The organism is Myxococcales bacterium (assembly GCA_016717005.1).
GTDB lineage: Bacteria > Myxococcota_A > Polyangia > Haliangiales > Haliangiaceae > UBA2376.
Window position 1 is genome coordinate 56288 of record JADJUF010000049.1, and the last position, 115343, is coordinate 171630.

At 74.0% G+C, this 115343-nt stretch carries 96 protein-coding genes and 5 pseudogenes (1 of these 101 cut by a window edge); 53 read left to right on the forward strand and 48 right to left on the reverse strand.

From position 1 onward, the window contains the following. On the reverse strand, positions 1–414 hold the 5' portion of the coding sequence (locus IPL61_39410; GenBank protein MBK9037250.1) for a hypothetical protein. The gene continues 339 nt to the left of window position 1, outside the view; 414 of the gene's 753 nt are visible here — the first part of the coding sequence; the start codon lies at positions 412–414; its stop codon lies off the left edge, out of view. Beyond that, positions 398–979: a hypothetical protein gene (locus tag IPL61_39415; GenBank protein ID MBK9037251.1), complete on the reverse strand. Its 582-nt coding sequence runs from the start codon at positions 977–979 to the stop codon at positions 398–400. The genes IPL61_39410 and IPL61_39415 overlap by 17 nt, the downstream gene beginning before the upstream one ends. A 327-nt stretch (positions 980–1306) precedes the next feature. On the opposite strand from IPL61_39415, the gene IPL61_39420 reads away from it, so the two are divergent. Continuing rightward, positions 1307–2215, forward strand: a complete 909-nt coding sequence (locus IPL61_39420) for a hypothetical protein (GenBank protein MBK9037252.1) — start codon at positions 1307–1309, stop codon at positions 2213–2215. A 103-nt stretch (positions 2216–2318) separates the two neighbouring features. Beyond that, positions 2319–2684 carry a hypothetical protein gene (locus IPL61_39425; protein MBK9037253.1) on the forward strand — a complete coding sequence of 122 codons (366 nt, stop codon included), beginning with the start codon at positions 2319–2321 and terminating at the stop codon, positions 2682–2684. An 81-nt stretch (positions 2685–2765) separates the two neighbouring features. Here the strand turns inward: IPL61_39425 and IPL61_39430 are convergent, their stop codons facing one another. Next, positions 2766–4919, reverse strand: a complete 2154-nt coding sequence (locus IPL61_39430; GenBank protein ID MBK9037254.1) for a YgiQ family radical SAM protein — start codon at positions 4917–4919, stop codon at positions 2766–2768. 147 nt (positions 4920–5066) lie between these two features. Between IPL61_39430 and IPL61_39435 the strand changes: the two genes are divergently transcribed. From IPL61_39435 to IPL61_39450, 4 genes are all read left to right on the forward strand, one after another. Next, positions 5067–5873 (forward strand): hypothetical protein, encoded by an 807-nt coding sequence (locus tag IPL61_39435; GenBank protein ID MBK9037255.1) that lies wholly within the window; start codon positions 5067–5069, stop codon positions 5871–5873. A gap of 185 nt (positions 5874–6058) precedes the next feature. Further along, entirely contained in the window at positions 6059–6631 is a 573-nt protein-coding gene (locus IPL61_39440; GenBank protein ID MBK9037256.1) for a TetR/AcrR family transcriptional regulator, read from the forward strand. After that, positions 6628–7191, forward strand: coding sequence for a hypothetical protein (locus tag IPL61_39445; protein MBK9037257.1), 564 nt, complete (start codon positions 6628–6630; stop codon positions 7189–7191). Before IPL61_39440 ends, IPL61_39445 begins: the two co-directional genes overlap by 4 nt. Before the next feature lie 190 nt (positions 7192–7381). After that, positions 7382–7888 carry a DUF1993 domain-containing protein gene (locus IPL61_39450; GenBank protein ID MBK9037258.1) on the forward strand — a complete coding sequence of 169 codons (507 nt, stop codon included), beginning with the start codon at positions 7382–7384 and terminating at the stop codon, positions 7886–7888. Positions 7889–7981: 93 nt separating this feature from the next. On the opposite strand, the gene IPL61_39455 is transcribed toward IPL61_39450, so the two are convergent. Beyond that, positions 7982–8839 (reverse strand): hypothetical protein, encoded by an 858-nt coding sequence (locus IPL61_39455; protein MBK9037259.1) that lies wholly within the window; start codon positions 8837–8839, stop codon positions 7982–7984. Between the two features lie 92 nt (positions 8840–8931). On the opposite strand from IPL61_39455, the gene IPL61_39460 reads away from it, so the two are divergent. Next, a complete protein-coding gene (locus tag IPL61_39460; GenBank protein MBK9037260.1) occupies positions 8932–9522 on the forward strand; it encodes an RNA polymerase sigma factor in 591 nt (196 codons plus the stop codon). Then, positions 9519–10625, forward strand: coding sequence for a hypothetical protein (locus IPL61_39465; GenBank protein MBK9037261.1), 1107 nt, complete (start codon positions 9519–9521; stop codon positions 10623–10625). Before IPL61_39460 ends, IPL61_39465 begins: the two co-directional genes overlap by 4 nt. Before the next feature lie 13 nt (positions 10626–10638). On the opposite strand, the gene IPL61_39470 is transcribed toward IPL61_39465, so the two are convergent. From IPL61_39470 to IPL61_39480, 3 genes and pseudogenes are all read right to left on the reverse strand, one after another. Further along, positions 10639–11898, reverse strand: coding sequence for an MFS transporter (locus IPL61_39470; GenBank protein MBK9037262.1), 1260 nt, complete (start codon positions 11896–11898; stop codon positions 10639–10641). Positions 11899–11964: 66 nt separating this feature from the next. Next, positions 11965–12873, reverse strand: coding sequence for a ferritin-like domain-containing protein (locus tag IPL61_39475; GenBank protein MBK9037263.1), 909 nt, complete (start codon positions 12871–12873; stop codon positions 11965–11967). A gap of 43 nt (positions 12874–12916) precedes the next feature. Continuing rightward, positions 12917–14244 (reverse strand): annotated as a pseudogene (locus IPL61_39480) (5'-deoxyadenosine deaminase). 117 nt (positions 14245–14361) lie between these two features. On the opposite strand from IPL61_39480, the gene IPL61_39485 reads away from it, so the two are divergent. After that, on the forward strand, positions 14362–16017 hold the full coding sequence (locus IPL61_39485; protein ID MBK9037264.1) for a hypothetical protein: 1656 nt from the start codon (positions 14362–14364) through the stop codon (positions 16015–16017). After that, positions 16014–16649, forward strand: a complete 636-nt coding sequence (locus tag IPL61_39490) for a threonylcarbamoyl-AMP synthase (GenBank protein MBK9037265.1) — start codon at positions 16014–16016, stop codon at positions 16647–16649. Before IPL61_39485 ends, IPL61_39490 begins: the two co-directional genes overlap by 4 nt. Before the next feature lie 95 nt (positions 16650–16744). Here the strand turns inward: IPL61_39490 and IPL61_39495 are convergent, their stop codons facing one another. Beyond that, positions 16745–18067 (reverse strand): sigma 54-interacting transcriptional regulator, encoded by a 1323-nt coding sequence (locus IPL61_39495; protein MBK9037266.1) that lies wholly within the window; start codon positions 18065–18067, stop codon positions 16745–16747. 228 nt (positions 18068–18295) lie between these two features. Between IPL61_39495 and IPL61_39500 the strand changes: the two genes are divergently transcribed. Beyond that, positions 18296–19273 (forward strand): hypothetical protein, encoded by a 978-nt coding sequence (locus IPL61_39500; protein MBK9037267.1) that lies wholly within the window; start codon positions 18296–18298, stop codon positions 19271–19273. A gap of 6 nt (positions 19274–19279) precedes the next feature. Here the strand turns inward: IPL61_39500 and IPL61_39505 are convergent, their stop codons facing one another. From IPL61_39505 to IPL61_39545, 9 genes are all read right to left on the reverse strand, one after another. Further along, the gene (locus IPL61_39505; protein MBK9037268.1) at positions 19280–22015 is read right to left on the reverse strand and encodes a serine/threonine protein kinase; all 2736 of its coding nucleotides are present in this window, start codon (positions 22013–22015) and stop codon (positions 19280–19282) included. A 30-nt stretch (positions 22016–22045) separates the two neighbouring features. After that, the gene (locus IPL61_39510; protein MBK9037269.1) at positions 22046–22657 is read right to left on the reverse strand and encodes a sigma-70 family RNA polymerase sigma factor; all 612 of its coding nucleotides are present in this window, start codon (positions 22655–22657) and stop codon (positions 22046–22048) included. A gap of 92 nt (positions 22658–22749) precedes the next feature. After that, positions 22750–23463: a DUF2293 domain-containing protein gene (locus tag IPL61_39515; protein ID MBK9037270.1), complete on the reverse strand. Its 714-nt coding sequence runs from the start codon at positions 23461–23463 to the stop codon at positions 22750–22752. A gap of 64 nt (positions 23464–23527) precedes the next feature. Next, entirely contained in the window at positions 23528–24124 is a 597-nt protein-coding gene (gene cdd / locus IPL61_39520; GenBank protein MBK9037271.1) for a cytidine deaminase, read from the reverse strand. Continuing rightward, positions 24121–24987, reverse strand: a complete 867-nt coding sequence (locus IPL61_39525; GenBank protein MBK9037272.1) for a purine-nucleoside phosphorylase — start codon at positions 24985–24987, stop codon at positions 24121–24123. Before IPL61_39525 ends, cdd begins: the two co-directional genes overlap by 4 nt. 23 nt (positions 24988–25010) lie before the next feature. Continuing rightward, positions 25011–26342 carry a thymidine phosphorylase gene (locus IPL61_39530; GenBank protein MBK9037273.1) on the reverse strand — a complete coding sequence of 444 codons (1332 nt, stop codon included), beginning with the start codon at positions 26340–26342 and terminating at the stop codon, positions 25011–25013. 162 nt (positions 26343–26504) lie between these two features. Then, positions 26505–27230 carry a deoxyribose-phosphate aldolase gene (gene deoC / locus IPL61_39535; protein ID MBK9037274.1) on the reverse strand — a complete coding sequence of 242 codons (726 nt, stop codon included), beginning with the start codon at positions 27228–27230 and terminating at the stop codon, positions 26505–26507. Between the two features lie 232 nt (positions 27231–27462). After that, positions 27463–28035, reverse strand: coding sequence for a hypothetical protein (locus tag IPL61_39540; protein ID MBK9037275.1), 573 nt, complete (start codon positions 28033–28035; stop codon positions 27463–27465). 106 nt (positions 28036–28141) lie between these two features. After that, the gene (locus tag IPL61_39545) at positions 28142–29713 is read right to left on the reverse strand and encodes a protein kinase (protein MBK9037276.1); all 1572 of its coding nucleotides are present in this window, start codon (positions 29711–29713) and stop codon (positions 28142–28144) included. 126 nt (positions 29714–29839) lie between these two features. On the opposite strand from IPL61_39545, the gene dnaB reads away from it, so the two are divergent. Further along, complete coding sequence (gene dnaB, locus IPL61_39550; protein MBK9037277.1) at positions 29840–31195, forward strand: replicative DNA helicase; 1356 nt, start codon at positions 29840–29842, stop codon at positions 31193–31195. A gap of 73 nt (positions 31196–31268) precedes the next feature. Here the strand turns inward: dnaB and IPL61_39555 are convergent, their stop codons facing one another. From IPL61_39555 to IPL61_39610, 12 genes are all read right to left on the reverse strand, one after another. Continuing rightward, positions 31269–31718, reverse strand: coding sequence for a 50S ribosomal protein L9 (locus IPL61_39555; protein MBK9037278.1), 450 nt, complete (start codon positions 31716–31718; stop codon positions 31269–31271). A gap of 16 nt (positions 31719–31734) precedes the next feature. Further along, positions 31735–32043 (reverse strand): 30S ribosomal protein S18, encoded by a 309-nt coding sequence (locus IPL61_39560; protein ID MBK9037279.1) that lies wholly within the window; start codon positions 32041–32043, stop codon positions 31735–31737. Positions 32044–32045: 2 nt separating this feature from the next. Further along, positions 32046–32498, reverse strand: a complete 453-nt coding sequence (gene rpsF, locus IPL61_39565; protein MBK9037280.1) for a 30S ribosomal protein S6 — start codon at positions 32496–32498, stop codon at positions 32046–32048. 301 nt (positions 32499–32799) lie between these two features. After that, entirely contained in the window at positions 32800–34410 is a 1611-nt protein-coding gene (locus IPL61_39570; GenBank protein MBK9037281.1) for a hypothetical protein, read from the reverse strand. A 203-nt stretch (positions 34411–34613) separates the two neighbouring features. Beyond that, positions 34614–35252 carry an aminoacyl-tRNA hydrolase gene (locus IPL61_39575; GenBank protein MBK9037282.1) on the reverse strand — a complete coding sequence of 213 codons (639 nt, stop codon included), beginning with the start codon at positions 35250–35252 and terminating at the stop codon, positions 34614–34616. 35 nt (positions 35253–35287) lie between these two features. Next, positions 35288–36016, reverse strand: a complete 729-nt coding sequence (locus tag IPL61_39580; GenBank protein MBK9037283.1) for a 50S ribosomal protein L25 — start codon at positions 36014–36016, stop codon at positions 35288–35290. A gap of 88 nt (positions 36017–36104) precedes the next feature. After that, positions 36105–37049: a ribose-phosphate pyrophosphokinase gene (locus IPL61_39585; protein MBK9037284.1), complete on the reverse strand. Its 945-nt coding sequence runs from the start codon at positions 37047–37049 to the stop codon at positions 36105–36107. Positions 37050–37202: 153 nt separating this feature from the next. Further along, on the reverse strand, positions 37203–37481 hold the full coding sequence (locus IPL61_39590; protein MBK9037285.1) for a Trm112 family protein: 279 nt from the start codon (positions 37479–37481) through the stop codon (positions 37203–37205). Positions 37482–37562: 81 nt separating this feature from the next. Beyond that, positions 37563–40967 (reverse strand): CxxxxCH/CxxCH domain-containing protein, encoded by a 3405-nt coding sequence (locus IPL61_39595; protein MBK9037286.1) that lies wholly within the window; start codon positions 40965–40967, stop codon positions 37563–37565. Then, positions 40964–42556, reverse strand: coding sequence for a hypothetical protein (locus tag IPL61_39600; GenBank protein MBK9037287.1), 1593 nt, complete (start codon positions 42554–42556; stop codon positions 40964–40966). Before IPL61_39600 ends, IPL61_39595 begins: the two co-directional genes overlap by 4 nt. Beyond that, on the reverse strand, positions 42553–44859 hold the full coding sequence (locus IPL61_39605) for a hypothetical protein (GenBank protein MBK9037288.1): 2307 nt from the start codon (positions 44857–44859) through the stop codon (positions 42553–42555). Before IPL61_39605 ends, IPL61_39600 begins: the two co-directional genes overlap by 4 nt. Then, entirely contained in the window at positions 44856–46157 is a 1302-nt protein-coding gene (locus tag IPL61_39610; protein ID MBK9037289.1) for an SH3 domain-containing protein, read from the reverse strand. The genes IPL61_39605 and IPL61_39610 overlap by 4 nt, the downstream gene beginning before the upstream one ends. Before the next feature lie 198 nt (positions 46158–46355). Here IPL61_39610 and IPL61_39615 point away from each other — a divergent pair, with 198 nt between their 5' ends. The 4 genes from IPL61_39615 to IPL61_39630 all read left to right on the forward strand — a co-directional run bounded on the left by IPL61_39615 (position 46356) and on the right by IPL61_39630 (position 52076). Beyond that, positions 46356–46826, forward strand: a complete 471-nt coding sequence (locus IPL61_39615; GenBank protein MBK9037290.1) for a hypothetical protein — start codon at positions 46356–46358, stop codon at positions 46824–46826. Positions 46827–46991: 165 nt separating this feature from the next. Continuing rightward, positions 46992–49001, forward strand: coding sequence for an NAD(P)-binding domain-containing protein (locus tag IPL61_39620; protein MBK9037291.1), 2010 nt, complete (start codon positions 46992–46994; stop codon positions 48999–49001). Then, positions 48998–51097, forward strand: a complete 2100-nt coding sequence (locus tag IPL61_39625) for a 4Fe-4S binding protein (protein ID MBK9037292.1) — start codon at positions 48998–49000, stop codon at positions 51095–51097. The genes IPL61_39620 and IPL61_39625 overlap by 4 nt, the downstream gene beginning before the upstream one ends. Before the next feature lie 649 nt (positions 51098–51746). Then, on the forward strand, positions 51747–52076 hold the full coding sequence (locus IPL61_39630; GenBank protein ID MBK9037293.1) for a four helix bundle protein: 330 nt from the start codon (positions 51747–51749) through the stop codon (positions 52074–52076). Positions 52077–52583: 507 nt separating this feature from the next. On the opposite strand, the gene IPL61_39635 is transcribed toward IPL61_39630, so the two are convergent. Then, a complete protein-coding gene (locus IPL61_39635; GenBank protein MBK9037294.1) occupies positions 52584–54020 on the reverse strand; it encodes an OmpA family protein in 1437 nt (478 codons plus the stop codon). A gap of 222 nt (positions 54021–54242) precedes the next feature. Further along, on the reverse strand, positions 54243–55379 hold the full coding sequence (locus IPL61_39640) for a hypothetical protein (GenBank protein ID MBK9037295.1): 1137 nt from the start codon (positions 55377–55379) through the stop codon (positions 54243–54245). Positions 55380–55486: 107 nt separating this feature from the next. Here IPL61_39640 and hemH point away from each other — a divergent pair, with 107 nt between their 5' ends. Then, entirely contained in the window at positions 55487–56530 is a 1044-nt protein-coding gene (hemH, locus tag IPL61_39645; protein ID MBK9037296.1) for a ferrochelatase, read from the forward strand. Positions 56531–56573: 43 nt separating this feature from the next. Here hemH and IPL61_39650 read toward each other — a convergent pair whose 3' ends face one another. Further along, a complete protein-coding gene (locus IPL61_39650) occupies positions 56574–57074 on the reverse strand; it encodes a hypothetical protein (protein MBK9037297.1) in 501 nt (166 codons plus the stop codon). A gap of 194 nt (positions 57075–57268) precedes the next feature. Here IPL61_39650 and IPL61_39655 point away from each other — a divergent pair, with 194 nt between their 5' ends. The 9 genes from IPL61_39655 (at position 57269) to IPL61_39695 (ending at position 63863) form a co-directional block, all read left to right on the forward strand. Next, a complete protein-coding gene (locus IPL61_39655; protein ID MBK9037298.1) occupies positions 57269–57784 on the forward strand; it encodes a DUF3052 family protein in 516 nt (171 codons plus the stop codon). 344 nt (positions 57785–58128) lie between these two features. Beyond that, entirely contained in the window at positions 58129–58620 is a 492-nt protein-coding gene (locus IPL61_39660; GenBank protein ID MBK9037299.1) for a hypothetical protein, read from the forward strand. Continuing rightward, positions 58617–59459 carry a hypothetical protein gene (locus IPL61_39665; protein ID MBK9037300.1) on the forward strand — a complete coding sequence of 281 codons (843 nt, stop codon included), beginning with the start codon at positions 58617–58619 and terminating at the stop codon, positions 59457–59459. Before IPL61_39660 ends, IPL61_39665 begins: the two co-directional genes overlap by 4 nt. A gap of 106 nt (positions 59460–59565) precedes the next feature. Continuing rightward, on the forward strand, positions 59566–59877 hold the full coding sequence (locus tag IPL61_39670; GenBank protein ID MBK9037301.1) for an antibiotic biosynthesis monooxygenase: 312 nt from the start codon (positions 59566–59568) through the stop codon (positions 59875–59877). A 65-nt stretch (positions 59878–59942) separates the two neighbouring features. Beyond that, the gene (locus tag IPL61_39675) at positions 59943–60869 is read left to right on the forward strand and encodes a metallophosphoesterase (GenBank protein MBK9037302.1); all 927 of its coding nucleotides are present in this window, start codon (positions 59943–59945) and stop codon (positions 60867–60869) included. Positions 60870–61041: 172 nt separating this feature from the next. Beyond that, positions 61042–62349 (forward strand): aspartate aminotransferase family protein, encoded by a 1308-nt coding sequence (locus tag IPL61_39680; protein MBK9037303.1) that lies wholly within the window; start codon positions 61042–61044, stop codon positions 62347–62349. A gap of 4 nt (positions 62350–62353) precedes the next feature. Then, complete coding sequence (locus IPL61_39685; GenBank protein ID MBK9037304.1) at positions 62354–63061, forward strand: CDP-alcohol phosphatidyltransferase family protein; 708 nt, start codon at positions 62354–62356, stop codon at positions 63059–63061. A 17-nt stretch (positions 63062–63078) separates the two neighbouring features. After that, the gene (locus IPL61_39690; protein MBK9037305.1) at positions 63079–63642 is read left to right on the forward strand and encodes a CDP-alcohol phosphatidyltransferase family protein; all 564 of its coding nucleotides are present in this window, start codon (positions 63079–63081) and stop codon (positions 63640–63642) included. Continuing rightward, on the forward strand, positions 63639–63863 hold the full coding sequence (locus IPL61_39695) for a hypothetical protein (GenBank protein ID MBK9037306.1): 225 nt from the start codon (positions 63639–63641) through the stop codon (positions 63861–63863). The genes IPL61_39690 and IPL61_39695 overlap by 4 nt, the downstream gene beginning before the upstream one ends. Positions 63864–63920: 57 nt before the next feature. Here the strand turns inward: IPL61_39695 and IPL61_39700 are convergent, their stop codons facing one another. Continuing rightward, positions 63921–64175 carry an acyl-CoA-binding protein gene (locus tag IPL61_39700; GenBank protein MBK9037307.1) on the reverse strand — a complete coding sequence of 85 codons (255 nt, stop codon included), beginning with the start codon at positions 64173–64175 and terminating at the stop codon, positions 63921–63923. A 410-nt stretch (positions 64176–64585) separates the two neighbouring features. Between IPL61_39700 and IPL61_39705 the strand changes: the two genes are divergently transcribed. Beyond that, on the forward strand, positions 64586–65212 hold the full coding sequence (locus IPL61_39705) for a hypothetical protein (GenBank protein ID MBK9037308.1): 627 nt from the start codon (positions 64586–64588) through the stop codon (positions 65210–65212). Next, a complete protein-coding gene (locus IPL61_39710; GenBank protein ID MBK9037309.1) occupies positions 65209–65871 on the forward strand; it encodes a hypothetical protein in 663 nt (220 codons plus the stop codon). The genes IPL61_39705 and IPL61_39710 overlap by 4 nt, the downstream gene beginning before the upstream one ends. On the opposite strand, the gene argS is transcribed toward IPL61_39710, so the two are convergent. Next, on the reverse strand, positions 65872–67602 hold the full coding sequence (gene argS, locus IPL61_39715) for an arginine--tRNA ligase (protein MBK9037310.1): 1731 nt from the start codon (positions 67600–67602) through the stop codon (positions 65872–65874). A gap of 172 nt (positions 67603–67774) precedes the next feature. Here argS and IPL61_39720 point away from each other — a divergent pair, with 172 nt between their 5' ends. After that, the gene (locus tag IPL61_39720) at positions 67775–68758 is read left to right on the forward strand and encodes a response regulator (protein ID MBK9037311.1); all 984 of its coding nucleotides are present in this window, start codon (positions 67775–67777) and stop codon (positions 68756–68758) included. A 156-nt stretch (positions 68759–68914) separates the two neighbouring features. On the opposite strand, the gene IPL61_39725 is transcribed toward IPL61_39720, so the two are convergent. Both IPL61_39725 and IPL61_39730 read right to left on the reverse strand, forming a co-directional pair. Continuing rightward, complete coding sequence (locus tag IPL61_39725) at positions 68915–69550, reverse strand: hypothetical protein (protein ID MBK9037312.1); 636 nt, start codon at positions 69548–69550, stop codon at positions 68915–68917. A gap of 273 nt (positions 69551–69823) precedes the next feature. Continuing rightward, positions 69824–71425: a DUF3943 domain-containing protein gene (locus IPL61_39730; protein MBK9037313.1), complete on the reverse strand. Its 1602-nt coding sequence runs from the start codon at positions 71423–71425 to the stop codon at positions 69824–69826. Positions 71426–71814: 389 nt separating this feature from the next. On the opposite strand from IPL61_39730, the gene IPL61_39735 reads away from it, so the two are divergent. From IPL61_39735 to IPL61_39775, 9 genes and pseudogenes are all read left to right on the forward strand, one after another. Continuing rightward, positions 71815–72321, forward strand: a complete 507-nt coding sequence (locus IPL61_39735; protein MBK9037314.1) for a hypothetical protein — start codon at positions 71815–71817, stop codon at positions 72319–72321. Positions 72322–72407: 86 nt separating this feature from the next. Further along, a pseudogene (locus IPL61_39740) lies at positions 72408–72579 on the forward strand (IS66 family transposase). 165 nt (positions 72580–72744) lie between these two features. Continuing rightward, positions 72745–73365, forward strand: coding sequence for a TetR/AcrR family transcriptional regulator (locus IPL61_39745; protein MBK9037315.1), 621 nt, complete (start codon positions 72745–72747; stop codon positions 73363–73365). Then, complete coding sequence (locus IPL61_39750; protein MBK9037316.1) at positions 73362–73799, forward strand: hypothetical protein; 438 nt, start codon at positions 73362–73364, stop codon at positions 73797–73799. The genes IPL61_39745 and IPL61_39750 overlap by 4 nt, the downstream gene beginning before the upstream one ends. After that, a complete protein-coding gene (locus IPL61_39755) occupies positions 73796–74221 on the forward strand; it encodes a hypothetical protein (GenBank protein ID MBK9037317.1) in 426 nt (141 codons plus the stop codon). Before IPL61_39750 ends, IPL61_39755 begins: the two co-directional genes overlap by 4 nt. Beyond that, positions 74218–74635: pseudogene (locus tag IPL61_39760) on the forward strand (hypothetical protein). The gene IPL61_39755 and the pseudogene IPL61_39760 overlap by 4 nt, the downstream one beginning before the upstream one ends. Beyond that, positions 74632–75147 carry a cytochrome b/b6 domain-containing protein gene (locus IPL61_39765; protein ID MBK9037318.1) on the forward strand — a complete coding sequence of 172 codons (516 nt, stop codon included), beginning with the start codon at positions 74632–74634 and terminating at the stop codon, positions 75145–75147. Before IPL61_39760 ends, IPL61_39765 begins: the two are co-directional and overlap by 4 nt. Before the next feature lie 377 nt (positions 75148–75524). Beyond that, a pseudogene (locus IPL61_39770) lies at positions 75525–75923 on the forward strand (hypothetical protein). 777 nt (positions 75924–76700) lie between these two features. Then, on the forward strand, positions 76701–78242 hold the full coding sequence (locus IPL61_39775) for an MFS transporter (protein ID MBK9037319.1): 1542 nt from the start codon (positions 76701–76703) through the stop codon (positions 78240–78242). On the opposite strand, the gene mtnC is transcribed toward IPL61_39775, so the two are convergent. Genes mtnC through mtnB form a run of 3 tightly spaced genes read right to left on the reverse strand, consistent with a single transcriptional unit; the run spans position 78231 to position 80127 of the window. Continuing rightward, positions 78231–78938 carry an acireductone synthase gene (gene mtnC / locus IPL61_39780; GenBank protein MBK9037320.1) on the reverse strand — a complete coding sequence of 236 codons (708 nt, stop codon included), beginning with the start codon at positions 78936–78938 and terminating at the stop codon, positions 78231–78233. The two genes, IPL61_39775 and mtnC, sit on opposite strands and share 12 nt — an antisense overlap. Then, on the reverse strand, positions 78935–79492 hold the full coding sequence (locus tag IPL61_39785; GenBank protein ID MBK9037321.1) for a cupin domain-containing protein: 558 nt from the start codon (positions 79490–79492) through the stop codon (positions 78935–78937). Before IPL61_39785 ends, mtnC begins: the two co-directional genes overlap by 4 nt. Continuing rightward, positions 79480–80127 (reverse strand): methylthioribulose 1-phosphate dehydratase, encoded by a 648-nt coding sequence (gene mtnB, locus IPL61_39790; protein MBK9037322.1) that lies wholly within the window; start codon positions 80125–80127, stop codon positions 79480–79482. Before mtnB ends, IPL61_39785 begins: the two co-directional genes overlap by 13 nt. Positions 80128–80271: 144 nt before the next feature. Here mtnB and IPL61_39795 point away from each other — a divergent pair, with 144 nt between their 5' ends. After that, positions 80272–83067: a valine--tRNA ligase gene (locus tag IPL61_39795; protein MBK9037323.1), complete on the forward strand. Its 2796-nt coding sequence runs from the start codon at positions 80272–80274 to the stop codon at positions 83065–83067. A 66-nt stretch (positions 83068–83133) separates the two neighbouring features. On the opposite strand, the gene IPL61_39800 is transcribed toward IPL61_39795, so the two are convergent. Continuing rightward, the gene (locus IPL61_39800; GenBank protein MBK9037324.1) at positions 83134–83775 is read right to left on the reverse strand and encodes a hypothetical protein; all 642 of its coding nucleotides are present in this window, start codon (positions 83773–83775) and stop codon (positions 83134–83136) included. 164 nt (positions 83776–83939) lie between these two features. Between IPL61_39800 and IPL61_39805 the strand changes: the two genes are divergently transcribed. Next, complete coding sequence (locus IPL61_39805) at positions 83940–84551, forward strand: hypothetical protein (protein ID MBK9037325.1); 612 nt, start codon at positions 83940–83942, stop codon at positions 84549–84551. Between the two features lie 13 nt (positions 84552–84564). On the opposite strand, the gene IPL61_39810 is transcribed toward IPL61_39805, so the two are convergent. After that, positions 84565–85077, reverse strand: a complete 513-nt coding sequence (locus IPL61_39810; GenBank protein MBK9037326.1) for a hypothetical protein — start codon at positions 85075–85077, stop codon at positions 84565–84567. 218 nt (positions 85078–85295) lie between these two features. Here IPL61_39810 and IPL61_39815 point away from each other — a divergent pair, with 218 nt between their 5' ends. From IPL61_39815 to IPL61_39870, 12 genes are all read left to right on the forward strand, one after another. Beyond that, complete coding sequence (locus IPL61_39815) at positions 85296–85862, forward strand: isochorismatase family protein (GenBank protein MBK9037327.1); 567 nt, start codon at positions 85296–85298, stop codon at positions 85860–85862. A gap of 93 nt (positions 85863–85955) precedes the next feature. Further along, the gene (locus tag IPL61_39820; GenBank protein MBK9037328.1) at positions 85956–89333 is read left to right on the forward strand and encodes an insulinase family protein; all 3378 of its coding nucleotides are present in this window, start codon (positions 85956–85958) and stop codon (positions 89331–89333) included. Positions 89334–89407: 74 nt separating this feature from the next. Further along, complete coding sequence (locus tag IPL61_39825) at positions 89408–92206, forward strand: insulinase family protein (protein MBK9037329.1); 2799 nt, start codon at positions 89408–89410, stop codon at positions 92204–92206. Positions 92207–92248: 42 nt separating this feature from the next. Further along, positions 92249–93154 carry a cation diffusion facilitator family transporter gene (locus IPL61_39830; GenBank protein MBK9037330.1) on the forward strand — a complete coding sequence of 302 codons (906 nt, stop codon included), beginning with the start codon at positions 92249–92251 and terminating at the stop codon, positions 93152–93154. Between the two features lie 179 nt (positions 93155–93333). After that, positions 93334–94779 carry a DUF2083 domain-containing protein gene (locus IPL61_39835; GenBank protein ID MBK9037331.1) on the forward strand — a complete coding sequence of 482 codons (1446 nt, stop codon included), beginning with the start codon at positions 93334–93336 and terminating at the stop codon, positions 94777–94779. Continuing rightward, positions 94776–96053, forward strand: a complete 1278-nt coding sequence (gene ccrA, locus IPL61_39840; protein MBK9037332.1) for a crotonyl-CoA carboxylase/reductase — start codon at positions 94776–94778, stop codon at positions 96051–96053. Before IPL61_39835 ends, ccrA begins: the two co-directional genes overlap by 4 nt. Continuing rightward, the gene (locus tag IPL61_39845) at positions 96050–96538 is read left to right on the forward strand and encodes a VOC family protein (GenBank protein MBK9037333.1); all 489 of its coding nucleotides are present in this window, start codon (positions 96050–96052) and stop codon (positions 96536–96538) included. Before ccrA ends, IPL61_39845 begins: the two co-directional genes overlap by 4 nt. 44 nt (positions 96539–96582) lie before the next feature. Further along, positions 96583–97377 carry a hypothetical protein gene (locus IPL61_39850; GenBank protein ID MBK9037334.1) on the forward strand — a complete coding sequence of 265 codons (795 nt, stop codon included), beginning with the start codon at positions 96583–96585 and terminating at the stop codon, positions 97375–97377. 95 nt (positions 97378–97472) lie between these two features. Continuing rightward, positions 97473–98612 (forward strand): hypothetical protein, encoded by a 1140-nt coding sequence (locus tag IPL61_39855; protein MBK9037335.1) that lies wholly within the window; start codon positions 97473–97475, stop codon positions 98610–98612. A 67-nt stretch (positions 98613–98679) separates the two neighbouring features. Further along, positions 98680–100062, forward strand: a complete 1383-nt coding sequence (locus IPL61_39860) for a TolC family protein (GenBank protein ID MBK9037336.1) — start codon at positions 98680–98682, stop codon at positions 100060–100062. Then, on the forward strand, positions 100050–101261 hold the full coding sequence (locus IPL61_39865; protein MBK9037337.1) for an efflux RND transporter periplasmic adaptor subunit: 1212 nt from the start codon (positions 100050–100052) through the stop codon (positions 101259–101261). Before IPL61_39860 ends, IPL61_39865 begins: the two co-directional genes overlap by 13 nt. Positions 101262–101265: 4 nt before the next feature. Further along, positions 101266–104406: an efflux RND transporter permease subunit gene (locus IPL61_39870; GenBank protein ID MBK9037338.1), complete on the forward strand. Its 3141-nt coding sequence runs from the start codon at positions 101266–101268 to the stop codon at positions 104404–104406. A gap of 1 nt (position 104407) precedes the next feature. On the opposite strand, the gene IPL61_39875 is transcribed toward IPL61_39870, so the two are convergent. Genes IPL61_39875 through IPL61_39905 form a run of 7 tightly spaced genes read right to left on the reverse strand, consistent with a single transcriptional unit; the run spans position 104408 to position 112337 of the window. Then, positions 104408–105286, reverse strand: coding sequence for an ABC transporter permease (locus IPL61_39875; GenBank protein ID MBK9037339.1), 879 nt, complete (start codon positions 105284–105286; stop codon positions 104408–104410). Beyond that, positions 105283–106287 (reverse strand): ABC transporter permease, encoded by a 1005-nt coding sequence (locus IPL61_39880; protein MBK9037340.1) that lies wholly within the window; start codon positions 106285–106287, stop codon positions 105283–105285. The genes IPL61_39875 and IPL61_39880 overlap by 4 nt, the downstream gene beginning before the upstream one ends. Next, the gene (locus IPL61_39885) at positions 106284–107810 is read right to left on the reverse strand and encodes an ATP-binding cassette domain-containing protein (protein ID MBK9037341.1); all 1527 of its coding nucleotides are present in this window, start codon (positions 107808–107810) and stop codon (positions 106284–106286) included. The genes IPL61_39880 and IPL61_39885 overlap by 4 nt, the downstream gene beginning before the upstream one ends. Next, entirely contained in the window at positions 107807–108838 is a 1032-nt protein-coding gene (locus IPL61_39890; protein MBK9037342.1) for a BMP family ABC transporter substrate-binding protein, read from the reverse strand. Before IPL61_39890 ends, IPL61_39885 begins: the two co-directional genes overlap by 4 nt. A gap of 58 nt (positions 108839–108896) precedes the next feature. Then, a complete protein-coding gene (locus IPL61_39895) occupies positions 108897–110423 on the reverse strand; it encodes an ABC transporter permease subunit (protein ID MBK9037343.1) in 1527 nt (508 codons plus the stop codon). Continuing rightward, positions 110416–111168: an ATP-binding cassette domain-containing protein gene (locus IPL61_39900; protein ID MBK9037344.1), complete on the reverse strand. Its 753-nt coding sequence runs from the start codon at positions 111166–111168 to the stop codon at positions 110416–110418. The genes IPL61_39895 and IPL61_39900 overlap by 8 nt, the downstream gene beginning before the upstream one ends. Positions 111169–111185: 17 nt before the next feature. Beyond that, the gene (locus tag IPL61_39905; protein ID MBK9037345.1) at positions 111186–112337 is read right to left on the reverse strand and encodes a hypothetical protein; all 1152 of its coding nucleotides are present in this window, start codon (positions 112335–112337) and stop codon (positions 111186–111188) included. 80 nt (positions 112338–112417) lie between these two features. Here IPL61_39905 and IPL61_39910 point away from each other — a divergent pair. Further along, positions 112418–114645 (forward strand): annotated as a pseudogene (locus IPL61_39910) (M3 family metallopeptidase). Positions 114646–115343 lie beyond the last annotated feature (698 nt).

The following is a 115343-nucleotide window of genomic DNA, read 5'->3' on the forward strand; positions in this document are numbered from 1 at the left end:
CGGCGCCGGCTCGACCTGCGCCGCCGCCATCGGCGTCACGAACCGCAGCGCGTCGGCCCACGACGTCAGCAGGTACGCGCCGAGCTCGAGCTCGACGTCGCCGGCGTGGACGATCGCGCGGTAGCCGCCGGCGTGGACGACCGTGTGGGCGCGGTCGCCGACGTCGGGCGCCTCGACCTCGACGGTGATCACCCGATGGCCGACGGCGGCGCACCGGCCCCACGCGCCGGTCGGGCCGCGGGCCCACAGATCGAGGCCGACGCCCTGGGCCGGCGTCGGCGCGATCGCGAACCGCGACGTCGACAGCGCCAGCTCGAGGCCGCCGTCGGGGCACGCCCGGGCCGGGCCCGCGAGCGCCGCCGCGACGATGATCGCGCGCGCCACGTGCGCCCTGGGGTCAGAACGCCATGCCATGGCCGAGTCCGAACGTGATCTGGCTCGCGTGGCCGCCGACGACGCGATCGTCGAGCTGGAAGCGCATGAGCTGGGTGCCGACGTCGAGCCACAGCACCAGCCGGCCGCCGCGGCGCGCGCCCAGCTCGAGCTGCGCGGTGACGCCGAGGTCGAGCGCGAAGCCGCCGTGGCTCGCGGTCGTCGTGGTCGTACAGGTGCCGGCGCGCTCGCACGGGCCCGTGGTCGTGCGCTCCTCGTTGATCGCCCCGGCGCTGAGACCGCCGCGGGCGCCGAGCTGGAACCAGGGGGTCGCGACCGGGTACCACGCCAGGCTGGGCCCGGTGAGGACCGCCGGCGCGTCGCGACCATCGTGGGTCGTCAGGCCGGTCACGGCGACGACCAGCTCGGCGCCGACCCGGCCGAACCGTCCGCCCATCCGCACCCGCGCCGCGGCGCCGGCGCCGTACACCTCGTCGGCCAGTCCGCCGCCGAGGGTCGCGCTCGGGCCGAAGCCGATCGCGACCAGCGAGCCGCCTCCGCCGGGCGCCGCCGCGGCGGGTCCAGCCGCGACGCCGACTGTGGCCATCGCGACGATCGAGCGCGTACACGTCACGGCCACCGTTACAGCAAGGCGATGACCAGCTCGATCCGTGCGAGGTCGCGGGCTTGGCGATCGTGACTCGTCGACGCGGGCGCGATCCGCGACACCGATGTCGCGTGCGATCTCGGCGAGCGGGGTTCGCCCCTGTCGGCGCCAGCGACAGCGGCAGATCGAGTGGCCACACGCGGCGCTCCGCGCAAGTCGATCAGCCACCGGGTCGCGTGGCCAACCCCACGACACGACACGACTTCAGGCGAATCACCGGATGGCACGCCCCGTGCTCCGCGCGCGGTCATCATGAAGACTGGCTTGATGCTCTCTGCGTTCGTGGCGATGGGGCTGGCGGCGTGCACCGACTCGATGATCGAGGACGAGTTCGCGACCGAGGACACCTCCGAGGTCGACGAGACCAAGGCCGACATCGGCGGCACGTACACCTATTATCACGTCGAGGCCGACGCCCGCCGCTGCGCCTCGCCGTACTGCGGTGGCTACTGGGTGTCGCGGGCCAACCGCTCCGACACCAAGTGCGCCGACGGCGTCTACGCCGACCGCTGCTACGTCGCCGAGATCCGCTGGTCGCTGCTCGGCATGACGCCGGACACGATCGACGGGATCGTCGGCGCCATCCACACCAGCCCGGTGCTGCTGCGCGGCACGGTCGTCAACAAGAGCTTCGGCGCCGACATCGGCCGCCTCGGCGAGTTCAAGCCGACCGAGGCGTGGCTGGGCCAGGGCCCCAACGCGCCGACGGGTCCGTTCGCGATCGTCGAGGAGACCGGCGTCCGCTGCATGGCCGCGCCGTGCAACTCGTTCCGCGAGAAGAAGCTGAACTCGTCGGCCACCGCCGCGCTGGCCGAGCTGGGCTGGGACCACGCCGACGTCGACGACGACCAGATCGGCGACGGGATCACCGAGCTGTTCGTGCGCAACATCATCATCGCGGGCGATCGCTACACCGTGCGCGGCGCCGCCGGCAGCGCCAAGGCGCGCACCGTGACCCAGTTCTACACCCGCGCCCGCGACCACAAGACCTGCTACGTCGGCGGCTGCTCGGGCCAGGTGTGCAGCGATCGCCCCGGCGTCGTCACCACCTGCGAGTACCGGCCGGAGTACACGTGCTACCGGACCGCGACCTGCGAGGAGCAGGTCGAGGGCGAGTGCGGGTGGACCGAGACCGACGAGCTCGACGCCTGCCTCGCCGACCCACCGCAGTTCTGAATTCCCCAGGGTTCGATCAGCGCGCGCGGCGCCGCCCGCGGTGGCACCATCGCGCCATGCGCGAGACCGTCATCCCCTGGGCCGGGCCCACCCCGAGGTCGCCATGACCGCGACCGATCTGGCCGCCGCCGTGGCCGCGGTCGCGCGCGCGATCGACGACACCGAGCGCGACTGGGGCGAGCTGCCGTTCTTCGTGCGCCCGATGGTGCGGCGCGGCTTCACGCAGCGCACCGGCCGCGACGTCGCCGGCTGGCGCGCGCTCCTCGCGGCCGCCGCCCGCGGCACGCTCGCCCCCGAGCTGCCCGCGGCGCTCGCGGCGCTGATCGACAACTACCGCGGCGCGCCCGAGCGCGCGCGCAAGGGCATGGGCGGCAGCGCCGACCAGGTCGCGGCGATCGAGGCGCGCTTGCGCCCGCGCATCGAGGCGGCCGAGGCGCTGCGCGCGCGCCTGACCGCGCCGACGGCCTGAGCGCCGCGGCGTCACGGCGACCACGAGCGCGCGCGTCGACGCACGGACGCGGATCGCGTCCCGCCCGGGGCGCGCGTCCCCCTACGGCTTGCGCCTGCCGACGTCGCGCTCGCGCGGGCGCGGCGGCAGGCCGGTGTGCTGGGTCAGCGCGGTGCCCTTGCGCGGCCCGCCCGGGCGGCGCGTGCCCTCGCCGACGACCGCCACGCCCTGGGGCTGCCAGCGCGGCACGAGGTGGTGCTTGCCGTTGCCGATCAGCTCGGCCCGGCCCATGCGCTCGAGCGCCTCGCGCAGCATCGGCCAGTTGGCGGGATCGTGGTAGCGCAGGAACGCCTTGTGCAGCCGGCGCCGCTGCGGGCTCCGCACGGTCGCGACCTCGGTGCGCGACTTGAGCGAGCGCAGCGGGTTGTAGCCGGTGTGGTACATCGCGGTCGCGCTCGCCATCGGCGACGGCAGGAACGCCTGCACCTGATCGGCGCGGAAGCCGTTCTGCTTGAGCCACAGCGCCAGGTTGAGCATGTCCTCGTCGGTCGTCCCCGGGTGCGCGGCGATGAAGTACGGGATCAGGTACTGCTCCTTGCCGGCCTCGGCGCTGGCCCGATCGAACAGCTCCTTGAACTTCGCGTAGCTGCCGATGCCCGGCTTCATCATGTGCGCGAGCGGCCCGTCCTCGGTGTGCTCGGGCGCGATCTTCAGGTAGCCGCCGGTGTGGTGCTGGGCCAGCTCCTTCACGTACGCCGGTGACTTCACCGCGAGGTCGTAGCGCAGGCCGCTGGCGATCAAGATCTTCTTCACGCCCGGCAGCGCCCGGGCCTTGCGGTACAGCGCGATCAGCGGGCCGTGATCGGTGCCCATGTTCTCGCAGACGTCGGGGAACACGCAGGACGGCTTGCGGCACGCCGCCTCGATCTCCTTGGTCTTGCACGCCAGCCGCCACATGTTGGCGGTCGGCCCGCCCAGGTCGCTGATGATCCCGTGGAACCCGGGCGTGCGATCGCGCACCGCCTCGATCTCGCGCAGGATCGACTCCTCGGAGCGGTTCTGGATGATCCGGCCCTCGTGCTCGGTGATCGAGCAGAACGAGCAGCCGCCGAAGCAGCCGCGCAGGATCGTCACCGAGAAGCGGATCATCTCGTACGCCGGGATCTTGGCGCCGCGGTAGCCGGGGTACGGCACCCGCTGGTACGGCAGCTCGTAGAGCGCGTCCATCTCGGCGGTGGTCAGCGGCAGCGGCGGCGGCGTCAGCCACACGTCGCGCTCGCCGTGGCGCTGCACCAGCGCGCGGGCGTTGCCGGGGTTGGACTCCTGGTGCAGCACCCGCGACGCGTGGGCGTAGAGCACGCGGTCGGTCTTGACCGCCTCGAACGCCGGCAGGCGGATGACCTGGAGGCCGCGATCGATCCGGGGCGGCCGCGCGCGCAGCTGCACCAGCGGCGCCGGCGCCGCGCCGTCGGTGGCGCAGGCCGCGCCGGGCTGGTCCTCGACCATCGCGTAGGGATCGATCGGCGGCGCCACCGGGCCGGGGCGATCGACGGTGGTCGAGTCGAGCTCGACGAAGCCGTCGCGCGGCCCCGGCGCGATGAACGCGGTGCCGCGCACGTCGCGGATCGACGCGATCGGCTGGCGCGCCGCCAGGCGGTGCGCGATCTCGACGATCGCCCGCTCGCCGTTGCCGAACACCAGCAGGTCGGCGTGGGAGTCGACCAGCACCGAGCGCCGGACGTTGTCGGACCAGTAGTCGTAGTGGGCGATGCGCCGCAGGCTGGCCTCGATGCCGCCGATGATGACCGGCACGTCGCCGAACGCCTCGCGGCACCGCTGGGCGTAGACGACCACCGCGCGATCGGGCCGGAGGCCGCCGCGGCCGTCGGGCGAGTACGCGTCGTCCGAGCGCAGCTTGCGATCGCTGGTGTAGCGGTTGACCATCGAGTCCATGTTCCCGGCGGTCACGCCGAAGAACAGCGCCGGCCGGCCCAGCGCCGCGAACGGCGCCGCCGACCGCCAGTCGGGCTGGGCGATGATGCCGACCCGGAAGCCCTGGGCCTCGAGCAGCCGCCCGACGATCGCCATGCCGAAGCTCGGGTGATCGACGTAGGCGTCGCCGGTGACCAGGACCACGTCGCACACGTCCCAGCCGAGCGCGTCCATCTCGGCCCGCGTGGTCGGCAGGAACGGCGCCGGCCCCAGGCGGTGCGCCCAGAACTTGCGATAGCCAAACAGCGGCCGTGGCGCGGACATCCGGCGCACTCTAGCCCGGACCGCCGCGATCGGCGCGCGCGATCAGAACTTCCACGCGCGGCGCGCCCGCCCTCGGGGCTCACCGGGGCGTGGCGACGCCGGCGCGCCGCCGCCGGCCCGCGCGGATCGTGGGACACTGCGCCGACGATGCGCCGCCCTCGCCTCGCCGCCCTGGCCGTCCTCGCCGCCGTCGCGCTCGCCGCCGGGAGCTGCGGCGATACCGCCGCGCCCGCGTGCGACCTGATCCTGTTCGGGCGGCCCGGCCCCAGCACCGGCCTCGGCGCCGATCGGTGCGCGCCGCGGTGCACGTGCGGCGACGTCGACTTCGAGCCGCCGACGTACACCGCCGCCGACGTCGCGGCGCTGCGCGCCTGGGCGCTGCTCGATCCGCCGCCGCCGCTGACCGACGACCCCTACGCCGCGCCGCCGCCGCCGGTCGGCGACGACGCGGTCTGCGCGGTGGTCCGCGAGCCGGTCGCCCGGCAGTACCGCCTGCGCGACTACCCGACCCAGGCCGCGGCGCTCGCCGACGGCGCGGTGCCGACCCACTTCGGCGTGTGCGGCCGGTGCTCGCCGCTGGCCGACCTCGCGGTCTACATGGAGCAGGGCGATCTGACCGCGCCCGTGCGCGCGTGCGGCCTGGCCTTCCCCAGCGGCCCCGCCGCCGACCACGTCCAGTGCCTGCGCGACCTGGGCTTCACCGAGCCGTGCGCGCAGATCTGGTACTACAACACCGTCCACACCCGGGCCGCGTGCCTGGCGCCGTGCTTCGCGGCGCTCGATCAGCCGTACCACCTGCCCGACGGCTCGCTCAACGAGTGCCTCCGCTGCGACGAGGTCAACAGCGGCCCGGTGTTCAAGGCCATCGCCGGCCGCACCCGCCGCAACACCGGCCTCCCGAGCGCGCTGTGCCGCCCGTGCAGCGAGGTGCGCCCGCTGATCCACGCGTACTGACCTGCGACCACGCGGGCCGGGCCGCCGCACGCGACCGACGGCATCACCGCGCCGGGGCGGCCGCGGCGCAGGTTTTCGCTGGACCTCCTCGGCCGCCGGCGCTCTCTCCCGCGGAATCAACGTTCGGCCGCCGAATCGCCGCCCCCCGGGGGCGACCGCCGCGGGTCGGCGGCGGGCGCGAGGCGTTGCTCGACGCGGCGCTGACCTTGTTCGCCGAGCGCGGCTACCACGGCGCGTCGATCCCCGAGATCGCCGCCGCCGCCGGCATGGCGCCCGCGTCGATCTACCGGCACGTCGCCAGCAAGGACGCGCTGGTCAACCTGGTGTTCCGGCAGGCCAAGGGCGCGCTCGGCGCGGCGCTCGTCGAGGGCGTGCCGGCGCAGGGGCCGCTGCGCACGCGCTTCGACGCGCTCTGGGCCGCGCTCGATCGGTTCGCCCGCACCGAGCCGCGGGCGTTCGCGTTCCTCGAGCTGCACCACCACGGCGACTACCTCGACGCCGAGTCGCGCGCGGTCGAGCTGCGCGTGCTCGCGCCGATCGCCGCGGTCGTGACCCAGGGCCTCGCCGCCGGCGCGCTGCGCGGTCGCTCGGCGCCGGCGCTGATCATCACGGTGTGGGGCGCGTTCGTCGGGATGGTGCGCGCCACCCGCGCCGGCTACGTCCCGTTCACCGCCGCCCTGTCCCGGGAGGTCGCCGCCAGCGCGTGGGCCGCGATCGCCGCGCCCGCCACCTCGCACGCTCGCAAGGACTCACCATGACCGTCACCGTCGCCCCGTCCTCGTCCTCGTCCCCGTCGTCCACCGCCGCCGCGCCGCGCCCGACCAGCCTCGACGCGCTGGCCGCGCTCGACGTCGCCGCGCTCGACGCGGTCTACCGCGCCGGCACCGTGCCGGCGTCGCTGACCGCCCTCGACGGCGACCCCACCTGCCGGATGCTGGCGATCCGCGGGCTCGATCGCGGCGCCCGCGGCCAGGCCGTCCGCGCGCTGGCCGCGGCCCGCCGGTTCCCCTGGGCGGGCAAGAGCTTCGCGGCCGAGGACGACGGCCACGGCCGCGGCATCAACCGGGTCCGGCTCGGCGACGGCAAGCGCTGGTTCCCGTTCGAGACCCGCTTCGAGGCGTCGGCCATCGACGGCCGCCCGTGCATCTTCCTCGACTACGATCAGGCCCCCAACCCGCGGCCGATCCGGATGATCCGCGACGAGCTGCGCGAGGTCGCGCCCGGCCTGTTCCTCGGCCCGGCGATGCTCGACGACGGCCGCCGCCCGGCCCGGCTGGTGCTGTGGTTCGCCTGCGACGCGCGCGGCGCCCGGGCCTGACCTCGACGATCACGCGGTCTGGCGGCGCCGCGCGCCGCGCGTGACCTTGGCCAGCACGCCCAGCCGCGCGAAGTCGACGTCGTGGTGGCGGGCTGGTCCATGACGCCACGCGAGCGCGGGCCGCGGGATCCGATCGTGAAGTTACCCTGCGCGCCCGCCGGCGCCGCGGATGCGGCGTAGCATCGCCGGCATGAACCTCTACGACGCCACCGTCCCGATCTTCACCAAGTTCTTGACCAACCTCGATGGCTGGCTCGAGCGGGCCACGGCCCTGGCCGCCGCCAAGAAGTTCGAGCCCGAGCGCTTCGTCGAGGCCCGCCTGGCGCTCGATCAGTACGCGCTGCGCCAGCAGGTCCAGGCCGCGTGCGATCAGGCCAAGTACACGGTCGCCAAGCTGACCGGCAAGGAGCCGCCGGCGCACCCCGACACCGAGCGCACGATGGCCGAGGTGCGCGCACGCATCCAGACCTGCCTGGCCTACCTGGCGACGTTCACCCCCGACGACTTCGTCGGCGCCGAGGAGCGCCGCTGCGCCCACGACTGGATGGGCGGCAAGGGCATGCGCGGCGGCGACTACCTCGATCACATGGCGCTGCCGAACTTCCACTTCCACCTGACCACCGCCTACTCGATCCTCCGCCACAACGGCGTCGAGCTGGGCAAGATCGTGTTCATCGGCCACCTGCCGCTGAGCTGATCTTCCCGGGCGGCCTGTCGCCAGGCGAGGCGCCCGGCGCGTCGACCCGTGCTCGACCGAGCTGGCGACGCGAGCGGATCGCCCGGCCCCGGCTCAGAGCCCCAGGACCAGCCCGATCCGGAACCCGACGAACGGGTAGAGCGCGGCGCCGCCGCCGTCGTCGGCGTCGATCACGCTGCCGCCGGCGTCGAGCACCATCTGGCCGCCGACGTGGGGCGAGAAGAACTTGATCGCCTCGACCCGGACGAAGGCGTCGACCGCGTCGCCGTCGACGCAGAAGAACACGCACGACGAGAAGGTCTTGACGCCGACGCCGCCGCCGACGCGGAGCTGGCCGACGCCGGCGACGCCGCGCCACAGCGAGCTGGACCGCTGGGTCCAGTCGGCGACGCCGTGGGTGTACGCGACCGCGCCGCCGACCGTGCCCCACAGCTCGGTCGGGCCCATCCAGCCCTCGATCGCCAGGCCCGGGATCGGATAGACCGCGGCGCCGACGGCGAAGAAGTCTGACGACGTCATGCCACCCTCGAGCGCGGCGACGCGGCGCGCGCGGCGGACCGGGCCCGGCGCCGCCGCGGCGGTGGCCGGCGGCGCCGTCACGGGCGGGCGGGTCGCGGTGACCCGCGCGGCCAGGTTGGCGACCACCGGCGTCAGCGTCGCGACCGCGGCCTCGCGATCGGCCGGCACCGGCGCCAGCCGCGACGACGCGGCCGGCTGACCGGTCGCCTGATCGATCAGCGTGATCTGCAGCGCGTCGCCGACGGCGGTGAGGTCGAGGGTCACGCCCAGGCGCGCCAGGAGGATGCCGTCGGCGGCGAGCTCGTCGGTGACCCGCTGCTCGAGGAAGGCCTCCCGGGACTCGGCCGCGGCCGGCGGCGCGGGCTGGGCGGCGGCGAGGGACCAGGCGCCCACGAGGCACGCCAGGCACGACACGAGGACGACAGACTTCATGGTGGGTGAGTGGCACGGGGCCGGCCGCGCTCGTCAAATTTTGTCACGGGACCGCTCGATCCCGCGGCGCGCGTGCGCCATACACCGCGGGCATGGCGCCGGTGTCGGCCGAACAGCTCGCGGACCTCGCGCGCCGAGCGCAAGCCGGCGACGCGGTCGCGACCGGCGAGCTCCTGCGCGCGCTGTACGCGGTCGTCCGCAAGCAGATCCACTTCATCCTGGGCAGCGGCCCCGCCGTCGACGACGCGGTCCAGGACACGATGATCGCGCTGCACCGCGGCCTGCCCGGGTTCCGCGGCGAGGCCAGCCCGCGCACCTGGGCGATCGCGATCGCGATGCGCACCGCGCGGCGCCAGCGTCGCCGCGAGGCCCGCCACCCCCACGGCGGCGACGACGTCGAGGTCGCGACCTTCGACGTCGATCAGGCCGGCGCCGCCGAGCTGGCGGTGATGCGCCGCGCGCTCGCGACCCTCGATCTCAAGAAGCGTGAGGCGTTCGTGGTGATGGGCATCCTCGAGCTGACGGCCGAGGAGGCCGGCCGCGCGCTCGGCACGTTCGCCAACACCGCCGCCAGCCGCTACCGCCACGCGCGCGCCGAGCTCGAGGCCTACCTGGCCCGTCGCGGTGACGAATCTTTGACGACCGCGCCCACCGCGCGGCCACCAACCAGGGAGACCCCATGAGCGCTGGGCCTGGCCTCGACGACCTGCTGGCGCGCGCGCGCGCGGCCGAGGTGCGCCCGGAGCTCGCGGCGGCCGCGGTCGCTGACGCCGCGCGCGCGGTCCGGGTGGCCGCCCCACCGCGGCGGTGGCGGTGGCCGCTCGTGGCCGGTGGCCTGGCGGTCGCGGCGGCGGTGCTGGTGCTGCTCGTGCGCCCGCGGCCCGGCGGCCCGACGGCGGCGACCGTCTTGACGATCGGCGATCGCGTCGCGATCGCGGTCGAGCCCGGCGGTCGCTACGGGGTCGTCGCGGCCGACGCCGACCGCACGATCATCGCGATCGAGCGCGGCACGGTCACCGCCCGGCTGTGGCCCGGCGCGCGCCGCTACCACCTGGCGCTGCGCGGCGCCGACGTCGTCGCGACCGCGACCGGCACGATCTACACGCTCGCGGTCGACGATCGCGGCGCGGTGGTCCGGGTCCACGCCGGCACGGTCGCGGTGGTCGAGCCCGGCGGGACCCACGCGATCAGGGCCGGCGCGTGGTGGCCCGCCGACGCCGCGGGCCGCGACCTCGGCACCGCCGCGGCCGCGCGCCTGCTCGCGCTCGCGGCGCCGACCCACCCGCCGACCGCGGTCCCCGCGCCGCTGGCGCCCGTCGCCGTCGACGCCGGGGTCACGCCCGACACGCCCGACGCCGCCGGCGCGCCCGACGCCGCCGCGCCGCGCGGCCTGGCGCCGCCACCCGTCGACGCCGGCCTGACGCCGCGCGATCCCGCCGGCGCGATCACCGACGCCGGCCCGGCCGTCGCGCCGGCCGACGCCGCGGCGCCGGCGATGGTCGAGCGCTGGCGCCAGGCCCGCTTGCTGCGCGCCCAGGGCCAGCCCCACGCCGCCGCGGCCGCGTGCCTCGCGATCGCCGCCGCTGGCGATCCGACCTGGGCGCCGATCGCGCTGGTCGAGGCGATCCGGATCAACCTCGACGCGCTGGCGGCGCCCGAGGCCGCGCTGGCGCTCGCCGATCGCATGCTCGCGACCTGGCCCGCCCACTCGCTGGTGGACGACACGCGCCAGCTCCGGTGCCGAGCGCTCCGTCAGCTCGGCCGCGGCGCCGAGTGCGCGCCCTGACCGTCGCCGGCGCTCAGGCGATCGTCGCCTCGGGCAGCGTCGCCGGCGCCGCGGCCGCGGCCTGCCGGGCCCGCACCCGGCGCTCGACCGGCCACATCAGGATCGGCATGCACACCGCGAAGCCGATCGACGCGAACACGACCACGTCGATGTGCAGCAGGTGCTGATCGGGCGCGCTGCGGACGATCTGCGACGCCGAGATCGCGCCGGCCGACGACGCCAGGTGCTGCACCGCCGACTGCAGCGACATGTACTGCGCGCGCTCGTGCGGCGCCGGCAGCTTCGACGACAGCGCCGACAGCGGCACGCCCCGCAGCGACGCGGTGCACATGAACAGCGCGAACACGACCACCACCGGCACGATCGGCGCCGCCGGGAGGAACCCGACCATGAGCGCGACCGACACCAGCACCGTGCCCAGGATCGCCACCGGGGTCGAGCCGATCTTGTCGACGGTCGGCCCGGTGATGCGCACGACGACGAAGCTGGCGACGCCGCCGACCAGGTACAGGATCTTGATCTCGGCGTCGGGCACGTGGTGGTTGTTCTGCAGGAACGACCGCACGTACGGCACGACCATGAACACCGACCAGGTCATGGCCGCGGCCGCGCCCAGGGTCATCAGCATCTCGGGCCGGCGCAAGAGCGCCATCGTGGGCGTGCGGGCCGGGCGCGGACCGTCGAGGTGCCGGCGCATCGGCGGCAGCGTCCGCGCCACGAAGATCGTGACGCCCAGGCCGATGGCCGCCAGCGCGAAGAACGGCGTCCGCCACGAGCCGAGCTCGGCCGCGTACAGCCCGGCCGGCACGCCGACGACCGACGCCACCGAGAACGCCGCCATGACGACGCTCATGGCCGCGCCGCGCCGCGCCGCGGGCACCACGTCGGCGACGATCGCCATCGACAGCGACGTCGCCGGCCCGCCGAACATGCCCGCCAGGATCCGCGCCGCCATCATGCTGTGGAGATCGCGCGCGAAGCCGCCGGCCGCGGTCGCGGTGACCAGCCCCAGCATCGCGCACGTCAGCGCGAGCCGCCGATCGAACCGATCGAGGAAGCGGGCGGCGATCACGCCGGCGATCGCGGCCGCGAGCGTGTAGCTGCCGCCGATCAGCCCCAGCCGCGACTCGTCGATCGCCAGCGCCCGGGCGAAGTCGCGCCCGAGCGGCATGACCATCACGAAGTCGAGCACGTTGACGAGCTGGACCATCGCGACCAGCCAGACCACGCGCCGCTCGAGGCCGGTGGCCGGCGGCGCGGAGGGAGACGACATCGGCCCATCATGACCGAGGCCGCCGCCGGCGGCTAGCGCGCCACCGCGAACGGACTGTCCCGGCGGTCAGGCGTCGCTGGGATCGGGCTCGCCCGCGGCCGGCAGCGTGTAGCCGGCGACGTGCGGGTCGCTCAGGTAGACGTCGGTCAGGCGCTTCTTCTTGGGCCAGAACGGCAACAGCCGCAGCGGCGTGGCCAGCAGGCCCAGCAGGCCGCCCAGCGCCTTGCCGCCGTAGGCCTCGGCCACCAGGGCGAACCGCTTGAGCGCGCCCAGCTCGGCCAGGGGCCGGTCGAGCACGCCGATCCGGCGCAGCCGGGTCTCGGCGCACCGGTTCGACAGCGCCAGGAACTCGGGCAGCTGGCGCATGACCGGGTGCGGCTCGCCGGTGCCGGTCTGGTTGAGGCGCTTGTCCATGTAGCCGGCCAGCTTGCGCACGCCCCACATCGACACCAGCGACAGGCCCAGCAGGCGTCGCCGCAGCCAGGCCTTGCCGGCGATGGCCTTCGCGGTCTCGCGCTCGCCGAACTCGACGTGGCGCTCCTCCTGCTTGACCGCGCGCCGCAGGATGTCGACCGACGGCTTGTGATCGAGCGAGTCGATCACCGCGTAGAACGCCATCAGCACGAAGCCCTCGCCCTGGGCCATCTCGAGCGCGACGTGCTCGGCCCACGAGCCGCCCATCATCCCCGTCGACAGGAACCGCACCGCCCAGTGGGCCTTGGCCGGCGCGACGCCGAGCATCGTCATGATGCGCAGGAAGTTGTCGACGTGCTGCATCTCCTCGAGCGACTGCCGGGCCAGGAACTTGGCCGCCTGCACGTCGGGCGCGTCGTACAGCCAGTGCCCGACCTGGATGCCGGTCATCTCGCCGTAGAGGAACTGGTTCATCATCCAGCCGAGCAGCTCGCGGTCCTTGACCGGATCGAACTGGGCGCCCTGGAAGTCGAACGACATCTCCTCGCGCGTGAGCAACATGCCCGGAGGGTACCGCAGGTCGGACCAGCGAGCACCCGGGGCCTCACATCCGCGCGAACACCTCGCGGGCGGCGGCCGTGGCCGCGCGGGTGACCGCGGCGACGTCGAGCGTCAAGAGGGTCCGGTCGCGCACCACCAGCGCGCCGTCGACCGCGACGTGGCGGACGTCCGTGCTGCGGGCGGCGTAGACCACGGCCGACAGCGGGTGCTCGGCCGGGACCACGTGGGGCCCGGTCAGGTCGACCGCGATCACGTCGCCGCGGCGGCCGACCGTGAGCGCGCCGATCTGATCGCCGAGGCCGAGCGCCGCGCGGCGCCGCCGCGGGTCGCGATCGCCAGCGCCTGGCTGGCCGGCATCGCCTTGGGCCCGCACCGCGGCTTGTGCACGAGCGCCGCCAGGCGCAGCTCGAGGAAGCCGTCGAGGTTGTTGTTGCAGGGCGCGCCGTCGGCGCCGAGCGCCACGTGGACGCCGCGATCGATCAGCTCGGGGATCGCGGCGACGCCCGACGCCAGCTTGAGGTTGGAGCTGGGGCAGTGCAGCACGTGGGCGCCGCTCTCGCGCAGGAGCTCGAGCTCGTGCTCGTCGAGGTGGATGCAGTGGGCGATGCCCGTGCGCGGGCCCAGCACGCCCAGGTCAGCCAGGGCCTCGAGGTTGCGCTTGCCGAACCGCGCCGCCACCGCCGCGATCTCGCCGCGGTTCTCGCTGGCGTGGGTGTGGATCCCGAGCCCGCGAGCGCCGGCGCGACGGCCGACCTCGCGCAGCAGCTCGTCGGTGCACGACAGCACGAACCGCGGCGCGTAGGCGTACCGCAGCCGGCCGCCGGCGGCGCCGTGCCAGCGCTCGACCAGCGCCTCGGACGCGTCGAGCGACGCCTGCGTCGACTCGCGCAGCCCGGGCGGGATCGCCGGGTCGGGCGCGTCCATCATGGCCTTGCCGATGGTGGCGCGCAGGCCGGTGCGCTCGGCGGCCGCGAACACCGCGTCGGTGTGATGGACCGTGGCCATGTCCAGGATCGCGGTGGTGCCGCCCAGGAGCAGCTCGGCCATCGCCAGCTCGGCCGCGGCGGTGAGCGCGGCGTGATCGAGCGCGCCCTCGTACGGCCACACCACCTGGTGCAGCCAGTCGAGCAGCTCGAGGTCGTCGGCCCGGCCCCGGGCCAGGGTCTGGCAGGTGTGGACGTGGGCCTGGACCAGGCCCGGCATGACCACGCAGCCGCTGGCGTCGACGATCTGGTAGTCGGACGTGCTCGGGGTGTAGGCCCCGCCGACCGCGACGATCACGCCGTCCTTGATCGCCAGGTCGCCGGCGACGATCCGGTGGTCGTCGTCGACCGTCACGATCGTGCCCCCGCGGAAGATCAGCTCGGCCATCGCCGCCACGTTACCGCCAGCGCACGATCGCCGCCACTGGTGGGCCGCGCCGCGCGGCCGCGGTGTCACCGCGGGGCGGTGTTGCCCACGACCGCCCGACCGGCGTAGCCTCGGCGGATGCCTCGCCCGTGGTCTGCCCGCGTCGTCGCCCTCGTGGCCCTGTCCTTGCTGGGCGCGTGCGCGTTCGACCCTCGCGCGACGTCCGGGATGCCCGACGCCGCCGACGCCGCCGATCCCGACGGCGGGCCGATCGACGCCGTCGACGCCCTGCCCGTCGACGCGTGCGTGCCGCGGGCCGGCGGCGAGCTGTGCAACGGCCTCGACGACGACTGCGACGGCTTCGTCGACGAGGCGTTCGCGACCCTCGGCACCGCCTGCGACGGCCCCGACACCGACCTGTGCCTCGACGACCTGGTCCACTGCGCCGCCAGCGGCACGACCACCGAGTGCGGCGACGCGACCGCCGACGACGACGTCGAGCTCTGCAACGGCGCCGACGACGACTGCGACCTGGCGACCGACGAGGGCTTCCCCGGCCTCGGCGTGGCGTGCGACGGCGCCGACGCCGACCTCTGCGCCGAGGGCATGGTCGTGTGCACGAGCGACGGCCTCGGCGTGGTCTGCTCCGACGCCACCGCGGACTCGCTCGAGACCTGCAACGGCGCCGACGACGACTGCGACCTCGCCACCGACGAGGGCTTCGCGCTCGGCACCGCCTGCGACGGCACCGACGGCGACGCCTGCCTCGAGGGCGTGGTCGAGTGCGACCCGAGCACCGGCGGCGCCCGCTGCACCGACACCACCGGCACGATCGTCGAGCTGTGCAACAACGTCGACGACGACTGTGACATCGCGATCGACGAGACGTTCGATCTCACCTCGGACGTCATGAACTGCGGCCTGTGCGGGCGCACCTGCTCCAACTCGTTCGGCACCACGGCGTGCATGGCGTCGACCTGCGCGCCGACGTGCGCCGCCGGGGCCAACGACTGCGACGGCAACCCGGTCACCGGCTGCGAGCTGCGCGACACCAACCCGGCGTGCGCCGGCGCCACCGCGCTCGGCTTCGTCAACGGCGACAGCGCCAGCACCGCGCTCACCGCCACCGGCTACGGCGAGGCGTTCTACACGGTGTCGGTGCGCGAGGTCGTGGCCGGCAACAACGACGTGCGCGCGCAGGTCACGCTGACCAGCCCGCCCGGCACGAACTTCGATCTCGACGTGACCTGCCTGGCCTGCGGCGGCACGACCCAGTCGTCGAACAACCTCACCGGCGACGACGTGGTCGGCGTCCGCCGCCCCGACACCTCGGGCATGGGCGACACCTACACGGTCGTCATCGGCGTGCGCTGGACCAGCTCGAGCGCGTGCGGCTCGTGGAGCCTGACGGTCGCGGGGGGGGGGGGCGCGCGGCGGGGGCGGGGGGGGGGGCGGCCCCCCCCGCCCCGCGGTCCCGGGCCGGCGCGGGGGGGGGCGGCCCGCCGGCGCGCGCGGGCGGCGGGGGCCGCCCGGGGGGGGGCCCGGGGGGGGGGGGGCGGGGGGGGGGCCCCCGCCGGGGTTGGGGGGGGCGGGCGGGCCGGCGCGCGCGGGGGGGGGGGCGGGGGGGGGGGGCGGGCCGGACCGGGTCGACCGGCCACGACCTGCAGTGCAACTGACGCCGGCGGCGCCCGCCGCCGGGGACGGAACCGCGGGCGATCGCGAAACATCCGTCGCCAGCGGCCGGACGGTTGGCGTACAGTGGATGGGATGAGTGACGGACGGTGCTCGCGATGAAGACCATCCCGCTCGCCGAGGCCGCCGACCGCGCCGCCGAGATCGCTCGCGTGGTCGCGGACGGTGGGCTCGCGTGCTTCCCGGTGCGGGGCGCGTACCGCATCGCCGCCGACGCCCGGTCCGAGGCCGCGGTCCAGCGCCTGATGCAGAGCAAGCGCCGGGCGAAGAACCACCCGACCTTGGTGATGGTCGCGGACCTCGCCAGCGCCCGCGGCGTCGTCGACGGCACGGCGTGGCAGACCACCCGACAGCTGGCCGCGCGCCTGTGGCCGGGGCCGCTGACGCTGGTGCTGCCGCCGAGCGACGAGCTGCCGGCCAAGGTCCGCAAGGTCCTGACCCGCGCGACCGGCACGCTCGGCGTGCGCGTCCCCGACGACGTCCTCGCGACCAACATCATGCGGGCGTTCGGCGGCGCGCTGCTGCTGTCGAGCGCCAACATCGAGCAGAAGCCGGGCGCCAGCTCGGCGGCGACCGTGAAGCAGCGGTTCGTCCACGCGGTCGACGTCTGGGTCGACGCGGGCGACGTGACGCCGGCGCCGCGCTCGACGATCGTCGCGGTCCGGGACGGCGCCTGGGAGCTGGTGCGCGACGGCGCCATCTCCCGCGCCGACATCGAGCAGGCCGCCGCGTAGCCAGCGGCTGGCCGGCCGGGCTGCGGGCACGGCGCCAGGGCCGGCCGCGGCCCGTCGTACCTTCGGGGGCGCCCGGTTCGGGCCGCCCACCTCGATCACGACGGCGCCTTGGGACGCGGGATCCGATAGAGCCGCAGCTTGGTGACCAGCGTCGCGCGCGACACGCCCAGGCGCTGCGCCGCCTTGGTCTGGTTGCCCGCGCACGCCTCGAGCGCGGCGACGATCCGCTCGCGCTCGCTGGCCTCGGCCGCGGTCATCGGGCCCGGGCCGACCGCGACCGGCGACGCCACCGCCGCCGGCGGCGCGGCCGCGCTGACGGTGTCGAACAGCACGTGGACCGCGCCGATCGGCCCGCCCTGCGCCAGCAGCGCCGCGCGGTCGATCGCGTTCTTGAGCTCGCGGACGTTGCCGGGCCAGTCATGCGCCGCCAGGCGGGCCAGCGCCGCGGGCGTCAGCGCGTCGGCGCGGCCGGTGGCCTCGAGCGCGAACCGCGCCGCGAGCTCGGCCACGCGGTGGGGCCGCTCGCGCAGCGGCGACACCATCAGCGTGATCCCGGCGAGCCGGTAGAACAGGTCGCGGCGGAACGTGCCGGCCACGCTGGCCGCCGCCAGGTCGCGGTGGGTCGCCGCGACGAACCGCACGTCGATCGGCTGCGGGCGCACCGATCCGACCCGCAGCACCTCGCGGTTCTCGATCGCGCGCAGGAGCTTGGCCTGGAGCTCGATCGGCATCTCGCCGATCTCGTCGAACATCACCGTGCCGCCGGCCGCGGCCTCGAGCAGGCCGGCCTTGGCCGTCGCCGCGCCGGTGAACGAGCCGCGCTCGTGTCCGAACAGCTCGCTCTCGAGCAGCGCCGGGGCCAGCGCGGCGCAGTTGACCGCGAGCATGGGGCCGGTGCGCCCCGACAGCCGGTGCAGGGCCCGGGTCAGGACCTCCTTGCCGGCGCCGGTCTCGCCGGTGATCACGATGTTCACCGGGCTCTGGGCGACGGCGCGCACCAGCGCCGGCGGGCTGGTCAAGGTCGGGTCGTCGATCGCGATGCTCGAGCCGCCGATCGCCGCGCGCACCACCGACACCGCGCGCGGCACGATCACGAGCGTGAACGGCCCCACCGTGAAGCCCTCGCCGGGCACCACCGCCGTCGTCGCGTCGACCGGGACCGCCTCGCCGCGGACCTGGGTGCCGTTGCGGCTGCCGAGATCGGTCACGGCCCAGCCGCCGTCGACCCGGACCTGCGCGTGCCGCCGCGACACCCGCTCGTGGTCGAGCACGAGCTGGCAGCTCGGGTCGCGGCCGATCACGACCTCGCCGCGCGCGGGCAGCGACACCGCCAGCACCACGCCGGCCCCGGAGGCCAGCAGCGCCCAGCCGCCTTCGTCACCGCCGAGATCGTCGACGCCCGTGACCGTGGTCTCCACGGCGCGAGCATACGCGATCGCCGTGGGCCTCGCGGCGCCGCGGCGCACCGACCGCCGGGCGCACGCCGTCGCGGCGCCGGCCGCCGGCGGTGAGCAACGACCGCGCGATCCGCGGGGTCGCAGGCCGGTGCGTGAGCAAGCGTTGCTCACCAGGGGCGCGCCGGCGCTCGAAGTTCGCGGCGCCGCGACGGTCGGGGCGTGGCCTCGAAGGTGCAAAGCACCTCGCCCATGACGCACCATCGTACGCTCGGCACCGTCGTCACCCTCGCGCTCACCCTCGCCGCCGCGACCGCGGTCGCGGACGAGTACCTCGAGTTCACGCAGGCGGACGTGGACAAGGCGATCAAGGCCAAGGACGTCGGGACCCTGACGAACTACTGCCTGCACAACGCCAACCTCGACGGCGCCTGGAAGAGCGCGTGCCACGCGGTCCTGGCCGACTATGAGGCCAAGGGTGACGCCGAGACGCTGATGCGCATCTGCAACGGCAACATCAAGGCCTGGCACACCGACTACTACCAGCCCGCGTGCGAGGTGGGCACGCGCCTCAAGGCCGGCGCCTACAAGAAGGCCCTGGCCGACTGCGGCAAGCTCAAGGAGACGTGGGCCACGTACCAGCAGGGCCTGGCCCGCGCCGACGAGGATCAGCTGTTCTTCGCCGTCGGGCTCCGGGCCGCCGAGTGCAAGGCCTGGGACTTCGTCTGGACCGACCTGGTCCACCAGGGCGAGCGCGGCCCGGCGCTGCTCGGCAAGCTGGCCGCCGCCGGCGTCGCGGTCGACGCCGAGCTGATGACCTACCTCGCGGCCAACAAGGATCACCCGTTCGACTTCGAGTACGGCGAGTTCGCGGCCGAGCACGCGCTGACCTGGATGCGCGAGGCCGGCAAGGTCGGCGCGTGCGCGCGGTTCGTGCCCTACGCCAAGAAGGCCAGCGCGGCGACGCTCAGCACCTGGCTCGCGTTCTTCGCCGACACCGAGTGCAGGGCCGCCCTGCCGCTGGTGCTGCCGCGCCTGAAGTCCAAGATCGCCGCCCAGCGCCGCCAGGCCTGCGCGATCATCGGCGTGCTCGGCGGCAAGAAGGACATCGCCAAGCTGAAGGTCCTGGCCAAGCGCGACCCCGAGTACAAGATCGAGCGCGGCAACGTGAAGACCTACTGGGTGCGCGAGGCCTGCGACGCCGCGATCGGCCAGATCGAGCTGCAGTAACGCGCGCTACCGCGTCGCGTCGACCAGCGACCGCAGGATCAGCACCTCGGGGTGCTCGGGCCCGCGACCGTCCACCAGGATCGCCAGGGCGCGCTCGAAGGCCGCGTGCGCGGCGGCGCGGTGGCCGGTCGCCTGCGCGATGCGACCGGTGACCTCGTGGACCTTGGCCATCATGTACGAGTCCGCGCCCGCGACGCGCGCGATCGCCTCGGCCCGGGCGACGGCGGCGCGGGCCTGGGCGTAGCGTCGGTCCCGGATCATCAGGTTGGCCAGCGCCAGCTCCATCGAGTCGCCCGGCGGGAAGGCCCCGATGCGCCGCTGGTTCGCGAGCGCGTCCACCAGCGTCGCCTCGGCGGCGCGCCAGGCGCCCTGCGCGGTCTGGACGTTGGCCAGCATGCGCGCGGCCTCGATGGTCTTCTGGTGGCCAGGCCCGAGCACCCGCTGGGCGATCTCGAGCGCGCGCCGGATGTGGCGATCGGCGAGCGCGACCTCGCCGAGATCGTTGCACACGCGCGCCAGGTCGGTGAGCGTCACGACCAGCACGACCGAGTCGGGGCCGCTGGTCTCCTCCTTCAGCGCCAGCGCGCGCTCGAAGTGCGCGCGGGCGGCGGGCCAGTCGCCGGCCCGGTACTCGACCTGGCCGGCGGTGGTCCAGACCACCGCCAGGTGGCGATAGCGCGGGCCGTAGTTGCGCTCGAGCACCGCGGCCGCGCGCGCGAGGTACGCGCGCGCCGCGTCGGGGTCGTCGAGCTGGCTGGCGATCGACCCGAGCCGGTTGAGCTTGCGCGCGAACTCGACGTTCTCACCGAACTCTTGCTCGTGCAGGGCCAGCGCCTCCTCGTAGCGGGCGCGCGCCCCGGCGTGGTCCGACTGCTTGGCGGCGAGATCGCCGAGCGTGCCGAGCAGATCGGCGCGGAGGCGCACGGTGTTGCCGGCGCGCAGGACCGCGGCCTCGACCACCGCCACCATCTGCGCGGCCGCCGCCGGCTGCTCGAGCCGAGCGACCAGCGTGTCGAGCACGAGCAGCCACGCCCGCGCCGCGATGCGATCATCGCTGGCCTCGGCGGCGAGCTTGGCGACGTCCTCGAACTCCGCGACCGCGCCGTCGAGCCTGCCGGTCGCGACGTGCATCACCGCGAGCGTGAGCCGGGCCTCGGCCGCGAGCGACTTGCGCCCGGTCGCCTCGGCCCGCGGCACCACCGCGACGGCCGCGGCCAGCGCCTCGGGCACGTGTCCAGCCGTGCGGGTGACCTCGATCTGGCCGAGGATCGCCGACACCGCCTCGATCTCGGCCCGCGCCGCGGGCTCGGTCGGCAGCGGCGCGCTCGTCGCCAGGCGGGTCAGATCGGCGCACTCGTCGATCGCCGGCAACCCGTCGACCAGCGGCGCCGGATCGCTGGCGGTCGCGAGCTCGCCGAGCGTCGCCTCGAGGCTGACCCGGGCTCGGTCGAGGCACAGCTCGCGCAGCTCGAGCAACGCGAGCGGCTGGGTCCGGCGCACGTGGGTGTCGGCGCACGCGGTCGCGCGCTCGGTCCGCCAGGCGGTCATCCAGGCGTCGAGCCGCGTCAGCGCGAGGTCGCCGGGCCGCGGCGCCAGGGCGGCGCGCAGCCGCGCGGCCACCGCGAGCCCGTCGGTCTCCTGCAGGCACGGCGCCACCTCGGCGGCGTGGGTCCGCGCCCCGCGCCACGACGCGAGCGCGACGCCGGCGCCCAGGAGCGTGACCCCGGCGAACGTGATCGCGACGATCCGCCGGCGGGTCCGCTGAGGATCGCGCGCGAGCGCGGCCAAGAGCGCCGACATCGTCGGCCACCGCGCGCGGGCGTCGTGCGCCAGCGCGCGCCGGAGCGCCGCCTCGACGTGCCCTGGCATCGGCCGCGCTGGGGCGCCGAGCGGCTGCGCCTGCGCGGCGCGCAGCTCGTCGCTGGTGCCGCCGTCGAACGGTCGCGCGCCGGTCAGCGCCTCCCACAGCGCGACCGCGAACGCGAACTGATCGGCGGCGGCGCCGACCGGCTCACCGCGGTGCTGCTCGGGCGCCATGTACGCGGGCGTGCCCATCACCGCGCCGGTCCGGGTCAAGGTCGCCGTCGTCGTCGCCGGTCCGTCGTCGTCGTCGGGCGCGCCGTCGGTCGACCACGGCACCGGCCCCTGCACCAGGCCGAAGTCGGCGACCCGGACCCGGCCGTCGGCGCCGATCAGCACGTTGTCGGGCTTGAAGTCGCGGTGCACCAGCCCGGCGGCGTGGGCCGCGGCCAGCCCGCGCCCGGCGCCGAGGTAGAGCGCCACGATCTCGCGCCAGGTGCGCGGCTGGCTGGCCAGCCACGAGCGGGCCGTGCCGCCGTCGACGTACTCCATCGCGACGAACGGGTGGCCCTCGTACGTGTCGATCTGATAGACGGTGACGACGTTGGCGTGGCCGAGCTGCGCGATCGCCGACGCCTCGCGGATCAGCCGCTCACCGCCCGGCCCGGCCGCGCCGGCCGCGTGCAGCTTGATCGCGACGTCGCGCCCGAGCCGCTGATCCCGCGCGAGGTAGACCACGCCCATGCCGCCGGCGCCGAGCGTGCGGACGATCCGGTAGCTGTCGGCGAGGAGCTGCCCCGGGACCAGCGCGACCGGCGGCGGCCGCCGCCCCATCCCGAGCACCGCCCGCACCAGCGCGTCGCCGGCGGTGCTGGCCGCGTCGCCTTCGTCGCCATCGGTGGGCGCGTCGCTGAGCGCGGGCTCGGGTGGCGGCTCGGCCATCGGCGCCATCCTACCCCGGGTTGACGCGCGTCACGGCATCAGCTGATGGGCCTCGGCGAGCGCGCGCAGCTGGGCCTTGAGGCGCTCGTAGCGCTTCCGCAGCGCCGCGACCTCCCGCACCGACGGCGGCGCGGCGGCGGCGTCGCCGGCGAGCACGCGGGCGATGTCGGCCCAGGCCATGCCGCCGTCGAGCCGCAGCCCCAGCAGCAGCTGATCGTCGGGCTCGAGCGTGTCGCGCAGGGCCGCGAAGCCGTCCTTGACGTCGGTGCGCAGGTGGACCGCGGTGGTGGTGCGGACCTGGGCGACCAGCGCCGAGAGCTCGGGCACGTCGGACAGCGGCACCTGCCGGCGCTGGCGCTCGCGGTCCCGGGTCCAGCGGTGGAAGCCGTGGCGGGTGATCGTGTAGGCCCAGACCCGGAGCGAGCTGTCCCAGCGGAAGGCCGGCAGCCCGCGCCACAGGCTCTCGCACACCCGCGCGAAGATCTCGCTGGCGGCGTCGGCGTCGCGCGCGAGCCCGACCAGGAACCCGTACAGCTCGGGACCGTAGGCGCGGATCGCCGAGGTCGCGACCGCGTGGAGATCGCCGGCGTCGTGCGAGCGCCGCAGCTCGGCCTCGAGTACCTCGCGCTCGGCGGCGTCCATGCCTGGCGACCGTAGCACCCAATCGCGGGCCCCGGCCGGGGCCCGCGCTCGAGGTCGCCGCGGCGACCCGCCTGGCGATCGGCGCTCGCCGATCAGCGGTCGGCGGAGGGCGCGGCCGGCGCCACCGCCGCGGCCGGGGCGATCGCCGCGCACAGCGGGCACGCCCGCACGCCGTGGGGCACGTCGACGCGGTGGAGATCGAGCACCGCCCGCGAGATCTGGGCGAGCTCGCGCCGGACCGCGCGCCGCTCGCCGGCGACCCGCGCGATGGTCATGCGATCGTAGGCGGTGGTCTGGTGGCGCATCCACGCGATCACCGCGGCCTCGGCGCGCTCGGCCACCGGGATGCGCTGGGTCCGCGCGACCGTGCCGCTGCCGACCGGCGTGGCGTGGGCCGCGACCCGCGCCGCGACCACCCGCGCGACCGGGGCCCAGCACGGCGCGAACCGCAGGAACCCGTGGACCTCCTGCTCGAACGTGACGACGTACGCGGCCTGCGCGCGCTCGCGCCGCGCGACGTCGGCCACGCGCTTGCGGGCGTACCCGTCGGTGGCGCGCTCGGTGGCCAGCGCCGCGCGCGCGGCCTCGACGTTGGCGGCCGGCGCCCACAGGCCCTTCGAGAACGCCTTGCGCCCGCGCTGCTCGATCACCGCCCACGACGGCCCGGCCGCCTTCACGCGTCGGGTCAGGCCGGCGTCGCCCGGCGGCAGGCACACCCAGTCGGCCGGCGGCGATCGACGCGCGCCGTCGGGCGCGACGAACACCCGGGGATCCGCGGTCGGTGCCAGGACGAGCGTCTCGATCATCGCCGCGACCGTGCCTCAGGCCGCCGCGGCGCTCAACGGCTGAACGCGCCGACCGCCAGCCCGATCACCGCGGCGCCGATCCCCACACCCCCGGCGAGCCCGCCGCGATCGCGCTCGGCCACGCGCCGGCCGCCGACGCCGACGCCGACGCCGAACGCCCGGCGACGACCGAGGCGACGATCGCCGTGCCGATCGCGGCGTCCGTCAGCGGCGCCGCGGCGCCGGCCCGCGGCGGCGGCGTGAGCTGCGTGCCGGTGAAGCCGGCGGGGATCAGCTCGGCCACGGTCCAGGTCGCGCGCGCGGCGCCGGGGCCGACCGCGGTCACCGTCGTCGCGCTCGGCGTCGGCGCGAACTCGAGCATGGTCTGGCGGCACATGCCGCACGGCGACGCCGGCGGCGCGATGTCGGTGGCGACGACCAGCTCGGCGAAGTCGCGGTGGCCGGCCAGCGCCATCGCGGTCAGCGCGCTGCGCTCGGCGCAGACGCACAGGCCGTACGACGCGTTCTCGACGTTGGCGCCGGTGAACACCGCGCCGTCGCGCGTGCGCAGCGCGCAGCCGACCCGGAACTTCGAGTACGGCGCGTAGGCCTGGGCCTGGGCCGCGCGCGCCAGCGCCACCAGATCCGGCGTCGCGGCGGCGGCCTTGCGGCGCGCGGTCACGCCGCCCCCAGCTCGCCGCGGGTCACGAGCGCCGCGAGGATGCCGTCGAGCAGGCCCTCGAACGTCGCGCGCACCCGGGTGGCGGTCTCGGTGACCTCGTCGTGGGACAGCGCCGCGCCGGTGATGCCGGCGGCCTGGTTGGTGATGCACGAGACGCCGATCACCCGCGCGCCCATGTGCCGGGCGACGATCACCTCGGGCACGGTCGACATGCCGGTGGCGTCGGCGCCGACGATCTGCAGCATCCGCACCTCGGCCGGCGTCTCGTAGCACGGGCCCGGCATCGCCGCGTAGACACCCTCGGCCAGGGTCACGCCCTGCCCGACCGCGACCTCGCGCACCAGCGCGCGCAGCTCGGGCGCGTAGGCCGTGGTCATGTCGGGGAAGCGCGGGCCCAGGCGGTCGTCGTTGGGGCCGCGCAGCGGGTGATCGCGCAGGAAGTCGAGGTGATCGCGGATGAGCATCAGCGTGCCCGGCGCCCAGCTCGGGTTGATCCCGCCGGCGGCGTTGGTCACCACCAGCACGCGCGCGCCCAGCGCGACCAGCACCCGGGCCGGGAACGCGACCTCGGCCGCGCGGTGGCCCTCGTACAGGTGCACGCGGCCCTGCATCGCGACGCAGGTGGCGCCGCCCCGGGTCCCGACCACCAGCCGGCCGGCGTGGCCGTGGACCTTCGACACCGGGAAGCCCGGCAGCTCGCCGTAGTCGATCCGGACCGCGTCGTCGAGCCGGTCGGCGAACCCGCCCAGGCCCGAGCCGAGGATCAGGCCGACCTGCGGCGCGCGGCCGCCGAGGCGCGCGCGCACCACCGCGGCCGCGGCGTGGACGCGCTCGTACAGATCGTCGGGAGCGGAAGCGGTCATGCGGTCTCCTGGAGCGGGCGCGGTCAGCGCAGGATCTCGAGCACGCGCGAGGCCGGCGGCGGCGGCACCGCGTGATCGACGAGCGCGATCGCCGCCAGCACCCGCTGCCGGCACGCGTCGAGCCGCGCGTCGTCGTCGTCGCACCACGCCGTCGCCAGCAGATCGCCGGCGCCGACGCGGTCGCCCGGGCGCACCGCCAGCACCAGGCCGACCGCGGGATCGATCACGTCGTCCTTGGTCCGCCGGCCGGCGCCGAGCACCAGCGCCGCCATGCCGAGCTCGTCGGCGGCCATCGCCTCGATCACGCCGGCCCGGGCCGCGACGATCGGCACCCGCCGGCGCGGCTGCGGCAGCACGCGCTCGGGCGCGTCGCACACCGCCGGGTCGCCGCCCTGGGCCTCGACGACCTTGCGGAACACCGCCAGCGCCGAGCCGTCGTCGAGGGCGCGGCCGATCCGCGCCGCGGCCGCGTCGGGGTCGCGCTCGACCCCGGCCAGCACCAGCATCTCGGCGCCGAGCACGACCGTCAGCTCGCGGGTGTCGGCCGGGCCGCGCCCGCGCAGGCACTCGATCGACTCGGCGATCTCGAGGGCGTTGCCGATGTGCGTGCCGATCGGCGCGTCCATGTCGGTCAGCACGCAGGTGACGAGCTTGCCGGCGCCGCGGGCGATCGCCTGCATGGCCGCGCACAGCGCCTTGGCCCGGGCCACGTCCTTCATGAACGCGCCGGCGCCGACCTTGACGTCGAGCACCAGCCCGTCGATGCCCTCGGCCAGCTTCTTCGACATGATCGACGACGCGATCAAGGGGATCGACTCGACCGTGCCGGTGACGTCGCGCAGCGCGTACAGGCGCTTGTCGGCCGGCGCCACGCGCGCGGTCTGGCCGATCAGGCACACGCCCAGCTCGTCGACGAGCTGCGCGAACCGATCGGTGTCGAGGTCGACGCGGAAGCCGGGGATCGACTCGAGCTTGTCGAGCGTGCCGCCGGTGTGGCCGAGGCCGCGCCCCGACACCATCGGCACCGCCACGCCGCACGCCGCCACCGCCGGCGCCAGCGGGATCGAGATCTTGTCGCCGACGCCGCCGGTCGAGTGCTTGTCGATCTTGGGCCGGGCGATCGCCGACAGGTCGAGCACGTCGCCCGACCGCACCATCGCGTCGGCCCAGGCCGCCAGCTCGCGGTCGTCGAGGCCGCGGAAGAAGATGGCCATGAGCATGGCCGCGACCTGGTAGTCGGGGATCGAGCCGTCGGTGACGCCGGCGATGAAGCCGCGCAGCTCGGCGTCGGCCAACGCGCCGCCGTCGCGCTTGGCGCGGATCAGCTCGACCGGGAGACGGGTGGCCGTGGTCATGGGCGAGCGCCTCGGGAGCGCGGGGGGGGGGGGGGGGGGGGAGAGGGGGGGGAGGGGGGCGTGGGGGTGGTGGGGGGGGGGGGGAGGAGGGGGGGGGGGGGGGGGGGTGGGGCGCCGGCGCGAGGGCGCGACGGCGGAGGTTCGGCGACGAGCCCGTGTGGCTCAGTAGCCCTTCTTGTCGCCGTCGGTCTTGCCGGTGACGATCGCGACCGACGCCGACGCGCCGATCCGGTTGGCGCCGGCCTGGGCCATGCGCAGCACGTCCTCGGCGGTGCGCACGCCGCCCGAGGCCTTGACCCCGACGTCGGAGCCCACCACCGCGCGCATCAGCGCGACGTCCTCGACCGTGGCGCCGCCCTTGGCGAAGCCGGTCGAGGTCTTGACGAACGCGGCCCCGGCCAGCTTCGACAGCGCGCAGCCGATGACCTTCTGATCGTGCTCGAGCGTCGAGGTCTCGAGGATGACCTTGACCGCGGCCGGGGCCGCGGCCTTGACCACCCGGCAGATGTCCTCGAACACGGTCTCGTAGTCCTTGGACTTGAGCGCGCCCAGGTTGACGACCATGTCGATCTCGCGCGCGCCCTGGCGCACGGCGTCGCGGGCCTCGTAGGCCTTGGCGGTCGGGGTCATCGCGCCCAGCGGGAACCCGACCACGCAGCACACCATCACGTCGGTGCCGGCGAGCAGCGACCGCGCCAGCCCGACCCAGGTCGTGTTCACGCACACCGACGCGAACCGGTACTGCTTGGCCTCGGCGCACAGGGCGACGATGTCGTCGCGGGTGGCGTCGGGCCGGAGCAGCGTGTGGTCGATCAGCTTGGCCATGTCGGCCGGGACCGCGCCGACGCCGAGGGGCGCGCCGACCCGGAGCGCGCCGGCCCCCTCCATCGCGCGCACCGACCACGGCCGGCGGACCACGCACGAGCCGCAGCTCGCGCAGTCCTCGCCAGGCGCGGCGTCGTCGTGGCAGCTGCCGCGGTCGTTGGGCTTGACGACCGCGAGGCTCGGTCCGGCCAGGCGGGCCCGGACCTGTTCGGTGATCAGATCGACCAGGCGATCGACGTCGGACATGGGTTGGCCACTATATACGATGCCCCGGCGGCCGGGGGCCGGTCGGGGGTCAACGGGCCAGCGTCAGCGCGAGCCCGACCCGATCGCGGCCCACGATCGGCGCCACCTGCACGCGCCCGGCGCGGCGGCGCCGCACCAGCCCCGGCGTCTCCCACAGGTCCCACGCCGTCCACGCCACCGCGGCGACGCCGAGCAGCGCGCCGGCGCCGATCATCACGCCGCCGGTGGCCCGGGCGCCGGCGCACGCGTCGGTCTCGTTGCAGCCGAAGCCGATGACCAGCGCGCCGGTGACCACGCCGAGGCCGCCGACCACGATCATCGCCGGCCGCGCGACGCCGCCGACGAGCGCCCGGCGCCGGGCGCCGCCCGCCAGGAGCCCGGTCATCGGGCCGACGCCGAGGGTCAGCGTCGCGGCCGCCGCTGCGGCCAGCTTGCGCTCGTCGCGGCCGTCGTCGGCGGGCAGCCGATCCGCGCTCGACCACAGGTACGCGCCGGCGACCAGGCCCGCCGCGGTCACGCCCAGCCCGATCGCCTGCGCGGTCTCGGGCGCGACCGGCTCGGCCCGGGCCGGCGACGCCACCACGAGCACCAGCGCGCACATCGTCGACGGGATCCAGCGCATGCGTCGACGGTACGCGCGCGCCGCGCCCGCCGCGCACGCAGGTCATGGCACCGCCTGACCGCGCGCCGCACCGCGACCGCAGGTGCGGCAGGTGGGTCGGGTGCGGCTAGAGGTCCCGGCCGAGCCGCACGGTGATGTCGGCGCCGCCGGCCAGCGGCTTCATCGCCTGCTTGCCCGGCGCCCGCACCGGCGCCTGCTTGCCGACCGCGGGCGCGATCCACTCGTACTGCGACGGCGACGCGATCACGCCCGGCGTGATCACCGCGGCCTGCCACTCCTCGTCGGTGAGCAGGCGCTTGCCGACGGTCTGGGCGTAGGCCTTCGCGAAGTTGTAGGGCGCGTTGACGACCGGCAGGGTCAGCGCCTTGGCCTTGGGCGCCTTGAGCTTCGGGAAGCCCTTGGCCCACTCGGCGGCCGTCACCGGGCGCGCGTCGACGAACAGCCACGGCGTGCCGTCGGGCCGGGTCACCAGCACCATGCCCTCGGGCGCGGTCGGCAGCGGCGGCGGCGGCGGCGCGTCGGTGGCCTCGGCGACGCCGGCGTCGATCTCGGCGGCGCCGGTGCCGCCGCCGGGCTCGGTGGGCGCGGCCGCGCCGCGGCCGAGGAAGTGGACCAGGCCGCCGGCGAAGACGATCACCGCCAGCGCCGTCGCCGCCCACACCCATTTCGGCAGGCCCTGGGCGCCGACCGCGGCGATCGCGGCCCGGGTCGAGCCGCCGTCATCCTCGAACGCCGGCGGCGCGTCGGCGCCGACGAACGGCGTGCCGGTGTCGAGCCGCGGCCCCGCCGGGGACGCGATCGGCGGCGCGGTCACCGCGCGCCCGTCCTGCAGGTCGGCGATCAGCGCCTCGAGCCGCGCGATCATCGTCGGGTAGTCCGGCCGCTCCGCCGGCTTCTTGGCCATCATCGCCCGCACCAGCTCGGCCAGCTCGGGCGCGACGCCGGGCGCGCGCTCGCGCGGATCGGGCGGCGGGTTCTTCAGGTGGCGCGCGACCACCTTCAGGTACTTGTCCTCGGCCGGGTTGCCGGTCCGGAACGGCGGCAGCCCGGTCAGCAGGAAGTACAGCGTGCCGCCCAGCGCGTAGATGTCGACGCGCTCGTCGATGGTCTCGCCGCGGGCCTGCTCGGGCGCGATGTAGTCGGGGGTGCCGACGACGACCCCGAGCGCGGTCAGCGCCGGCTCGCTGCCGGGATCGACGGGCTTGGCCAGGCCGAAGTCGGTGACCTTGACCCGCCCGTCGAGCAGCCGGACCAGGTTCGACGGCTTGACGTCGCGGTGGATCAGGCCGGCCTTGGCGGCGGCGTCGAGGCCTCGGGCGGCGTCGAGGATGGCCCGGGCCGCGACCACGGACGACATCGGCCCGTCGTCGTCGATCAGGCTGGCGAGGTCGGTGCCCTCGAGCAGCTCCATCGCGATGTACGGCCGGTCCTCGTACACGCCGGTCGCGAACACCTGGACCACGTTGGGGTGGGCGATCGCCGCCACCGCGCGGCCCTCGCGCGTGAACCGGGCCCGCAGCTCGTTCGAGTCCTTGTGCTTCTCCGAGAGGATCTTGATCGCGACCTTGCGCGACAGCCCGACGTCGATGCCGCGGAACACGTCGCCCATCGACCCGGCGCCGATGACGCCTTCGATCTGATACGCACCGATCAGGGTGCCGGACGCGGGCGTGGCCATGCGAGGGCCGACTATATCCCCACCGCCGGCCCGGGCTCGACGCGGGGGCCACATCTTGGCGCCGCCGACGGGTTGATCGCCCGGCGGGCTGCTCGCCCGCCGCCGCTCGCGGTATAAGCGCGGGTCATGGCCGGGCGCGTCTTGCCGCACAATCTCGACGCCGAGGCCTCGGTCCTCGGCGGCGTGTTCCTGCGCAACGAGGTGCTGTCGCAGCTCGACACCCTCGAGGTCGAGCACTTCTACAGCCCGAAGCACCAGGCCGTGTTCATGGCCATGCGCAACCTCGAGGCCAAGGCCCAGCCGATCGACCCGGTCACGGTCGAGGCCGAGCTGGCGCGCCAGGGCAAGTTCGAGGCGATCGGCGGCATGGCGTTCTTGGGCGAGCTGGCGCTGCGCGTGCCGTCGGTCGACAACGTCATCCACTACGCCGAGATCGTCGAGGGCAAGCGCGCGGCCCGGCGGGTGATCGAGGCCGCGGGCGAGGTCGTCGACAAGGGCTACGAGGACGACCTCGAGGTCGGCGAGTACCTCGACATGGCCGAGGGCAAGATCTTCGAGGTCACCCAGCGCAAGGCCAAGAGCGGCCCCGAGCCGATCAAGGGCCTCATCAAGAAGGTGTTCAGCTCGCTCGACGAGCGCTTCGCCTCGGCCGACGGCGTCACCGGCGTGCCGACCGGGTTCGCCGACCTCGACGCCAAGACCGCCGGCCTGCAGCCGACCGAGCTCATCATCCTCGCGGCCCGCCCGGCCATGGGCAAGACCTCGTTCGCCATGTCCCTGGCCCAGAACGCCGCGGTCACCGGCGGCTGGCCGGTCATCGTGTTCTCGCTCGAGATGTCGTCGACCCAGCTGGCCGAGCGCCTGCTCTGCTCCGAGGCCCGGGTCGACTCGAGCGCGCTGCGCCGCGGCCAGCTGCAGCGCCAGGACATGACCAACCTGACCTACGCCGCCAACACCCTGGCCAAGGCGCCGATCCTGATCGACGACACCCCGGCCCTGTCCCTGCGCGAGCTGCGCAGCCGCGCCCGCCGCTTCCGCTCCAACAAGGAGCTGTTCGCCGGCAAGAAGACCGGGCTCATCGTCATCGACTACCTGCAGCTCATGCGCGGCTCACCCCAGACCGCCAAGGCCAGCCGCGAGCAGGAGATCAGCGAGATCTCGCGCGGCCTGAAGTCGCTGGCCAAGGAGCTCGAGTGCCCGGTGATGGCGCTGTCGCAGCTCAACCGCTCGCTCGAGTCGCGCACCGACAAGCGGCCGCAGCTCTCGGACCTGCGCGAGTCCGGCGCCATCGAGCAGGACGCCGACGTCATCCTCTTCATCTACCGCGACGTCGTCTACAACAAGGACAGCGAGACGCCCGACATCGCCGAGGTCATCCTCGGCAAGAACCGCCACGGCGCGATCGGCACCGTCGAGACCCGCTTCGAGGGCCGGTTCACCCGGTTCGAGAGCATCTCGCAGCGCAGCGACCCCAACGGCTGAGCAGGCGCGCCCCGAAAACAGCCGCGGCGCGATCCGTTCAGGACCGCGCCGCCGTCGATCGCGCGAGCGCGAGCTACTTGGCCTTGGACACCACGAAGAACTTGCACGCAGCGGTGACGCCGCTGCCGAGCTTCACGGTGACCTCGTACTTGCCGAGCGCCTTGACCGGCACGTCCATCACCACCCAGCGGTGGTCGATCTCGATGCCCGTCTTCTTGAGCTGCTCCGCGATGTCGCGGCTGGTGACCGAGCCGAACAGCTTGTCCTCGTCGCCGACCTGGCGGTCGAACTGGAGGGTGATCAGGTTGATCCGCTCGGCCAGCGACTCGGCGCCCGCGCGGTCCTTGGCGACCTTGCGCGCGATGACGCGCTTGTCGTGCTCGAGCTTGTGGACGTTGGCGGCCGTGGCCGACACCGCCATGCCCTGGGGCACGAGGTAGTTGCGGCCGTAGCCGGGACGGACCGAGACCAGCTCCCCGGCGGCGCCGAGGTTGGCCACGTCCTGCGTCAGAATGATCTGCATCGCCATGGCGTCCTCCTCACTCTCCGCCGACCGTGATCGGCAGGAGCGCGAGCATGCGCGCGCGCCGCACCGCCGTCGAGATCGCGCGCTGGTGCTTGGCGCACGAGCCGCTGATCCGGCGCGGCACCATCTTGCCGCGGTCGGTGACGAAGCTGCGCAGCAGCTGCGGGTTCTTGTAGTCGATGAGCGTCGTGGTCTCGGCGCAGAAGCGGCAGACCTTGCGGCGGTTCATGCCGCCGCCGCCGCCACCGCCGCCGCCGCCGCGGCTCTTGCCGCCGCGCCGGTCGTCGCTCTTGTCGTCGATGTCTTCGTCGGTGCGCGACATGCTCAGTTCTCCTTACCGGTCGGGGCCTCGGCCACCGGATTCTCGTACTCGTCGTCGTCGTCGCCGCCGCTGGGGGTGTCCCCGCCGCGCGACAGGAAGATGTCCTCCTCGTCGGCGGCCGTCGTCGCGGCGCGCTCGTACGACGCGTCGTCGATCTCGGACGGGCGCGCCTCGGGGTCGATCGACTCGTCGAGGCGGACGGTCATGAAGCGGATGACCAGGTCGAGCATGCGCAGGTTGCGCTCGGTCTCCTCGACCACACCCGCGACGGCGAGGTAGCGCCAGTACAGGTAGATGCCCTTGCGCTCCTTGGCGACCTCGTAGGCGAGGCGGCGCTTGCCCCAGTTGTCGACCTTCAGGATCTTCCCGCCCATGCCCTCGATGATGCCCTTGACCTTCGTGTTGATCTCGGCGACGCCATCGTTGGCGGTGTTGGGGCGCAGGATGTACACCATCTCGTACTCACGCGACGTCCCCGGGGCGTCGTTGAGGCTCACTAGTCTTGCACTTGCCATCTGATTCCTCGCGGATTGTGCCCGTCCACGAGGGACGAGCGAGGTGAGTGGCGGCTTGTAGCAGAGCGGTCCCCCGAGATCAACCACAGCGGGCCACGTCCGGAAAGCTGGGCGGTTCCAACCGCTTGGAGGGTGGTGTAGACCGCGGCCATGGACGCCTCGGGCGTGACCGCCGACGTCCGCGTGCCCCGGCCCCTGCCTGGGGAGGCCTGGCGAGCTGGCGAGAGGCCTCCCGGGTAGCTCAGTACAAGGCGCCGAACGCGCCGATGAGCTTGGTGCGCTTCTTGTCGCCGTAGATCGCCGTCGGGTACGCGGTGCCGTCGTCGTTGCGGGCGAAGCGGGCCGGGACGCCGACCTTGAGGCCGGCGGCGTAGGCCGTCGGCACCGACACCGGCGTGGCGGTGCTCGAGCGGGTCTCGGTGCCGGTCTTGGCGCAGTAGCCGCGGTAGATCAGCTTGCCGGTCTTGAGGTCGATGCCCGAGACCTTGTTGGTCTCCTTCCACTGCTTGCAGACCGTCTCCTTCCAGGTCTCCTTCTTGAACGTGATGTCGAAGGCGTCGCCGTTGGCCTTCATCGTCGCGATCGTGCCCATCGACCCAGCCGCGCTGGTGTTGGCGTAGAGCACGACCGGCTTGGGCAGGCCGAGCGGATCGTTGCCGCGGTCGGTGTCGAACTCGATCTTCTCCGACGCCAGCGCGTACCAGATCTGGGTGCGCACGCCCCAGTGCTGGGCGTAGCCGGTCGACCAGTCGCTCCAGAACTTGCGCGCGGCGTCGTTGCGCACGAAGCACACCGCCGCGGCCGCGGCGAGCTGGCTGCCGACGTTGTCCTTGAAGACGTCCTTGAGGTCGTCGACGGTGCGCGGCGCCCGGGCCTTGAGGTACGTCGCCAGGTGGGTGACGAGCTGCTCCTCGCAGCCGGCCATGAGCTTCTTGTTGTTGGCCCGCGCATCGTCGACGAGCTTGCCGGCCCAGGCCAGCGCGTCGGCGTAGGTGCCGCGCTCGTCGGCCCAGGCCTTGGTCGCCGCGGCCGGGAGCGCGTCGATGACCTTCGCGACGCCGTCGTCCTTGGCGGCCTCGTCGGCGAACTTCTTGGCCTGGGCCGCGACCGCGCGCTGCAGGCGCACGAAGTTCATCTTGGCCTCGAGCCGGTGGCGCGGATCGACCGTGGGCCCGGCCAGCTCCTGGTCGAAGCGCGCGCGATCGAGCGCCTGCGCGTCGGCCTTGCAGATGGCCCAGCGGGCGATGCTGCCGTGGTAGCCGTCGACGCACAGCGTGACGAACGCGACCTTGAGGTGCTCGGACGGCGCGGCGGTGGTGTCCAGCAGCTGGGCGTACGACATGAAGTCCATGCCGTACGACGTCTCGATCTGCTCGCTCGCCGCCAGCGCCTGCATGCGCCCGGCGAGCTCGCCGAGGCGCGCGTCCTTGGGCGCCTTGGTCGGCGTGTCGATCCGCGCGCGATCGGGGTTGGCCAGGATCGCGAAGTCGGCGAGGTCGGCCTTGCCGAGCCCGTAGAACGTCAGGAAGCTCTGCCACAGCGGCAACAGCTTCTGCTGCAGCGGCGGGTTGCCGGGGAACTTGCACAGCGCGTTGGCCAGGAACAGCGCGGTGTCGAGCGTGGCCTCGGCCGGCGCGACGCCGTCCCACTGCGACGCGACCTGGTTGGCGACGAAGTCGGGGTCGGCGCCACCGGTCAGCTTCTTCGGCTCGATCGAGGCGCAGAACGCGGCCTGGGGCCCGGTCATCGACGCCTTGATCCAGCCCTCGCGATCCTTGTTCTTGTCCGGCAGATCGGCACGGGCGACGCTGCCGCCGAGGGCGGCGGTGACGAGGATGACGGCGGCGGACACGAGCGGCGACTTGATCATGGTGGCGGGGGGTCCTCTCGAGGGGAGCTGCGCGCCAGCGGGGCGCGGGCTCGGTGTAGAAGCTCGCCTCGCTCATATCAAGGCGCGTGCCAGCGCGCGAGCGGGTATCTGCGGCCAGGGGCCGCGCCCGCGGCTTGGCGCCGTGCCACGGCTGGCAGGTGGTGCCACGGCTGGCAGCGCCAACCTTAGCCGACGGCGGGCTTGCCGTTGAACTCGTTCATCGCCGGCGTGACGCCGAGCCCGACCACGGCCTCGATCGCGTCCGCGGCCCGCGCCAGCAGCGCGTCGACGGTGCCGGCCTGGGACGCCGGGAAGTCGGCCAGCACCCAGCCGGCGACGTCCTTGTCGCCGGCCTTGCCCTTGGGCAGGCCCCCGTCGGCGGTGCCCGGCTTGGGCCCGGGCTTGCCGACGCCGATGCGGACCCGGGCGAAGCCGTTGGCGCCGCACTGCTCGATGATCGAGCGCAGGCCGTTGTGGCCGCCGTGGCCGCCCCCGGTCTTGAGCCGCACCATCCCGAAGTCGAGATCGATCTCGTCGTGGACCACCAGCGTCTGCGCGAGGTCGACGCCGTAGAACTTGCCGGCGCGCTGGACCGCGAACCCCGACAGGTTCATGAACTCCTGCGGCTCGAGCAGCACGACCTTCTGCCGACCGCGCGGCGTGACGATCACGCCGGTGGCGGAGCTGCCGCCCAGCTTGCCGCCGCTGCGCAGCTCGCCCAGCCCGTGGCGCGCGGCCACCAGCTCGACGGCGCGGAACCCGACGTTGTGCCGGTTCCGCGCGTACTTCGTGCCCGGGTTGCCCAGGCCGACGACCATCCACATCGCAGGTCAACGGTGCGGGCGCGGGGCCCGCGCCGTCACTTCTTCGCGGCGGGCTTGGCCGGCGCGGCCTTGCCGGCCGCAGCCGGAGCGGCCTTGGCGTCCTTGCCGCCAGCCGCCTTCGCGTCCTTGCCAGCCGGCGCAGCCACCGCGGCGGCCTCGGGCGCCGCGACGACCTCCTTCTCGGCCTCGGGCGCGACCATGCTGATCACCGCCTCGCGGCCCGCCGTCACTGGCTTGACGCCCTCGGGCAGGACGATGTCGCTGACGTGGAGCACGTCGCCGATGTCGAGCGGCGAGATGTCGAGCTCGAGCTTGACCGGGATGTCGGCCGGCTTGCACTTCACCTCGAGCGAGCGCATGACCGTGTGGGTCAGGCCGCCGTTGATGACGCCCGCCGGCTTGCCCACGAACTCGAGGGGGACCACCGCGGTGACCTCCTTGTTCGGGTCGATCGCCAGGAGGTCGACGTGGGTGATCTCGCGGCGGATCGGGTGGAGCTGGTAGTCGCGGACCAGGGCCGACAAGGTCTTGACCGACTTGCCGCCGTCCTCGATCGACAGCTCGATCACCGTGTTCTGCTTGCGCACGGGGTCGAGGGCGGCCTTGAGCGCCTTGACGTTCACCGTGATGTTGAGCGGCTCGATGCGTCCGTCGGTCGACTCGCCGTAGCACACGCCCGGGACCAGGCCCGACGCGCGCAGGCGGTGAGCAGCGCCCTTGCCAGCGCCGGTGCGGAGATTGACGGTGAGCTGTCCGACTTGCATGACGAAATCCTCTGGCAGTGCGTTGCGGTGGTACCGGCGCGGGTCTGGGCGCGGGGCCCGGAGGCTTACCCGAAATCCTGGCCGACCGCTACATGAACAGTGAGCTGATGGAATCCCCGTGATGAATCCGCTTGATAGCCTCGCCCAGGAGCCGGCCGACCGACTTGACCCGGACCTTGCCGCAGGCCGCCCCGGCCTCGGACAGCGGGATCGTGTTGGTCACGACCACGTGCGACAGCGGCGACTCGGAGATGCGGGCGACCGCCTTGCCCGAGAACACCGGGTGGCTGGCGCAGGCGGCGACCGAGGCCGCGCCGGCGTCCATGATGGCCTTGGCGCCGTTGGTCAGCGTGCCGGCGGTGTCGATGATGTCGTCCACGATGACCGCGCGCTTGCCCTTCACGTCGCCGACGATGTTCATCACCTCGGACACGTTGGCCGCGGCCCGGCGCTTGTCGATGATCGCGAGCGTCGAGCCCAGGCGCTTCGAGAACGCGCGGGCCCGCTCGACGCCGCCGGCGTCGGGGGACACCACGACCGTGTCGTCGCCGCCGTAGCCGAGCGCCCGGAGCTCGTCGATGAGCACCGGCATCGCGAACAGGTGGTCGAACGGGATGTCGAAGAAGCCCTGGATCTGGCCGGCGTGGAGGTCCATCGCCAGGGCGCGGTCGGCGCCGGCGGCGGTGATCAGGTTGGCGGCCAGCTTGGCCGTGATCGGCGTGCGCGGCTTGGACTTGCGATCCTGCCGGGCGTAGCCGAAGTACGGGATGATCGCGACGATCGAGCCGGCCGACGCGCGCTTGAGCGCGTCGATCATGATCAGCAGCTCCATCAGCGACTGGTTCGGCGGCGAGCAGGTGGGCTGCACCACGAAGCAGTTGACCCCGCGGACGTTCTCGCCGATCTCGACGTAGATCTCACCGTCCGAGAAGTGGGTCACGTCGGCGCGACCCAGCGGGATCTCGACGAACTTGCACACCTCTTCGGCCAGCGCCCGGTTGGCGTTGCCCGTGAAAATCGACAGTGCCTTCAGCACGGCGGTCTCCGGCGTTGGAGGTGGCGTGGCGCCCGACGACAGACGGTGTCAGCGGGTCGCTGCGATCTACTCAAAATCTCCGCGCTGGTCAACGGAAAGCGCTCCCTGTCGACGCGCCGTGTCGTGAAGGCCGGCGCGTGCGAGATCGCCTCATGCGTTGGCCAGGCCCAGCTCCTGCGCCCGGCTCACCAGCCGGGCGGCGGCGCGCTCGTCGAGGCGCTCGGCCTCCTCGATCAGCAGCACCGGGATGTCGCCGTCGATGCGGTAGCGCAGGCGCGAGGCCGGGCAGAACAGGAAGGCCTCGGCCGGGCGATCGCCGGCCTCGCCGCCGCCGAAGTACACCAGCGGGGCCTTGGCCTCGGGACACGCGAGCACGGCGAGCAGTTCGGGCGCGAGCGACACCCGCGCATGCTGACCGCCGGGCGCCACCACGTCAAGCCATCAGTCGTCGTCACCACCCGCGCGCCGGTCGACGGCGGGTCCGAGGCGCGCCGGCTCGGGATCGCCGGGTCACCAGGTCTTGGTGCCGTGGCACCCGATGTTGCTGCACTTGCGGGTGGTCGGGGTGTAGGTGCCGCGCGCCATCTGCACCTGCTTGAGCCCGTCGACGTGCAGCGCCGGCGCGATGATCTGGTTGCCGGCGTTGACGACCGCGCCGTGGCACTCGCTGCACTTCATGCGCTCGTCGGCGATGTGCTTCTTGTGGTCGCCCGACATCACCTGCGGGTTGTTGCCGGCGTTGTGGCACGAGCCGCAGGTGAGCGCGGTGGTCGAGGTCCAGGTCGCGGTGCCGGCCGAGGTGCGACCGTTGCCGTGGCAGTACAGCGCGCCGCAGGTGGCGGTGGTCGCCGCGTAGGTGCCGGCGGCGTTGAGCGTCGAGTACCGGACCTCGGCGTTGGGCGTGCCGTCGATGTGGCCCGGGGTCAGCGCCGTCGACGGCGTGACGTGGCACGCGCTGCAGGCGTAGGCGGCGTGGTTGGTCGACGCGGTGACGTGGGTCGTGTGCGCGCCGACGTGGCGATCGGTGGCCGCGGTCAAGCCGGTGACGCTGGCCGGTGGCGCGCCGGTCATGTTCTGCCCGCCGCCGTGGCAGAAGACGCAGTTGGTCTGCCAGCTGGCGTGGCAGCCGTTGCACGACACCCCCGACGCGCCACCGGTGAGCGCGGTGCCGTGGCAGCCGGCGGTGGCGCAGCTGGCGGCGCCCTGGGCGTTGAACTCGGCGCCGTGCATCGTCGCCTGGGCCCAGCCGGCCGGGTGGACGGCGGTGACCTGGAGCACGCCGTCGACGTGCAGCGTCGGCATCGCGATCGTCAGGCCGGGGCCGGCCACCGGCGCGTGGCAGTTCGAGCAGTTCGAGTCGGCGGGGTGCGGCGGCGGCGGCGGCGCGCCGTGGCACGAGCTGCACGTCGCCTGGGTGCCGTTGACCAGCGTCCAGCGCGGCGTGGTCGCGGTGCCGCCCGCGGCCAGGGTCGCGCCGTGGCAGTAGCTGCTGGCGCAGGTGGTGCCGTTCCAGGCGGTGCCCACGGCCAGGCCGGTGAACGTCAGCTCGGCCGGCAGCGGCGTGTCGTTGTGGCCGACCGCGCCGACGGTGGCGGGCACGCGGTGGCACGCGGCGCACGCGATCTCGGCGTGGCGCGCCGACGGGCCCAGGTGCTCGCGGTGGGCGCCGACGCCGCGCGCGGTGGTCGCGGTGTTGCCCGCGGTGTCCTGCGGCGGCGCGCTCTCGCCGGCGCCGCCGTGGCAGCTGTCGCACGCCAGGGCGCCGGTGACGTCGAGGTTGCCGTCGATGTGGCGGGCGCCGTCGGTGATCACCATGCCGCCGCCCGGGGTCATCGTGTCGTGGCACTGGCCGCAGTCGGGGTTGCTCGGGTGCGGCGGCGGCGGCGGCGCGCCGTGGCACGACCCGCAGGTCGACTGGGTGCCGTTGACCAGGGTCCAGGTCGGCGCGGTCGCGCTGCCGCCGGCGCCGAGCGTGCCGCCGTGGCAGTAGTTGTTGCTGCAGCGGGTGCCGCTCCAGGTCGTGGCGGTGCCGGCGCGGGCGCTGAACGTGAGCTCGGCCGGCAGCGGCGTGTCGGTGTGGCCGGCGGAGCTGACGCCGCTGGGCACGCGGTGACAATCGCTGCACTCGACCGGCTTGTACCAGGGGCCGTTGGCGAGGTGCGCGCGGTGGGCGCCGACGCCACGCGCGGTGGTCGCGGTGTTGCCGGCGGTGTCGCGCGGCGGCGCGAACACGCCGCCCGAGCCGTGGCAGCTGTCGCAGGCCTGGCCGCCGGTGACGTCGAGGTTGCCGTCGATGTGACGCTCGGGCACCGCGATCACCAGGCCGGCGCCGGGCACCATCGTGTCGTGGCAGCTGCCGCAGTCCATGTTGCTCGGGTGCGGCGGCGGCGGCGGCGTGCCGTGGCACGAGCCGCACTGGCCCTGGGCGCCGTCGACCTGGGTCCAGACCGGGTTGGTCGAGGTGCCGCCCGACAAGGTCGAGCCGTGGCAGTAGGTGTTGTTGCAGCGGGTGCCGTTCCAGACCGCGTTGCCGGCGATCGTCGCGAACGTCAGCTCGGCCGGCAGCGGCGTGTCGGTGTGGCCGACCGAGCTCACGCCGCCGGGCACGAGGTGGCAGGCGCTGCACTCGATCTGCTTGCGCCAGGTCGACGGATCGACGTGGCGGCGGTGGGCGCCGACGCCGCGCGCGGTGGTGGCGGTGTTGTCGCGGGTGTCGCGCGGCGGCGCGGCGTTGCCGGCCGACCCGTGGCACGCGTCGCAGGCCTGGCCGCCGATCACCTGGACGGTGCCGTCGATGTGCTGGGCCGGGTACGCGATCGTCGTGCCGGCGCCGGGCGCCATCGTCGGGTGACACGTGCCGCAGTCGGTGCTGCTCGGGTGCGGCGGCGGCGGCGCCATGCCGTGGCACGACGTGCACGTCGCCTGGGTGCCGTCGACCTGGGTCCAGATCGGCGACGTGCGCTGGCCGCCGGTCAGCGGCAGCGCGCCGCCGTGGCAGTAGGTGTTGGTGCAGGTGGTGCCGGTCCACGCGGCGCCGACGCCGGCCAGCGGGCCGAACGTGAGCTCGGCCGGCAGCGGCGTGTCGCGGTGGCCGAGATCGGCGGTGGCGGTCGGGACGCGGTGGCACTGCGCGCACGCGATCGGCGCGTGCCAGCTCGCGCCGCCGGCCAGGTGGGCCTGGTGCGCGCCGACGCTGCGCAGCGTGGTCGCGGTGCCGCCGGTGGTGTCCTTCGGCGGCGCGGCGTTGCCGCTGCCGGCGGTGCCGTGGCACGAGTCGCAGGCCGTGGCCTCGTTGACCTCGACCCGGCCGTTGATGTGCAGCTCGGGGTACGCGATCGTCGTCGGGTCGCCCGGGTTCATCGACGCGTGGCACGTGCCGCAGTCGGGGTTGGTCGGGTGCGGCGGCGGCGGCGGCGCGCCGTGGCACGAACCGCACAGGCTCTGGCTGCCGTCGACCTTGGTCCAGATCGGCTGGGTGCTGGCGCCGCCGGTGAGCCCGGCGCCGTGGCAGTAGCTGGTGCAGGTGCCGTCGGCGTCGTTCCACGCGCTGTTCTCGCCGAGCCCGGTGAAGGTCAGCTCGGCGGGCAGCGGCGTGTCGAGGTGACCGACCGCGCCGATCTCGGTCGGGACCGTGTGACAGGCCGAGCACTCGAGGCCCTTGTGCCAGGTCGAGCTGCCGAGGTGAACGCGGTGGGCGCCGACGCCGCGCGCGGTGGTCTCGAGCTGGCCGGTCGTGTCCTTCGGCGGCGCGGCCAGGCCGCCCGAGCCGTGACAGCCGGCCGCGCACGACGTGGCCTGGGCCGACGGCGGCCCGGCGTCGCCGCCGTCGAAGGTGCCGAGGTCGCACGCGGCGAGGGACGCGATCGCGACGGCCGCGATGGCGAGGGACGAGGGGCGCGGGGTGAGCGAGCTCATCGGTACCTCCACTGCAAGCGTGCGAACGCCGACACCCACCACAGGCGCGGCCAGGTCACCGGGGCGGCAGCGAACATCGCGTCGGTGTCGAGCAGCCCGCCGTGGGCGTCGACGAGGACCAGCCAGTCGCGGCTCGCGGTCACGGTGACGACCGCGCCGCCGGTCAGGCCGCGTGAGGTCGACGTGCCGTAGCACGTGCGCGGATCGAGCAGGACGCACCCGCCGGCGTCGCCGAGGTCGGCGTGGCGGTGGGCGCTGAGATCGACGACGACCTCGTGGCTGGGCCGGGCCCGCGCGACGATCAGCCGCGCGACCAGCGCGCGCGAGCGGGTCGCCGACGCGTCGCCGACCGGCACCAGCGCGGTGCCGCTGACCTCGACGCGCGCGCCGCCGAGCGAGCGGCGATCGAGCGCGCTCATCGTCAGCTCACCCATCTGCGCCGCCGGGATGGTCAGCGCGCCGCCGCCGGTGAGCGGCACCGCCACCTCGGGCCGCCGGTGCCAGCCGGCCGCGGCGGTCAGCTGGAACCGGGTCGCGGCCGCGGCCACGCTGACGCTGGCGCGGGCCGCGTCCTGCGCGACCCGCACGATCGCCGTGCCGTTCTCGATCTGCCCGACCGCGGCCGGATCGGGATCGGCCAGGTCGTTGGCGGCGGCGAGCGCGAACACCTCGGGCTCGACGTGGTGCCCGGTCAGGGCGACGTCGACCGCGGGGTGCGGCCACAGGTCGAGCCCGGCGCTGGCCTCGGTGAGCCGCGCGCCGCCGGCGGCGACCACGTCGACGATCCCGTGCCAGTAGACGTCGATGGCCGCGCGCGGCCGCGCGTAGCCGCTGGTGGTGAGGAAGCCGCGGCGCCCGTCCTCGGTGGCGGCGCCGGGCACGTCGGCCGAGGCGACCACGCCGACCAGGCCGACGTCGCCGTAGATCGACGCGCGGCGGTAGCCGACGCCGACGCCGCCCGCGACCGGGACCAGCCGGCCGCCGGTCTTCAGCTCGGGATAGTCGGTGGTGAGCGAGCGCGAGCCCCGCTGCGGGTAGGCGCCGGCGAACGCGGTGGCGCGGACCCGCCCCGTCAGCGGCGCCGCCACCGACGCGCCGTCGATCTTGGTGGCCCCGAGCGCCTCGACCACCTGGCGGCCGATCCGCAGCTCGGCCGGCCCGACCGGCCGCGCGTACGACAGCGTCCGGACCTCGTACTCGTCGTCGCCGGCCTGGTAGCGCTCGAGCGTGGCCGCGCGCGCGCGGGCGTCGACGCGCACGGTGCCGCCGGCGACGCGCTCGGCGGTGAGCTCGCCGCGCAGGTCGCCGAAGAACCGCCGCACCGGGCTCGCCGTCGCGGGCGCCGCGCCGTTGGCCACGAGCGGCGCCGCGTCGTCGCCGAGCTCGCGGTACAGGAACGACGACAGCGTCAGCCGCACCTCGAGCTTGGGCGGCGGGCCGCTGGTCGCCGCGGTCTCGGGCCCGGTCGGCGCGGCCGGCTCGGGCGGCGGCGCCGCGTCCTCGACCACGACCGTGCGATCGACGAACTGCGCCCGCGCGACCGCCGGCGCGCCGAGCACCACGACCGCGACGATCGTCGCGCGCGTCACCGACACAGGCTCTGCCCTCCCAGGCCGCGCGCCGGCACCCAGGCCTCGGCGTTGTGGCAGCGGCCGCAGTCGAGCAGCGCGCCGTGATCGGGGTTGGCGACGCCGGTGGCGTCGGCGCGGTGGCAGCTCACGCACAGCGGCGAGACGCCGCCGAAGTTGCCGGCCTGGTGGCAGTCGGCGCACGGCAGCGTGCGGTGGCGCCCCATCAGGTTGCAGCCGACCTCGAGGTGATCGAACCGCGCCGGCGTGAACGCCTGCTGGGTGTGGCACTGGCCGCAGCGCGGCGACAGCGCGCTGGCGTGGACGTCGTCCTGGCGATGGCAGATGACGCACAGGTCGCCCGAGCCGCGGCGGCTCTCGCCGTTGGCGTGGCAGCGCTTGCAGTCGACCCGATCGTGGGCGCCGGTCAGCGAGAACGCGCCGACGTCGTGCAGCGCCGCGACGCTGGTGAACGTCGTCGTCGAGTGGCAGCGGGCGCAGTCGGTGCCGTAGCGGCCCTTGTGCACGGCCGGCTCGGCGTGGCAGCCGCGGCAGTCGGTCGGCGCCGGCTTGAACCGGGTCGAGTCGTGGCAGCTCGCGCACACGACCTGCCGGTGGGCGCCGTCGAGCTTGAACTGCGCGTCGCGATCGTGGCGGAAGGTCAGGCCGCCGTCGACGCGGTGGCACCGCTCGCACGCGCCGAGCTGGCCCTCGTGGATGTCGTCGCCCTTGTGGCAGCCGGCGCCGGCGCAGGTGGTCGCGGTCTGGCTGAAGGCCTTGGTCGGGTGGCACCGCGCGCAGTCGGTGACCGCCGCGTGCTTGCCCTCGAGCTTCCACGTGGTGTCGATCGCGTGATCGAACCCGGTCGGCGCCCAGGTCCCGGCCTCGTGGCAGCGGCTGCAGGTGGTGCCGAGCGTGCCGTGGTGGAGCGAGTCCTCGTGGCACGACACGCCGCACTCGGTCGGCGTGGTCTCGTAGACGTCGTTGGCGTGGCAGCGCTTGCAGTCGACCCGGGCGTGGGCCTTGGTCAGCGGGAACTTCGAGGCGGCGCCGTGGAAGCGCTCGAGCGAGTCGTCGCGCATGCGCTTGGTGCCGGGCGCGGTGTGACAGGTCAGGCACTCGTTGTTGGCGTACTTGCCGCCGTGCGCGGCCTTGTGCTGGTGGCAGCTCATGCAGCCGTTGCTGATCTGGAACTTCTCGAAGTCGGCCGGCTTGCTGCCGCGATGGCAGGTGCGGCAGTCCAGCGTCGCGTGCTTGCCGGTCAGCGCGAACGGCGTCGACGCGGCGTGATCGAACTGCCACGCCTTCTTCCACGCGCGCTGGCTGTGACAGGTCGCGCAGGTCGGCGGATCGCCGAACTGCGCGAACCGCGCGCCGTGGTGGTTGTCGTCGGCGTGGCAGGTCTCGCACTTCGGCGACGGCGCGCGCTTGCCCAGCCGCGCGGTGTGGCAGGCCGCGCACGCGAGCTGGGCGTGATCGCCGGCGAGCGCGTAGCCGGCGTTCTTCTTGTGATCGAACTTGACCACCGCCAGCGACGCCGAGGCCGGCGAGTGGCACAGGTTGCACTTCTTGGTGTCGAACAGCTGGCCGCCGTGCGGGCTGTCGTGGCAGGTCACGCAGTCGCCCTTCCACGCCGGCAGCTTCCACTTGGCCTGCGGGTGGCACTTGCTGCACGCCACGTCGGCGTGGTTGCCCTCGAGCGGCATCGCGGCGTCGCGCGACGAGTCGTGATCGAACTGCTGGTTGCTCTTCTGCGGCGTCCACGCCGACTCGGTGTGGCAGCGATCGCAGCGCAAGAGCGCGGCCCGCAGCGTGCCGTGGGGCTGGTTGTGGTGACAGCCGCCGCAGGTGGGATCGGCGCCGAGGAACGTCCGCAGCCCCTGGCGGTCCTTGGTCTTGTGGCAATCCTCGCACGCGACGGCGGCGTGCTTGGCCTGGAGCTTCCAGCCGGTCTGGCTGTGATCGAAGCCGGCGATGCCGCCGACCGCGCGCCAGCCCATCAGATCGAAGCCGCGGCCGCGGTGCTCCTGGTGGCACAGCTTGCAGTTGCGCCCGGCGGCCTTGGGCGACGCGTGGAAGCCCTTGCCGGCGGCGATGCGGGCCTTGAGGTCGCCGTGGTCGTGGCAGCCCAGGCACTTCTCGGGGGTGATCGAGCGATCGGGCGCGTGGCACGAGGCGCAGCCGTCGGGGTTGTCGAGCGACGCGTGGCTCGACGCGAGCGCGCCCGGCGACGACGTCAGGAAGTCGTCGGCCGCGACCGGGCGCGCGCGCGCGACCAGCACCAGCACCGCGGCCGCCACCACCGTGACCCGCACCCAGCTCACCGCCCGGCCCCGATCCCGATCTCGATGAGCTGCGCGTGATCGATCCGCTGCGCCGACGTGACGTCGGCCCAGCGCTCGGACGCGCCGCTCCAGTCGGTGGCGTAGCGATCGTAGGAGATGCCCGCGAACACCGCGACGTGGGCGGCGACCGTGTAGGCGAGCCGCAGCTCGAGCCAGGCCGCGCCCGCGTCGCTGGTCATGCCGTCGGCCAGGCCCGGGGTCTGGCGGCGTCCGCCCGCGACCGCGAGATCGGCGCGGGCCTCGAGCCGCACCCGCGACCGGGGCGGCACGACCTCGACGCCGAGCCCGGTGAAGACCGCCCACAGCGCCTCGCGCGGCATCCGCCCGGCGTTGGCGACGTCGTCAGCCAGGAACGCGCCGTAGTAGCCGCCGACGCGCAGCTGCGGCACCACCGGGCCGAGGCGATAACCGGCGTGGACCGCGCCCGCGCCCTCGAACATCGTGAACGGGATCGTGCCGGGCGCCAGCGTCGGGCCCGGGTAGTCGATGCCCGGCGACGAGCTGGTGAACCGCGCGCGCGCGTCGGCGCCGAGCCGCACCGCCCCGCGCCCCAGCCGCGGCGTCGCCGCCAGGCCGAGCTCGGCGACGCTGGCGTCGGCGCTGACCGAGTAGTTGGCGAGCCCGCCGGTGGCGTTCGAAGTGAAGCGCTGATCGAGCGAGCGATAGCCGACCGCGGCGGTCGCGTGCAGGGTCCAGGCGCCGGCCGTGACCGCGCGCGCCGGGCCGACGTCGCGCGCCGGGGCGCCAGCCTTCGTCGGCGCCGTGGACGCCGCGGCCGCGCCGGGATCGCCGACCGCCGCCGCCTCGATCCAGCCGACGTGGCCGTGGCCATCGTCGACGTGCAGCCAGCCCGGCGCCGCGCCCGGGATCACGGCCAGGCGGGCGCCGACCGCGACCGGCGCGACCGACGCGGCGCCGCTGGCGGGCTCGGCCCGGACCACGGCGTCGGCGCCGCGGACCTCGACCGAGAGCTGCCGCGACCGCCCGGTCGCCGCGGGCTCGGGCGCCGGGGGCGCGCTCGGCTCGCTCAGCTTGGTGCGTGGGACCCAGCCGACCGACTTGTCGATCTGCACCTTCACCCACCGCCCCTGGATCACCAGCACCTTCACCGTCACACCCGCGGCGTAGGTCGCCACTGCATCCTGGTTCTCACCCGGGTGCTTGCGCAGCGTGACCTCTCCGAGCGTGACCCGGGGATCGGCCTTCTCCTGCGTGTCGGCCCGCGCGACCACGCCGGCGGCCATCACGGCGATCAGGGCTGCGAACGGCGCGCGCATCCGGGGACGCCATTGCATCGATCGCTCCAGATCCATGGAGCTGTGAGGTCAACCACTTGGACGACCGGCCCGATCTGGGCTGGGGCAAATCGGAACGGTCCTGTGCACCCTTTGTACAGTGCCGGGGCCCGTCACCCCACGGATCTCGCGAAGATCGACGGATGCGGCGGTGGTACGCGGGATGCACTTCAGCCGGAGATGCGTGGTGCGCTCCTCTTGCTCGCGGCCAGCCTCGGCTGCAGCGGCATCCTCGACGAGGATGAGGCCAGCTCGAACCCGCTCCTCGACGAGGTGGTCCCGCCGCTGTGCGCCGACCCGGTGGCTGGCGGCGACGGCCACCACCGCCCCGGCGAGGACTGCCTGAGCTGTCACCGCCAGGGCGGCGACGCGACGCCGTACTCGATCGCCGGCACGCTCTACGCCGATGTAGGTGGCACGGCTCCAGCTGTGGGCATCACCGTGCACGTCCTCGACGCGACCGGCGCGGATGTGGCGATGGTGTCGGCCGACAACGGCAACTTCTGGTCGATCGATCCCATCGCCGCGCCCGCGGTCGCGTTCTCGGCGCGCTGCCCCGACGTGATCCCGATGCAGGCCTCGCTGGGCGCCGATCACGTCGGTTGCAACCAGGCCGGCTGTCACACCGCAGGCTTCAGGATCCACCCCTAGCGCGATCTCGCGAACCCACCGACGCTCCATGTCCCTGCGCTGTACCCACGCTCTGTCCGCGACGACGCGCCGGACCCCGGCTATCCTGAGCGCCTGGCGCGACGCAGCTCGGCGGTGCCGCGCTGGAGATCACGTCCTCGACCCGCGCGACGAGCTCTGGCGCCCATGCACCTGACCGTCTTCCTCACGATCGCGCTCGCCGCCGCCGCGCTGCTGGTGCTCGGCGCGCTCTACGACGATCGCCGCGCCCGGCGGCGCCGCTACCACACGGTCGTGGCGCCACGGATCGAGCTGCCGCTCCTGCACTCGATCAACGACGATCGGTGCATCGGCTGCGAGGCGTGCGTCGCGGTGTGCCCGACCAACGTGCTCGACCTGGTGAACCACAAGGTCGTGGTCTCACGCTTCAGCGACTGCGTGCAGTGCGAGCAGTGCGCCAACAAGTGCCCGACGACGGCGCTGGTGATGTACCGCCAGGGTCAGCAGCCGACGACGCTCACCGTGCCGGAGCTCGACGAGCACTTCCAGACCGGCGTGCCCGGCCAGTACCTGATCGGCGAGGTGGCCGGCAAGCCGCTGGTGAAGAACGCCGCCAACCTCGGGCGGGCGGTGGTCGAGCACATCGCGGCGACCTTCGCGGCCGCGGGCGCAGCGGCGGCCGCCGCCGACCACGACGTGGTCATCGTCGGCTCGGGGCCCGCGGGGCTCTCGGCGGGCCTCACCTGCCTGGTGCGCGGCCTGCGCTGCGTCGTGCTCGAGAAGGAGCACATCATCTCGGCCACGGTCGCGCGCTACCCCAAGGGCAAGCACTTCATGGCGGAGCCGTCGATGGCGCCGAACCTGTCGTACCTGCCGGTGTTCGACGCCAGCAAGGAGGCGCTGGTCGCGGCCTGGCAACAGGTGGTCGAGGCGGTGAACCTGCCGATCCGCCGCGGCGAGGCGGTCGAGTCGGTCAAGCGCGGCGACGACGGGATCCTGACGGTCAAGACGACCGTCGCCACCTACCGCGCCCGCGCGGTCATCCTGGCGACCGGGCTGCGCGGCAAGCCCCGCTTGCTCGCGGTCCCCGGCGCCAACCTCGAGAAGGTGCAGTCGCGCCTCGACGACCCCGACGAGTTCGGCGGCCAGCACGTGCTGGTCGTCGGCGGCGGCGACTCGGCGCTCGAGGCCGCGACCTCGCTGGTCGACGCCGGCGCCACCGTGACGCTGTCGTACCGCGGCGACGGCTGGAGCCGCGCCAAGCAGGCCAACCAGGCCCGGGTCGCCAAGCTGTCGTCCGAGGGGCGCCTGTCGGTGCTGCTCAAGTCCAACGTCGCGTCGTTCACGCCCGACGCGGTGACCATCAAGCTCGCCGACGGCAGCACCTCGACGGTCCCCAACCAGCAGGCGTTCGTGCTGATCGGCGCCGACACGCCGGTGACCTGGCTCGAGGGCCTGGGCGTCCGGTTCGTCGAGCGCCCCCACCTGTACGCGCTGGGCAGCACCGAGGGCGTGGTCGAGCGGATCTCGCCGACCGCGACCCAGTGCCCGCGCGATCCGGCCCAGGCCATCGCCCAGATCCTCGGGCGGCCGGTGCCGCGGCCGGCCAAGCCCGGGCGCCTGCGCACGGTCGTGGGCGAGGTCGTGCACAAGGTCGATCAGGTCGCCCACGACGTCTGGCACGAGGTCGGGACGTCGGTGACCGCGGCCCCGGTCCTCGACGGCGCCCGCCACCGGCGCGCCGGCTCGCGCGCCGAGCTCGACTGGACCGAGGACTCGGTGGTGGCGGCGATCGATCGCCTCGGCGACTTCGCGCCCGAGCCCACGCAGGCCGAGCGGCCTCGACGGCCGCGCACCGCGCGCGCGGTCCGCGACGTGACGATGCAGGTGCCGCGCCGCACCGAGGACAGCGTGATGGCGGTGCTGCACGCGCCCGGCCGCGACCGCACCGGCTCGGTGCCGCGGATCGATCGCGATGGCACCGGCTCGGTGCCGCGGATGATCGCCACTCGCGAACGCTCGGCCTCGATGGCGCGCGCGGTGCCCAGCCGCGATCGCTCGGCGCCGGTCCAGCGGCTCGAGCCCGGCGCGGTCCGGGCGCTGCCGCTCGCGCCCCCGCCCGCAGCGCCGGCGCCGGCGGCCGAGTTCGACGACGGCCCCACCACCGTGGGCTGGACCGCTGAGCAGCGCCGGTGAGCGCGGCCCCCGCGACCGCGCCGCGCGCCGCGGCCGGCGCCGATGAACTGGCCGCGCGCCTGGCCGCGGTCCCGGCCCTGGCCGAGGTGCCGCCGGCGGTGCTGGCGCCGCTGCTCGCGTCGGGCGCGATCGCGGTGGTGACGATGGCGCGCGACACGGTGGTCGCGCCCGCGGACGACGCGGTCGTGTGCGTGGTGGTCGCCGGGCAGATCTCGCTGGCGCTGTTCGATCGGACGACGCTCGAGGCGCGCCTGGCCCAGCGCCAGCGCGACGCGATCGCCGGCGAGAAGGACGGCTCGCTGATGCCGCCGCGGCCGCTGGCCCAGGTGGCGCTGCGCAACCTGGCGCTGTTCACCGCGGGCGAGGCCTGGAACCCGGTCGCGGTCGCGGTCGACGGCGACGACGCCCTCGCGGCGTTCGCGCTGTCCGAGGCCACGGTCGTGACCCTGACCGCGCAGGCGATGGCGCACCTCACCGCCACCGCGCCCGGCGCCGAGCGCGCGCTCGGGACCGCGTTGGCCCACACCGGCAAGCGCCTGCAGGCCCTGGTCGGCGTGCGCCAGGAGCTGCTCGACTTCTACCTGCGCAACGGCCTGTCGGTGGCCGGCCCGTCGGTGCGGGTCCGCCAGCTCGACCTGTGCATCGACTGCAAGCAGTGCGAGGACGCGTGCGAGGAGCGCCACGGCGCCCGGCGCCTGACCCTGGGCGGCTTCGAGCTGGGCCTGGTCGACTTCGTCTTCACGTGCCGCACCTGCGCCGACGCGCGCTGCCTGACGCCGTGCGAGCACGACGCGATCAAGCGGCACGCGACCACCGGCGAGATCCAGATCGACGAGCAGCGCTGCATCGGCTGCAGCCTGTGCGCGCTGTCGTGCCCGTACGGCGCCATCGACATGGTCAACGTCGCCGAGCCCGAGCTGCCGAGCTACCAGCCGGCGTTCAAGGCCCGGCTCGACAAGGCCGGGCGCCTGACGTTCGGCCCGGGCAAGGGCCGGGCGGCGCCGGCGCGGCGCATCGCCAACAAGTGCGACCACTGCGCCGACCACGGCGATCAGGCGTGCGTGTCGGCGTGCCCGACCGGCGCGCTGATCGAGATCGCGCCCGCGGGCCTGTTCGTCGAGCGCCCGACCACGACGCCGAAGCGCCGCCGCCGCCTCGACGTCCTCCCGAGCGCGCCGTTCACCGAGGGCCTGCACGTCCACGACGGCGGCCTGGCCCGGATCAAGGTCCGCCGCCTGAGCCGGCTGATCTGGCTGCTCGGCCTCGGCGCGTTCCTGGCGGTGCTGGTCGAGGTGCTGCTGCGTCGCTACCTGCCGACGTCGTCGGTGAGCTACCGGCTCAACCGCCTCGACGGCCTCGAGCCCGAGATCGCGGCGATGAACGTGAGCTACCTGGCCGGCTCGAAGCTGGCGCTCACGTGCGGCTACGTCGGCACGGCGTTGATGGTGCTGTCGATGGCGTACGTGCTGCAGCGCCGGTTCGGCTGGTTCTACCGCACCGCCTCGAACCAGTTCTGGCTCGACGTCCACCTGATGACCGGCATCGTCGGCCCGCTGTTCATCGTGCTGCACTCGGCGCTGCGCCTGACGACGTGGGTGTCGATCCCGTTCTGGAGCATGAGCGCGGTCGTCGCGTCGGGCGTGCTCGGCCGCTACCTGTACACGCTGGTGCCGTCGCTGTCGGCGCGCCACGACCTGGCGATCCTCGAGCAGCGGCGCGTCGTCAGCGACGTCGCCGTCGACCACCCCGAGGCCGCGCGCGTGGCGCAGGTCGACATGGAGGCCGAGACCGGGCGCGCCGAGCGCTCGTGGGACGTCGGCCTGGTGATGCTGCTCGGCTGGGTGCTGTGGGACGACCTGCGCCGGATGCTGGCGCGGCGCCGCCTGCGCCGCCAGCTCCGCGGCCACGCCCCCGGTCGCGTCGCGCGCCGCCTCGTGCGCGCCGTCGATCGCGTGGTGTTCTACGAGCGCCGCAAGGTGCTCGCGCCGCGCTCGAAGGCGCTGCTCAAGGCCTGGAAGCGGGTCCACATCCCGTTCTCGATGGTCCTGCTCGTGACCATGCTCGTGCACATCGCGATCGCGCTGCGGATCGCCTGAGGACCCGGAGCCGGAGCCGGAACCGGAGCCGGAGCCGGAGCCGGAGCCGGAGCCGGAGTCGGAGCCGGAGCCGGAGCCGGAGCCGGAGCCGGAACCGGAACCGGAACCGGAGCCGGAGCCGGAGCCGGAGCCGGAACCGGAGCCGGACCCGGAGCCGGAGCCGGAGCCGGACCCGGAGCCGGTGCCGGAGCCGGTGCCGGAGCCGGAGCCGGTGCCGGAGCCGGAACCGGAGCCGGAGCCGGAGCCGGAGCCGGAGCCGGAACCGGAACCGGAGCCGGAGCCGGAGCCGGAGCTGGAGCCGGTGCCGGAGCCGGGTGCCCCGCGCGTGAGCGTTCGCGTTCGACTCTGCGCTCGATGACCTGACCGTCGCGGCGGTCGTCGGTGTTGCGCCTCGTGCCTTGCGGCCGCGTGCGCGCCGAGCGATCCGCCCGCGGTGCGTTGATTCCTCGAGGACGATGGCTTCAGCCCTGGCGCCTCTGGGCGGGGTTGGGCTCGCCCCCGCGGCCCCCGCGCACGTCCCGTGCCCACGCGCCGCCGGGATGCGATGGCGGGTTGAGCGACGCGCTGGAGGGGCGGCGCGGTCGGGCACGGGCCCTGCGCGTCGGGCCGCGATGGGGCGTGAGCCCAACCCCACCCCAAGGAGTCCACCATGTGTGAAGCCAGCGTCGTCGCCCTCGAGTTCATCACCGCCCTGCGCGCGGTCGTCGCCCAGATCGCCGCGCACGATCCCGACCTGGCCAGCCAGCTCCGGCGGGCGGCCAGCTCGGCCGCGCTCAACACCGCCGAGGCCTGGCGCCGCAGCGGCCGCGATCGTGCGATGCGCTTCCGGATCGCCGCCGGCGAGTGCGACGAGGCCGCCACCGCCGTCCGCATCGCCCAGCGCTGGGGCCACGTGCCCGACGACGCCGCCGCGCCCGCCCTCGCCCTCGCCGACCGCCTCGCCGCCATGCTCTTCCGCCTCCAGCACCCGCGCCGGTGAGCGCCGGCCCAAGCCGGCTCGGTCCGGTTTCCGGACCTGGCGTCCGGTTTCCGGACCACGGAGCCGGAGCCGGAGCCGGAGCCGAAGCCGGACCCGGAGCCGGAACCGGAGCCGGGCCGGTGCCGGAGCCGGAACCGGAGTCGGAACCGGAACCGGAGCCGGAACCGGAACCGGAACCGGAACCGGAGCCGGAACCGGAGCCGGAACCGGAGCCGGAGCCGGAGCCGGACCCGGAGCCGGAACCGGAGCCGGACCCGGAGCCGGCAACCGGAGCCGGAGCCGGAGCCGGAGCCGGAGCCGGAACCGGAGCCGGAGCCGGAGCCGGAGCCGGAACCGGAACCGGAACCGGAACCGGAACCGGAGCCGGAGCCGGAGCCGGACCCGGAACCGGAGCCGGAGCCGGCAACCGTCCCCCGGCGATCGACCGGTCTCCGAAACGCCAAACGCCCCGGCTCGTCACCGGGGCGTCGAGAACGATGGAGCTCTTCGGAAGAGCTCCGCGGAACCTTACTGGTTCAGGTCGGAGAGCAGCTTGAACTCGACGCGGCGGTTCTTCGCCTGCGCGGCCTTCAGCTTGCCACCCTTGAGGCCGTCGATCGGCGACGACGGCATGGTCTCGCCGTAGCCCTTGGCGATGACGCGGTCGCCGGCGACGCCCTTCGACTCGAAGTACGCCTTGACCGAGTCGGCGCGCTGCTGCGACAGCTCGAGGTTGGCGTTGTCGTCACCGACGTCGTCGGTGTGGCCCTGGATCTCGAGCTTGATGTCCGGGTAGTCCGCCATCACCTTGACGGCCTTGTCGAGGATCTTGTTCGAGGTCTTCACGATCTCGGCCGAGCCGGTCTTGAAGTTGATGCCCTTGATCACGCCCGTGAACTTGGCGAGCGCGGCCGGAACCTCGTCGGGGCAACCGTCGGTGTCCTGGTAGCCGTTCTTGGTCTCCATCTTGTCGGGGCAGGTGTCGCTGCCGTCGAGCACGCCGTCACCGTCGTTGTCCGGATCGGGGCAGCCGTCGTCGTCCTGGAAGCCGTCGGCGTCCTCGGCCTCGGTCGGGCACTGGTCCGAGCCGTCGGCGATGCCGTCACCGTCGTTGTCCGGATCCGGGCAGCCGTCCTCGTCCTTGAAGCCGTCGGCGTCCTCGGCGTCGGTCGGGCACTGATCCGAGCCGTCGGCGATGCCGTCACCGTCGTTGTCGCCGTCCGGGCAGCCGTCCTCGTCCTGGAAGCCGTCCATGTCCTCGGGGTCGTTCGGGCACTGATCGGCGTCGCCGATGATGCCGTCCTTGTCCGGATCGTCATCGACGGGCGGCGGCGGCGGGGTGTCGTCGACCGGCGCGGCCTCCTTGCGACCGAACTCCTTGTAGACCGACAGCAGGATCTCGCCGTCGAGCGCCGCGCTCTCGTTCTTGCTCGAGGGCGGGAACAGCAGGCGGCCGTCGACCCGGAGGCCCCAGCCGTTCTCGACGCGGTACTTGGCGCCCACGCCGACGTACAGCGCGGCGTCGGTGTCGAGGTCGATGCGGTCCTCGCGATCGCTGGACAGGACCTTGGTGGCGCCGCCGCCGAGCACGACGAAGGGCAGCACCTTGTTGGTCGGGTCCGCCGCGCGGAACTGCGCGATCACGTGACCGCGGAGGGTCCCCGCGAACACGTCATAGACCAGGTTGCGGTCCTCGGTCGGCATGATGCCGGCCTCGGCCTCGACGCCGATCATGTCACCGAACATGAAGCCCAGGCGAAGGCCGAACAGCGCCGTGTTGCGCAGCGAGGTCGCCTTGACCGTGTCGGGGACGCCGAGCTCGTTGTTGATGCTGAACACGTGGAGGCCGGCGGTGGCGCCGACTTCGACATTGGCGTGAGCCGTCGAGGCGGTGAGCCCGGCCAGCGCGACCCCGGTTCCGAGGGCGGCGACATTCATCATGCGGCGCAGGAGTGGCAATCTCATGGGAGTCTCGTTCCTTTGGTTGCTAGTGCTTCCAGAGCCGCCCCGGGGCCGTCGTGATGAGCCTCCACCCAGGCGGGCGTTTCGATGGTGCGTGTTTATCGGGAAGACAAGCAAGTTTCCAGTCCTAGGCGCACTTTCTGGCACATGATCCCCTACGCGTACCCTGCGACGTACCCATCACATCCCGAGGCGGGATCAATGATCATGGCGCGTTAGGCGAGTTCAGCCGCGAGCGCGACCTCGGAAGTAGTCGGCCGCGACGGAGAGTCGCTCCGGGATCGCCTGCCGACGTGCCTTGGCCAGGTCGCGCGACACGCTGTAGCGGAAGGGTGCGTCAGGTGCGACGGCCAGCGACTTCGGCAGGTACAGCGTCGCGCACGCCGGACCGCCGCCGGCCTTGCCGAACAGCTCGAACAGCGGCACCGCGTGGTTGGTCAGGCCCAGCTTGGTCATCGCGTCGAGGAAGCTGGCGCTGACCCCCTCGGGCACCAGCAGCCCGGCGCCGACCTGGCGCGAGTTGCCGGCGTAGGCGCGGACCGCGTCGTCCATGCCGATCGGCACGGTCCGCCCGAGCGCGCCGAGGACGCGATCGTGCCCGTCGCTCCAGAGCCCGCCGGCGTAGTGGACCAGGACCGGGTCGCCGCCGGGCGGCCGCGCGCCGAAGTGGACCGTGTCGCCGTGGAAGTGCGGGTAGACCAGCTCGGCGAACACGCGCGCGTCGGCGGGCACGCCGGCGTGATCGGCCGCGAACGCGACGCCCTCGCGGGAGCTGCGCTGCGACTTCGGGCCGACGCCCTGGTCGTAGTGGCCGGGCACGGCGTAGGTGAGCACGACCTGCTCGCCGACGACGGCGACGTCGGCCATGCCCTCCCAGCGGTGCGGGTTCGCGGTGATCTCGAGCGCGCTGCCGCTGGCGTCGGCGATCCGGCCCAGCAGCACCTCATAATAGGAGGCCTCGCCGCGCCGGTGCGCCAGCATGTGCTGCATCACCGCGCGGATCGTCCGGTCGCGCACCGTCACCCACGGGCCGTTGGCGGTGAACACGCGCCCGGTGGCCACGTCGGCCAGGTTGCCCAGCACCTCGCGCGAGCCGGCCGGGCGGATGTCGCCGCCGCCGTCGACCTCCAGCGCCGCGTGGCCCAGGTACCGATCGTCGACCTCCTCGAACTGGTAGAGCGCGTCGCCGCCGCACGCGACGATGCCGTCGCAGATCGACAGCCACTCGTCGTACGCGGTGCGCGGTGAGTACTCGAGATGCGTGACCTCGCTCTTGTAGTTCGCGCCGGCCTTGTTGCAGGTGGCAGGCACGGGCGGACGGACGATCAGGAGATCGCCGTAGACATCGGCCAGAGCAGACATGGGCGCGCACTGTACTCGATCTCCCTCCGCGGCTCGCCCGGCCCGGATCCCGAACCGCACCGCGCGTGCGCATCGGCCGCGACGTCGGACCGTGCTACACACCGCCGGTGGCGGACGGTCTGCTCCTGATCAATCTCGGCACCCCGGACGACCCGAGCCCGGGCGCCGTCCGGCGCTACCTGCGCCAGTTCCTCGGCGACCCGCGGGTCCTCGACATGAACGCCGTGGGGCGCGCGCTCCTGCTCAACCTGATCATCTTGCCGACCCGCCCGCGCAAGAGCGCGCACGCGTACCAGCAGATCTGGGACGCCACCCGCGGCTCGCCCCTGCTCTACAACAGCCGCGATCTACAGGAGGCGGTGGCCGCGCGCCTCGGCCCCGGCTGGGTGGTCGAGCTCGGCATGCGCTACGGCAACCCGTCGATCGCCAGCGCGCTGGATCGCCTGATCGCCGCCGGCGTCGAGCGCATCGTCGCGCTGCCGCTGTTCCCGCACACGGCGTCGTCGTCGAGCGGCAGCGCGCTCGAGGAGCTGTACCGGCTCGCGGCCGCGCGCCTGACGGTCCCGCGCCTGCTGACGGTGCCGGCGTTCCACGACGACGCCGGCTTCCTCGACGCCGAGGTGGCGGTGGCCGCGCCGGTCCTCGCGGCCCACCAGCCCGATCACGTGCTGTGCTCGTTCCACGGCCTGCCCGAGCGCCACATGCGCGCCGCGGATCCGGCCGGCGATCGGTGCCTGGCGACGACGTCGTGCTGCGATCGCCTCGACGCCGGCAACCGCGACTGCTACCGCGCCCAGTGCTACGCCACCGCGCGCGCGCTGACGACGCGGCTCGGGCTGCCGGCCGAGCAGGTGTCGGTCGCGTTCCAGTCGCGCCTGGGCAAGATCCCGTGGATCCGTCCCTACTTCGACGACGCGCTGATCGAGCTGGCGGGCCGGGGCGTCAAGCGCGTGGTCGTGCTGTGCCCGGCGTTCGTGGCCGACTGCCTCGAGACCGTCGAGGAGATCGGCATGCGCGCCGTCGCGACCTGGAAGCAGCTCGGCGGCGAGGAGCTGGTGCTGGTGCCGTCGCTCAACGCCAGCCCCGACTGGGTCGAGGCCGTGGCCGCGATGGCGCGCCGCGCCGCCGGGACCTCCGATCAGAGGGTGTGACTGTTTCGGTCGAGCACCAAGTTCGGCGACGAACCCGCAGCGCTCAGACGTCGGTCAGCGCGTAGCCCTCGGGCTGGGTCTTGCCGTCGAAGCCGTCGGCGTCGGGCCCGATCGTCGCACCCACCTCGGCCCGCCCGCGCACGGTCCACTGGGCCTCGACCGCCGGGCAGACCCGGAACGGCAGCCGGCTCGGCGGCACCGGCGGCCGCGCCGCGAACGCCGCGACGCACGCGACCACGCGCCCGCTCGGGGTCCGGGGCGTCAGCCGACGCAGCGCCGGGAGCCGGCTCGCCAGCGGCGCCAGCGCCTCGGTGATCACCACGATCGGCGGCAGATCGCACAGGTTCGACACCGCGCCGAGCACCCGCTGCTCGTCGACCGACGGCGGCTCGTAGAGCATCGCCGCGACGGCGGTGTCGTCGAGCACCGCCAGCGCCTGCAGGAGCGACTCGGTCTGGACGACCTCGAACCCGCCCGCGGTGAGCCCGCGGACCCAGGCGGCCCGCGACAGGCTGGGACGAGCGACGACGAGCACGGTCGGCATGGCGCCCCTTGTACGTCCGGGCCGGTCACCGTGTCGGGGCGCGGCGGGATGCCGACGGGCGCTGAGCGGGTAGTCGGACGGCGCGCGGGCCCGCCGAGCCCGGCAACCGCCCGGATCTGCTGGCGCGATCCTCCCCTCAAAGACTCTCGTCCCGGCCATTGCCAGGCCGGGTGGAGCGGGCATCATGGGTCGCCATGGCCGGGTACTCGGGTACACCTCTCGCGAAGAAGCTGGGCATCAAGCCCGGCCACGCGGTGGTCGTGCTCGGCAAGGAGCCGGCGTCGTTCGCCACCAAGGTCGAGGTCCCCGAGGGCGCGCGCGTGTTCCGGCAGCTGCGCCAGGGCCCGATCGACGTGCTCGTCTACTTCGTCGATCGCGTCACCGAGCTCGAGCGTCGGTTCGCGGTGCTGACGTCGCGGATGCACCCCGACGGCGGCCTGTGGATCGCGTGGCCCAAGAAGGCCTCGAAGCGCCCGACCGACATCACCGAGGACGTGGTCCGCCGCATCGGCCTGGCCGGCGGTCTCGTCGACAACAAGGTGTGCGCGATCGACGACGTCTGGAGCGGCCTGCGGCTGGTCGTGCGCGTCGAGAACCGGGCCGCGGTCGCGTACCGCGCCGAGCCGCCGCTGTCGGTGCGCCAGCGCCGGGCGACCAACGCGGGCGGCGCCAGCGGCTCGTCCGGTCGCCGCGCCGAAGCCCGTCGCTGACCCGCGCGTCACCGAGCGCGGGGTGTCGTGACCACCTCGCGCCTGGCCGACGGCGCGCTCGCCGCTGACGCGTGGGCCGCGCGCGCCTGGCCGACGGCGCGGTCGCCGCTGACGCGTGGGCCGCGCGTCACCGCGCGCGGGGTGTCGTGACCACCTCACGCCTGGCCGACGGCGCGCTCGCCGCTGACGCGTGTGCCGCGCGTCACCGCGCGCGGGTGTTGTGACGACGTCGCGCATGCTCGACCGAGTGTGGTGGGGCCGCCACACGCACGGACGCACGGCGCCTGATGTCGCGGGCCTCACCGCCTCGGCGGGTGGTGCGCGGTTTGCACCAGCTCGGCCCCATGCCGTCCATCGCCGTGCTCGTCGGGTCGGTTGCAGCCGTCGGACTCCTGGGCTGCGCCACATATTCACCAGGCAGCTTCGCCGCACGCGGTGAAAGCTTCACAGGCCAGCTCGCGACCATCGGCTGCCTCGACCTCGCCGTGGCCGGCACGCGCGACGCCGTCGCGCCCGGTCCGGTCGTCGACTTCCAGTTCGGCAACCGCTGCGATCACGCGGTCCACGTCGATCTCTCCGCGGTGCGCGCCACCGGCCGCACCTCCGCCGGCGAGCGGGTCGCGCTGGTCGCGTACGATCCCTACGGCGAGATCGCGCGCCAGAAGCTCGAGGCCCGGGGCATCGGCCGCGAGCGCCTCGAGTACCGGAGCGCGCGCGACTTCGGCACCGATCTGATCGAGGTGTGCGTCGAGGTCGGCCAGATCACCGAGGGCGGCGCCCCGTCGATGATGTGCGTCGCGCCCGAGCCCGGCCGCGTCGCGGAGGTGACGCCGTGATCGCGCGCGTGGTCGTCGCCACGGTCGCGCTCGGCCTGGTCCGGGTCACGGTCGCCCACGCCTGCGGTGGCTCGTCGAGCGGCGACTCGTCGAGCGGCAGCTCGTCGAGCGACGGCGGCGGGTCGAGCAACTCCGACAGCGGCTACGTCACCAGCGCCGCGCCCGCCTGCTACGACACCACCGACGTGCACGGCTACCGGCAGTGCTCGTCGTTCGGCGCCGGCTGGGCCATCCCCGAGCACATGCCCGCGCTGGCGCTCGAGCTGTCGACCTGGAGCGCCCGGGTCGACTTCGGCGACGTCGACGTCGGCGGCACGGTCCACCACTCGTTCGGCGCCGACTACGCCTACCGCGTCGTCGGCGAGGATCTCGGCGACCAGGCCCTGGCCACCGGCGCCAAGCTGCGCCTGCTCGGCCACCGCGGCCGCGTCTACGTCGGGATCGAGGGCGGCGTCGCCGCCGTCATGGCCGACGACCGCACCCAGCAGATGGCGACCAGCGACGCGATGACGTCGCTGCGCTCGAGCGCCGACACGATGATCATGGGCGGCGCGGTGCTGGGCGTCGATCATCCGATGGGCCGGCTGTCGCTCGGCGCCGAGCTCATGGCCGGCGGCCAGGGCCTGGTGGTCGAGGCCACCAGCGTCCGCGGTGCGTGCGAGACCACCGAGCGCCACGTGGTCGGGCGCGGCCTCGTCGAGGGCCGGGTCCGCGCCGACGTCTGGCTGACGCCGTGGATCACCGTCGGCGGCTTCGCCGGCAAGGACGTGATCTCGGGCCAGACCTCGGCCGGCCTCGGCATCGGCGGCCACATCCGCGCGTTCGACGGCGGCCGGTAGGCGCGCCGACCAGCCGACGGTCGACCGCCTCGGTGCCGGCGCCCGCGCGGCCGGCCCTGGCCATGACGGCGGCGCCCCGCCCGCGGCGCCGTGGTAGAGCGCAGGCATGTTCATCGCGATGAATCAGTTCCGGGTCCAGGCCGATCGGACCGACGACTTCGAGCGCGCGTGGCGCGAGCGCGACTCGTACCTCGACGGCGTCGCCGGCTTCCTGCAGTTCCACCTGCTCAAGGGCGGCACCGAACCCGGCGGCGCGCAGCTCTACTCGTCGCACGTGCAGTGGACCGACGAGGCGGCGTTCCGCGCCTGGGTCGGCAGCGACGCCTTCCGCAAGGCCCACGCCCAGGCCAGCCTCAAGGACGTGCTGATGGGGCCGCCGACGCTGTCGGGCTGGACCACGGTCGACCTGGGCCGCTGACGCCCTGGGCCGCTGACGATCCGCCCGCGGTTGCGCCGGCCCCTGGTCCGGCGTACATCGGCAGGATGCGGCTCGCGCACTGCTCCGACCTGCACCTGTTGTCGCTCGACGGGGCGCGCGCGCTCGACTACCTGAACAAGCGGTGGATCGGGCGGATGAACCTGATCACCAGCCGCAGCCGCCACTACCACACGGCCGCCTTCGACCACATGGTCGAGGATCTCAACGCCCAGCAGATCGATCACGTGATCTGCACCGGCGACGTCACCAACCTGGCGCTGCCGGGCGAGTTCCGGTTCGCGCGCGCGCGCTTCGATCGCCTGCGCCACGGCACCGACGGCGTCACCGTGCTGCCCGGCAACCACGACGCGTACATCGAGGCCGGCACCCAGCACTTCGCCGAGGCGTTCGGCGACTACGCCACCAGCGACGACGGCTGGGCGTGGCCGACCGAGGGCGCGCCGACCCTGGCCGATCGCTGGCCGATCGTGCGGGTGCGCGGCGAGCTGGCGCTGATCGGCCTGTCGACCAGCATGCAGACGCCGTGGTTCACCGCCTACGGTCGCGTGGGTGCCACGCAGCTTGCGCGCCTGCGCACCGCGCTCGCCGATCCGCGCCTCGCCGGCCTGTGTCGTGTCGTCGCGATCCACCACCCACCCGCCGGCAAGCGCGCGGCGTCGGCGATCCGCGGGCTCAAGGATCGCGCCGAGTTCGCTGCGGTCATCAAGGACTGCGGGGCCGACGTGATCATCCACGGTCACGAGCATCGGAACATGAAGGAATCGTTGGATGGTCCGTCCGGCACCATCGACGTGCTCGGCATTCAATCAGGCACTTACGAGGCGGGTCACCCAGATCGGACCGCTCGCTACCGCATCTTCGAGATCTCGGCCGGCCGGGTGGTCGGACAGGCGCTTCGAGTCTGGCACCGAGATCGCAGTGTGTTCGAGGCAGATGAACACGCCAGCTCCCCGGTCGCCGCAAGTGCCTGAGATTCGCCGCGAGGCGTCATCGCCGGATGGCCTGCCCATGTCACCAACTGGTGACATCTACGTAACTGCTCAACTTGACAACGATTCGCCGGCTGCGATACCGCTTGGCGCCCCTGCCTCCGGGGGCAGCCCGTCCGCGCTCGTGCGCGCGCTCAGCCGACAAGGATCCGCAGTGACTCAGCCGACCCTCACCGCCGCCGAAGCTGACGAGATCATCGCCAAGGACGAGCAGTACATCATGCGTCCGTGGACTCACCCCAAGGGTGAGCCGGTCATCGTCGCGCGAGCCAAGGGCTGCGTCATCACCGATGTCCACGGCAAGGACTACCTCGACTTCACCGCGGGCTACTTCGTCAACAACGCGGGCCACTGCCACCCGCGCATCGTCGAGGCCGCCACCCAGCAGCTGACCCAGGTGCTGCAGGTCTCGGGCAAGCACGGCACCATCCCGGCGATCCTGCTCGCCGAGCGCCTGGTCAACCTGCTGCCGAGGTCGATCAACCAGGCGTTCTTCTCGACCGGCGGCTCCGAGGCCAACGAGTTCGCGCTCAAGATGGCGCGGCAGGCGTCGGGCAAGACCGACGTCGCCTACCTCGAGAACGCGTACCACGGGCTCAGCCTCGGCGCGCTCGAGGTCACCGCCAGCGAGAAGTACCGCGACAGCGCCGGCAAGCCGCTCGGCGATCACACCTACGCCATCCCGAACGCGTACTGTTACCGCTGCAAGTTCGGGCCGGCCACGACCTGCAAGGTCGAGTGCCTCGACGGCGTCGACGCGCAGTTCACCGCGCGCCCGGCCGGCGCGATCCTGGCCGAGCCGATCCAGTCGGTCGGCGGCCTGGCGCCGCCGACGAAGTGGTGGGATCGCCTCGACGCGCTCCGCAAGAAGCACGGCATGCTGCTGGTGATCGACGAGGTCCAGACCGGGCTCGGCCGCAGCGGCAAGATGTTCGGCCTCGAGCACTACGGCCTCGAGCCCGAGATCGTCTCGGGCGGCAAGGGCCTGTCGGGCGGCGTCGGCTCGCTGGCGATGACCTGCGCCGGCACCGGCGTGATCTCGAAGTTCTTCGGCGGCACGACCCCGACCTCGGGCGGCAACGCGGTCTCGGCCGCGGCCGGCATCGCGCTGATCGAGACGCTCCTCGACGAGGGCATGATCGACAACGCCGCCGCGATGGGTCGGCACTTCACCGAGGCGGCGTGGGCGCTGCGCGACCCGTGGATCGGCGACGTCCGCTTCACCGGCCTGCTCGGCGGCATCGAGCTGGTCGCCGACCGGGACTCGAAGGCGGTCCTGCCCAAGCCGGCGCTGGCGGCGATCAAGGACGCGCTCCACGACGCCGGCATGCTGATCACGATGAGCGGCACCCACGGCAACGTGCTGCGGCTGCAGCCGCCGCTGGTCGTGACCGCGGCGCAGATCGACACGTTCCTCGCCACGCTGGCCGAGGTGCTGACCGCCGTCCGCGCGGCCGGGTGAGCCCATGAACCTCTTCGCCGTCCGCAAGCACCTCGACAAGGTCCTCCACCCCGTGGTCGCGACGATCGCGCGGCTGCCGATCCACGCCACCCAGTGGACGGTGTTCGGCGCGGCGCTCGGCGCCGCCTGCGGCGTGGCGCTGTTCTACGGCCACTGGTGGACCGGGTTCGCGCTCTTGCTCGTGCGCGGCCTGATCGATCACATCGACGGGTTCCGGGCGCGCAACTACAACGAGCGGTCGACCTTCGGCGCGGTCATGGACGACGTCGTCGACCGCTGGACCCTGGGCGTCGCGTTCGCGGGCGGCTGCATCGCGGTGTCGTACGACTACCCGCACGCGCTGATCGTCATGGGCGTCGGCATCACCGGCGCGCTGACCAACGTGATCATCAAGCTGTCGGTCTACGCCGAGGCCCAGCAGGACATCTGGCGCGAGAAGGGCAAGATCGGCCACCCGATCGACGTGGTCGGGCTGTTCGGCTCGGCCGAGTTCATCATCTACTTCGGCACCGGGCTGTTCTTCACCGCGCTGCTCCACGACCTCCGGCCGATGCTGGCGGGCGCGTGGGCGGTCGCGATCATGTCGCACGTGTCCTTGCTGCAGCGGATCGCGTTCGCGTTCACGCGCTACCGCCGGGTCGACCCGGCCGGGCGGCCGCTGCCCGAGGAGCCGCCGCCCGACGCCCCCGACACCGTCGACGCGGTGCCCTAGCCACCACCAGGATCACGATGGCCGGAAACATCAACCCCGCCAACGCCGTCACGGCGTCGCGGTTCCTCACGCTGCCGCCGTTCGTGTGGGCGGTCGACCACGGCTACCAGCAGTACGCGACCTTGTTCCTGATCGTGTGCGGCGTGCTCGACCTGTTCGACGGCGCGGTCGCGCGCGCGTTCAAGTGCCAGACCCCGTTCGGCGAGATGTTCGACGCGATCGCCGACGCGCTCTGCTACGGCTTCGCGATGATCGTGGTCACCGCCTACGGCTGGGTGCCGTGGCCGCCGGTGGTCATCATCGTCGCGCTCGGCGCGATCAACATGGTCCTGCGGGCGGTCTACGCCAAGCGCGCCGGCCGCACGACCAACTACCAGAGCCACGCGATGGAGCGGCTGGTCGCCTACGCCGCCTACCTCGGCGCGTTCGGCACCAACAACTACCAGCCCACCTACTTCTTCTGGGTGTTCGCCGCGCTGATGACCGTGGTCATGATCCACGACACCAAGCGCATGGCGTTCGACCCGATCCCCGGCGCGGCCGCGGCCCCGACCGGCCCGGCCCTGGAGGCGGCGTCGTGAGCAGCGAGCTGGTCTCGGCCGAGGCGTACAACTGGTTCCTGTCGACGGTCATCGGCGGCGCCGCGACCTACTGGATCGGCATCGACAGCTACCGCCTCAAGAAGGCGCTCGGCGGCGATCGCGCCGATCCGGCGATCCGCGATCGGATCTTCGGCTCGGTGGTCGGCATCGTCGTCGGGTGCGTCGGCGTGGTCGGCGTGATCCTGCACCACACCCGCTGACCGCGGCCGGTCAGCGCGGCGGCCAGCGCCCCGCGGTCACGCGCCGGCCACCGCCGGTCAGCGAGCGTGGCGGTCGACCAGCTCGACGTACGCGGTCATCGCCGCGTCCTTGGTCATGCCCTTGCGCCCGGCCCACGCGTCGTACTTGGCGCGGCCGCGCAGGTCGAGCATGCCCGGCCGGCCGCCGCTGACGTCGCCGACCGTGGCCTGCTTGAACAGCGCGTACATCGCGAGCATGACGTCGTTGCCGAGCCCCGTGACCGGCTTGATGCGGGCCTGGGCGTCGACGAACCGGGCGGCGAGATCGCTCATGCGCGCACTCTACGACGGCCCGACGACACTTCGCTCGGAGCCGGAGCCGGAGCCGGAACCGGAGCCGGAGCCGGAGCCGGAGCCGGAGCCGGAGCCGGAGCCGGAGCCGGAACCGGAGCCGGAGCCGGAGCCGGAGCCGGAGCCGGAGCCGGAGCCGGAGCCGGAGCCGGAGCCGGAGCCGGAGCCGGAGGCCGGAACCGGAGCCGGAGCCGGAGCCGGAGCCGGAGCCGGTGCCGGACCCGGAGCCGGAGCCGGAGCCGGAGGTCGGAGCCGGAGCCGGAGCCGGAGCCGGAGTCGGAGCCGGAGCCGGAGCCGGAGCCGGAGCCGGAGCCGGAGCCGGAGCCGGAGCCTTCGTTCTCCAGCGTGGATGACCACGCGGCGCGCGGGCGGGCGTGGCATGCTGGTCGCACATGCGCGCGCGCTCGCCGTCGTTGTCGCTGATCGTCGGGCTGGCCGCCTGCCACGCGTCGAAGCCGGCCGCGTCGGGCGGGGCGCCACCCCCGCAGCCGGTCGCGGCGCGGCCGGTGCCGATGGCCGCGGCCCTGACGCTCGACGACACGCGGCTCTACAAGGAGCGTGCGCGCGACATGAGGGACGAGGGCGTCAGCCCCGCGCCGCCGATCGTCGTGGCCCACAATCGCGTCCGCGCCGAGCACTGCGCGCCGCCGCTGGTGTGGTCCGACGCGCTCGCCGCCGAGGCCGAGGCCTGGGCCCAGCACCTCGCCGCCTCCGGCTGCGCGTTCGAGCACTCGCGGTCCGAGCACGGCGAGAACCTCGCGGCCGGCACCGCCGGCGCGCTCGACCCCGACGCCGTCGTCGCCATGTGGGCCCGCGAGGAGGACCACTACGACTGGCGCCGCCCGGGCTTCGGGATGAAGACCGGCCACTTCACGCAGGTGGTCTGGAAGGACACGATCGCCGTCGGCTGCGCGGTCGTCACCTGCGGCAGCCTCGACACCTGGGTCTGCAACTACGATCCGCCCGGCAACGTCGAGGGCGACTTCCCGCTCAACGTCGCCGCGCGAGGCTGCCAATGACCGCCGCCCGCCCACCGCGCCGCGCCAGTCCGGCCGCGCCGCGACGCCGCGCGATCGCGGCGGCGCTGCTCGCCGCCGGCGCGGTCGGCGCATGCTCGCCGCCCGCCCACCGCCAGGTGCGCGACGAGCGCGTGCTGCGGGAGGAGCACGTCGAGGTCGAGCCGCCACCGCCGCCGCCGCCGCCGCCGCCCGCCGACGACCTCGAGCGGGTCACGATGAAGGGCATCGTCGACGCGCCGCCGATCGTCACCGCCCACAACCGCGTCCGCGCCGAGCACTGCGCGCCGCCGCTGGTGTGGTCCGACGCGCTCGCCGCCGAGGCCGAGGCCTGGGCCCAGCACCTCGCCGCCGCGGGCTGCGCGTTCGAGCACTCGCAGTCGGAGCACGGCGAGAACCTCGCGGCCGGCACCGCCGGCGCGCTCGACGCCGACGCCGTCGTCGCCATGTGGGCCCGCGAGGAGGACCACTACGACTGGCGCCGCCCGGGCTTCGGGATGAAGACCGGCCACTTCACGCAGGTGGTCTGGAAGGACACCGTCGCGGTCGGCTGCGCGGTCGTCACCTGCGGCAGCCTCGACACCTGGGTCTGCAACTACGACCCGCCCGGCAACGTCGAGGGCGACTTCCCGCTCAACGTCGGCGCCCACGGCTGCCGGTAGCTACATCCGTCGGACCTCGCCGAGGCCGAGCAGGGCCAGGCCGCGGGTCAGCGCGCGCTTGACCGCGTGGACCAGCGCCAGGCGCGCCCGGCGGATCGCCAGGTCGTCGCAGAGCACGCGCAGCGCGGCGTCGTCGTTGCCGAGCGCGTACCAGCGCGAGAAGTCACCGGCGAGCTCGAGCAGGTAGTGCGCCACCACGTGCGGCTCGCAGTTTTCGGCGGCCCGGACCACGTAGTCGCCGAAGTCGAGCAGCCGCCGCGCGACCGCCCACTCGGCGTCGTGGGTGAGCAGCGCCAGATCGGCCGCGCCGTCGACGACCTCGCCGGCCTTGCGCTCGATGTTCCAGCACCGGGCCAGCGTGTAGTGCAGGTACGGGCCCGAGTCGCCCTGGATCGAGACGACCTTGTCCCAGTCGAAGTCGACGTCGCGATCGCGCTGCGGCAGCACGTTGGCGAAGACGACCGCGCCGACCCCGACGGTCTGCGCGGTGGCCTCGACCTCGGCGGCCGGCAGGTCCGGGTTCTTCTCGACGATGATGGCGCGGATGCGGTCGACGGCCTCGGCGATCACGTCGGTGAGCAGGAACCGCCCCGCCTCGCCGCCGACGGGCGCGGCCCGGGTCGACGTCTTCTTGCCGCCGAACCGCACCAGGCCGAACGGCACGTGCTGGCACCGGCTGGCCCAGTCGAAGCCCAGCAAGCCCAGGCACGCGAACAGCTGCTTGAAGTGCAGGCCCTGGCCGCGATCGACCACGTACAGCGACCGCGCGAACTGGTACGCGCGCCAGCGGTACAGCGCCGCCGCCAGATCGCGGGTCGCGTAGAGCGTGGTCCCGTCGGTGGTCTTGATCAGCATCGGCATCTTCTCGCCGGGGATCTCGACCACCTGCGCGCCCTCGCTCTCGCGCAGCAGATCCTTGGCGACCAGGAGGTCGAGGATCTCGGGCATCTTGTCCTCGTAGAACGACTCGCCGCGGGCGTCGTCGAACGCGACGCCGAGGACGCGGTAGACCGCCTCGAACTCCGCCAGCGACACGTCGCGGAACTGCTTCCAGCGCGCCCGCGCGCCCGGCTCGCCGTCCTCGAGGCGCTTGAACCAGGATCGGGCCACGGCGTCGAGGCCGTCCTCGACCTTCATCGCGGCCCGGAACCGGACGTACAGATCGTTGAGCGCGGTGACGTCGATCGTCGGGTACTCGCTGCCCCAGCGCTCGTAGGCGGCGAGGAGCATCCCGTGGGTCGTGCCCCAGTCGCCGAGGTGGTTGATGCGGACCACGCGGTAGCCGAGCGCCTCGTGCAGCTGCACCAGCGCGTGGCCGAGCATGGTCGAGCGGATGTGGTGGTAGGCCAGGTGCTTCGAGATGTTGGGCGACGAGTAGTCGACGCACACGACCGCGCCGTCGCCGAGGTCGGGCACCAGGCGTGCGCGCGCGCAGGCGGCGTCGATCGCGACGCCGAACGCCGCGACCCGATCGACCTTGACGTTGACGAACGGCCCGGTCGCGGTGACGTCGGCGATGATGCCAGCGCGCGGCAGATCGCGGGCGATCCGCGCGGCCAGCGCCGGCGGCGCTTCCTTGGTGCGCTTGGCCAGCGCGAACACCGGGATGGCGAAGTCGCCGAGCTCGGGGCGCGGCGGCGGATCGACCTTGACGTCTTCGACGGTGACGCCCGTGAGGGCAGCGACGGCGCGGGCGATCTCGGCAGCGCAGGGGTTTGCGGGGGCGGCCATGGCGCGCGCAATCTAGCCCAAAACCGCCGCAGCGCCCCACCCCGCTGGGGAAAACCCTAGCGGATTCAAGGTGCTCCAAATTGACCGTGACCGCGGGACTGTGTTACCAAACGATCGTCAACCCTGGGGTTTAGCGCACCTCGTGCACCCTGGTTCCGGAGGAACGGCATCGATGAGCAAGGTCATTCTCTGCGCCGATGACAGCGTCACCATGCAGACGGTGGCGGAGATCACCTTTCGCGCGACCGAGTTCGGTTACGCGGGCGCGCGCTCGGCCGACGAGGCCGTCGACAAGGTCAAGGCCCAGCGCCCGGTGCTGGTCCTCGCCGACGCGGTGATGCCCGGCAAGACCGGCTACGACCTGTGCCACGCGCTCAAGTCGGACCCCGCCACCGCCGACATCCCGGTGGTGATCCTGTGCGGCAACTCGGCGCCCTACGACGGCGCCAAGGGCGCGCAGGTCGGCGCCGACGGCAGCCTGACCAAGCCCTGGGATACCCAGGTGATGCTCGACAAGGTCGCCGAGATCCTCGACAAGGTCGCCGCGACCGGCGTCGCCCGGGCCGCCGGCAAGGCCGCCGCGGCGCCCGCGTCGACGCCCGCGATCCCCGCGCCGACGCCGATCCCGGTCGCGCCGCCGCCGGTCGTGGCCGCCGCGCAGCCCAAGGTCGCGCCGCCGCGCTCGGCGACCATCATGGGCATGCCGACGATCAAGATGCCGGGTCCAGCGCCGGTCGCGCACACCCCCGCGCCGGTCGCTGTCGCGCCCGCGCCACGCCCTGGCTCGGCGACGGGTCCGGTCGCGCAGGCGCCGGTCGCGCACGCACCGGTGGCCCACACGCCGGTGGCCGCGCCGGCGACGATGCGCGGCGTCGCGCCGATCGCCGTCCCGGTGGCGCAGTTCTCGACCAGCCGCGCGCCGATGGTCGCCGGGTCGCCGACCAAGCGGTCGATCCTGGTCGAGCACACGCTCGCGAAGATGGGCGAGCGCCTCGCCGAGCTGTCGGGCCTCGCGCCCGGCTCGCCCGAGCTGGCCGCGCTGGTCAAGCTGTCGTCGGAGATCGTCGAGCGCGTGGTCTGGGAGGTCGTGCCCGACCTCGCCGAGACGATCATCCGCGAGCACGTGGCCGACCTGGCGACGAAGCGCGCGAACTGATATCGAGGGTTTTTCGAAGCGACCCAGGCAGGTGTAGGGGACTCCTGGGTGGGAGGATCGGCGGACACCAGGAGGTCAGGGCCCGGATCCGGAGCCGGGCGCCGGCTAGCTCACGATCGGCTGACACCCGGGCGCCGGAGCCGGGCGCCGGCTAGCTCACGATCGGCTGACACTCGCGGCGGCGCGCGCGTCTCGCGCCGCGAGGTCGAGGGCGGCCTGGTCCCGGCACGCGTGGAACTCCGCTGGCGAAGCGGCCCGGGCGCAGGTCGCCTCGGCGCGCGCGACCAGGCGCGCACGGTCAGCCCGCCGCCGCGCCTCGGCGACCTCGGGGGCCTCGGGTCGGCGACGCCAGGCGAGGACGAACCGGACCTGGGCCAGCGGCCCTTGGCCCGCGGGCGGCGATGAGGTCAGCTGCAGGTGGACCCGCCCGTCGACGTCGACGCACACGCTGTGGGTAAGGACCTCGAGCGCCGTGGCGCCGTCCTCGTGGCCGTACCAACGCGTGGTCTCGGACAGCGGCGCGAGCGACACGCCGACGCCCTGCTCGACCGTCGCCGCGACCTCGACGCACTCGCCGGCGACCACGTCGAGCGGGTAGATCGTGCCGAGCACCGACCCGACGACCTCGGCCTCCCCGTCGGCGGGCCCGGGCAGCGCGGCCCGGACCCGGGCGAGGGTGTCCGCGGCCGCGGCCGCTGCTGGGGCGGATGGCGCCGACGGGGCGGCCCCAGTGACGGGCAGAACGCAGGCGGACGCGAGCGCGAGGACAGCGACGACGACGAGGCGGTGCATGTCCGGACGTGTCGCGAGCGGCGATCAGGTTCAGGGGACGGTGTCAACTTTGACAACTTTTCGGCTCCCCGCGCCCCCGGTCGCGCGGTCGCGCGGTCGCCGCGCTCGCCGGTCGCCGCGGTCGCCCAGTCACCGCCGATCCGCGCGTGGCGGGCGGGCATGAATCCGGGAGGGTCTGGAGGGGACGGTGTCAACTTTGACAACCTTGCGGTCGCCGCGGTCGCCGCCCCATCCGCGCGAGCCGACCCGCGACCGCGCCGGCCTCGAGGCGCGTCAGAACCCGAGCCGCACGCCACCCAGGTAGCGCTGCTCCTGGTCTGACTGCGTGGTCGCCTTCACCGTGCCGGAGCGCACCCGCGCTTCGATCGCCAGCTCGACCTCGAGCACCAGGTCGGGCCGCAGTTCGGCGCCGTACGCGACCCAGAACCGGCCCTGACTCCGCGAGTCCAGGAGCGCGTAGTCGTCGACGATGTCTTCCTGGTAGCGATCGGCGCCCTGGATCGAGCGGAACAGATCGAACTGGACCTCGATGCCAGCCTCGAGCCCATCGGCGCCGACCGCGAGGCCCCCGCGGCCGGTCACCCCGACCGCGTGGTGGTAGTTGTCCCGCAGGATGGTCGACCGGACCACCTCGTCGGGGACCTGGCGGCGGTGCTCGTCGATCGCATAGTTGCGCACGAAGCCGAAATTCCCGAGCACGTCGACGGCCGCGCGGCCGCGGATCCCCGCGCGATAGACCACGACGTCGACCATGGGACCGATGATGTGGGCGATCGCGAGACGATCCTTGGTCAGCGGGCCAGCGCGCCCGGTCGAGGCGTGAAAGCCGTACTCGTAGGCGCTGGCGAGGCCGTAGATGAGGTTGTAGCCGTCACCGGTCGCGGCCGAGATGTCCTTCCGGTGCCAGGCGATCACCCCGGCCCGCGCCCGGGCCTTGAAGTCCGTCAGGACGTGCTCGCCCCAGGTCGCCTCGACCTGCACGCGACTGAACGCGCTGTCCTTGTACAGCCGCGTGGCCCGCCCCGGCCGCTCGAAGTCTGGGATCATGATGACCTCGGTCTCGAGCCCGACCCGGAGGATGCGCTGGGCGTCCGCGGCGCCGGTGGCCTGCTGCGCTCCGGCGGCGACGTAGGACCTGAAGCGATGCCAGAGCGTGTCGTCGAGACCGATGCTGTCCAGCCGGCGCGACCGCCAGCGCGGCTTGCGATCGATCGAGTCCAGGAGCCCTCGTCCGCCGCTGAGCGCGTTGCCCGCGATCAGATTGAACCAGTTCGAGTCGCTGCGGAGGAAGAAGACGCCGAGTTGAGAGAACGACTCCCCGATCACCGCGCCCGCGCGCGGCGTCATGATCAGGTCATTGAGGCTGACCGTCTCCCGGAACTCGCCGAGCAGCTCCCAGGCGCCCGACAAGACCAGCGCCACCGAGTACGCCTCGAGCGCGGAGAACCCGTTGCTGCGCGCGAGCAGGTACGTCGTCGCGCCCTGGGCCGGGTGCCGCCACGCATTGACGTCGAACATGTTGTCATCGAAGCGCCACGCGTCGAGCGTCACGAAGCGCGCCCGGACGTTGCGCCAGTCCACCGCGTAGGCGAAGTCGACCTTGTTGGCGTCGTAGTCGCTCCAGTAGTAGGCCTCCATGGCCGCGAACAAGACCGCGTCGGCCGCGAGCATCCGCAGCCAGTGGCGGTCCCGCGGCCAGGGCCCGCCGGGGACGGGGTCGACCTCACCGGCGGCGGGCCCGGACGCCAGCGCAAGCGCCGGGGCGATCGCGGCGGTGCGGTTCGCGTCCGGTCGCGCCTCGTCGACGTCGGGGCCGTCGCCCGCTTCCGCAGGCCGACCCCAGCCGCCGACGACGCCCACGGCGATCGCGATCACGACGGCGAGACGACGATGTGGACTCATCTGGCTGGCCGCACGATCGCAGTTCTCGCGGCCCAGGTCACGGCCGTTGCGCGCTCAGCGGGGCGAGCCCGGACCGCCCCGCGCCCGTGGGAAGGCGCCGTTCGTCGACCCGCGGAGCAGCGCTTCGCCCCGGATGCCCGCCGCCCCATGGGGGCAGGGCGCGTCACGCCCCGCGGTTGGTGTATACGACGTGAGCGATGAACCGCCGCGCCGCGCCCCTCATGGTCGCCCTCGCCATGTCGGTGCTACTCGGGGAGCCGGGCGAGCCCGCCGCCGCGCCGCGGGGGCCAGTGGCGGCGGCCGGTCGTGCGGCGCCGTCCGTGACGCCTGCTGGCCCGACGCCGGGCCGAGCCTGGCGCTTCGTGGCGAGCGCCGTGTTCGGCGTGCGCGGCGACCAAGGCGGGCTCCACGTCGCTGGCCTCCGGCTCGTGTGGTCGGCCGGCCTCATGACTCGCTCGGTCGACGTCGTGGTGTCCCTCGACCGACAGATCGGCGCCGGAGACCGCGTCCTCGACTCCGAAGGCAACCCGGCCACGTGGTCGGAGTGGCTCGCGTCGGCGCGGGTCGGCCACCGCTTCGCGCTCGGCCCTGACCTGTGGCTGCGAACCACTGCCGGGCTGTCGCTGGTGCACGCCGACGTGACGGGCACGGTGATGGGCACCACCAGCGCCTTCGACGTCGGGCGGTCCAACCTGGGCCTCGACGCCGTGGTCGCGATCGCGTGGAGGACCGGCCGGGTCGCGTCCAGCCTGGTCACCGGCGTGACCGCCGTGCCGCTCGGCCAGGAGCTGGTGGTCGGGACCGGCCGGTTCGTCTTGCCGCCGCGCCTCGAACCGTGGATAGGGCTCGGCGCCGGCCTGGTCTTCTGAGCTTCCCATCGCTGTTCGACTACTGGCACGGCGCCAAGGAGGGCAAGCTCGACCACGCGACGTTCCTCGCGTGGATGGCGCCCGTGCGCGAGCTCCGCGCGTTCGTGCTGTGGCGCAAGCGCTGCTTCGGCACGCACAGCGACCGCGGCAACCTGTTCGCCGAACGCCTCATGACGGTGGCCCACACCGCCCGCAAGCAGCGCAAGGACGTGCTCCCGTTTCCTCACCGCCTGCTGCCAGGCGCGCCAAGGCGCACCGCGACGGCGCCCCCCCGCCGTTGCGGTTCGCGGCGGCGTAGGTCGTCACGCGGCGGCCGCCACGGCCATTGTGCGCCGCTAGCTCGCGGACCGAAACATATAGCAATTCCATAGACTTGTGCTCGCCATCTTGCCCGAAGGCAAGTAAGTGCTTACTCTCCTGCGTATGAGCGAGCCTCGGCGCACATCCTTGGATCGACAGGTCGAGCTGACCGACGCCGCGCTGCACATCATCGCGACCAAGGGCATCGCGGCCTTGAGCACGCGGAACCTCGCGGCGCAGGTCGGGCTCTCGACCGGCGCGATCTTCAGGCACTTCGCATCGCTCGAAGCGCTGCTCGACGCTGTCGTGACGCGCGTCGAAGCTGTTCTCGAGTCCACCTACCCGCCGTCGACGCTCCCCCCCGTTGAGCGTCTCGAACGCTTCGTCGAGGCTCGAAGCACCGCGGTGGGCAAGCAGCTCGGTATTCTGCGGCTCGTACTCTCGGAGCAGTTCCTGCTCGCGCTCCCGGAGAGCGGCTCGGTCCGCCTTGCGGCCTGCGTGCAAGAGACGCGCGCGTTCGTGCTCGAGTGCGTGCGCGAGGGCCAGGACGCAGGCGAGCTGCGCTCAGATCTCCCCGCCGAGACGCTCGCACCGATCGTCATGGGCACGGTGCAGATGCTCGCGCTCTCTCCCTCGAAGGCTCGGCAGCGAGATGCCGAAGCGCGCGCAGTTCTGGGCAGCCTGCTCGCGCTCCTCCGTTCGCCCGCTGTCGCTCCCACGTCGAGCAGAAAGAGTTCCCCATGATGCGTCTGATTCTCGCCTCCACTGTCGCGGTCGCTGCGCTGTCGCTTGGCGGCTGTGCCACGCAGTCCGCGGCGCAGCACCACGCACCCACGCTTGGCGGACCAGCAAGTCGCGTCGTCGAGCTCCCCGGCACGCCGAGCGCGGGCGAGCCGCGCGAAGTTCGGGTGCTCGTCGACGAGCCCGCGTTGAAGCTCGCGAGCATCGTGCTTCGGGCCGGCACCGTGCTGCCGACGCACCACTCCGAGGTGCCGGTGACGATCACGGCGCTTCACGGTAGCGGCACCGTGGTGGCCGGCGCCGAGCGGCTGCGCCTCGACCCCACACACGCGGTCGTCCTTGCGCCGAACGTTCCGCACTCCGTCGAGCCGGACACCGGGACCGACCTCGTGCTGCTCGTTCATCACCTCGGACGTGGAGAGGAGCATCACCAATGAAGACCGGTCGCTACAACGTCGGCGTGGGCCTGCTCGTCATGGCGGGCTTCATGCTCTACGGGTTCCTCCTCATCTACCTGCGTGACTTCGCGCCGGACAAGGAAGCCTGGGTCGCCAGCTACTCGGTTGGTAAGCACTTCGAGGCCCGCCTCGCGCACGTACACGGGAACCTGTTCGCGCTGCTCAACCTCGCGCTGGGGTTCGTGCTCGTGCGCCTCGCGGCGGCGAGTGACAGGGCGCGCACCGCGGCGGCCGGGCTCGGCCTCGCGGGCCTCCTGATGCCCGCCGGCATTCTCGGTGAGGTGTACCTCGGGCTCTCGCCGATCTTCGTGCTGCTCGGCGCCGTGTCGATGACGGCCTCCGTGGTGCTCACCGGCGTGCTCGCGCTGAAGCACTGGGGTGACGCAAGGAGCGCGACATGACCGGCGCGACGGGTTCCTATCCCCAACCACGCCTGAGGCTTGGCCGCTGGGCGCTCGGCGCGACAGCCGTCCTGTTCGGCGTCGCGACGTTGCTCGAGGGGGGACACGTCCTCTTCGGCGGCCCCGCCGCTCGACAGGAGGCCGGCAACGTCGTCTCGTTCGTGCTGCTGTTCAACTTCGGCGCGGGCTTCGCCTACGGTCGCACCCGCGGCGCTGCTCGGCCGGTCATGGGCCCCCTGGCTCGCCCGGACGCTTGCCGTCACGACGCTCGGGATCTTCGTCGCGCTCGGGGCGCACGTGCTCTCTGGTGATGCCTTCGAGTTGCGCACCATCATCGCCATGACCTTGCGCTCCGGGTTCTGGGTCACCCAGGCGCTGCTCCTGCCGCGCGTGCTCGATCGGAGGATGCCATGAAGGAACGTTGGTCCAACGCGAGCGTCGCGCTCCACTGGCTCGCTGCAGCACTCATCGTCGGACTGGCGACGGCAGGGTTCGTCATGACGGACCTTCCGGCTGACTCGAGCGGGCGGCTGCTCATCTCGCGGCTGCACACGCTCGGTGGGGCAACGCTTATGCTGCTCACGGTCGCGCGTCTCGTCGTCCGGCGACGCGGGCCAGCGGTGAGCCCACTGCCCGTCTCGGACCTGCACCGCCGAGGGGTCGGCGTGATTCACGCGCTCCTCTACGCGGTAACCTTTGGCATCGGCGCCAGTGGCTTCGTCACCGGGGCGCGAAGCGCGTGGCCGGACTACCTGCGAGGGCAGCTCGCGGAAGCCCCGGCGCTCGAGACGCTCGCGTCCCGTGAGGCGCATGAGGTGCTCGTCTTCGCGCTGCTCGGCCTCGTGCTGCTTCACGTGGGTGGCGTGATGCTCCAGCAGGTTCGCCAAGGTGGAGTGCTCAGGCGGATGGTGCCGTTCCTGAAGTGACCCTCCGCACCTCCCGGAGGACCGTCAACAGCGCGCTCGCTCACGTGCGAAGGGCTGAAGAAGGCGCGCTCAGCGCTGGGACATTCTGACGGGCCGTGGATAGTCCCAGGACGACCCTCCGCCCCTTCTTTCCCTTCTCGTCTTCAGTTCATCGACGGCTGCCTGCGCGAGGCCCAGGTCCAGGGCGAGATCGCCGCCCACCTCGACGCCATCATCCTGGGCTGGATCGTGCGGGGCACGCCCCAGGTCGCGGTCGCGTCGACCGCGGGACCGCGACCACCGGAGGCGCGCGCGCCCGAGGCGACCTGGACGGTGCTCGAGCACATGCTGCGCAGCCCGGCGGCCCCCCCCAGCCGACCACCACGATCGGACGCATCATGACCGCCGCATCCCCCAGCATCGCGCGCGCGCGCCGGCCCGCGTGGCTCCTCGTCGTCGCGGCGCTCGCGACCGCTTTCGGCGTCCTGACCTTGGTCGCCAGCAGCCGGGTCCTGCTCGGCTCCGCCGCCGCCCGGGCCGCCGAAGGCGACTACGTCCCGTTCGTCCTGTGGTTCAACTTCCTCGCCGGCTTCGCGTACGTCACCGCCGGCGTCGCGCTCGGGCTCGCGCGGCCATGGGCCGGGCGGCTCGCGCTCGGGATCGCCGTGTCGACCGCCCTGGTCTACGCCGCGTTCGGCGCCCACGTGCTGATGGGTGGGCGCTTCACCTCCCGCACCGCCCTGGCCATGGCCGTCCGGACGATCGTGTGGACCGGGATCGCCGTGCTGGCGTGCCGGCGCTTCGGGTGCGTCCGCCTGAAGCGGGCGCTGGCGGGGGCCGTGGTCGCGGCCCTCGTGATCGTCGGCGCCTCGACGTGCGGCGGCCCCGCCGAGACCGTGCGCGTGCACGCCGGCGCCGCCGGTGACGGCGCGACGGGACGCGCGCGCGCCCCCCGGATGTCGGTCAAGGACCACCGCGGGCGCGAGCTCGACGTCCCGATCCGTGGCCAGGTGACGGTCCTGTCGTTCGCGTCGAAGGCGACGGCCGATCAGGCCAGCGCCCGGTGTCGAGCGGTCCGCGTCGAGCACCCCGACGTCGCGATCCTCGAGTTCATGGACGTCTCGGGCGTGCCCGGCTTCCTGGCGGGCAAGGTCGACGGCAAGCTCGCCGAGCGCCACCGGACGATCGTCACCGACACCCGGGCGGCGTTCGCGGCCGCGCGCCGGGCCCCGCCCGACGACCTCGAGGATCGCATCCACATCGTCGCCGACTGGCACGCCGATGCGTTCCGAGCCTACGGCGCCACCGACGCCGACGACCAGGTCCAGATCGCCGTGATCGACGGGGCCGGCGGCCTGGTGTCGTTCTTCGCGTCGACGCCGACCGACGCCGAGGTCGCCGCCGCGGTGGGGCGCGCGACCGCGCCCCCGTGACGGCATGCCGGTCGGGGGACGGTGTCAACGTTGACAACCTTCGGTCGCCCGGGTCGCGCCGCCGATCCGCGCGTGGCGGGCGGGGATGAATCCGCGCGCGGGTGAGGCGCGCCCGCGGCGGTGCGTGGGATGCTGCGCGCGATGAGCGAGCCGGACGACGTGCGCGCGCGCGGGACGTGGATCGCGGCGGGGGACTGGGGGGCGTTCTTCGCGCTGGCGCTCGACAACCTGACCAACCTGGTGCTGCTGGCGTCGATCCTGGTCGGCGGGTTCGGGTTCCCGGCCGACGTGCTCGCGACCCGCATGATCCCCGGCACGGCGCTGGGCGTGATGGTCGGCGACCTCGCGTACACGTGGATGGCGATGCGCCTGCGCCACCAGACCGGGCGCGCCGACGTCACCGCGATGCCGCTGGGCCTCGACACGCCGTCGACGGTCGGCATGGCGGTCGCGGTGCTCGGCCCGACCTGGAAGATGACCAACGACGCGATCCTGACCTGGCAGGTCGGCATGGCGGTGATGGTGCTGATGGCGATCGTCAAGACCGCGGCCGCGTTCGCCGGCGACGCGATCCGCCGGGCCGCCCCGAGCGCCGGGCTGCTCGGCTCGATCGCCGGCGTCGGCATCGCGCTCCTGGGCGTGCTGCCGCTGCTCAACCTGTTCGACGCGCCGATCGCCGGCCTGGCCGCGCTCGGCGTCGTGCTGTACGCGCTGGTCGCGCGGCTGCCGCTGCCGCGCCGCCTGCCCGGCGCGCTGCTCGCGGTCGTCGTCGGCACCGCGCTCTACTACGCGCTCGGCGCCGCCGGCGCGCAGCCCGGGTTCCACGCGCCGCAGTTCGAGCTGACCACGGCCCTGCCGTGGCCGACGCTGGGCTTCCTCGACGGGCTCGACCGCGCGATCCACTTCCTGCCGCTGGCGCTGCCGTTCGCGCTGCTGACGGTGGTCGGCGGCATCAACGTCACCGAGAGCGCCCGCGCCGCCGGCGACGACTACCGCACCCGCGACGTCCTGCTGATCGAGGCCGGCGCGACGTTGCTCGCGGGGCTCACCGGCGGGGTCGCGCAGTCGACGCCGTACATCGGCCACCCGGCCTACAAGCGCATGGGCGCGCGCGCCGGGTACACGCTCCTGGCCGGCGTGTTCGTCGGCCTCGGCGGCGCGCTCGGGATCGTGCAGTTCCTGACCCAGGCCATCCCGGCCGCGGCGATCGCGCCGCTGCTCCTGTTCGTCGGCGTCGAGATCGTCGGGCAGGCGTTCGACGTGCCGCCGCGGCGGCACGCGCCGGCGGTGGTGCTGGCGATGCTGCCGTCGGTCGCCGAGCTCGGGCGCATCCTGATCACGATGGTCACCGGCGGCGCGCCGCTGGCCGGCGGCGCCGCCCACACCGGCCACACGGTCGACGTGATCGCCCACGGCTTCATCGTCACCGGCCTGCTCTGGGGCGCGATCGCCGCCGAGCTGATCGAGCGCCGCCCGGTGCGCGCCGCGATCTGGTGCGCGGTCGCGGCGGCGCTGGCGGCGATCGGCCTGATCCACTCGACCCTGCCGACCGGCGCGCTCTACTGGCCGTGGCACGCCGGCGCCCGCGAGAGCCTGACGCTCGCGGCGGCCTACGCCACGCTCGGCGCGATGTTCGTCCTCGGCAGCCGGGTCGCGCCGCTGGCGCCGGCGTCAGCCGAGTAGCTGATCGAGCGCGGTCACCGTCGGGAACCCGGCGGCGTCGGCGATGGGCGCGTTGCCGGGACGGAGCGACAGCACCCCGCGCAGGCCGGCGGCGCGCGCGGCGGCGAGCTCCTCGACGACATCGGACACGAACACGATCCGCGCCGGCGCGATCGCCAGGGCCGCGGCGATGTGCGCGTAGCTCGCGGGCGCGCGCTTGGGGCCGGTCGTCGTGTCGAACCAGGCCGTGAAGTGTGGCGTCAGATCGCCCGCGGCCGCGGCGTGCCGGTAGAGCAGCTGCTGGGCCGCGATCGAGCCCGACGAGTAGCTGGCGATCACCACACCATCGGCGCGCCACCGCGCCAGCGCCGGCGCTACGTCAGGGTAGAGCTCGGCGGTGACCACGCCGGCGTGGTAGCCGTCGCGCCAGATCATCCCTTGCAGCGCCTTGAGCCCGGTCGACTTGCGATCGCGCGCCATCAACCACTGGCCGTAGGCCGCGAGGTCGCCGTCGGGGGCGCCGGGCTCGCGCTCGGCGGCCCGCTCGCGCGCCAGCAGCGCCAGCGCCGCCCGGACCTCGGGCGCGTCGGCGTTGGCCGCCAGGAACTCGTCGAGGTGCGCCGCCGCGTACGGGAACAGGACCTCGTGCACGAACGCGATCGGCGCGGTCGTGCCCTCGATGTCGAGGACGACGGCGTCGAAGCTGCGCGCGGTCATGGCGTCGGCGGCAGCTCGGCCGGCCCCAGGCACAGCGGCTGGTAGCGCGCGTCGGCGCCGCTGTCGGTGTAGCGCGGGGTCCAGCCGGCCGGATCCTGGAACAGCCGGATCGCGCGGACGCGACGCTCGCCGCACAAGTCGAACCAGTGGTGGGTGCCGCGCGGCACCCGCAGCAGATCGCCGGCGACGACCTCGACCGCGACCACCTCGCCGTCGACCGGGTGCAGGTGGAACAGCCCGCGCCCGGCGACGATGAACCGGACCTCGTCCTCGTCGTGCCAGTGCTCGCGGCAGAACTTCGCCAGCATGACGTCGAGGTCGGGCGTGGTCGGGTGCAGCTCGATGACGTCGGCGGTGACGTAGCCGCCCGAGGCCTTCAGGCGCTCGATCGCGTCGGCGTAGGCGGCGAGCACGTCGGCCGCGGGCGCGTCGGCGGCCAGCGGCCGGTCGCTGGCCCAGCGCTCGTAGGTGACGCCGATCGCGGCGAGCGCCGCGGCGATCGCGTCGGGGTCGGTGAGCTCGCGACCGGAGTCGCGCAGGGTCAGACGGGCCATGGTTCACCTCGCGCGGAGAATCGCTCGATCACCTCGAACAGGAACTCGAACACCTCGACGTGGCGCTCGGCCACGGCCAGGTCGGGGCCCCAGGTGTACAGGCCGTGGCCGGCCACGAGCACGCCGTGGCTGTGGCGGTGCTCGTCGACGGCGCGCCCGAGCGCGGCCGCCAGCGCCGGCAGGTCCTGGGAGTTGTCGATCACCGGCACCACCTCGCGGTGGTGGTGGCTGGTGACGCCGGCCAGGCCCTTGAGCATCTCGAGCCCGGTGATCGTCAGCGCCCCGGCGTCGGCGCCGCGCAGCGACGCCAGCGTGTTCCAGACCGAGTGCACGTGCAGGATCGCGCCGGCGCCGCGCCCGGCCAACGCGACGTGCAGCGCGGTCTCGGCCGACGGCCGGCCGCGCCCGCCGACCTGGGCGCCGTCGGCGTCGACCAGCACCAGCTCGTCGGCCGTGGCGTGGCCCTTGTCGACGCCGCTCGCGGTGATCAGCAGGCGCCGCGGCGGGCCCGGCACGACCACGCTCATGTTGCCGCCGGTGCCCGGCGCCAGCCCCCGGGCATGCAGCCGCCGCACCACCGCCACCAGCGCGGCGGCGGGGTCGTCGGTCGAGGTGGGGCGCGGCAGCTCGCTCATGGCGTCGGCGACAGCGGGCGGCAATACCACGCGCGGCGCGACGGCGCGAGCGCCTGAACCGGCCCCAGCCAGGCCCGCGGCCGCCGGCCGCACCCTCGCGGCGGTCGCGATCGCCGCGCCGCGTCGTGGTAGCGTCCCGGCGCCATGACGACCGCGGCCCTGTCCAAGCAGTACGACCCGTCCGACGTCGAGCCTCGCCACCTGCGCGCGTGGCTGGAGGCGGGCTACTTCCACGCCGACGCGGCCAGCCCGCAGGTCCCGTACGGCGTCACGCTGCCGCCGCCGAACGTCACCGGCTCGCTGCACATGGGCCACGCGCTCGGCTCGACGCTGCAGGACATCCTGGTCCGCTGGCGCCGCATGGGCTCGTGGAACGCGATGTGGATGCCGGGCACCGACCACGCGTCGATCGCCGTGCACGTGCTGCTCGAGAAGGAGCTCAAGCGGCGCGAGAACAAGACCCGCCAGGACCTCGGCCGCGAGGCGTTCCTCGAGCGGGCCTGGATCTGGAAGGAGCGCTCGGGCAACCGCATCTCCGAGCAAGAGAAGGTGCTCGGCTTCTCGCTCGACTGGGCGCGCGAGCGCTTCACGATGGACGAGGTCTCGAACAAGGCCGTGCGCGAGAGCTTCGTGCGCCTGTTCGAGGAGGGCCTGATCTACCGGGCCAAGAAGATGATCAACTGGGACCCGGCCAGCGCGACCGTGGTCAGCGACCTCGAGGTCGACACCGTCGAGGAGAAGGGCCACCTGTGGGAGCTGCGCTACCCGGTGGTCGGCTCCGACGCCGTGATCGTCGTGGCCACGACCCGGCCCGAGACGATGCTCGGCGACACCGGCGTCGCGGTCCACCCCGACGACGAGCGCTACAAGCACCTCGTCGGGCAGCTGGTCGAGCTGCCGCTGACCGGCCGCCAGATCCCGATCGTGGCCGACACCTTCGTCGACCCCGCGTTCGGCTCGGGCGCGGTCAAGGTCACGCCGGCCCACGACTTCAACGACTACGAGTGCGGCCTGCGCTGCGGCCTGCCGGCGATCCAGATCATCGACGCCAAGGGCCTGATGTGCGCGCCGGCGCCGGCCGCCTACGTCGGGCTCACGGTCGACGCCTGCCGCAAGCAGATCGTGGCCGACCTCGAGGCCGCGGGCGCGCTCGGCGAGATCAAGGATCACGTCGTGCCGCGCGGCCGCTCGCAGCGCTCGGGCGCGGTGGTCGAGCCCATGCTCATGGAGCAGTGGTTCGTGAAGACCGAGCCGCTGGCGGCGCCGGCGATCGCCGCGGTCGAGTCGGGCAAGACCAAGTTCGTGCCCGAGCTGTGGACCAAGACCTACATGCACTGGATGACCAACATCAAGGACTGGTGCATCTCGCGCCAGCTGTGGTGGGGCCACCGCATCCCGGCCTGGTACTGCGCCTGCGGCCACATCACCGTCAGCCGCGCCGACGCCACCGCGTGCGGCGCCTGCGGCGGCGCCGACCTGCGCCAGGACGAGGACATCCTCGACACCTGGTTCTCGTCGGCGCTGTGGCCGTTCTCGACCCTGGGCTGGCCCGACAAGAGCCGCGACCTGTCGACCTTCTACCCCAACGCGGTGCTGGTCACCGGCCCCGACATCATCTTCTTCTGGGTCGCGCGCATGATGATGATGGGCCTGCACTTCATGGGCAAGGTGCCGTTCCGGACGGTCTACCTGACGTCGATCGTCACCGACGAGAACGGCGTCAAGATGTCCAAGACCATCGGCAACGTCCTCGATCCGCTCGACGTGATCCACGGCGCGACCCTCGAGCAGCTGATCGAGCGGACCGAGGCCGACGTGCCCGACGCCAAGAAGCGCGAGGAGGCGCTCCGCAACGTGCGCAAGACCTTCGCCAAGGGCGTGCCGGCGATGGGCGCCGACGCGCTGCGGTTCGCGCTGGCCGCGCTCAACACCTCGGGCCGGTACATCCGCCTGTCGGCCGATCGGGTCGAGGGCTACCGCAACTTCATCAACAAGCTCTGGAACGCGTCGCGGTTCGCGCTGATGAACCTCGAGGGCCACGACGCCGACAGCTTCGAGAGCCAGCTCGCGCACACCAAGGTCCACCTGACCCTGGCCGACCGCTGGATCCTGTCGCGCCTGCAGCGGGTCGCGACCGAGGTCGACACCGCGCTGGCCGGGTTCCGCTTCAACGACGCCGCCAACGCGCTCTACCAGTTCGTCTGGCACGAGCTGTGCGACTGGTACATCGAGCTGGCCAAGCCGCACCTGCACCTGCCCAACGACGGCACCGCGCCGTCGCCGCAGCGCAAGATCGCCCAGGGCGTGCTGGCGTTCGTGCTCGAGCGCACGCTGCGCCTGCTGCACCCGATCGTGCCGTTCGTGACCGAGGAGATCTGGCAGAAGCTGCCCAAGCCGAGCCACCTGCCGGCGTCGCTGATGATCACGATCTACCCGCGCGGCGAGGACCAGCTGATCGACGACGAGGCCGAGCGCGAGATGGCGCTGGTGCAGGAGCTGGCGGTCAGCGTGCGCATGCTGCGCTCGACCTACAGCGTGCCGCCGTCGTGGAGCGTGCCGGTCGAGGTCCGGATCGCCGACGAGGCCGCCCGCGCGATCGTCGATCGCCACCAGGCGCTGATCGAGAACGCGGCGCGCGTGACGATGAACCTGACCGCCGGCGGCGGCCCGGTCGAGGGCAGCGCCAAGGAGATCGTGCGCGACCTGGCCGAGATCGTGATGCCGCTGGCGGGCCTGGTCGACACCGCGGCCGAGCAGGCGCGCATCGGCCGGGACATCGTCAAGGCCGACAAGGAGATCGCGCACCTCGAGAAGAAGCTGGCCAACCCGCAGTTCGTCGAGCGCGCGCCCGAGGACGTCATCGCCGAGCACCGGGCGCGCCTGACCGAGGAGGAGAACCGCAAGCGCCGCCTGCTCGAGGCGCTGGCGCAGCTGGGGTGAGCTTCAACGCGAGACTCCCGGCGCGTCGGCCTGCGCTCGACCGGAAGACGTTCAGGCGCTGAGCCGTCAGCCGCCGGTCTGACAGCCCTGGTCTGGATCGCGCAGCTCGAGCGTCAGGTCGAACACCAGCGGCAGGCAGTCAGCCTCGCCCGAGTACTGGCTGACGGCGATGATCGCGTGGCGCTCGACCGCGCCGGCGTTGGCGAGGCAGACCGCGGCGCGGCCGTCGGTGAGCGCGCCGCCGCGATCGGACTCGGTCGCCACCACGGCGGCGCAGCCGTCGAGCGCGCGGACCAGCGCCGGCGCGGTGACGTCGGCCGGCGCGGCCACGACCCGCGCGACCTGCCCGGGCGGGATCGTGATGGCGTAGTACCGGCTGGGCCCGCCGATGCCGCTGGCCGAAGCGCCGCAGTCGCCGTAGCCGCCGCCCGCGGTGTCCTGCCCGGTCAGCGCCATCCCGGGCGTCAGCGCGACCGCGCCCGCGCACAGGGCCGGCGTCGGCGTCCCTGGCGCCGCGCAGACAGGGAACGCCTGCACGCACACCCCGGCGTCGGGCGCGGACGCGTCGACGGCGGCGGCGTCAGGGCCGGGCGCATCGGGGGCGTCGCCCGGGGTGTCGTGGCCCGCGCACCCGCCGAGGACCAGCGCGATCACGATGGCGGCGCGGCGCGCGACGGCGGCGGGTGCGGCGGGAGGAGGTCGGCCCATGCGTCGATCGTACGGCGCCCGCGCGGACCGCCGATGGCGGCCGGGCACGCGATCGGCTACGCCCGCGCGCCAGATCACACGCACGCCGCCCCGCCGCGGCCGCGCCGTGCCACCCGGGGACACCTGACGCCGCGTCACGGTCTCCGCCCGCGTAAGATGCGGTCATGGACGAGCTGACGCGCCTGATCGATCGCCCCGACGGCGGCATCGACGTGATCGGGACCTACCTCGACGACCTCGACGGCGCGGCGCGGTGGCGCGGGGTCCGCGCGCTCGATCGCGATCGGCAGCGGATGCTGTACGAGAAGGCGGCGGCGGCCGCGCCGATCGACCTCGCCCACTTCGTCGGGGACGCCGGCCCGCGGGTCGAGGTCATCCACGACGGCGTCAACACGCTGCCGGTGCCGACGCCGCTGCGCCGCTTCCAGAAGCGGTTCTGCCGCCCGGGCGGCGGCGACGACGCGCGGCTGTTCGGCTACAACGAGGGCCCGACCCGCGCGCTGGTCGGCCCCGGCTACTTCGTCGCGATCCCGACCGCCGGCCGACCGCACTGGCAGGCGCGCGGCGCGGTCGTGGTCGACTACTTCCAGGTGCCCGAGGCCGAGGTCGCGCCGGGCTGGCCGCGGGTGGTCCCGAACGACTGGCGGCTGTCGCGCTTCGTCTACCACCGCACCCGCGACTTCATGCGCCGGGTGTCCCGCCACGTGTCGATCGGCGCCGCCTACAAGGTCGAGCGCCCGCTCGATCACTACTTCGTCCTGTGCCGCCAGGCCTGACGCCGCCGCGCGCTCACGCGTCGGGGCAGCCGTCGTCGTCCTCGAAGCCGTCGTGGTCCTCGGGCTGGTTCGGGCACAGGTCGTCGACGTCGAGGACGCCGTCGCGGTCGTTGTCGGGATCGGGGCAGCCGTCGGCGTCCTCGAAGCCGTCGTGGTCCTCGGGATCGTCGGGGCACCGATCGACCGGGTCGAGCTGGCCGTCGCCGTCGCGGTCGGCGCGGTCGAGCTCCGCGCAGCCGTCGGCGTCGTCGATGCCGTCCTTGTCCTCAGGCTCGAACGGGCAGCGGTCGTCGACGTCGAGGATGCCGTCGCGGTCGTTGTCGGGGTCGGGGCAGCCGTCGTTGTCCTCGAACGCGTCGATGTCCTCGCTGGCGTCGGGGCACTGATCGTCGGCGTCGGCGATGCCGTCGCCGTCGCGGTCGCGGTCGCCGGCCCCGCCGACGTTGCCGGGGCCGGTGCCCACGCCGGTCGAGGTGGTCGCGGCCGGGCCGCAGCCGAGGACGAACGCCAGCATCAGGTAGCGCATCGCCGCGAGCGTACCGCGGGCGCCCGGTCACGCGACCGGCGGCGTGCACACGCCGAGCTCGGCCCGGCACGCCCCCTCGACGCAGCACCCCAGGAACACGATCGCGACGAGCGCGCGGGTCATGGGGCGATCGTACGCCGCCGCGGCCGTGGCGGCGGCGGGTGTGATCGCGCCGACACCTGGCAGCGGCGGCGCGGGTGTGGTGCAGTAGCGCCCCGATGCTCGCCGCGCCGCTCGATCCGTCCACGCTCGCGCTCCTCATCATCGACGTCCAGGACCGGCTGGTGGCCGCGATGCCGGCCGAGGTCGCCGCTACCGTCGAGCGCAACCTCATCACCCTGGCCGCCGCCGCCGAGCGCTTCGCGCTGCCGGTGATCGTGAGCGAGCAGTACCCCAAGGGCCTGGGCCGGACCACCGCCGCGGTCGCCGGCGCCCTCGAGGCGGTCCGGGGCGTGTGCTTCTTCGAGAAGATCGAGTTCGCGGCGTGCGCCGCGCCGGCCTGGGCCGAGGCGGTCGGTCCGGATCCGCGCAAGATCTACCTGGTGACCGGCATGGAGACCCACGTCTGCGTGTTCCAGACCGTCCGCGCGCTGCGCGGGGCCGGGCACGAGGTGATCGTGCTCGCCGACGCGGTCGCCAGCCGCACCGAGCGCAACTGGCAGACCGGCCTCGACCTGTGTCGACAGACGGGCGCGCTCATCGCCACCACCGAGATGGTCGTGTTCGACCTCCTGGGCAAGGCCGGCACCGACGACTTCAAGGCGCTGTCGCGGCTGCTGCGCTGACCCGTCGGCCGGACCTCCGGCCAGTGCCGTCGCTGATCCCGAATTTGACCGACGGCCCACGATCGTCGGGGATCGCTGTGGCATCGTCCGGCGATGATGTCGAGGAAGGTCGCGGGCAGCCGCGGCGCGCTGGGTGTCGCGATCGTTGCGGCGGTGATGATCGCAGGGTGCGCGCGCTGGGCCGATCCGCCGCGCTACGGCAGCCTGCAGCGCGACGGCGACCGCCGGTTCGACTTCGCGCACGGCATCCAGCTGTTCGAGGTCGACAACGGCATGCGCTTCGCGATCCTCCGCGACGACCGCAGCAACGTCGCGACGGTCGACGTCCGCTACGACGTCGGCGCCAAGGACGATCCGCCCGGGCGCGCCGGCCTGGCCCACCTGGTCGAGCACCTGCTGTTCGAGCCGCGGGCCACGCCCGACGCGGCGCCGCTGTCGGTTGAGATCGAGGCGATCGCGCTGGCCACCAACGCCGAGACCTCGTGGGACGGCACCCACTACTACGCGAGCGTGCCGGTCGCGCAGCTCGACCAGATGATCGCGCTCGAGGGCCGGCGCCTGGCCACGACCTGCGCCCAGCTCGACGACGCCACGATCGCGCGCGAGCGCGACGTCGTGATCGCCGAGAACGCCGAGCGCGCCGGGCCCAGGGCCGCCCTCTACCAGGACGTCCTGGGAGCGATCTACGGCGCCGACCACCCGTACGCACGGCCAGTCTCGAGCGACGAGATCGCCGGCGTCACCCGCGCCGAGATCTGCGGGTTCCTCGCCGCCCAGTACGCGCCCGCCCGCGCGTCGCTGGTCGTCACCGGCGACGTCGACGTCGAGCACGTGCGCCAGCTGATCGGCCGCACGTTCGGGCCGATCGCGCGCGGCCGCACGATCGCCCCGGCCCGACGGGCACCGCCGCCGCCGCTCGACGGCCAGACCGTCCGCCTGACCGGCCCGGTCGAGCGGCCGACGGCGCTGGTGGCGTTCGCGACCCCGCCGATGGGCGCGCGCGGACGCGCCGCCGGGCTGCTGGCCTCGGTGCGGCTGGCGCAAGCGCTCGACGAGCTCGACGCCGACGCCGACTGGGTGCTCGACACCCAGGTCGAGCTGATGGGCGACGCGCGGGCGCCGACCCTGGTGGCGGTGCTGACGGTGCGCGAACCCGACCAGCTCGAGGCCGCGACCGACGAGGTCTACGCCCGCGCCGACGCGATGCTGCGTGGCCCCGGCGGCGACCTCGATCTCGTGCGCACGCTCATGGCGCTCGGGTTCATGGACAGCTGGGACGACGCCGGCGCCCGGGGCCCGTGGATCGCCGAGTTCTTGCAGTACGCCGAGCACGATCGGTTCATGCTCGAGGAGCTGCGCGGCCTGGCGGCGCCGTGGCCGACGCTCATGCAGCCCCTGGCCGGGCGGTTCTCGCCGCCGCGCAGCCGGCGCGTGCTGATCACCCCAGGCGGCGGCGGGCGGCGCGCCGGGGCGGTGGCGGCGGCAGCCCACGGCGATCACGTCTGGCGCCTGCCGGTCGACCCGGCCGAGGCCGACGGCCCGCTGCGCGTCGTCGCCGACGACCCGGGCCCGATGCTCTCGCGCTACACGCTCGCCAACGGCCTCTCCGTCGAGCTCGCGCCCGACGACACCGCCGCGGTCATCGACGCGCGCCTGGTGTTCCCCGCCGGCCGAGCCCACGCCGATCCGGCCCACCCGCTGGTGCCGACCGCGGCCGCGGTGTTTCTCGAGTTCGACGCCGAGGGCTTCTACGAGCGCAAGGAGCTCGACAAGCTCGAGTGGGCGCTCGAGCGCGGGACCGTCGCCGACGTCGACGTCGACGACACCGCGACGACGTTCCAGGTGCGCGGGCTGCCCCACTTCGGCGACTGGCACGTCTGGTACCTGTCGGCGCTGCTCGACCGCGGCCGCTACAACGACACCACGCTGGCCGCGATCCACCGGGTCGGCCGCCGCCTCACCGGCGCCGCCGCGCGCGCCAAGGCCACCGACGACACCGCCGCCCGCACGTTCCTGACCCGGGTCTACGGCGTCGATCATCCGTTCGCGCGGCCCCCGGTGGCCCTGGGCCCCGCGTACACCGCGCTGTCGGCGGCGGAGCTGGGGGCGTGGAAGCGCGCGCACTACCGGCCGCGCGGCGCGACGCTGATCGTCAGCGGCAAGTTCGACGTCGCGGCGATGAAGCGCGAGATCGACGAGCTGTTCGGGCCGTGGGCCGACGTCGCGCCCGCGCCGCTGCCAGCGATCCCGGCGATCGCGCCGACGCCGACGCCGAGCTGGCTCGCGGTCGAGGCCCGCGACGCGCTGCAGGTCGACGCCACGCTGGCGTTCGCGCTGGCGCCGGCGCCGCGGCAAGGCCCGGCCCGGCTGCTGGTCGAGGAGATGCTGGCCGATCAGCTGCGCGACGTCCGCGAGGCGCTCGGCGCGAGCTACGGCGTGTACCCGCGCCTGGCCCTGGCGCCCGGCGTCGGCGGCGCGCTGTTCGTCGAGGGCCAGCTCGACGAAGGCCAGGCCGGCGCCGCGGTCGCGCGGATGCTCGCGACGATCGCGACCTTGCGCACCGACGAGGCCGTCCGCCGCGACGCGTTCGTCCGCGCCCGACGGGCGCTCGTGGCCCGCGCCTCGATGCGGCAGGCCGGCGCTCACGCGGTCGCCGACGAGCGGACCCGGGCCGCGGCGGTCGGCGTCGGCGACGACGTCTCGGTCGCGCTGGCCCGTCGCCTCGCCGGCGTGACCCTCGCCGAGGTCACCGCGGTGCTGACCGACAGCCTCGGGCCCGAGCGCATGGTCGTGCGCCTGACCGGGCGCCTGGCCGCCGTCGACGCCGCGTTCGCGGCGCTGGGCCAGACCCCCGAGCGCTTCCTCGAGCCGGCGGCGCCGGCCCCCGACCCGAGCCGGGCGCGCCCGCGGCCGCGCCCGACCACGCCGGCGCCGACCGACGACGACCACGCCCCGGCCGAGCGCCTGGCGGTCGATCGCTGGGACAGCGACGGCAACCGCCACGACGGCCTGTTCCAGGGCGATCGCGCGATCGCGCGCGACGCGTTCCTGCGCACCGCCGGCCGCACCGATCTGATCGACCGCATGAGCGCGCGCTGGTGGCTGCGCGTCGGCCTCGGCGCCGGCGCGGTGGCGACCGTGCTCGGCGGCGTGGCGATCGCCGCCACGGCGCGGTCGTGCGATGGCGTCGTCGATCTGCCGGGCCCGATCCGCGAGGTCCAGGTCTGCATCGACGAGCGCGACAGCCAGCACAACCTCGGCGGCGCCGTGATCGTCGGCGGCGCGGTCCTCGCGGTGGCCGCGTTCTACCTGTCGGATCGCGCGCCGACCAAGGCCGAGCTGCGCCAGGCGGCGTCTCGCTACAACTACCGCCACGGCGGCGCCGCCGCCCCCGGCGCGGTGTCCGGCGTCCGGCTGGCGCCGACGGTGTCCCCGGACGGCGTCGGCGTGATCGTCGCGGGGCACTTCTGACCGTCACAGCTCACGACCACGCGCCGCTGATCCACGAGCGGCCGTCCGCGGCGCACCCACACAGGAGGAACGAGATGCACAGCTCCCGGGCTCTGACCCTCGCGGCCGTCGCCGCCACCCTCGCCGCCTGTGGCCCGCCCACGGTCAACTTCGGCGGGCTCAAGCCCGACGGGCGGACGCTCAAGGTCCACAACCAGGTCCGGCTGCTCGAGCTGAGCAACGGCATGCAGGTCGCGCTGGTCCCCGACGATCGCTCCAACCTGGTGTCGGTCGACGCCCGCTACCGGGTCGGGTCGAGCCAGGATCCCGCCGGCCGCGGCGGCCTCGCGCACCTGGTCGAGCACCTGGCGTTCCAGATCCCCGGCGACGGCCAGGGCACGCCGATCTACGACAAGATGACGTCGCTGGCGCTGACCTTCAACGCCTACACCGATCACGACGTCACCCACTACACGTCGACCGCGCTGGCCAACCGGGTCGACGCGCTGCTCGAGCTCGAGGGCCGCCGGCTCGAGGCCTCGTGCGCGGCCATCCCCGACGCGGCGTTCGTGCGGGAGCGCGACGTCGTGCTCGAGGAGGACGCCCAGCGCAGCTCGGCGTGGACCGACGTCCTGGCCCAGATCGATCGCGCGGTCTGGGGCGCGCGCCACCCGTACGCCCGGCCGGTCGGCACGCGCGAGGTCGCCCAGGCCACCAAGGACGACGCCTGCGGGTTCTTCGACAGCTACTACACGCCCAAGCGCGTGCTGCTGGTGGTGTCCGGCAACATCAACCCCGACGCGCTGCAGCCGCGGATCGGCCGCCGGTTCGGGCCGATCACCCGGACCTCGTCGGTGCCGGCCGTGCTCGATCCGCCGGACCCGGCGCGGCTGACCGGCACCCAGAGCTCGCACACCGGGGACGTCGATCACCCGACCGCCCTGGTGTACTTGCCGGCGCCGCCGTGGGGCTCGGCCGCGGCGGTGCGGCACGACGCGCTGATGGCGCTGCTCGGCGGCGCGCTGGCCGAGCTCGACGACGCCAAGGACTGGGTCGTCGAGACCGGCGTGGGCTACCGGGGCGACGGCTACCAGCGCGTGACGCTGGTCTTCGTCGAGGTCACCGACGCCGCGCGCCTCGACGACGCGGTCGAGGCGGTGCTGCGCGCCGGCCGGGAGGTCCTCGACGACGCTGACCACGACGGCAACGCTGACGACGACGATGACCCCGACGACCGCACGATCGCGCACCGGCTCGCGGCGCTGCGCGGCCGGCTCCAGACCAGCACGATCACCAGCAACGATCGGTTCTGGGGCAAGGGCGCCAACATCGCCGACTACCTGACCTACACCGACCACCGCGACTTCGCGTTCGCGCGCATGCGCGCGACCGACGCGCTGACCGGCAACGACCTCGTCGCCTACGCCAAGGAGGTCTTCGATCCCGCGCACATGCACGTCGCCAAGGTCCTGCCCAGCGGCAAGCCCGGCGTCAGCGTCCGCCGGACCGTGGCGGCCGCCGAGCACGAGTACGATCTGCCGGCGTGGCGCACCGCGGTCGACCCCGCCGCCGCCGACCGGCCCGAGCCGCTGCCGCCGACCCAGCCCAAGGTCGACGTCGACGAGGTGCGCCTGACCAACGGCCTGCGGGTGCTGATCTACAGCGAGCCCACCAGCGCCGGGTTCGAGGCCCGCCTGATCTTCCCGCGCGGCCGCATCGATGAGCCCACCGATCAGCGCGGCGTCGCCGACGCCGCCGCCGGCCTGCTCAACCACGACTTCGACCGCACGTTCCCGGCCCAGACCGTCGAGACCATCAACTGGGCGCTGCGCCTGGGCACCCAGCTCAGCGCCGACGCCGCCGAGGACGTGACCGTGTTCTCGAGCCGCGGCCTGGCGATGTTCGGCGACTGGCACCTGTGGCGCCTGGCGTGGCTGATCGATCAGGGCGTCTACAGCGGGGACGTCATCAAGGCGTGGCGGCGCGAGCTGCGCGAGGCCACCGACCGCGACGCCTCGCCGTCGGGCCTGGCGTTCCACCAGCGCCTGTACGGCGTCGGCCACCCCTACGCGCTGCCGCCGCCCAGCCTCGCCGACGTCGCCCAGCTCGGCGCCGGCCAGCTCCGGTCCTGGCGCAGCCGCTACCTCGGCCTCGACGGCGCGACGCTGATCGTCAGCGGCGGCTTCGACCGCGCGGCGATGCGCCAGCACGTGATCGATCTGTTCGGCGCCATCGGCAAGCACACCCCGCCCCCGCGCGGCGACGTGCCCGAGGCCAAGCCGGCGCCGGGCCCGAGCTGGATCGGCACGCGCAAGCCGGGTGACGCCCAGGTCGGCCTGTACGTGAGCTTCACCGCGACCTCGGCCCGCGACGGCGATCGCTGGGCCCGCGCGGTGCTGAGCGCGATGATCGAGGACCGGCTGCGGCTGGTGCGCGAGGGCATGGGCGCCAGCTACGGGGTCTCGAGCGGCTACGACGTCGGCGTCGCCGGCAGCACGCTCGACATCGTGACCGCGCTCGATCCCGCCCGCGCGCCCAAGGCCGCCGCCGCCGTCGTCGCGGCGCTGGCCGCGCTGCGCGCCGATCCGCGCACCGCCGCGGCAGACTTCGTGCGGGCGCGCCGCCGCCTGGTCAGCGACGCGCTCGCGACCGCGACCGACGTCGACTCGGTCGCGGATCGCCTGGCCTGGGCGGTGCGCCACGGCGGCGACCTCGGCCAGCTCGACCACGTCGCCGCCGACGTCGCCCAGGTCACGCTCGCGCAGGTCGCGGCCGTGGCCCAGGCCGACCTCGACCCCGCGCGCATGGTGGTCTCGGTCGACGGCCGGGTCGAGCCGGTGACCGCGACGCTCGAGGCGCTCGGCGCGACCGACGTCGCGTGGTTCGACGAGTGAGCGCGTGGCGGCGCGCGCCGTGATCGGCTAGAACCGTCGGCCATGGCTGGCTCGACCGGACAGGTCCTCACGTCGCTGGTGGTCAACCTGGTGATCGCGGTGGCCAAGGGCGTGGCCGCGGTCATCACCGGCTCGGGCGCGATGCTGGCCGAGACGATCCACTCGTTCGCCGACTGCGCCAACCAGGTGCTGCTGCTGCTCGGCATCAAGCAGTCGCAGCGCCCGCCGTCGGAGACCCACCCGCTCGGCTACGGCCGGGCGCTGTACTTCTGGTCGTTCATCGTCGCGCTGCTCTTGTTCTCGGGCGGCGGCGTGTTCTCGATCTACGAGGGCGTCCACAAGATCCGCCACCCCGAGCCGGTCAGCGACATCCTCGCGGGCGTGATCGTCCTGGGCCTGGCGATCCTGCTCGAGGGCTACGCCACGCTCGGCAACCTGCGCGAGATGCGCGCGCGCCGCCAGGGCGCCCCGCTGTTCCGCTACCTGCGCGACACCAAGGACTCGGACCTCATCGTCGTCTTCGGCGAGAACGCCGCGGCCGTGCTCGGCCTCGTGCTGGCGCTGGGGTCGCTGGTGATGGCCAAGACCACCGGCGACGGCCGCTGGGACGGCGTCGGCTCGCTGGCCGTCGGCGTCGTGCTGGTGGCGGTCGCGGTGTTCCTGGCCACGGAGATCAAGTCGCTGCTGGTCGGCGAGCGCGCCGATCCGACGATCGAGGCGATCGTGCGACGCCTCGCCGCGGACGACCCCAGCATCGAGGGCATCCTGAGCGTGCTCACGGTGCAGCAGGGGCCCGGCGAGGTCGTCGTGATGATGAAGGCGCGGATGAAGGCCGGGCTCACGACCGGCGGCTCCCTGTGCGCGGCGATCAACGCCTTCGAGGGCCGCCTCCGGGCCGCGGCGCCCGAGGTGAAGTGGTCGTTCATCGAGCCCGACGTCGTCGCGTGACGTGGCGCCGGCCCGCCACCGTCACCGGAGGTGCGCCCCGGCCGCGCCCCGGCCGACACCGCGCCCCGCGCCGTAGCGTGTCGCGTTGACAACCTGAAGTTGGTTCTCCGCACATCTCCCTTGTCATTGCCGTAACACGTTGCCAATACTAGCCCTGCGCCTTCACAGCGCAGTGCGCCATGGACTCCGCAACGATCGGCCAGCGACTCCGCCAGCTCCGCCTGGCCCGCGAGATCTCGCAGGCCGAGTTCGCCAAGCAGCTGGGCATCTCGCCGGCCTACCTGAACCTGCTCGAGAAGGGCCGCCGCACGATGCAGTTCCCGCTGCTCCTGCGGGCGCTGACCTTGCTCGGCGCGGATCTCGAGCAGTTCATGGCCGCGGCCTCGGGCGCGCGGCCCGAGGACACGCTGGCCCACCTGCTCGACGATCCGCTGACCGCGACGCTGGCGCTCGACGAGCACGACCTGGCGCGGCTGCGGTCCGAGCCGCGGGTCGCGACCACGATCGCCGCCCTGTACCACCTGTACAAGAACACCCGGGCCCAGCTCGACGTCGCGATGACCAAGCTCGAGGCCGGCGGGCCGGTGCCGCTGGGCTACGCGCCGGGCGACGAGGTCACCGACTTCCTCGAGCGCCACCGCAACTACTTCCCCGAGCTCGAGGCCGCCGCCGATCAGGTCCGCGCCCGGGCCGAGCTGCCGCGCCGGTTCCCGGCCGAGGCCCTCGCCGCGCTCCTGGCGACGCAGTTCGGCGTCGCGGTCGAGCTGGTGGCGCCGGCCGGCGCGTCGAGCGTGGTGCGCGCGTTCGATCCGGTCGAGCGCACGCTGTCGCTGTCGACCGACCTCACCGATCAGGCGCTCAAGTTCCAGCTCGCCCACGTGATCGGCCTGTGCGTGCTCGACGGCAACCAGCTGCACGCGCGCCTGATCGAGGCCGCCGCGCCGCGCCACGGCGAGACCGGGGCGCTGATCAAGATCCACCTCGCGAACTACTTCGCCGGCGCGCTGCTCCTGCCGTACCAGGAGTTCTTCGCCGAGGTGCAGCGGACCCGCTACGACGTCGCGCGGCTGATCGGGCTGTTCGGGTCGTCGTGGGAGGCGGTCGCGCACCGCATGTGCAACCTCGGCGATCCGCGGGCGCTGGGGCTGCCGCTGCACTTCCTCCGGGTCGACGCGGCCGGCAACGTGTCGAAGCGCTACTCGGCCTCGGGCCTGCGCTTCCCCGCCGGCCACGGCTCGTGCCCGAAGTGGGCCGTCCACAGCGCGTTCATGACGCCGGCCCTGATCACCCGGCAGTACTCGGCGATGCCCGACGGCCACACCTACTTCTGCTTCGCCAAGGTGATCTCGCAGCCGGCGGCGGGCTCGCTGGTGCGCGGCGTCAACTACGCCATCGGCCTGGGCACCCGGGCCGAGGCCGCGCGGGCGATGGTCTACGCCGACGACGTCGCCCGCGATCGGCCGGTGCCGGTCGGCCTGACCTGCCGGTTCTGCGAGCGCACCGACTGCTCGCAGCGCGCCGCGCCCAGCTACAAGTTCCCGCTGACCATCGACGAGAACGTCAAGAAGGACAACTTCTTCTCGCCGCTGGTCGACGCCGACCGCGTGCCCCCATCGAAAGGATGACCGTGACCCGAGAGCTCTACCCGCTCGGCGACGTGCCCGACCTGGGCACCGTGCCGTCCAAGATGCTGGCGCAGGTGATCCGCGGCGATCGGTACGGCGAGCCCGCCGACGCGTTCCGCGAGGAGCCGATCGACGTCCCGCCGCTGGGCCCGCACGACGTGCTGGTCTACGTCATGGCCGCCGGCGTCAACTACAACAACGTCTGGGCGGCGATGGGCATGCCGGTCGACGTGATCAAGACCCGGCAGAAGAAGGGCGAGCCCGAGGACTTCCACATCGGCGGCTCCGACGCGTCGGGCGTGGTCTGGGCGATCGGCAGCGCGGTCACGAACGTCGCCGTCGGCGACGACGTCGTCGTCCACTGCGGCATGTGGGACGCCGCCGACCCCTGGGTCGCGGCCGGCAAGGACCCGATGCTGGCCCCGTCGCAGATCATCTGGGGCTACGAGTCCAACTGGGGCAGCTTCGCCCAGTACGCGCGCGTGCAGGATCACCAGTGCCTGCCCAAGCCGCCGCAGCTGACCTGGGAGGCCGCCGCCGCGTACATGCTGGTCGGCGCCACCGCCTACCGCATGCTCCACGGCTGGGCGCCCAACGTGGTCGGCCCCGGCGATCCGGTGCTGATCTGGGGCGGCGCCGGCGGGCTCGGGTCGATGGCGATCCAGATCGTCAACGCCGCCGGCGGCCGCGCGATCGCGGTCGTGTCGGGCGACGCCAAGATCGACTACTGCAAGCAGCTCGGCGCGGTCGGCGTGATCGATCGGCGCAAGTTCAAGCACTGGGGCAAGCTGCCGCGCTGGAGCGACGAGCTCGAGTACGGCCTGTGGCTCACCGGCGCGCGCGCGTTCGGCAAGGCGTTCTGGGAGGCGCTGGGCGAGCGCAAGAGCCCGACGATCGTGTTCGAGCACCCGGGCGAGACCACGCTGCCGACCTCGTGCTTCATGGCCGAGACCGGCGGCATGATCGTGATCTGCGCCGGCACCACCGGCTACAACGCCACGCTCGACCTGCGCTACCACTGGATGCGGCAGAAGCGCCTGCAGGGGTCGCACTTCGCCAACGACGCCCAGGCCGCGGGCGTCAACCAGCTGGTGATCGACGGCAAGGTCGACCCGTGCCTGGCGCGCACGTTCGCGTTCGCCGAGACCGGCACCTGCCACCAGCTCATGCGCGAGAACAAGCACCCCAGCGGCAACATGGCGATCCTGGTCAACGCGCCGCGGCCGGGCCTGCGCACCCTGGCCGAGGTCCGCGCCGCCGGCGGTGGCGCGTGACCGCGCGACCGTTCCGGGTCCTGGGCCTGCAACAGATCGCCGTCGGCGGCACGTCGAAGGCGGCGCTGCGCGGGCTGTGGGTCGACCTGCTCGGGGTCGCCGCCGAGGGCAGCTTCCGCAGCGAGCGCGAGAACGTCGACGAGGACATCTGCGCGGTCGGCGCCGGCGCGGCCCGGGTCGAGATCGATCTGATGGAGCCGATCGATCCGGCCCGGGCGCCGCGGGTGCACGAGCCGGCGCTCAACCACGTCGGCCTGTGGATCGACGATCTGCCGGCGGCGGTGGCCTGGCTGACCGCGCGCGGCGTGCGGTTCACGCCCGGCGGCATCCGCGCCGGCGCCGCGGGCTTCGACGTGTGCTTCATCCACCCCAAGGGCAACGCCCTTGCGCCCCACGGCGGCGAGGGCGTGCTGATCGAGCTGGTCGCCGCACCGCCGGCGCTGGTCGCGGCGATGGACGCCCTCGCGGCCGCGCCCGGGGTGTGACCACGGCCGCGCCAGGGCCGGCGGCGCGGGTGTACGATGCCGCCATGCGCTGGCTCGTGCTGATCCTGATGATCGCCGGCTGTGCCTCGGGCACGGTGGTGAGCGGCGACGGCGGTGGCGGGGACGGCGGCGGCGACGTCGACAGCAGCGGCGGCGATCCCGACGGGCCGCCACCGGTCGACGCCGGCGTCGACGGGCCGCCGTGCGCGAACAGCCCGTGCGATCTGTACGCGCAGTGCGGCTGCGCGGCGGCCGCGCCGGTGTGCGATCTCGATCCGGCCATGCTCGCGACCGGCGCCACCGCGTGCCGGGTCGACATGTTCGGGGGCACCGAGGGCACGACGTGCACGCGCTCGTCCACCTGCGCCGCCGGGCACTCGTGCGTGGGCGGCCGCTGCCGGCGGTTCTGCCAGGACGACGCCACCTGCCCCGGGGCCGGCGGGCTGTGCATCCTGACGGTGTCGACCGGCGCGACCACGATCCCGGGCGTGACGATGTGCACGACCGACTGCGCGCCGACCTCGACCACCAACGCCTCGTGCCCGGCCGGGTGGGCCTGCCACGTGTACTTCGACCAGGCCGGCAGCCGCTACCTGTCGGACTGCGACGCGCCGCCGGCCTCGGGCGGCACCGTCGGCGCGACCTGCGCCGGCAACGACAGCTGCGCGCCTGGCCTCGACTGCGTCACGCTCAACCCCGGCGGCCCGCAGTGCCGACCGACCTGCGTGTGCCCGGGCGGCAACTGCGCGGCCGGGGCCTGCGCCGGCGGCACCGGCAGCTGCCGCGGGTTCACCACGCCGGTGGTCATCGGCGCCGTGACCTACGGCGCGTGCTTTTGAGCGGGGGGGGGGCGCCGCGACCGTGATCTCGGGCACGGCCGGTGGCACCGACGGATCCGCCCGTCGTCGTCGTCGGATCTGATACGCTGGCGGCGATGCGCTACCTCGTGATGTTCGCGTTCCTGACCGGCGCCGCCGCCTGCGGCGAGGTCTCCAGCAATATCCCTGACGCCCAGACCACGTGCGTCCCCGCGTGCGGGGCCAACGCGACCTGCCAGGGCACGGCGTGCGCCTGCGACAGCGGCTACGAGATGGTCGCCGGCGCGTGCACCGACATCGACGAGTGCGCGGTCGGCAACGGCGGCTGCGCCGCCGACGCGATGTGCACCAACACCGCCGGCGCGCGGACCTGCGCCTGCGACGCCGGCTTCCTCGGCGACGGCCTCGCGTGCCGGCCGGTCTGGACGCTCGAGGCGACGGTCGCGTTCGACATCAACCCCAGCAACTTCGGCGCGGCCTTCGTCGCCCACAACAACTTCGTGTTCATCGGCGTCGAGACCAACACGCCGACCGCGAAGGCGTTCCGCTCGTTCAACACCAGCAACATGATGCTGTCGGGCCCGCTGGCGCTGCCGCCGACCTCCTCCGACGACTTCTGCGCGTGCGGCGCCACCCAGACCATGGTCAGCAACGGCACGACCATCTACATGTTCGGTAACTACGCCATGTCGTACGACCCCGCCACCAACCGGTGGCTGGCGATCAACGGCTACACCACCGGCGCCGACTACCGTCGCGCCGAGGCGGCCAGCGTCTACAACCCGATGAGCGGCCTGGTCGAGATCTTCGGCGGCCGCGGCCCGGTGGCCGACACCGTCACGTACCAGGCCCCGGCCACGTTCGCGTTCGGGTCGAACCTGCCGATCGCGATCACCGACGCGGTCGCGTACCTGCCGGCCAACGGCGCCACGATCTACATGGCGGGCGGTCAGCAGCAAGGCGGCGCCGATCGCATCCTGACCCGGCCGACCAGCCTCAACAGCTGGACCATCCTCGGCGCGGCCCCGGGCTCGCTGAGCTCGCCGATCGGCATGGGCGACTTCGGCTCCCGGATCTGGGTCGCGACCCGCGAGCGCAAGATCTACTTCTTCGACCCGACCGCGATGGCCTGGGACCACACGCTCGATCTGCCCGGCGACACGCTCGGCGTGGTGACGACCAACGCCGGGACGTTCGCGTTCGTGCACACCGCGACGGCGATGCTCGAGGTCTACAAGCTCGCGAACATCGACTGATCGCGGCCGCCAATCGCGCGCCCGGGGCGGTTGCCAAGCCCGCGAGGCCGGGCATAGTCCGCAGTCGATGCGCCGCACGCCCCCGGCCACCGCCAGCATCCTGCTCGCGGTCGTCGCCACCGCCGCCGCCCAGCCGGCTCCGCCGCCCCCGCCGGCGCCACCATCACGGCCGACCTTCGTCGCCGCGGTCGACGATCCGCTGCTCGCGCCCCCGGCGGCGGCCGCGGTCGAGGTCGGGTCCTGGGCCGAGGCGCAGCGGCGGCTGCGCGACGGCCCCGAGCACGCGCGCGCCGCCGCCGAGCTGGCCCGGACCCGCGCCGGCCTGCGGGCGGCCCGGGCCGCGCGCATGCCGACCGCGCAGGCGACCGCGTCGCTCGCGCTCGATCTGGTCCACCCGGGCACCGCGCCCGGCGTCGCGCCCAGCGCCGACTACACCCCGACCGCGCCGCTGGCCTCGGCCGCGATCACCGCCTCGGTGCCCCTGCTCGACGTGGCCGCCCGGCGCGAGCGCACGGCCGCCGCCGCCGATCAGCGCGGCGCCGAGGCCAGCCGGCTCGACGTCGAGCGCCGCACCGCCCAGCGCGCGGCCCGGGCCGTGGTGGCGGTGCTCGCGGCGACCCGCGCGACCGAGCTGACCCGCGCCGGCCTGCGCCTGGCCCTCGAGCGCGCGGCCCTGGGCCAGCGCACGTTCCAGCTCGGCGCCGCCACCGAGCTCGACGCGCTCCGCACCGCCCAGGACGTGGCGGTGGCACGGGCCAGCGTGATCGCCGGCGACGAGCAGCTCCGGTTCGCGCGCGAGGCGCTGGGGCTCGCGCTCGCGGTCGATGGCGAGGTCGGGCTGGCCCCGGCGCTGACCGGCGACGCGCTGCTCGGCGACCTGGCCCGGCAGTGCCGCCCGCTGGCAACCGGCGAAGAGCGCGCCGACGTGGCCAGCGCCCGCGCCGACGTCGAGGTCGCCCGCGCGCGCCAGGCGCAGGTCGAGGCCACCGCGCTGCCGACCGTCGAGCTCGCGACCAACCTGAGCGCGTACACCACCGACCCGGCGCCCGGGCGCATCCCGGCCTGGTCGCTGGCGCTGGTGCTGCGCGTGCCGATCTGGGACGGCGGCCGCCGCGCCGCCAGCGCCGCCCAGCGCGCGGCCGCGGTCGCCGACGCCGCGGCCGTCACCGACGGGGTCCGCCGCGCCGCCGCGCTCGAGATCGCCCGGGCCCGCCGCGGCGGCGCGGTCGCGACCGCGCTGGTCGCGGCCGCGGTCGAGGCTCGCGACCTGGCGGCGCGGGTCGACGCGATGACCCGACGCTCGTTCGAGATCGGCCGCGCGACCAGCCTCGAGCTGGTCCAGAGCGCGACGGTGCTGCGCCAGGCCGAGCTGACCCTGGCGCTGCGCGAGTTCGAGCGGCTGGCCGCCGAGGTCGACGCCCTGCTGACGGAGGCCCGATGCGTGCCGTGATCGCCCTGGTCCTGCTGACGACGTTCGCCGCGTGCGGCGGTGAGCCCGCCGCGCGCAAGCCGCCGCCGCCGCCGCCGCGGGCGGTCCAGATCCAGACGATGGCCCTGGCCGAGGCCCGGGTCAGCGGCGAGTACCTCGGCTCGCTGCTGTCGCGCGCGAGCCTGACCGTGCTGCCCCAGGTCGCCGGCTACGTCCGCAAGATCCTCGTGCGCCCCGGCCAGGCCGTCGCCGTCGGCGCGCCGCTGGTCGAGATCGACGCGCGCGAGGAGAGCGCGGCCCTGTCGTCGGCGTCGGCCCAGGCCGACTCGGCCGCCGCGGCGCTGGCGCTGGCGCAGCAGTCGCAGGCCCGCATCGAGGCGCTGCACCGCGAGGGCCTGGCCACGGCCCAGGAGCTCGACAAGGGCCGCGCCGACGTCGCGGCCGCGACCGCCGCGGTCCGCGCGGCCGGCGCCCAGGTGTCGCAGCGCCGGGTCGCGGTCGGCAACCGGGTCGTGCGCGCCGCGGTGCCCGGCGTGATCGGCGACGTGCAGGTCCGCCTCGGCGACTACGTCACGGCCACCTCGCGCCTGACGACGATCGCCGGCGACGACGGCCTCGAGCTCACGGTCGCGGTGCCGGCGGCGCGCGCGCGCGGGGTCGCGGTCGGTACGCCGATCGAGGTGCTCGACGACGACGGCGGCGTGGTCCACGCGACGACGGCGTTCTACGTCGCGGCCGAGGCCGATCCGCGCACCCAGCTGGTCGCGGTCAAGGCGGCGGTGCCGTCGAGCCTGGGCCTGCGCCCGAGCGAGCTGGTCCGGGTCCGGGTGGTCTACTCGGTCGGCACCGCGCTGCAGCTCCCGGCGCTGGCCGTGGTCCGCCAGGGCGGCGCCGCGTTCGCGTACGTGGTCGGCGAGCGCGACGGCAAGCTCGCGGTCGAGCGCCGGCTGATCGAGCTCGGCGCGCTGGGCCCGCGCGGGTTCGTCGTCGAGCACGGCCTCGCGCCCGGCGACCGCGTCGCGGTGTCGTCGATCCAGCTCCTGAAGGACGGCGCGGCGGTGACGATCGCCGGCGCGGACGCGCCACCGTCCGCGCCTGGGCCCGCGCCCGTGACGCCACACTCGACGCCCGCGCCCGCACCCGCACCGACCCCGACCGCGCCCACGCCCGCGCCGCCGGCCGGGCCCACGCCGACGGCCCCCGCCGCCACGGGGCGGTGACGCGATGGTCGAGTTCTTCCTGCGCCGCCCGGTGTTCGCGTCGGTGTGCGCGATCATCATCACGATGGCCGGCGCGATGGCCGTGCCGACCCTGCCGATCGCTCAGTACCCCGACCTGGCGCCGCCGCAGGTGACCGTCAGCGCCAGCTACCTCGGCGCCAGCGCCGAGGCGGTCGAGAGCGCCGTCACGATCCCGCTCGAGCAGGAGCTCAACGGCGTCGAGGGCATGAAGTACATCTCGTCGACCAGCTCCAACGACGGCCGCAGCCAGATCTCGATCACGTTCGAGCCGACCCGCGACCTCGAGGTCGCCGCGGTCGACGTGCAGAACCGCGTCGCCCGCGCCGCCGCGCGCCTGCCGGCCCAGGTCAACGAGGCCGGCATCGTCGTCAACAAGGCCTCGACCCAGCTCCTGTGCAGCTTCGGCTTCTACACCGCGGACGATCGCTACGACCCGGCGTTCCTGTCGAACTTCGCCGACGTCTACCTGAAGGACGCGCTCAAGCGCATCCCCGGCGTCGGCGAGGTCCGGATCTTCGGCGAGCGCAAGTTCGCGATGCGGGTCTGGCTCGATCCGACCAAGCTGGCGCGGCGCCGGCTCACCGGCCAGGACGTGCTCCGGGCGCTGCACGAGCAGAACATCCAGATCGCCGCGGGCCAGCTCGGCCAGCCGCCGTCGGCGCCCGACCAGCCGTACCAGCTCGCGGTCCGGGCCCAGGGCCGCCTGATCGAGCCCGGCGAGTTCGGCGCGATCGTGATCCAGCGCGGCGACGCCGGCGAGCTGGTGCGCCTCGCCGACGTCGGCCGGGTCGAGCTCGGCGCCGAGAACTACGGCCAGGCGCTCCTGTTCAACGGCCACCCCGGCGTCGGCGTCGGCATCTTCCAGCTCCCGACCGCCAACGCGCTCGACGTCCGCGACGCGGTCGTCGCCAAGCTGCACGAGCTCGAGGCGACGTTCCCGCCCGGCCTCGCGTACGAGTCGGGCACTGACACGACGCTCGCGGTGCGGGCCTCGGTCGAGGAGGTCGAGACCACGCTGGTCATCGCGATCGCGCTGGTGATCCTGGTGATCTTCCTGTTCCTGCACGGCTGGCGCAGCGTGCTGATCACCGCGCTGACCTTGCCGGTGTCGCTGGTCGGGACCTTCGCGTTCGTGCAGCTGTTCGGCTTCTCGATCAACACGCTGACCCTGTTCGGCCTGACCCTCGCGACCGGGCTGGTCGTCGACGACGCGATCGTCGTGATCGAGAACATCGAGCGGCTGATGCACGAGCGCCGCCTGCCGGCCCGGGCCGCGGCCTCGGCCGCGATGCGCGAGGTCGCGGGCGCGGTCATCGCCACGTCGATCGTGCTGATCGCGGTGTTCGCGCCGATCGCGTTCTTCCCTGGCACCACCGGCGCGATCTACCGCCAGTTCGCGCTGACGATCGCGGCCTCGGTCGCGATCTCGACCTTCTGCGCGCTGACCTTGACCCCGGCGCTGAGCGCGCTGCTGCTCAAGGCCCACCACGGCCCCAAGTGGCTGCCGTTCCGGATCGTCGACGGCGCGCTCGACGGCACCCGCCGCGCCTACGCCGCCACGCTCGGGTGGATCCTGCGCTACCCGCTGCCGGTCCTGGCGGTGTTCGTCGCGTGCCTGGCGCTGACCGTGCACCTGTTCCGCTCGACCCCGACCGGCTTCATCCCGGCCGAGGATCAGGGCTACCTGATCATCTCGGTCCAGGGCCCCGACGGCATGTCGTTCACCGACAACCAGGCGGTCGTGCGCGAGGTCGCCGACGTCCTCGACGGGATCCCCGAGGTCAAGGCCCGGTTCATGGTCTCGGGGTTCCAGTCCGGCAGCACCGGCTCCAACCTGGCCCAGATCTTCGTGCCGCTGATCCCGTGGGACCAGCGCCCGGGCCGCGCCCAGTCGGTGGCCGGCCTGGTCGAGCGCCTGCGCGGCCCGCTGGCGCGGATCGGGCGGGCCCGGGTCACGCCGTTCCAGCCGCCGACCATCCGCGGCGTCGGCGCGGTCGGCGGCTTCCAGTTCGTCGTCGAGGACACCGGCGTCGGCCGGCCGCTCGACGAGCTGGCCGCGGCCACCGGCGCGCTGGTGGCCGCCGCCAACGGCGATCCGCGCCTGCGCGGCATCTTCACCTCGTTCACCGCCAACGCGCCGATCGTGTCGGTCGAGGTCGACCGCGAGAAGGCCAAGGCGCTCGGGGTCCAGGTCGACCAGCTCTACGGCACGTTGCAGCTGTTCATGGGCAGCCAGTACGTCAACGACTTCAACTACGCCAACCGGACGTACCGGGTGTACCTGCAGGCCGACGCGCAGTTCCGCGACGCGCCCGACGACATCGGCGCCTACTACGTGCGCACCGACGCCGGCGACATGGTGCCGATCGAGGCCGTGGCCACGGCCCGGCCGACCACCTCGGCGCAGCTCATCCGGCACTACAACCTGTTCCGCTCGGCCGAGATCAACGGCGCGGCCGGCCCGGGCGTGTCCTCGGGCCAGGCGCTCGCGGCGATGGAGGAGATCGCGGCCCGGACCCTGCCCGAGGGCATCGTCACCGAGTGGACCGGCATCAGCCTCGAGCAGAAGGAGTCCAGCAGCCAGACCGGGCTGATCTTCGCGCTCGGCCTGGTGTTCGTGTTCCTGGTGCTGGCGGCCCAGTACGAGAGCTTCGTGCTGCCGCTGGTGATCATCCTCGCCGTGCCGCTCGCGGTCCTGGGCGGGCTGGGCCTGCAGGTCGCGCGCGGCCTCGACAACGACGTGTTCTGTCAGGTCGGGCTGGTCATGCTGGTCGGGCTGGCGAGCAAGAACGCGATCTTGATCGTCGAGTTCGCCGAGCAGCTGCGCCGGGCCGGCCAGGCGCCGCGCGCGGCGGTGATCGCCGCGGCCAGCGTCCGACTGCGCCCGATCCTGATGACCTCGATCGCGTTCTTGCTCGGCGTGCTGCCGCTGATGCTGGCCCACGGCGCCGGCGCCGCCGCCCGCAACTCGCTCGGCACGACCGTCTTCGGCGGCATGCTGGTGTCGACGGTGGTGAACCTGATCTTCATCCCGGCGATCTACGTCGTCGTGCGCCGCCCGGCCCGGGCCGCGCCCGACGGGCCGCCCGCGGGTCAGCTGGGCGCGACCGCGCCGTCGGCGTAGCTCACCACGGCTGACCGAGCGCGCGCGGCGGCGGCGTGCGCCGCGGCCACGCCGCCAGGAGCGCCAGCGCCAGCGCGTACGGCATGAGCTTCACCAGCTCGGGCGGCAGGCCCAGCCCGCGCGACTGCATGCGGAACTGCGCCGCGTCGGCCGCGCCGAACGCCACGCACAGGAGCGCCGCCCGGCCCGGGCGCCAGCCGCTCATGATCACCGCGACCAGGGCGACGTAGCCGCGCCCGCCCGACGCCTCGGCGACGAAGCCGTCGACCGGCAGCGACAGCTGCGCGCCCCCGAGGCCGGCCAGCGCGCCGCCGAGCACCACCGCGGTCCAGCGCACCCGCGCCACCGAGACGCCGGCGGCGGCGGTGGCCTCGGGGTGCTCGCCGACCGCGCGGATGCGCAGCCCCAGGCGCGCGTGCCACAGGCCCACCACCGTCACCGCCACCAGGGTCCCGGCGATCCACGTCAGCGGGTTGGTCAGGACGGTCGTGCCCAGCCCGTCGATCTTCGGCGAGTTGGTGCCCTGGCCGTAGCGCACGCCCAGGAAGTAGCGCGTGAACCCGAACGCGCCCAGGTTGAGCGCGATGCCGGTGACCACCTGCTCGGCGCCGAGCCGCACGCTCCACAGCGCCTGGATCGCCGCGACCCCGGCCCCGGCCCCGGCCGCGGCCACCACGCCCACCGCCAGCGAGCCGGTCTCGTAGGTGACCACCGCCGCCGCGAACGCGCCCATGAGCAGCTTGGCCTCGAGCGCCAGATCGATCACCCCGCTGCGCTCGGTGACGGTGCCGCCCAGCGCCGCGAGCACGTACGGGATCGAGATGCGGATCACCTGGGCGACGAACCCGAGCGTGACGAGCGACGCCAGGAACCCGGTCACGGCTTCCTCCGCCCGAGCGAGGCCGCGGCCACCAGCACGATCACCGCCTGCAGCACGTCGACCATCTCCTTGGGCACGTCGCCGGTGACGCCGAGCCCGCCCTGGGCCAGCGCGCCGAACAACAGCGCCGAGGCGATGATCGCCAGCGGCCGGCCCTGGGCCAGCAGCGCGACCGCGACCCCGACGAAGCCGACCCCGCGGCCGAGGCCGTCCTCGTACGCGTGCTTGTGGCCGAGCACGAAGTGGGCGCCGGCCAGCCCGGCCATCGCGCCGGCGGTGGCCATCGCCGACACCCGCGCGCGATCGACCGCCAGCCCGGCGGCGCGCGCGGCCTCGAGGCCGCGCCCCGCCATCTGCCAGCCGAAGCCGACGGTCGTGCGCGCGAACAGCCACGCGACGACGACCGCGGCCGCGATCGCGCCGACGACGCTGACCGAGGCGCTCGAGCCGGCCAGACCGAGGTCGGGCAGCTGCAGCGCCGGCGCGATCGTCCGTGTGCGGGTGGACTCGCCGACGAACAGGCCGCGGTTGCCGAGCCACAGCGCGACCCCGCCGATGATCGTGTTGAGCAGGATCGCGACGATCACCTCGTGGGCGCCGCGATAGACCCGCAGCGCGCCGGTGGCGGCGCCGACCGCGGCGCCGGCCGCCATCGCGACCACGACCGCGACCGCGATCGCGAGCACCGCCGGCAGCTCGGCCGGCAGCGCCGCCGCCACGACCGCGCACGCCAGCGCCGCCGCGGTGAGCTGGCCCTCGCCGCCGATGTTGAACAGCCCGGCCCGCAGCGGCACCGCCACCGCCAGCCCGGTGAACACCAGCGGCGTCGCGCGGAACAGCACCTGGCCGACGCTGGCGCCGTCGCCCAGCGCGCTGGCGAACAGCTGCCGCCACAGCGCCACCGGCGACGCGCCGGCGACGATCATCAGCAGGCTGCCGGCCGCGGTCGCGGTCAGGATCGCGATCGCGACCGCGCGGACGGTGGCGGCGCGCCCGGTCACGGCGACGCCCCCGCCATCCAGGCGCCCAGGCGCGTGCGCGCGTCGGCCGCGGTCAGGGCCGCGCCCGCCAGCTCGCCGACGACGTGGCCGCGGTGCATGACCAGCACGCGGTGCGCGAGCGCGAGCAGCTCGTCGAGGTCCGACGCGATCAGCAGCACCGCGGCGCCGTCGATCGCCGCCTGGCGCAGGCGCGCGTGGATGCGCGCGACCGCGGTCAGATCGACGCCGCGGGTCGGGTGGACCGCCAGCACCGCGCGCAGGCCGGGCCGGTCGAGCTCGCGCGCGACCACCAGCTTCTGCTGGTTGCCTCCGGACAGCGCGCCGGCGCGCGCGTCGGGATCGGCCGGGCGCACGTCGAGCGCGCCGAGCGCGTGGGCGGTCAGCCGCGCCAGCGCGCCTCGATCGATCGTCACGCCCGTCGTGACCTCGGCCAGGCGCCCGAGCGCGACGTTGTCGGCCACGGTCGCGTCGGCGACCAGGCCGTGGAGGTGGCGATCCTCGGGCAGGTGCGCGAGGCCCAGCGCGCGCCGCGCGGCCACCGACGCGCGGGTCACGTCGGCGCCGCCGATCGCGACCGTGCCGGCGGCGACCGGCCCGAGCCCGGCGATCGCCAGGCCCAGCTCGCGCTGGCCGTTGCCCTCGACCCCGGCGACGCCGACGATCTCGCCGGCCTTGACCGCCAGGCTGACGCCGACCGCGCCGCCGCCGCGCGCGCCCGGCGCCACCAGCTCGCGCACGGTCAGCCCGGCGGTGGCGTCGGCGGCCGGCGCCGGCGCGCGCGCCGACGGGGGCGGCGGCTCGCCGCCGATCATGGCCCGGGCGATCTCGGCGGTGGTCACGTCGGCCGACCAGGACGCGACCGTGCGGCCGCCGCGCAGGACCGTGACCTCGTCGGCGACGCGCACGACCTCGTCGAGCTTGTGGGTCACCAGCACGACCGCGCCGCCGGCGTCGGCCCGCGCCCGGATCATGTCGAGCAGCGCGTCGACCTCGGCCGGGGTCAGGAGCGCGGTCGGCTCGTCGAGGATCAGCAGCCGCGACGCGCGCGCCGAGACCATCGCCAGCTCGGCCCGCTGCTGCTCGCCGACGGTCAGCGCGCCGGCCAGCGCGTCGGGATCGAGCGTCTGGCCCAGCTGCGCCGCCGCCGCGACCAGCGCCCGGCCGGCGCCGGCGCGATCGAGCAGGCCGCCGCGCATCGGCTCGTGGCCGAGCGCGGCGTTCTCGGCCAGGGTCAAGGTCGGCACCAGCATGCCGTGCTGGTGGACCATGCCGACGCCGAGCGCCTGGGCCCGCGCCACCGAGTGCCGCGCCAGCTCGACCCGCTCGCCCAGCTCGAGCTCGCCGCCGTCGGCGCGCTCGAGGCCGTAGACGATCCGCATCAGCGTCGACTTGCCGGCGCCGTTCTCACCGACCAGCGCGTGGACCGTGCCGGCCTCGACCTCGAGCTGGCCGTCGGCCAGCGCCACGCACGCGCCGAACCGCCGGCTGGCCCGCACCCGCAGCGCGATCGTCGGCGCGGTCATTGCGACGGCACCACGATCTGCCCGGCGATCACCTCGGCGGCGATCGCCCGGGCCCGGGCCGCGACGTCGGGCGTCAGCAGGCTGGCGTTGTCGCGGTTGGCGACGAAGCCGACGCCGTCGTCGGCCAGGCCCAGCTCCCGGACGCCGCCGTGGAAGCGCCCGGCCACGACGTCGGCGATCACGTCGTAGACCGCGACGTCGACCTGCTTGACCATGCTGGTCAGCACACAGCACGGCGCCTCGTGGAACTGATCGGAGTCGACGCCGATGACCCGCGCGTGCCGGGCCCGGGCCGCGGCGATCACGCCGGCGCCGGTCTTGCCCGACGCGTGGAAGATGATGTCGGCGCCGCCCTCGTACTGGGCCTCGGCCAGCTCCTGGCCCAGCGCCGGATCGGCGAAGGCCTTGGGCTCGGTGCCGGCGTAGGCCGAGAACACCTTGCAGTCGGGGCACACGTGCTTGACCCCGGCGACGTAGCCGGCCTCGAACTTGCGGATCAGCGGGATCTTCATGCCGCCGATGAAGCCGACGATGCGCGTGCGCGTGGTCAGCCCGGCGATCGCGCCGACGACGAAGCTGCCCTCGTGCTCACGGAACCGCAGCCCGGCCAGGTTGGGCGGCGGCATGTCGGCGCCGGTCGGCGCGTAGTCGACGCCGGCGAACGCCACGTCGGGGGACTCGCGGGCCAGGCGCTCGAGGTCGGCCGAGAAGATGAAGCCGACGCCGATCACCAGGTCGACCTCGCGGGCGGCGAGCTGGCGCAGCGCCGCCTCGCGATCGGCGCCGTCGGACGGCTCGATCGTCGTGATCGCGACGCCCAGCTGATCGCGGGCCCGCACCAGCCCGCGCCACGCGACGTCGTTGAACGAGCGATCGTCCTTGCCGCCGATGTCGAACACCAGGCCGATCCGGATCGGGCGGGTCGACGTCGACGGCGGCGGCGCGCGCGTCGGCGCCAGCGCCGCGCCCACGATCAACAGGGCGACGTTGACGAGGACCAGCGCGGCGACCGGGCGCCAGGACGGCACGCCCTGACGGTACACCCAACCCCGGCGCGCGGTCCGGCGCCCGCCGACGTCCGGATCGTCACCCGGGCGGATCGAGCCGCAGCCCACGCGGGACCAGCGCGCGCCCGAGCAGCTCGAAGACGACCTGGACGATCACCGCCAGGGCCGCCGCCGGGAGCGCGCCCTCGAGGATCAGCGCGGTGTCGTCGAGCCGCACCCCGGTCAGGATCGGCTGGCCGTAGCCGCCGGCGCCGACCAGCGCGCCGATGGTCGCGGTGCCGACGCTGAGCACCGCCGCGGTCTGGACCCCGGCGACGATCGCCGGCGACGCCAGCGGCAGCTCGACCCGCACCAGCCGCGCCCACCGGCCCAGGCCGAGCACGTCGGCCGACTCGAGCAGCGGCGGCGAGATCGCGGTCAGGCCGGCGTGGGTGTTGCGCACCACCGGCAGCAGGCTGTACGCGACCATCGCCGCGACCGCCGGCGGTCCGCCGATGCCGAGCAGCGGGATCATCAGCACCAGGAACGCCAGCGACGGCACGGTCTGGACCACGCCGACGACGCCCAGCAGCGCCAGCCCGGCCCGGCGGTGGCGCGCCGCCAGCACGCCCAGCGGCAGCGCCAGCGCCAGCGCCATGACCAGCGCCGCCGCCACCAGCGCCACGTGCTCGCGGGTGCGCGCCCAGATCCGGGCGGCGCGGCCGGCCGCGGTCCGGGTCACCCGCAGGCCCAGGCGCGTGCGCACCAGCGTCGCGGCCACGTCGATCTCGGGCACGCGGTCGAGGCGCGCGCGCGCGTTCATCGCGATCATCGTCGGCGCGTCGATCGCGCCGGCCAGGCGCCGCCACCCGGCCACGACCGCGGGCGCGCCTGGGGCCCAGGCCTCGCGGTACAGCAGCACCGCGTCGTACGACGGGAAGTAGCCGCGGTCGTCGGTCAGCACGCGCAGGTGGTAGCGCTCGATCTCGGCGTCGGTCGTGTACAGGTCGGTGACGTCGAGCGCGCCGTCGACCACCGCCCGGTAGGCCAGCGCGTGATCGAGGCCGCGGACGTCGCCGTGCGGCAGCCGGTAGTGCGCCGCCAGCCCCGGCCAGCCGTCGTCGCGATCGAGGAACTCCGAGCTGAACCCGAGCGCCAGCGCCGGGTGCGCGGCCAGATCCGACAGCGTGCGCACGCCCAGCGCGGCGGCTCGGGCCTCGGTCATGCCCAGCGCGTAGGTGTTCTGGAACCCGAGCGGGCCGATCATGCCGATGCCGCGCCGGGCCAGCGCCGCCCGCAGCGCCGCCAGATCGCCGCGCGGCAGGGCCTCGTCGGCGAGCAGCTCGAGCGCCAGCGTGCCGGTGTACTCGACGTACGCGTCGATCTCACCGCTGGTCAGCGCGGTCCACAGGATCCGGGTGCCGCCCATCTGGGCCTCGTGGGTGACCGTCGCGCCCGACGCCTCGGCGACCTGCGTGACGATCTCGCCCAGGATCACGCCCTCGGTGAACGCCTTCGAGCCGACCCGGACCTGGGGCCCGGCGGCGGCGGGCCGGGCCAGCGCCACCGTCAGCGCCAGCGCCGCGATCGCGGCGACGCCGCAGCCGCGCCCGCGCCGCTCACGCATCGGCGCCCTCGGCCGCGAGGTGCAGGCCCCGCTGCGCCCGCACGAACCGGCGCACGAAGTCGTCGGCCGGCGTCGCCGCGAGGCTGGCGATCGTGCCGCGCTGGATCACCCGGCCGTCGCGCATCAGCACGGCGGTGTCGGCGAGGTGCGCGGCCTCCGCCAGATCGTGGGTCACGACCAGCACGGTCTTGCCCAGCCGGGTGAACAGCGCCCGCAGATCGTCCTGCAGCTCGGCCCGCACCATCGGATCGAGCGCGCCGAGCGGCTCGTCGAGCAGCAGCACCTCGGGGTCGTGGACCAGCGCCCGCATCAGCGCCACCCGCTGGCGCTGCCCGCCCGAGAGCTGCACCGGGAACCGGGCCAGGAGCTCGACCGTCAGGCGCACCAGCTCGGCCAGCTCGGCGACGCGCGCGTCGCACCGCGCCCGGGGCCAGCCCTGCTGCCGCGGCGCCAGCACCACGTTGGCGGCGGCGGTCAGGTGCGGGAACAGGCCACCGTCCTGGATGACGTAGCCGAGGCGCCGCCGCGCCGCCGCCAGGCCGCGCACGGTCAGCGGCTCGCCGCCGAGCTCGACGGCGCCGGCGTCCGGGCGGAGCAGCCCGGTGAACAGGCGCAGCGCCGTCGACTTGCCGCTGCCGCTCGGGCCGATCAGCGCGACCCGCGCGCCGCGCGCGACCTCGAGCGTGACCCCGTCGAGCACGCGCCGGGGACCGTACGCCTTGACGACGTCGCGCAGGAGCAGCACCGCGCGAGCCTACCCGATCATCGCCCGCGCTCCGGCGCCTCGGCCGGCACCAGCGCCGCGGCCCGCTCGACCCGCTGGCCGTCGACCGCGATCGTCCGGCCCTTCACGCGCAGCCGGTGGCGGGTGCCGAGCGCGAACTGCGCGAACGCCTCGGCGCTGGTCGTGAAGCCGATCCGGTGCGCGCCGTCGTAGGCCAGGGTCACGACGTAGCGGGCGCTGCGGCGCTCGCGCTCCTGCTGCTTGGGCGCGAGGTCGGCGCCGACCCGCGCCTCCTCGACCGGCCACCGCAGCTCGGTGGTCGCGGCCCCGGCCGCCGCGACCGCGCGGTGCTCGCCCCAGTCCCAGATCCGGTAGGCGATCGCCTCGGCGTAGCGCGGCTCCTTGCGGTAGCGCGGCACCTGCCGGGTCCGGTCCTCGCTGCAGTAGCGGGTCGAGCACGAGGTGCCGCCGCCGGTGCACGAGGTCGTGCAGGTGGCGAAGCCGTTGCCGTTGTCGCTGCAGCGCTCCGAGCAGCTCTCGGGCACCGACACGCAGTCCTGGCCGCACGCGACCTGCTCGGTGTAGTGCTCGGTGTCGTAGCCGTCGAGGACGTCGTCGTAGTGGTGGACCTTGTCGCCGAGCGAGCGCACCTCGAACGCGGCGGCGGGCTGCTCCTGGCGCCAGCCCTCGCGGTCCCAGATCTGGTAGCGCTCGACGGTGATCGTGTGCTCCCAGCGCACCGCCGCGACCGTGGCCTGGTAGGTGCGGGCCCGGGTGACCCACAGGTAGCCCAGCACCAGCGCGAGGCCGACCGACGCGACGATGACGGCGGTGCGGTGGCGGCGGAGCCAGCGCTTGCGCCGCTGCCACCCGGTCGGCGGCGTCCCGCGGATCGCGTGCTCGCGCACCGCCTCGGAGATCGACGCGCCGCACCGGCCGCAGGCGTCGTCGAGGCGGCGCTGATCGCTGCCGCAGTACGCGCACCGCCAGTCGGGCCCGGCGGTCGCCATGCGCACGAGCGCCGCGTCGGTGACCGTCGGCGCGGCCGCGGTGTCGCCGGGCATCTCGTACTTCTCGCCCTGGTCCTTGGGATCCCCGCACGCCTGGCAGACCTTGTGGCGCCCGAGGTTGCCGTGCCCGCACGACGAGCACCGCCAGGTCATCTCGATCTGACGGCTGCCCGGTGGCACCCGCCGACGATACCAGGCCCGCGGCGATCCGCGCGACCCGCGCGCGCCGCGTCCGCCATCCGCGGGTACACTCCCGCCCCATGGCTCGCTCGCTGTTCCTGGTCCTGGGCCTCGCGACCCTCGCGTCGTCGTGCTGCCCGCAACCGAAGCCGAAAACGGAGACCGTCGCCGTCATGCCCAAGCCCGATCCCGTCGATCCACCGGCCCCGTCGCCGCACGCCGCCGCGCTGGCCGAGGTCGCCCGCCTGACCGAGCTGGCCAACCGCGATCCGCTGCTGGCGCCGTGGGCCGGCAAGGACGGCGGGGTGCCGCCGTTCGATCACATGCAGCCGGCGGCGTTCCCGGCCGCGTTCGAGATCGGCATCGCGCTGCGCGCCGCCGAGCTCGAGGCGATCATCACCGATCCGGCGCCGCCGACCTTCGCCAACACGATGGTCCCGATCGAGGACGCCGGCCGCCACCTGGGCCGGGCCGCGACCTTGTTCGGCGTCCTGACCTCGGGCCTCAACGGCCCCGAGGCCCAGGCCCTCGACGAGGTCTGGTCGCCCAAGCTGGCCGCCGCCACCGACCAGGCCATCAACTTCAACCAGCCGCTGTTCGACCGCATCGCCGCGGTCCACGCCGGCCGCGCCGGCGCCGGCCTCGCGCCGATCGAGCTGCGCCTGATCGAGAAGACCTACGAGGACATGGTCCGCCGCGGCGCCAAGCTCGACGCCGCCGGCAAGGCCACCCTGGGCGCGATCAACCAGGAGCTGGCGAGCCTCTACACGACGTTCGGCAACAAGGTCCTCGCCGACGAGGACACCTGGACCGTCCTCGACACCAAGGCCGACCTGGCCGGGCTCCCGGCCGACCTGGTCGCGAGCTACGCCGCCGCCGCCGCGGAGCGCAAGCTGCCCGGCAAGTGGGCGGTGGTCAACACCCGCTCGAGCGTCGACCCGTTCCTGGCGGCGTCGGCCCGGCGCGATCTGCGCCAGCGCATCTGGACCGCGTTCAAGAGCCGCGGCGATCACGGCGACGACCACGACACCAAGGCCACGATCGCGCGCATCGTCAAGCTGCGCGCCGAGCGCGCCGCGCTCCTGGGCTACCCCAGCCACGCCCACCTGCGCATGGCCGACACGATGGCCAAGGACCCGGCCAAGGCCCAGGCCCTGATGATGCGGGTGTGGCCGGCGGCGGTGCAGCGCGTCCACGAGGAGGTCGCCGCGATGGCGCCCTTCGCCAAGAAGGACAAGCTCAAGGGCCCGATCGAGCCCTGGGACTACCTCTACTACCAGGAGAAGGTGAAGGCCGCGAAGTACAAGTTCGAGAGCGACGAGCTCAAGGCCTACTTCGCGCTCGACAACATGATCGCCGCGTCGATGGACATGGCCGAGCGCCTGTACGGCCTGACCTTCGCCGAGATCACCGGCACGGTGCCGACGTTCCACCCCGACGTGCGGGTGTGGGAGGTCAAGGACAAGATCTCGGGCGCGCTGATCGGCCTGTTCTACGGCGACTACTTCGCCCGCGCCGGCAAGCGCTCCGGCGCGTGGATGTCGAGCTACCAGTACTTCGAGGACTTCACCGGCACCCGCCGCCTCCCGATCGTCTCGAACAACAACAACTTCGTGCGCGGCGCCGCCGGCGCGCCGATCCTGATCTCGCTCGACGACGCCGAGACGTTGTTCCACGAGTTCGGCCACGCGATCCACTACCTCGTCGCCGAGGTCGGGCACCCGGCCCTGGCCGACACCCCGTCGGACTTCGTCGAGTACCCGTCGCAGGTCCACGAGATGTGGGTGCTGACGGCGCCGATCCTCGACAAGTTCGCGCGCCACTACCAGACCAAGGCCGCGATGCCGCAGGCGCTGCTCGACAAGGTCGCGGCCGCGCGCACGTTCAACCAGGGCTACGGCACGGTCGAGTACCTGTCGGCGGCGATCGTCGACATGGACCTGCACACGATCCCCCCGACGGCGTCGTCGACCCCGCCGCGTTCGAGCGCGACACCCTGGCCAAGCTGGGCGCGCCGCGCGAGGTCGCGATGCGCCACCGCCTGCCGCAGTTCAACCACCTGTTCACCAGCGACGAGTACTCGGCCGGCTACTACAGCTACCTGTGGAGCGACGTCATGGCGGCCGACACGATCGCCGCGTTCCAGGAGGCGGGCGACGTGTTCGACCCGACGATCGCCGGCAAGATGAAGCAGTTCATCCTCGCGCCGGGCAACGCCACCGACCGGGCCGAGGCCTACCGCCAGTTCCGCGGCCGCGACCCCGACGTCAAGGCGCTGCTGGCCAAGCGCGGCTTCCCGACCAAGTAGCCACCGCGCCGAGCCGCACCCGCGCGCCCGCGGAGTCACCGCGGCGGCCACGCGCGCGGGCGCGCAGCATGATCGGGCCTGCACCAGGTGCGCGGCGCCGCACTGCCCGGGGCTGCGGTCGTCGTCATCCACGGTGCCCCACCAACGACGCCCCGAACCTCGCCCGCGCTGCCGACCGCGGGCATCGTGCGCGAGCCGTGTCCACGGCCAGGGTCCCGGCTGGGGCCCTCTTCTGTCTTCTGCGTCCGTGGGACGACCGCCCCGACCGTCCGATCACGACGCCTTCAGGCTGTCGTCTCTGACCATCCCCGCGTTTTCGGGCGATGCCAACGACCTTGCGGAAGACCGCGTGCCGCTCGACCTCGGCGTCGTACGCGACCGCTGCCGTCACCAGCGTCGACGCCGACCGGATCGCCGACCGCATCACCGCCACCGCCGGCATCGGACGTCGCGTCGCTCGTCGCACCATCAGGCGGCGGCGGCATCGACCGCGGCGTCCCCACGGCGTGCGGGCCATCGGCGCAGGCCGCAGCCAGGACGATCAAGACGCGCTCAAGTCGTCCTTCCTGGTCGCCGGATCAGTCGCGCGAGCAAGCCAGCCGGTGGCAGAAATCGAACAGACGAGGTTCTTGCGACCAGGCGCCCGGGGCGCACGACTACCCCACAAGAGACGCAGCCGGTTGGCTGCGACGGGGGAC

Excerpts from the sequence above, each read along its gene's own strand:
- IPL61_39415 (MBK9037251.1), bottom strand. The coding sequence starts at position 979 with ATGGCCACAGTCGGCGTCGCGGCTGGACCCGCCGCGGCGGCGCCCGGC.
- IPL61_39420 (MBK9037252.1), top strand. The coding sequence starts at position 1,307 with ATGCTCTCTGCGTTCGTGGCGATGGGGCTGGCGGCGTGCACCGACTCG.
- IPL61_39425 (MBK9037253.1), top strand. The coding sequence starts at position 2,319 with ATGACCGCGACCGATCTGGCCGCCGCCGTGGCCGCGGTCGCGCGCGCG.
- IPL61_39430 (MBK9037254.1), bottom strand. The coding sequence starts at position 4,919 with ATGTCCGCGCCACGGCCGCTGTTTGGCTATCGCAAGTTCTGGGCGCAC.
- IPL61_39435 (MBK9037255.1), top strand. The coding sequence starts at position 5,067 with ATGCGCCGCCCTCGCCTCGCCGCCCTGGCCGTCCTCGCCGCCGTCGCG.
- IPL61_39445 (MBK9037257.1), top strand. The coding sequence starts at position 6,628 with ATGACCGTCACCGTCGCCCCGTCCTCGTCCTCGTCCCCGTCGTCCACC.
- IPL61_39450 (MBK9037258.1), top strand. The coding sequence starts at position 7,382 with ATGAACCTCTACGACGCCACCGTCCCGATCTTCACCAAGTTCTTGACC.
- IPL61_39455 (MBK9037259.1), bottom strand. The coding sequence starts at position 8,839 with ATGAAGTCTGTCGTCCTCGTGTCGTGCCTGGCGTGCCTCGTGGGCGCC.
- IPL61_39460 (MBK9037260.1), top strand. The coding sequence starts at position 8,932 with ATGGCGCCGGTGTCGGCCGAACAGCTCGCGGACCTCGCGCGCCGAGCG.
- IPL61_39465 (MBK9037261.1), top strand. The coding sequence starts at position 9,519 with ATGAGCGCTGGGCCTGGCCTCGACGACCTGCTGGCGCGCGCGCGCGCG.
- IPL61_39470 (MBK9037262.1), bottom strand. The coding sequence starts at position 11,898 with ATGTCGTCTCCCTCCGCGCCGCCGGCCACCGGCCTCGAGCGGCGCGTG.
- IPL61_39475 (MBK9037263.1), bottom strand. The coding sequence starts at position 12,873 with ATGTTGCTCACGCGCGAGGAGATGTCGTTCGACTTCCAGGGCGCCCAG.
- IPL61_39485 (MBK9037264.1), top strand. The coding sequence starts at position 14,362 with ATGCCTCGCCCGTGGTCTGCCCGCGTCGTCGCCCTCGTGGCCCTGTCC.
- IPL61_39490 (MBK9037265.1), top strand. The coding sequence starts at position 16,014 with ATGAAGACCATCCCGCTCGCCGAGGCCGCCGACCGCGCCGCCGAGATC.
- IPL61_39500 (MBK9037267.1), top strand. The coding sequence starts at position 18,296 with ATGACGCACCATCGTACGCTCGGCACCGTCGTCACCCTCGCGCTCACC.
- IPL61_39505 (MBK9037268.1), bottom strand. The coding sequence starts at position 22,015 with ATGGCCGAGCCGCCACCCGAGCCCGCGCTCAGCGACGCGCCCACCGAT.
- IPL61_39510 (MBK9037269.1), bottom strand. The coding sequence starts at position 22,657 with ATGGACGCCGCCGAGCGCGAGGTACTCGAGGCCGAGCTGCGGCGCTCG.
- IPL61_39515 (MBK9037270.1), bottom strand. The coding sequence starts at position 23,463 with ATGATCGAGACGCTCGTCCTGGCACCGACCGCGGATCCCCGGGTGTTC.
- IPL61_39525 (MBK9037272.1), bottom strand. The coding sequence starts at position 24,987 with ATGACCGCTTCCGCTCCCGACGATCTGTACGAGCGCGTCCACGCCGCG.
- IPL61_39530 (MBK9037273.1), bottom strand. The coding sequence starts at position 26,342 with ATGACCACGGCCACCCGTCTCCCGGTCGAGCTGATCCGCGCCAAGCGC.
- deoC (MBK9037274.1), bottom strand. The coding sequence starts at position 27,230 with ATGGAGGGGGCCGGCGCGCTCCGGGTCGGCGCGCCCCTCGGCGTCGGC.
- IPL61_39540 (MBK9037275.1), bottom strand. The coding sequence starts at position 28,035 with ATGCGCTGGATCCCGTCGACGATGTGCGCGCTGGTGCTCGTGGTGGCG.
- IPL61_39545 (MBK9037276.1), bottom strand. The coding sequence starts at position 29,713 with ATGGCCACGCCCGCGTCCGGCACCCTGATCGGTGCGTATCAGATCGAA.
- dnaB (MBK9037277.1), top strand. The coding sequence starts at position 29,840 with ATGGCCGGGCGCGTCTTGCCGCACAATCTCGACGCCGAGGCCTCGGTC.
- IPL61_39555 (MBK9037278.1), bottom strand. The coding sequence starts at position 31,718 with ATGCAGATCATTCTGACGCAGGACGTGGCCAACCTCGGCGCCGCCGGG.
- IPL61_39560 (MBK9037279.1), bottom strand. The coding sequence starts at position 32,043 with ATGTCGCGCACCGACGAAGACATCGACGACAAGAGCGACGACCGGCGC.
- rpsF (MBK9037280.1), bottom strand. The coding sequence starts at position 32,498 with ATGGTGTACATCCTGCGCCCCAACACCGCCAACGATGGCGTCGCCGAG.
- IPL61_39575 (MBK9037282.1), bottom strand. The coding sequence starts at position 35,252 with ATGTGGATGGTCGTCGGCCTGGGCAACCCGGGCACGAAGTACGCGCGG.
- IPL61_39580 (MBK9037283.1), bottom strand. The coding sequence starts at position 36,016 with ATGCAAGTCGGACAGCTCACCGTCAATCTCCGCACCGGCGCTGGCAAG.
- IPL61_39595 (MBK9037286.1), bottom strand. The coding sequence starts at position 40,967 with ATGAGCTCGCTCACCCCGCGCCCCTCGTCCCTCGCCATCGCGGCCGTC.
- IPL61_39610 (MBK9037289.1), bottom strand. The coding sequence starts at position 46,157 with ATGCGCGCGCCGTTCGCAGCCCTGATCGCCGTGATGGCCGCCGGCGTG.
- IPL61_39615 (MBK9037290.1), top strand. The coding sequence starts at position 46,356 with ATGCGTGGTGCGCTCCTCTTGCTCGCGGCCAGCCTCGGCTGCAGCGGC.
- IPL61_39620 (MBK9037291.1), top strand. The coding sequence starts at position 46,992 with ATGCACCTGACCGTCTTCCTCACGATCGCGCTCGCCGCCGCCGCGCTG.
- IPL61_39630 (MBK9037293.1), top strand. The coding sequence starts at position 51,747 with ATGTGTGAAGCCAGCGTCGTCGCCCTCGAGTTCATCACCGCCCTGCGC.
- IPL61_39635 (MBK9037294.1), bottom strand. The coding sequence starts at position 54,020 with ATGAGATTGCCACTCCTGCGCCGCATGATGAATGTCGCCGCCCTCGGA.
- IPL61_39640 (MBK9037295.1), bottom strand. The coding sequence starts at position 55,379 with ATGTCTGCTCTGGCCGATGTCTACGGCGATCTCCTGATCGTCCGTCCG.
- IPL61_39650 (MBK9037297.1), bottom strand. The coding sequence starts at position 57,074 with ATGCCGACCGTGCTCGTCGTCGCTCGTCCCAGCCTGTCGCGGGCCGCC.
- IPL61_39655 (MBK9037298.1), top strand. The coding sequence starts at position 57,269 with ATGGCCGGGTACTCGGGTACACCTCTCGCGAAGAAGCTGGGCATCAAG.
- IPL61_39660 (MBK9037299.1), top strand. The coding sequence starts at position 58,129 with ATGCCGTCCATCGCCGTGCTCGTCGGGTCGGTTGCAGCCGTCGGACTC.
- IPL61_39670 (MBK9037301.1), top strand. The coding sequence starts at position 59,566 with ATGTTCATCGCGATGAATCAGTTCCGGGTCCAGGCCGATCGGACCGAC.
- IPL61_39675 (MBK9037302.1), top strand. The coding sequence starts at position 59,943 with ATGCGGCTCGCGCACTGCTCCGACCTGCACCTGTTGTCGCTCGACGGG.
- IPL61_39685 (MBK9037304.1), top strand. The coding sequence starts at position 62,354 with ATGAACCTCTTCGCCGTCCGCAAGCACCTCGACAAGGTCCTCCACCCC.
- IPL61_39690 (MBK9037305.1), top strand. The coding sequence starts at position 63,079 with ATGGCCGGAAACATCAACCCCGCCAACGCCGTCACGGCGTCGCGGTTC.
- IPL61_39700 (MBK9037307.1), bottom strand. The coding sequence starts at position 64,175 with ATGAGCGATCTCGCCGCCCGGTTCGTCGACGCCCAGGCCCGCATCAAG.
- IPL61_39705 (MBK9037308.1), top strand. The coding sequence starts at position 64,586 with ATGCGCGCGCGCTCGCCGTCGTTGTCGCTGATCGTCGGGCTGGCCGCC.
- IPL61_39710 (MBK9037309.1), top strand. The coding sequence starts at position 65,209 with ATGACCGCCGCCCGCCCACCGCGCCGCGCCAGTCCGGCCGCGCCGCGA.
- argS (MBK9037310.1), bottom strand. The coding sequence starts at position 67,602 with ATGGCCGCCCCCGCAAACCCCTGCGCTGCCGAGATCGCCCGCGCCGTC.
- IPL61_39720 (MBK9037311.1), top strand. The coding sequence starts at position 67,775 with ATGAGCAAGGTCATTCTCTGCGCCGATGACAGCGTCACCATGCAGACG.
- IPL61_39725 (MBK9037312.1), bottom strand. The coding sequence starts at position 69,550 with ATGCACCGCCTCGTCGTCGTCGCTGTCCTCGCGCTCGCGTCCGCCTGC.
- IPL61_39745 (MBK9037315.1), top strand. The coding sequence starts at position 72,745 with ATGAGCGAGCCTCGGCGCACATCCTTGGATCGACAGGTCGAGCTGACC.
- IPL61_39750 (MBK9037316.1), top strand. The coding sequence starts at position 73,362 with ATGATGCGTCTGATTCTCGCCTCCACTGTCGCGGTCGCTGCGCTGTCG.
- IPL61_39755 (MBK9037317.1), top strand. The coding sequence starts at position 73,796 with ATGAAGACCGGTCGCTACAACGTCGGCGTGGGCCTGCTCGTCATGGCG.
- IPL61_39765 (MBK9037318.1), top strand. The coding sequence starts at position 74,632 with ATGAAGGAACGTTGGTCCAACGCGAGCGTCGCGCTCCACTGGCTCGCT.
- IPL61_39775 (MBK9037319.1), top strand. The coding sequence starts at position 76,701 with ATGAGCGAGCCGGACGACGTGCGCGCGCGCGGGACGTGGATCGCGGCG.
- mtnC (MBK9037320.1), bottom strand. The coding sequence starts at position 78,938 with ATGACCGCGCGCAGCTTCGACGCCGTCGTCCTCGACATCGAGGGCACG.
- IPL61_39785 (MBK9037321.1), bottom strand. The coding sequence starts at position 79,492 with ATGGCCCGTCTGACCCTGCGCGACTCCGGTCGCGAGCTCACCGACCCC.
- mtnB (MBK9037322.1), bottom strand. The coding sequence starts at position 80,127 with ATGAGCGAGCTGCCGCGCCCCACCTCGACCGACGACCCCGCCGCCGCG.
- IPL61_39795 (MBK9037323.1), top strand. The coding sequence starts at position 80,272 with ATGACGACCGCGGCCCTGTCCAAGCAGTACGACCCGTCCGACGTCGAG.
- IPL61_39800 (MBK9037324.1), bottom strand. The coding sequence starts at position 83,775 with ATGGGCCGACCTCCTCCCGCCGCACCCGCCGCCGTCGCGCGCCGCGCC.
- IPL61_39805 (MBK9037325.1), top strand. The coding sequence starts at position 83,940 with ATGGACGAGCTGACGCGCCTGATCGATCGCCCCGACGGCGGCATCGAC.
- IPL61_39810 (MBK9037326.1), bottom strand. The coding sequence starts at position 85,077 with ATGCGCTACCTGATGCTGGCGTTCGTCCTCGGCTGCGGCCCGGCCGCG.
- IPL61_39815 (MBK9037327.1), top strand. The coding sequence starts at position 85,296 with ATGCTCGCCGCGCCGCTCGATCCGTCCACGCTCGCGCTCCTCATCATC.
- IPL61_39820 (MBK9037328.1), top strand. The coding sequence starts at position 85,956 with ATGATGTCGAGGAAGGTCGCGGGCAGCCGCGGCGCGCTGGGTGTCGCG.
- IPL61_39825 (MBK9037329.1), top strand. The coding sequence starts at position 89,408 with ATGCACAGCTCCCGGGCTCTGACCCTCGCGGCCGTCGCCGCCACCCTC.
- IPL61_39830 (MBK9037330.1), top strand. The coding sequence starts at position 92,249 with ATGGCTGGCTCGACCGGACAGGTCCTCACGTCGCTGGTGGTCAACCTG.
- IPL61_39835 (MBK9037331.1), top strand. The coding sequence starts at position 93,334 with ATGGACTCCGCAACGATCGGCCAGCGACTCCGCCAGCTCCGCCTGGCC.
- ccrA (MBK9037332.1), top strand. The coding sequence starts at position 94,776 with ATGACCGTGACCCGAGAGCTCTACCCGCTCGGCGACGTGCCCGACCTG.
- IPL61_39850 (MBK9037334.1), top strand. The coding sequence starts at position 96,583 with ATGCGCTGGCTCGTGCTGATCCTGATGATCGCCGGCTGTGCCTCGGGC.
- IPL61_39855 (MBK9037335.1), top strand. The coding sequence starts at position 97,473 with ATGCGCTACCTCGTGATGTTCGCGTTCCTGACCGGCGCCGCCGCCTGC.
- IPL61_39860 (MBK9037336.1), top strand. The coding sequence starts at position 98,680 with ATGCGCCGCACGCCCCCGGCCACCGCCAGCATCCTGCTCGCGGTCGTC.
- IPL61_39865 (MBK9037337.1), top strand. The coding sequence starts at position 100,050 with ATGCGTGCCGTGATCGCCCTGGTCCTGCTGACGACGTTCGCCGCGTGC.
- IPL61_39870 (MBK9037338.1), top strand. The coding sequence starts at position 101,266 with ATGGTCGAGTTCTTCCTGCGCCGCCCGGTGTTCGCGTCGGTGTGCGCG.
- IPL61_39885 (MBK9037341.1), bottom strand. The coding sequence starts at position 107,810 with ATGACCGCGCCGACGATCGCGCTGCGGGTGCGGGCCAGCCGGCGGTTC.
- IPL61_39895 (MBK9037343.1), bottom strand. The coding sequence starts at position 110,423 with ATGCGTGAGCGGCGCGGGCGCGGCTGCGGCGTCGCCGCGATCGCGGCG.